We start from the raw sequence: 113283 nt of genomic DNA on the forward strand, positions 1-113283 counted from the left end.
TCGGCCGTGACGTCAAGAACACCGCCTACATGCTGCCCTACGGCTTCTATTTGAGGGCGATGTTCTACAACAAGAAGCTGCTCTCGGAAGCCGGCGTCGCAGCGCCGCCGAAGACGCTGGAGGAATTCACCGCCGCGTCCGAAAAGGTCTCCAAGCTGCCCGGCAAATACGGCTACTGCATGCGCGGCGGACCGGGCGGCCTCAACGGCTGGATGATCTTCGCCGCCACGATGGCCGGTTCGAACAAGTATTTCAACGAGGACGGCACCTCCACGATGAACAGCCCCGGCTGGGCCAAGGGCATCGAGTGGATGGTCGATCTCTACAAGAAGGGCTATGCGCCGAAGGACAGCGTCAACTGGGGCTTCAACGAAGTCGTGGCCGGCTTCTATTCCGGCACCTGCGCCTTCCTCGACCAGGATCCGGATGCGCTGATCGCCATCGCCGAGCGCATGAAGAAGGAGGACTTCGGCGTCGCGCCGCTGCCGAAGGGTCCTGACGGCAAATCCTTCCCGACCATCGGTTATGGCGGCTGGTCGATGTTTTCGACAAGCGCCAACAAGGATCTCTCCTGGAAGCTGATCGCCACCCTCGAAGGGCCGGAAGGCAATCTCGAATGGAACAAGCGCATCGGCGCCCTGCCGGCCTATACGGCGGCCGAGAAGGATCCCTTCTATGCCGGTGACCAGTTCAAGGGCTGGTTCGAGGAACTGGCGGACCCGAACACGGTGCCGACAGTGATGCCGACCTACCTCGAGGAGTTCGCCTTCTTCAAGGATTCGCTGGCGATCAAGACTTCGCAGCAGGCTCTGCTCGGCGACATCTCGGCCAAGGATCTGGCCGACCAGTGGGCGGACTATCTGACCAAGGCGCAGCAGAAGTTTTTGTCGAAGAAATAAAGATAGAGGGCTTTGAGATTGAAGCCCCCTCATCCGCCTGCCGGCACTCCCGGGTCGAGCCGCTGGACTCGACCCGTCCTTCGGACCCCCGCTGGGGAGAAGAGGCTCGTGGCGGCGCCGTATTCCCCTTCTCCCCTGCGGGGAGAAGGTGGCCCGAAGGGTCGGATGAGGGGGCCTCAACCGCCCAGTTCAAAGGTATCACCCGCGGAAGGCCTCAGCGGGTAAGACGATGGAAACCGCAATCCGATGACCATTTCCGCCGATACGCTCGACATGCGTCGCGACCGCAGGCCGTGGCTGCGTCGACTTGCCGATGCTTCGGAGCCCTATCTCTACAGCTCCCCGTCGCTGATCCTGATCATCGCTGTCATGCTGGTGCCGCTGACATTGGGTGTTTCCTACGCCTTTCGCGACATCCAGCTGCTCAACCCCTTTTCCGGCGGCTTCGTCGGGCTCGATCATTTTCGCGCGCTTTCGAGCGACGTCGCCTTCTATGGCGCCTTGAGGAACACGCTCTGGTGGACCGGCGCCTCCGTCGTCCTGCAGTTCGTCTTCGGGCTCATCCTGGCGCTGCTGCTCGACAAGCCTTTTGCGGGCCGGGCGATCGCGCAGGCACTGGTCTTCCTGCCCTGGGCGGTGCCGTCCTTTCTCGCCGGCCTGAACTGGGCCTGGCTGTTCAACCCGGTGATCGGGCCGATCCCGCACTGGCTCTTCGGGCTCGGGCTGATGCAGGAGCCGGGCAATATTCTTTCCGACCCCAACTATGCCATGTGGGGACCGATCATCGCCAATGTCTGGTGGGGCATTCCCTTCTTCGCCATCACGCTGCTGGCGGCCCTGCAGGCGATCCCGCGCGATCTTTACGAGGCGGCGTCGATCGACGGCGCCGGCTGGTTCCAGCGTTTCCGCTCGATCACCCTGCCGTTTCTCGCGCCGACCATCGCCATCACCGTGCTCTTGCGCACCGTGTGGATCTCCAATTTCGCCGATCTGATCGTCGTCATGACCAATGGCGGGCCGGCCGACCGCACCCAGATCGTCGCGAGCTACATCTTCACGACGGCCTTCAAGCGCCTCGATTTCGGTTATGCCTCGGCAATTGCGCTGGTGCTGCTCGCACTGCTGCTTGCCTATTCGATGCTGATCATCCTGCTGCGGCAGACGCTGCTGAACAAGGATTGAGACCATGAGACGATCCGTCATTCCCACGATCGCGCACCGTCTGGCGATCCTCTGCTATATCGCCTTTGCGCTCTTTCCGCTGTTCTGGCTGCTCAAGGTCTCGGTGACGCCGAACGATCTGCTCTATACCGAGGGCGTGCGCATGTGGCCGTCGCGCACGAGCTGGGATCATTATACTTTCGTGCTGCGGCACAGCGCTTTTCCGACCTTCTTCAAGAACAGCCTGATCGTTTCGGCCTCGACGGCGGTGACGGTGACGGTCTGCGCCTCGCTTTCTGGCTATGCGCTGTCGCGCTTCAATTTCCGAGCGAAATACTGGATCGTCGCCCTGATGCTGCTGACCCAGATGTTCCCGCTCGTCATGCTGGTTGCGCCGATCTTCAAGATCCTGTCGCCGCTGCACCTGACCAACAGCCTGACAGGGCTCGTCATCGTCTACACCGCCTTCAACGTGCCCTTCGCCACCTTCCTGATGCAGTCCTTCTTCGACGGCATCCCTAAGGATTTGGAAGAGGCGGCGATGATCGATGGCGCCACGCAGTTCACGGCGTTTCGCCAGATCATCCTGCCGCTGACGCTGCCCGGCATCGCCGCCACGCTCGGCTTCGTCTTCACCGCCGCCTGGAGCGAATTGCTGTTTGCGCTGATGCTGATCAACGGCAATGACGCGGCGACCTTCCCGGTCGGGCTTCTCACCTTCGTTTCGAAATTCTCGGTGGATTTCGGGCAGATGATGGCGGCGGGCGTGCTGGCGCTCATTCCGGCCGGTCTCTTCTTCCTGCTCATCCAGCGCTATCTCGTCCAGGGCCTGACGGCCGGCGCGGTCAAGGGTTAAACAAATGGCATCGATCGATATCCAGAATATCCGCAAAGCCTATGGCCATGTGCAGGTGTTGCACGGCGTCGATCTTAAAATCAAGGATGGCGAATTCGTCGTGCTCGTCGGTCCTTCCGGCTGCGGCAAGTCCACGCTGTTGCGCATGATCGCCGGGCTCGAAGATGTCACATCGGGCGAGATCCGCATTGCCGGCGCCCGAGTAAACGAGCGGCATCCGAAGGACCGCGACATCGCCATGGTATTTCAGTCCTATGCGCTCTATCCGCATATGAATGTCGCCGGCAATATGAGCTACAGCCTGAGGCTCAGGAAGACGGCAAAGGAGAAGATCGCGAGTGCCGTCTCCGCCGCCGCCGCCAAGCTCGGCCTCGATCCGCTGCTCGAACGGCGGCCGAAGGCGCTGTCCGGCGGCCAGCGCCAGCGCGTCGCCATGGGCCGTGCCATCGTGCGCCAGCCGAAGGCCTTCCTGTTCGACGAGCCGCTGTCCAACCTCGACGCGCGCCTGCGCGAACAGATGCGCGCCGAGATCAAGAAACTGCACGGCGAGCTGAAGGCGACCTCGATCTACGTCACCCACGACCAGATCGAGGCGATGACGCTGGCGGACCGGATCGTCGCCATGCATGGCGGCGTCGTCCAGCAGGTCGGCAGCCCGCTGGAACTCTACGACCGCCCCGCCAATCTGTTCGTCGCCGGCTTCATCGGCTCGCCGGGGATGAATTTCCTCGAGGCCAGCTACGTCGCAGGCGGCGTGAAGCTGAAGGACGGAACGATCGTGCCGCTGGCAAAGCCGCTGCCGCTCGCGGACGGCGCCAAGGTGACGCTCGGCATCCGGCCGGAGCATGTGCTGATGACGAATGACGGGACCGGGCTCGCCACCGAAGTGGAGCTCGTCGAACCCACCGGCTTCGGCATCATCCTGCACCTCGCCCTTCACGGCCTGCCGTTCAAAATCTTCACGCTCGACCGCGAAGCGCTCAAGGCAGGCCCGACGGTCAACGTGGCTTTTCCGCCCCAGTACCTGCATGTGTTCGATGTCGAAGGAAAGCGTGTCGGCTGAACGGTCAATGCTCACGCGCTGCGAGTGGAAAAAACTTTTGCCGTATCGCCCATCGGGCCTATAACCTCCGCGTGATCTCGCTGGATTGGATTGATATGACCGACACTGTTCTCGACCGCTTTCTCCGTTATGTCGTGATCGACACCCAATCCGATCCCGCCTCGTCGACGCAGCCGACCACCGAAAAGCAGAAGGATCTCGGCCGGCTTCTGGTCGATGAACTTTTGACGATCGGCCTTGCGGACGCGCATCTCGACGAACACGGTTATGTGTATGCGACCATTCCTGGAAATAGCGACAAGCCGGTGCCGGTCATCTGTTTCTGCTCGCATATGGATACGGCGCCCGATTTCACAGGCGCCGATGTCAAGCCGCAGATCGTCCGGAACTATGCCGGCGGCGACATCGAACTAACAGGCGATCCAAGCCGGGTGATCCGTGTCGCCGAGCATCCCGAGCTCAACAACCAGATCGGCAACGACATCGTCACCACTGACGGCACGACATTGCTCGGCGCCGACGACAAGGCCGGGCTAGCGGAAATCATGACCGCCGCCCAGATCCTCGTCGACAATCCCGATATCCAGCACGGGACGATCAAGATCCTGTTCACGCCCGACGAGGAGGTCGGCCGCGGCGTCAACAAGGTCGATTTGAAGAAACTCGGCGCCGACTTCGCCTATACGATGGACGGCGAGACGGCCGGCCATATCGAGGACGAGACCTTTTCGGCCGACGGCGTCGAGATCGGCATCTCAGGCGTGGCGATCCATCCGGGCTTCGCCAAGGACCGCATGGAAAACGCCATCAAGATCGCCGGCGCCATCATCGATAGGCTGCCGAAGGAGCTGGCACCGGAGACCACCGAGGGAAAGCAGGGCTTCATTCATCCGGTCGGCGTGACCGGCTCCATGGAAAAGGCGTCGCTGAGCTTTATCATCCGCGATTTTACCGAGGAGGGGCTGGTTGAAAAGGAGGCAATGCTCGAAGCCATCGTCAAGGAGGTCATGGCTGCCTATCCCGGCTCGAGCTTTCATTTTGAGGTGACGGAGCAGTATCGCAACATGAAAGCGGTGCTCGACGGTCACCCGGAGATCGTCGAAAACGCGCTTGAAGCCGTGCGCCGGGCCGGCATGACGCCGGTGCGCGGCAGCATCCGCGGCGGCACGGATGGCTCGCGCCTCTCCTTCATGGGCCTGCCGTGCCCGAACATCTTCGCCGGCGGCCATGCCTTCCATTCGCCGCTCGAATGGGTGAGCCGCCAGGATATGGAAAAGGCCGTCAAAACGATCGTGGAACTGGCGAAGGTCTGGGAAGAGCGCGCTTAAGGCGCTCTTTCACGGAGACATCGGAATGGCGGGTTAGCCGCCGTTCGCCGCAACGCTTCCGCGCAACATAACGCTGTCATAGGCGGGGCGGGGCGTGGGAATGGCGACCGGCATTCCCGGCTCGGGCACGATCGAGGTTTCCGGCTGGGTCACCGGCGCCGTTATCCGTATCGGTGCCGTGCTCGCCGTAGCCATGGGATCAGGCGCCGGCAGAGGAACGGGGACGGCCGAGGGGATCAGCGCCTCGAATTGCGGCGGCAGCATGCTTTCGCCGGGGACGTAATTCATCGCCACTTCGTAGGAGGGCAGCGGCGGCGGCGTTTCGAGCATGCCGTTGGAGTCGCGCTTCTCGTAGAAGGCGTTGCCGCCGGCGACCGTCACATAATGCATGTTGTCGTAGGGGAATTTCAGCCCGTCGGTGTGGAAGAACATCGCATCCTTCACCGCCGGATGGCGCGCGCCCTTCAGCAGGATCGCATCGGCCGCGGTGGCAAGCTCAGGTTCGGCCTGCGGCTTGACCTCGCGGGTCATGACGCCGGGCGCAAACTGCCGCTCCTGGGCGACGACACCACAGATCGATTGAGGATAGGCGCCGGACGTCAGCCTGTTCATGACGACGGTGCCGACGGCGAGATAGCCGTCTTCATCGGAATGCCGCGATTCGAAATACATCGCCCGCTTCAGGCAATCGCGATCTTTTGCCGTATAATTGAAAGCGACTTTCGTCGATTGAACCTTGGTCTTGGCCGCCGTCGTCGCCGGCTTCGGTGTTGTGGTGCAGCCCGCGGCCGCCAGTCCTACGAATAAAATCCCGATCAGGGATTTTCCAAAGGATATCTCCGCCCTCAACGCCAAGTGCCTCCTATGGGATTAGTCCAGCCCTTTATGATTAACGCGAAAAAACTTTTACTCGTCATATGACTGAAATACAAACAACCAGAGATAACAAATACCAAAATCGACTCTCGCCAAAAGCGATCTCGGCGGCGAGTCTCCGATTGACTGCTGCATAATTCCGAAAATTTAACGAATTATGCAGCAGCGCAAACTGCGGCAGCCCTCTTTTCCCCTGATCCGTCAGCTGCGAAACAGCTTCCAGCGGGTCGGCTTGAACGCCACCCGGTGGCGATCAAGCCGGTCGGCCTCGCTCGGCGGCAGCTCGATTTCGATGTGCGGGCGGTCGTTGCCGATATCGAGTTCGATATGGCGCGTGCCGGCCACGCGGCGGCTGGAGACCGGTTGCCCGGCAATGCAGTTTTCCGCCGATTCGCAGAGCCTGACGTCATGCGGGCGGAAGTAGAGCTGCGCCGGCCCATCGGGCTCACCCTCGGCATTGAGGCCGAGCGAGCGGCCTTCGAAGCGGATGTCGCCGTCTGCGATTTCGACCTGCAGGCAATTCGACTGGCCGATGAAGCCGAAGACGAAGGGCGAGTTGGGGTTGTCGTAGACCTCGTCAGGCGTGCCGACCTGTTCGATCGCGCCCTGGCTCATGACGACGACGCGGTCGGCAAGCTCCAGCGCCTCGTCCTGGTCGTGCGTGACGAAGACGGTCGTGTGGCCGGTGCGGTCGTGAATTTCGCGCAGCCATTTGCGCAGGTCCTTGCGCACCTGAGCGTCGAGCGCGCCGAAGGGTTCATCAAGCAGCAGCACGTTCGGCTCGACGGCCATGGCGCGGGCGAGCGCCACGCGCTGGCGTTGGCCGCCGGAAAGCTGCGCGGGATAACGTGTTTCAAGGCCGGAAAGCTGCACGAGGTCGAGCAGCTCCAACGCCCGCCGGCGGATGTCGGCCTTGGCAGGACGCCGTGCGCCTTTTCTGACCCTCAACCCGAAGGAGACGTTGTCGAGCACCGTCATGTAGCGGAACAGAGCATAGTGCTGGAAGACGAAGCCGATATTGCGCTGCTGCACTGATTTCTTCGAGGCGTCCTCGTCGCCGAAGAAGATCTGCCCCTCCGTGGGGCTTTCCAGGCCGGCGATCAGCCGCAGCAATGTCGTCTTGCCGGAACCCGAAGGACCGAGCAGGGCGATCAGCTCGCCGGAGCGGATGCCGAGCGAGACATCGTGCAGTGCCGGAAATCGCTCGAATTCCTTGCGAATGTTTTGAACGCGTACTTCCATTGCAAATCCTTCAGTGCCGCCGGCTGGCGGAAATTTCCGCGCTGTACCGCATTTCCAGCAGCGTCTTCAAAACAAGAGTCACGAGCGCGAGCAAGGCCAAAAGCGTGGCCACGGCAAAAGCGCCGGTGAAATTATATTCGTTATAGAGAATCTCGACCTGCAGCGGCATGGTGTTGGTCTGGCCGCGAATATGGCCCGAGACCACCGAAACGGCGCCGAACTCGCCCATGGCGCGGGCGTTGCACAGCAGCACGCCGTAGAGCAAGCCCCATTTGATGTTCGGCAGCGTCACATGCCAGAAGGTCTGCCAGCCGCTGGCGCCGAGCGAAAGGGCTGCCTCCTCGTCGGCCGTTCCCTGTTCCTGCATCAGCGGGATCAATTCGCGGGCGACGAAGGGGAAGGTGACGAACATCGTCGCGAGGATCAGTCCGGGCACGGCGAACAGGATCTTGATGTCGTTGGCGCTGAGCCACTGGCCAAGCCAGGTGTTGGCGCCGAACAGAAGCACGAAGACCAGGCCTGAGATGACGGGGGAGACGGAGAAGGGCAGGTCGATCAGCGTCGTGAGAAACGCCTTGCCCTTGAACTCGAATTTGGCGATCGCCCAGGCGGCGGCGATCCCGAAGACGAGGTTGAGCGGCACGCTGACGCCGGCGACGATCAGCGTCAGCCGGATCGCCGAAAAGGTTTCGGCATCCTGCAGCGCTTCGATGAAGGGGCCGGCTCCCTTGCGGAAGGCCTCGACGAAGACGGCGGCAAGCGGCAGCAGCAGGATCAGCAGCAGGAAGACCAGCGAAAGGGTGATCAGGCTGTAGCGCGCGATCCGGTGTTCAGTCGTCACCGATCGCAGCTTGACGGATTGTCCGGTCGTATCAAGCGCCATAGCCGTACCTCCGCCTGCTCCAGCTCTGGATGAGGTTGATGACCAGCAGCATGGCGAAGGAGAGGATCAGCATGATCGCTGCAATGCCGGTCGCCGCCGCGTAATTATATTCTTCGAGTTTGATGATGATCAGCAGCGGCGCGATCTCCGATTTGAACGGCAGGTTGCCGGCGATGAAGATGACCGAACCATATTCGCCGACGCCGCGGGCAAAGGCGAGCGCGAAACCGGTGAGCACGGCCGGCGCCAGCCCCGGCAGCAGGACGCGGAAAATCGTCTGGAAGCGGTTGGCGCCGAGCGTCGCGGCGGCCTCCTCGACCTCCTTGTCGATTTCCTCCATCACCGGCTGCACGGTGCGCACGACGAAGGGCAGGCCGACGAAGATCAGCGCCACGACGATGCCGGCCGGCGTGAAGGCGATCTTGATACCGAGCGGCGTCAGGAATTGGCCAACCCAGCCGTTCGGCGCATAGAGCGTCGTCAGCGCGATGCCGGCAACCGCGGTCGGCAGTGCGAAGGGCAAGTCGACCATCGCATCGATGACGCGCTTGCCGGGGAAGCGGTAGCGCACCAGCACCCAGGCGAGGATGATGCCGAAGACGGCATTGACGATCGCGGCGATGAAGGCGCTGCCGAAGCTGATGCGCAGCGCATTCAGCGTGCGCGGATCGAGCGCGATCGACCAGAATTTCTCCCAGCCGAGCGCGCTCGACCGGACGGCAAGGCCGGAGAGCGGAATGAGGATCAGAAGGGTGAGCCAGGTCAAGCTAAGGCCGAGCGCCATTCCGAAACCCGGAATAACGCTCGGCCGCCTGAACCGCCACCGCGTGGGGCTATGTGCTTTCATGAAGTCTATTATTGGGCCGGCTTGTAGATTTGGTCAAATACGCCGCCGTCACCGAAGAATTTCGGCTGCGCTTCCTTCCAGCCGCCGAAATCGTCGATGGTGGCAAGCGTCAGCTTCGGAAAGCGGGCAATGTCGGCCGGATCGGCAGCTTCGGGCTTGATCGGCCGGTAATAATGCTTGGCGGCGATCTTCTGGCCTTCGTCCGAATAGAGATAGTTGAGATAGGCTTCGGCGACCTTGCGCGTGCCCTTCTTGTCTACATTGCCGTCGACGATCGCGACCGGCGGGTCGGCGCGGATCGAGAATGACGGCGTCACGATCTCGAACTGGTCGGGGCCGAGTTCTTCGAGCGAAAGATAGGCTTCGTTTTCCCAGGCGAGCAGCACGTCGCCGAGGCCGCGCTGAACGAAGGTGGTCGTGGCGCCGCGGGCACCGGTATCGAGGACCGGAACATGCTGCAGCAGTTTCGTCACATAGTCTTGCGCCTTGGCGTCGTCGCCGCCATTGGCCTGCTTGGCCCATGCCCAGGCGGCGAGGAAGTTCCAGCGAGCACCGCCCGAGGTCTTCGGGTTCGGCGTGATCACCTGCACGTCGTCCTTGACCAGGTCGGCCCAATCCTTGATGCCCTTCGGGTTGCCCTTGCGAACCAGGAAGACGATCGTCGAGGTATAGGGCGTCGAGTTGTTCGGGAACTTGGTTTTCCAGTCGGCGGGGATCTTGCCGGTCGCCTTAGCGATCGCATCGATATCGCCCTCGAGCGCCAGCGTGACGACGTCGGCGTCGAGGCCGTCGATCACCGAACGGGCCTGGGCGCCGGAACCGCCGTGCGAGGCCTTGATCGTCACGGTTTCCCCATTGTCCTTCTGCCACTTGGCGGCAAAGGCGGCATTGAAATCCTTGTACAATTCGCGGGTCGGATCATAGGAAACGTTAAGCAGCGCCTGATCTGCGAAAACGGGAGCAATGCTCCCGACCACGAAGCTGCCTGCCATGACCGCGGCCGCGAGAAGCCGGGTGAACCGTTTTGTCTGCATTGGGACCCTCCTGTTTGTGCCTTAACTCTATCAAGTCAGTCGTATAATGAAACGAAATGTCTTTCAGATTTGGTGGGTCTGTTAGAATGTCATTCCATTTACAGGCCGATTTGGAAATGGACCCGCCGAAGTTGGCCGCGGCCAATCGTTCGCTCGCCCCCATCCCGCCGCAGAACCGTGTTTTTTCTGCCACAGTTCCTCCACAAGCGACGGCGGCAGTGCTGATTTCTGCCTGGATTTTGCCGCGATGACACTTGCGGATTCCTATATGGCGGCGGTGCGGTCGTATTTGCCGGCCGCTACGTGGGGGCATCCCTTGAAATGCGCCTCGCATTCCAAACCTGTTAGGGCCACTTAAAATGAATATCAGAACTATCCTTTTTGCCTCCGTTGCCGCCCTTGCCGCGGCCTCCGGAGCACACGCAGCCGACGCCATCGTGGCGGCGGAACCCGAGCCTGTGGAATATGTTCGCGTTTGCGACGCCTACGGCACCGGCTATTTTTATATTCCGGGAACGGAAACATGCCTTACGATCGGCGGTTACATCCGTACCGAAGTGCGCTTCGGTGACCAGATCTCCGGCGATTCCGATGTAAACTTCTGGACGCGCGGTCAGGTCACCTTCCAGGCCAAGAACGACACCGAGTTCGGCACGCTGACCGGCGTCATGACGCTGCGTTACAATGCCGACAACGCCTCCGATCAGGAAGCGCTGCTGGATGAAGGCTATATCGACATTGCCGGCTTCCGCGCTGGTAAACTCTACAGCTGGTGGGATGACGACATGAGCGGCGAGACCGATACGCTCGCCAGCAACGAGACGACCCACAACTCGATCCGTTATCAGTACGAGGCTGGCGCTTTCGCGGCCGGCATTTCGGTCGACGAACTGGAAGAAGACTACGCCACCAAGCCGGGCGAAGGCCCGAACAACTTCGGTGTCGCAGGCCAGGTCTCCTACAAGGCCGGCGCCGTCAGCGCTTACCTGCTTGCCGGTTATGACACCGACACCAGTGAAGTTGCTGTCCGCGGTATCGTCTATGCCGACATCGGCCCGGGCACCCTCGGCATCGCCGGCATCTGGGCAAGCGGCGCCAACTACTACTACGAAGAGTCCGAATGGACGATCGCAGCCGAATACGCTCTGAAGATCAACGACAAGTGGTCGGTCACCCCCGGCTTCCAGTACTTCGAAAACATCGCTCTCGAAGCTGACGGCAATGGCTTCACCGGCGGCAGCGCCTACACAACCGGTGTCACGATCGACTACCAGATCGTCGAAGACCTGCGTTCGAAGCTCAGCGTGCAATATCACGATGAGGACGAAGGCGACGACGAAGTGTTCGGCTTCCTGCGCTTCCAGCGCGATTTCTAAGATCGTCTCGTTGCAGACGACCGGGCGCGGCCTTCGGGCCGCGCCTTTTTCATACCCCGGAATCGGCGATGAAGTCGGAATAGAATTCGTCGGCCGTCCTTGCCTTGCGCATGGCGGCGAGCACGCCGTCCGATTGCAGCCGCCGCGCGATAGCCGACAGCACGTTCAGATATTCGCCGCGGTTGTTCTCCCCGAAAAGCAGCACGACGGCGATGTCGGCCGGGATATCGTCGATCGCCTCGAAATCCAGCGGCCGGGAAAAGCGGAGGAGAAGACCGCGCGGGCTGCTCATGCCGTCGATCGCCGCATGCGGAATGGCGATGCCGTTACCGATCCCGGTGGAGCCGAGCTTTTCACGGGTTTCGAGCGCCTTCAGAATGATCTGCGCGTCGACGGAAAGGGCCATGGCTGCCTTGTCCGCGATGGTCTGCAGCGCCCGCCATTTCGTCGGAGCCGACACGCCGATGAAAGTGTGTTCCGGCCGGATGATGTTGGGAAGGTTCATGTCATTCTCGATATAGTCGGCTCGAAGGTCGTCAATGGGAAGGGCAGGGATGTCAGTCCGGTTCTCTGAGCCGGTAGCCGACGCCGGTCTCGGTGGTTATATAGTGCGGCTGATCCGGAATTTTCTCGACCTTTTGCCGCAGCTGCCTGATGTAAACGCGCAGATATTGCACGTCGGCCGCCGGCCCCCATACCTGCTTCAATAGAAACTGGTGTGTCAGCACCTTGCCCGCATGCTGGGCGAGTACGCGCAGGATGTCGTATTCCTTCGGCGACAGTTTTAGTTCCACACCATCGACCTTAACGATGCGCTTGACGAGATCGATCGACAGCCCGCCGGTCTGGAAGATCGCCTTTTCCCCCTGTTGCTGCAGCCGGTGGCGCAGCGCCACGCGGATGCGGGCACCGAGCTCGTTGATGCCGAAAGGCTTGGTGACGTAATCGTCGGCGCCGCTTTCCAGCGCCTTGACGATGCCGGCTTCGTCGGTGCGGCTGGACAGGATGACAACAGGCATCGCAAGCCCTGCGTCGCGCCACTCCTGCAGGAGGTCATGGCCCGGCGTGTCGGGCAGGCCAAGGTCGAGCACGACGAGGTCGGGCATGTCGCCCGTGACCGACCGGCGGGCGCTTTCGGCGTTCGGCGCCTCCTGCACCTCGTAGCCCTGCGCGGTCAGGCCGACGCGGAGCAGCTTGCGGATCGGCGGCTCGTCGTCGACGACGAGAATTTTGACGGCTGAACCGGTCATTTGAGTTCATCCAGTTTCGGAATGTCGGTGGGTTTCGGCAGGTGGATGGTGAAGACGGCGCCCGGCCGGCCCCGTCGGTTGCCGGCCGTGATCGTGCCGCCCATCGCCTCGATGAAGCCGCGGCAGATGGACAGGCCAAGCCCGGTGCCGGCGCGCACCCGGTCGCCCTTGCGCACCCGGTAGAAGGTATCGAAGATGCGGTCAAGGTCGGCCGGCGGGATGCCGGGGCCCTCGTCCGAAACCTGCACAACGACATTGTCGGCATCGGCCCAGCCTTCGATCTGGATCACCGATCCCTCGGGCGCGTATTTGGCGGCATTGTCGAGCAGGTTGAAGATCACCTGCTCGAACAGCACCGGATCAACCCGCACCATCGGCAGCTCGGCGGGGATGCTCATCTCGGTCTTGTGGTGCTCGAGGATCTTTGCGGCGCGGGCGAGCGCCGTGCCGACGATATCGCCGGCATAGTGCGGCGCAGAGTTCGGCTCCATTGCCCCGGACTCGATCTTGGTCATGTCGAGCAGATTGGCGATGAAACGGTTGAGGCGCTCCGATTCGTCGACGACGGTGGAAAGCAACTCGGCGCGATCCTCCTCCGGCATCGAGGCGAAGTAATCGCGCAGCGTGCCGGCGGCGCCGAGGATGGCGGCGAGCGGCGTCTTCAGATCATGCGAGATCGAGGTGAGCAGGGCCGAACGCAGCCGGTCGGCCTCGGCCGCAAGCCTTGCCCGGTCGACATCGGCGACGAGCTGGACGCGTTCGATGGCAAGGGCGGCCTGGTCGGCCAGCGCGCCGAGCAGCCGCTGCTGCTCGGGCGTCAGCAGCGGCCCGTCACGGCGATCGCTGTCGAGGCCGATGACGCCGACGGCGGCGCGCCCGGTTCTGAGCGGCACGTAAAGGCGCTTTGCGCCGGGCAGGGTATCGGCGCCGCGGCCAGCGGCGTGATTGTGCTCCCAGGCCCAGCGGGCGGCGGCGATATCGGCGTCGTCGAGCGTATCATCGGGCGGATAACCGGCCTTGACGGCGATGCTGCCTTCCTCGGGGAGCAGCAGCACGACGCGAACCTTCAGCATCGAGGCGAGCTGGAAGGCGGTCGCCCAGAGCACGTCGTCAAGCGTGCCGGTGCCGGCAAGCTTCTTCGAAAAGAGATAGAGGTCTTCGGTCGTGCGCGCCCGCTGCCGGGCGGCCGCCGCCTGGCGCTGCACGGTCGCGGTCAGATTGCTGGCGATGATGGCGACGCCCAGGAAGAAGAAGAAGGCGAGCACGCTTTCCGGATCGCTGATCGTCAGCGTGTAGCGCGGCGGCAGGAAGAAGAAGTTGAAGGACAGCGCGCCTAGAATGCAGCTGTAGAGCGCCGGCCGCAGGCCGTGGAGCACGGCGGAGGTCAGCACCGCCATCAGAAACACCAGCGCGAGGTTGCGCACATCAAGCACCTGGTCGAGCACGATGCTGACGCCGAGCGCGATGGCGACATAGATGGTCGCCAGCAGATAGGCTTTGATATCCAGCTGCGGCGCGGTGGCGGCGGCCTTGATGCCGCGCGCGGTGGTGCCGTCCTTCTCGTTGCCCGATATGACGTGGACGCTGATCTCGCCGGTCTTGCGGATCAGATCGTCGGTGATCGAGCGGGCCCACCAGTCACGCCATGTCGGCTTCTTCGGGGCGCCGATGACGATGTGGGTGACGTTGTTGGCGGTGGCATGGCGGACGAGTTCTTCGGCCACCTCGCGGCCGGGAATGGTGATCGCCTCGCCGCCGAGCTGTTCGGCAAGCCGCAGTGTCGAGGCGATCGTATCGCGCTCGGCTTCGCTGAGGTTGATCGAGCGGCTGGTCTCGATATAGACGGCCGCCCAGGGCGCGCGCAGGCGCGAGGCCATGCGGGCGGCGTAGCGCACCAGCGAGGCCGAGCGCGGGTGGTGATCGACCGAGACGAGGACGCGTTCGCCCGCCGCCCAGGGGCCGGAGATGGCGTGAGCCTGCATATGGGTCAGCAGCTGGTCGTCGACGCGCTGGGCGGTCTTGCGCAGTGCCAGCTCCCTGAGCGCCGTCAGGTTGCCCGGCGTGAAATAATTGGTCAGCGCCCGTTCGGCGGTGCGAGGCATATAGACCTTGCCGTCATGCAGCCGCTTGATCAGATCGTCCGGCGTCAGATCGATGATCTCGACATCGTCGGCCAGGTCGATGATCGAATCCGGCACCGTCTCGCGCACGCGGATGCGGGTGATCTGCGAGACGACGTCGTTGAGGCTTTCGACATGCTGGATGTTCAGTGTCGTATAGACGTCGATGCCGCGATCGAGCAATTCCTTGACGTCGAGGTAGCGTTTCGGATGGCGGCTGCCCTCGGCATTGGTGTGGGCGAGCTCGTCGACCAGAACGAGATCGGGCCGGCGGGCGAGGATGCCGTCGAGATCCATTTCCTCGAGCGCCCGGCCCTTGTAGTCGATTTCGACGCGGGGGATGATCTCGAAACCGGCGACCAGCGCCTCCGTCTCCTTGCGGCCGTGGGTTTCGACGACGCCGATGACGACATCGAGCCCGTCGGCGATCTTGGCGCGGCCGGAGATCAGCATTTCATAGGTCTTGCCGACGCCGGGAGCAGCGCCGAGAAAGATCTTCAGACGACCGCGCGTCTCCGCCCGGGCCTTTTCGAGGAGCGCATCGGGCGAGGGCCTGCCGGCCTGGTCGCGGTTGTCGTCTGGCATGCGTGTTTCTTTCTGCAGATGCCTGTGCTTGGATAAGCGCCAAGCTTCCCGATCCCTCATCACGTCAGGGGGTCGGCATAGGTTGGTTTAGTTGGTGGATGGCTTTCCAGAACCGGGCACTGAGCCGTGAATAGTTCCTTGTGCCGACCCGCCCCCCGTCATGCTCGGGCTTGACCCGAGCATCCATACCGCATCGGTCAGCAGCCACGGGCATGGATCCTCGGGTCAAGCCCGAGGATGACGGAGAGCGGGGTTGGCCTCGTCGCCAAACCCGCACCCACCTTGCCAAACTCACTCAGTCATAGAAGCATCAAGCCTCTGGTTCAACGCCAGAACATTGACGGTGGGTTCGCCGAGAAGGCCGAGCTCGCGGTGGTGAACGGCGCCGTCGACCAGCGCCTTCACTTTGGCCTCGTCAAGGCTCCGCGCCTTGGCGACACGGGCCACCTGGAAGTAGGCGGCCTCCGGCGAAATATCGGGATCGAGGCCGCTGCCCGAAGCGGTGACGAGATCGGCCGGCACCTCGGCGGTCGGGTTTTCCGCCTTGGCCGCCTCATAGTCGCCCTTGACCCGGTCGATCAGTTTCTGGCTGGTCGGGCCGAGGTTGGAACCGCCGGAGGCGGCGGCATTGTAGCCGTCGCCGGCAGCCGAGGGTCGGCCGTGGAAATATTTGTCGCTGGTAAAGGCCTGGCCGATCAGCGTCGAGCCGATCACCTGGCCGTTTTTCTCGACGAGGCTGCCGTTCGCCTGGGTGGGGAACAGGGCCTGGGCCGCGCCGGTCATGGCGAGCGGATAGAGAAGGCCGGTGATCACGGTGGTGGCGACGATCATGACGACGGCGGGGCGCAATTCTTTCAACATTGTTCTGCTCCTTGGAGAGTTCAGGCGGAGACCGGTTCCGGTTAGAAACCGGATCTTCCGCTAAGCGAGGCCGAGGGCTGCGACGGCCAAGTCGATCGCCTTGATGCCGACGAAGGGGACGAGGATGCCGCCGAGGCCGTAGATCAGCAGGTTGCGCGACAGCAGCGCGCCGGCACCGATCGGGCGGTAGCGCACGCCCTTCAAGGACAACGGGATCAGCGCGATGATGATCAACGCGTTGAAGATGATCGCCGAGAGGATGGCGCTTTGCGGCGTCGACAGTCCCATGACGTTGAGCACGCCGAGCTGCGGATAGAAGGTCAGGAACATCGCCGGGATGATGGCGAAGTATTTGGCGATGTCGTTGGCGATCGAAAATGTCGTCAGCGCGCCGCGCGTCATCAGAAGCTGTTTGCCGATCTCGACGATCTCGATGAGCTTGGTCGGATCGCTGTCGAGATCGACCATATTGCCGGCCTCGCGGGCGGCAACCGTGCCGGTGTTCATGGCGACTCCGACATCGGCCTGGGCAAGTGCCGGGGCATCGTTGGTGCCGTCGCCGCACATGGCGACCAGCTTGCCGTTGGCCTGTTCCTCCCGCATCAGCGCCAGTTTCATCTCCGGCGTCGCCTGGGCGAGGAAATCGTCGACGCCGGCCTCGGCGGCGATGGCGGCCGCCGTCAGCGGGTTGTCGCCTGTGATCATCACGGTGCGGATGCCCATGCGGCGCAGCTCCGTGAAGCGTTCGCGGATGCCGCCCTTGACGATATCCTTCAACTGGATGATGCCGAGCAGCCGGCCGTCGCGGGCAACGGCGAGCGGCGTGCCGCCCGATTTGGCGACCTCGTCGGCGATCGCCTGCAACTCGCGGACGACCTCGCCGCCATTCTTCGAGGGCGCATCACCGGCGACATAGGCGAGCACGGTGTCGACCGCACCCTTGCGGATCGAGGCGCCTTCGAGATCGACGCCGCTCATGCGGGTCTGGGCGGTGAAAGGCACGAAGGTCGCCTTGAGGCTCGCCATGTCGCGGCCGCGGATCGCATATTTCTCCTTGGCAAGCACGACGATGGAGCGTCCCTCCGGCGTTTCGTCGGCAAGCGAGGCAAGCTGGGCGGCGTCGGCGAGGTCCTGTTCGGATACGCCGCGCACCGGGCGGAAGCTCGTCGCCTGGCGATTGCCGAGCGTGATCGTGCCGGTTTTGTCGAGCAGCAGCGTGTCGACGTCGCCGGCGGCCTCGACTGCGCGGCCTGACATGGCGAGCACGTTGAAGCGGACGAGGCGGTCCATGCCGGCAATGCCGATCGCCGACAGCAGCGCGCCGATCGTCGTCGGAATCAGGGTGACGAAGAGGGCGACGAGCACGATGATCGGGATCGAGCCGCCGGCATAGATGGCAAAGCTCGGGATCGTCGCGGTGGCGAGCACGAAGATCAGCGTCATGCCGGCAAGCAGGATGTTGAGCGCGATCTCGTTCGGTGTCTTCTGGCGCTGAGCGCCTTCGACCAGCGAAATCATCCGGTCGAGGAAGGTCGAGCCGGCGGCAGCGGTGATGCGCACGCGGATCCAGTCGGACAGTACCTGCGTGCCGCCGGTCACGGCCGAACGGTCGCCGCCGGATTCGCGGATGACGGGCGCGGATTCGCCGGTGATTGCCGCTTCGTTGACGGAGGCGACACCTTCGATGACCTCGCCGTCGGACGGAATGATGTCGCCGGCTTCGACGAGCACGATATCGCCGACCTTGAGGCTGGTGCCCGGCACCATGCGGTAGTCGCTGCCATTATTGCCGGTCAAGAGCTTGGCCTGGGTTTCGGTGCGCGCCTTGCGCAGCGAATCGGCCTGCGCCTTGCCGCGGCCTTCGGCGACAGCTTCGGCGAAATTGGCAAACAGCACGGTGAACCAGAGCCAGAGATTGATCTGGAAGGAGAAGCCGAGATTGCCGTTGCCGGCGGCGAGGTCGCGCAGGAAAAGCACGGTGGTCAGTACCGAAACCGTGGCCACCACGAACATGACCGGGTTTCTGGCGAGTGCGCGCGGGTCGAGCTTTTTGAAGGCGGCGCCGGCGGCCGGAATGAGGATACGAGAATCGACGATGCTCGCGGATGTTGCCTGGCTCATAAGAGACTCCAGCTTGAAACGAGGATGGCGAAGGACCACGGCGATGCAGGGTCGGGCATCGCCTCAGAAGGTTTGTCCGGCAATCGCGACCAGGTGTTCGACGACAGGGCCGAGCGCCAGCGCCGGAAAGAAGGTCAGGCCGCCGACGATCAGGATCGTGCCGACGAGCAGGCCGACGAAGAGCGGACCGTCTGTCGGGAAAGTGCCTGCCGAGGCCGGCACCGTCTTCTTGGCCATTAGCGAGCCGGCAATGGCGAGCGCCGGGATGATGACCAGGAAGCGGCCGGCGAGCATGCCGATGCCGAGCGTCACATTGTACCAGGGCGTATTGCCCGTCAGGCCACCGAAAGCCGAGCCGTTATTGGCCGCAGCCGAGGTATAGGCATAGAGGATTTCGGAGAAGCCGTGCGGGCCGGCAGTGCCGATCGAGGCGACGGCGGAAGGCAGCACCGTGGCGATCGCGGTGAAGACCAGCATGGCGAGCGGCAGGCAGAGGATGGCGAGGACGGCCATCTTCATTTCCTTCGCCTCGATCTTCTTGCCGAGATATTCCGGCGTGCGGCCAACCATCAGGCCGGCGACAAAGACGGCGACGATGATGAACAGCAGGATGCCGTAGAAGCCGGCGCCGACACCGCCGACGATGATTTCGCCGAGCTGCATGTTGATCAGCGGAATGAGGCCGCCGAGCGCGGTAAAGCTGCCAAGCATCGCGTTGACCGCGCCGCAGGAGGCGGCCGTGGTGATGACGGCAAACAGCGACGACAGGGCGACGCCGAAGCGAACCTCCTTGCCCTCCATATTGCCGCCCTGAATGCCGAAGGCATGCATCAGCGGATTGCCGGCGGCTTCCGCCCAATAGGTGACGATGACGCCGGCGAGGAACAGCACGCCCATCGTGGCAAGGATCGCCCAGCCCTGGCGCTGGTTGCCGACCATGCGGCCGAAGACATTGGTCAGCGCCGCGCCGATGGCGAAGATCGAGACCATCTGGATGAGGTTGGAGATCGCGTCCGGGTTTTCGAACGGATGGGCGGAATTGGCGTTGAAGAAGCCGCCGCCATTGGTGCCGAGCATCTTGATCGCAAGCTGCGAGGCGACGGGGCCGACGGCGATCGTCTGCTGCGCGCCTTCGAGCGTCATCGCATTGACGTAAGGCCCAAGCGTCTGCGGCACGCCGAGATAGACGTAGACCAGCGTCAGCACGATTGAGATCGGCAGCAGCACATAGAAGGTTGCCCTGGTCATATCGACCCAGAAATTGCCGATGGCCTTGCCTGAAGCGCGCGAGAAGACGCGGATGAAGGCGAGCGCGATGGCGATCCCCGTCGCTGCGGAGACGAAGTTCTGGACGGTGAAGCCGGCCATCTGGGTGAGATAGGACATGGTGCTTTCGCCGCCGTAATTCTGCCAGTTCGTGTTGGTGACGAAGCTGACGGCGGTGTTGAAGGAAAGCTCCGGCGGGATGGCCGCCATGCCGGCCGGATTATAGGGCAGGCCGGCCTGCAGCCGCTGCAGCGCGTAAAGGACGATGACACCGAGAAGATTGAACATCAGCATGGCGAAGGCATAGGAGGTCCAATGCTGCTCCTCGCCTTTGCTGGTGCCGGCGGCGCGGTAAAGCCCCCGTTCGATCGGAACGAGGACTGGCGACAGAAACGTACGCTCGCCGCTGAAGACACGCGTCATATAGCCGCCGAGCGGTTTGACGAGCGCAAGAACGATCCCGCAAAAGAGCAGGATCTGAAGCCATCCGTTGAGGGTCATGGAGGTAGACTTTCAATACCCGGCTGCTGCTCGGCCGCGAATGCGCGACCTCGGAAGCGCCGGTTCTTTTCAGAAGCGTTCTGGGCGAAGCAGAGCGTAGGTGAGGTAGACGGTAAGAAACACGGTCACGGCACCGCTCAAGACGTAGTCGAGGGTCATCGTCGTTTCTCCGGTCACAGCCTGTCACAGGCTCTGGCGTAGGCAAAGCACAGCGCGAAGAATAGGATCGCGGTGCCGAGCAGAATGATATCCATCATGATCGTGACTCCTGTTGCTTTCTTGGAGTCAGACAAGACAAAGGGCGCCATCCCGGGGAAGGGCCGCCTTTCATGCTTTCTGGCGTGGAGATGATCGTTGGATCTCTCGGGCATGAATATGGAGCCGGAGGGCATAAAGGTTCGAGACGGCCGAACGGCCATCAATATAAAAATCTTATAAATGCTTTTCGGCGAGCGGGCTAAGGATCGACCCGAAACTGGTATTGGCCTTCGGCGCTGCGGCCGTCCATCGATAGGACGCGCCAGTCGAGCGTATAGAGGCCGGGCGCCATGGCAGGATCGAGAGGGATCTTGAAGATCGATCCCTCGGGGCCGGAGAGAAACGGCTTGCCGGTGGGAAGCGCCGTACCCTCGGCATCGAGCAGCACGGCCGTCGAACGGGCAAGATCGACCGGGCCGGTGAAGGTGAGCTCGAGGTTGGCCGGCGCCAGCATTTCTTCCTGCTGCTGCGGCGGAAGCGCGGCTTGTTCCAAGGCGGCAGACGCTTCACTTGCGGTGAAGAGAAGGGAGGCGAACAGACAGAATGACGCGATCGACTTCATGATGGTCTTCCTTATCGTGTCGATCCGCATGTGCCCGGACCCGTCATGCTTCCGGGACGTCATGCCGACGCTTCGATAATAACGCTGCGGCGGATGATTTCGATCCTTAGATTTTGCGATAATGCGCCCCGACCAGTCTTCGAACCTGAATCTTTCGGATTATAGAAAATGGGCATTTAATCACATGTTGAGCAAAAGCTTGCATGGCGCGATTGAATTGCCGCCTTTAACGGTCTTATAGTCCGTGTCGACGGCACCCGCTGAATCGCGGGGGCAAAAGGGAAGGAAACCGATCATGACCAAAGTCCGTGCGCTGGTGCTGGAGCGCCAGCATGAACTTGCGCTTCGCGATATCGATCTGCCGCTGGAGACAGGACCGGGGCAGGTCAAGATCAAGATTCATACCGTCGGCGTTTGCGGCTCGGACGTGCATTATTATACCCACGGCAAGATCGGTCCCTTCGTCGTAAACGCGCCGATGGTGCTCGGCCATGAGGCGGCCGGCACGGTGGTCGAGGTCGGGGCTGGCGTCACGCATCTGAAAGCCGGCGACCGCGTCTGCATGGAGCCCGGCATTCCCGATCCGAATTCCAAGGCAAGCCGGCTCGGCCTGTATAATATCGATCCCGCCGTCAGTTTCTGGGCGACACCGCCGGTGCATGGCGTGCTGACGCCGGAGGTCGTGCATCCCGCCAATTATACGTTCAAGCTGCCCGACAATGTCAGCTTTGCCGAAGGCGCCATGGTCGAGCCCTTCGCCGTCGGCATGCAGGCGGCTGGTAAGGCAAAGATCGCGCCCGGCGATACCGCCATCGTCCTCGGCGCCGGGCCGATCGGCACGATGGTGGCGATCGCCGCCCTTGCCGGCGGCTGCGCCCGGGCGATCGTCGCCGATCTCGCCCAGCCGAAGCTCGATATTGCCGCGCAGTACCAGGGTGTTATCCCGATCAATATCCGCGAGAAGAACCTGATCGAGGAAGTCGCCCGCTTGACCGACGGCTGGGGTGCGGATGTTGTTTTCGAATGCTCCGGTTCGCCGAAGGCTTGGGAGACGATCATGGCGCTGCCGCGCCCGGGCGGCGTCATCGTCGCCGTCGGCCTGCCGGTCAACTCGATCGGTTTCGACGTCTCGACGGCAACGACCAAGGAGATCCGCATCGAAACGGTGTTCCGTTACGCCCATCAATATGAGCGCGCGATCGCGCTGCTCGGCTCGGGGCGCGTCGACCTGAAGCCGCTGATATCAGAGACCTTCACATTCGAGGATTCGATCAAGGCCTTCGATCGCGCCGTCGAGGCCCGGCCGAGCGACGTGAAGCTGCAGATCGTGATGGAGTAGGGCGCCGCCGCACCACTTCTATAAGTGCCTGGCACTCGGTTTCATCTTGCGGAAGACAAGGGCGGCGGCTGCGACAACAGCCGCGGCTCCGACCGCGATCAGCAGATGGCGGTGAAGGGGGAGGTGGCCCAAAGTCTGCTGGATTCCGTGCCCGAAGAGATAACCGAGCGTGGTGAAAAGCTGTCCCCAGACCAGTGCGGCTACCGCATTCAGGACGACGAATTTCCCGGTCGATATCCCAGTCGTGCCGATGACGACGGGGCTGATCGTCCGCAAACCGACCAGGAAACGAAAGGCAAGGATGAAGCCTGTGGGATATGTTTCGAGAAGCCGGGTGACGCGGGCAAGCGCCGGTCTTTCCATCAGCCGGCGGACGAAGCTCCATCGGGCGGCGTAACGGCCGGCGAAGAACCAGAACTGATCGCCGGCGAAGGATCCTGCCACGGCCGCGGATGCCGCCGCCCAATAGCTCAGCAGCCCGCGATGGGCAACCACGCCGCCGAGGAAGGCGGCCGTCTCGCCTTCAATGGCCGCACCTAGGAAGATCGCCAGCAGGCCGTAATTCTCGATCAGCAGTTCGATAGACATGACGGCTCGCTCTCACCTTCCCGAAGCGTCAGGTCACGATCAAACGGGCTTCAAATCGCCAAGCAGCGTCGGGATCAGCTCCGATACCGTCGGATGGATCGGCACCGACCATTTCAGCGCTGGATAGGTGGTTCCGGCATTCATCGCGTCGATCAGGCCGTGGATCACCTCGTCGCCCTCGATGCCCAATATCGCCGCGCCGAGAATCTCCTTGGTTTCGGCGTCGGCAATCACCTTCATGAAGCCCTTGGTCTCGCCGCGCTCGTTGGCACGGCCGACGCGGCTCATCGGCCGGGTCGAGACCATGATCCTGCGCCCCGACTCGCGCGCCTGCTTCTCCGTCATGCCGACGCGGCCGAGCGGCGGGTCGATGTAGAGCGCATAGGCGGGGATGCGGTTCGAGACCTTGCGGTCGTCGCCGTCCAGCAGATTGGCGGCGGCGATCTCGAAATCGTTGTAGGACGTGTGGGTGAAGGCGCCGCGGCCGTTGCAGTCGCCGAGCGCAAAGATGCCCTCGACATTGGTGGCGAGCTTGTCGTCGACCGTGATGTAACCGCGCTTGTCGGTGACGACGCCGGCGGCATCGAGGTCGAGATCGTCGGTATTCGGCTTGCGGCCGGTGGCGATCAGCACGTGACTTGCATCGATCTTCGCCGAGCCGGCGGTGACGCTCACGCCATTGCCGTTTCCAGCGAAGGCAATGTTGCCGGCATCGGTATGGACGTCGATGCCTTCTGAACGCAGGATCTCGGCGATAGCATCGGATATGTCCTCGTCCTCGCGCGAAGCAAGCTTCGGGCCGTGCTCGATGACGCTGACTTCGGCGCCGAAGCGGCGATACATCTGCGCGAATTCCAGCCCGATATAGCTGCCGCCGATAACGGCCAAATGCCGCGGCAGCGTGTCGAGACGAATGATCGAGGTGCTGGTGAGGTAGTCGATGTCATCGATGCCAGGCAGCTTGGGAATGAGGGGCCGGGCTCCGACATTGAGGAAGATGCGCGGCGCGCTGAGGGACTCGCCGTTGACGCTGACGGTCTTCGGACCCTCGAAGCGGGCATGACCATAGATCACGCTCATGCCGTCCATCCCGGCAAACCAGCCGATCAGGCCGTTGCGGGCATTCATCGTCACCGTTTCGGCGCGGGCTCTGACCACTTTCATGTCGATGTCAATATCGCCCCCGATATTGACGCCGTAGGCGGCGGCGCTTCTGGTGACATGGGCGGCGCGGGCGCTGGCGACCAGCGTCTTCGTCGGCATGCAGCCTGTATTGACGCAGGTGCCGCCGAGGAATTTGCGCTCGATCAGCGCCACCTTCATGCCCTTTTCGACCATGCGGGCGGCAAGAAATGGACCGGCCTGGCCGGCGCCGATGACGATGGCGTCGAAGCTTTTCATGACAAGGTCCCCACGATCAGCGCCGCACCGATGACGGCGACGGCATCCTCGATGAGGGCGGCCGGCAGGTCCCTGCCGAAGGACGCGGCAAGTCTGGCCCGGACGGCGGCGCCACCATAGGTCCCGATGACGGCGCCGATCACGCCGGCGATCAGCCCGCCGAAGAGCAGACTGCTGACTGCGCCGATTGTCGCGCCGACAAGCGCCCCGGAGGCGATACGGGCGGCGAACTGCATGGGCACCTTGCGCGATGGCGTTGACGGCAGCTGGTCGGCGACCAGTTCAACGATGGCGAGAAGCGTGAAGATCCACGGGGTCCAGCGGTAACCCATGAAGGCAAGCGGCGTCTGCGAGACGTCGAGCCAGCCGAGCGCCGCGCCCCAGGCGACGGCGGCCGGCGCCGTCATGGTGCGAAGGCCCGAGATGACACCGATCAGCAATGCAAGCAGCAGAAACATGCGCGATCCCCTCATTGCCGGCGTCGTGCCGCGAGAGGGAAGGTTGCACATTGTCAGGCGTGTGGCAATTCGCCAAGCCGAACCGACGGTTTAGTTCGCAAAGGCGGCGATGCCGGTGATCGCCCGGCCGATGATCAGCGCGTGAATGTCGTGCGTGCCCTCATAGGTGTTGACCACTTCGAGGTTGACGAGGTGGCGGGCGATGCCGAATTCGTCGGAGATGCCGTTGCCGCCGAGCATATCGCGGGCCGCCCGTGCAATCTCGAGCGCCTTGCCGCAGCTGTTGCGCTTGAGGATCGAGGTCAGCTCCACCGGCGGATGGCCTTCCTCCTTCATGCGGCCGAGCCGCAGGCAGCCCTGCAGGCCGAGCGAGATCTCCGCCGCCATGTCGGCGAGCTTCTTCTGGATGAGCTGGTTGGCGGCGAGCGGCCGGCCGAACTGCTTGCGCTCGAGCGTATATTGCCGTGCCCTGGCATAACAATCTTCGGCAGCCCCGAGCGCGCCCCAGGCAATGCCGAAACGGGCCGAGTTGAGGCAGGTGAACGGTCCCTTGAGGCCGGTGACGCCGGGCAGCAGGTTTTCCTCCGGTACGAAGACTGCGTCCATCACTACTTCGCCGGTGATCGAGGCGCGCAGGCCGACCTTGCCGTGGATGGCCGGCGCCGAAAGCCCCTTCCAGCCCTTTTCGAGGATGAAGCCGCGGATGAGGCCGTCTTCGGTCTTGGCCCAGACGACGAAGACATCGGCGATCGGCGCATTCGAGATCCAGGTCTTCGAGCCGGTGAGGCTGTAGCCGCCGTCGACCTTCCTGGCGCGTGTCGCCATCGAGCCGGGATCGGAGCCGTGATCGGGTTCGGTCAGGCCGAAACAGCCGATCAATTCGCCGGCGGCCAGTTTCGGCAGGTATTTCAGCTTCTGTGCCTCGGACCCGAAGGTGTCGATCGGCACCATCACCAGCGAGGACTGCACGCTCATCATCGAACGGTAACCGCTGTCGACCCGCTCGATCTCGCGGGCGATCAGGCCATAGGCGGTGTAACCGAGGCCGGCGCCGCCATATTCGGGAGAAATCGTCGGCCCGAGCAGACCGAGTTCGCCCATTTCGCGGAAGATTGCCGGATCGGTCTTTTCGCTGCGGAAGGCCTCGAGAACACGCGGCGCGAGCTTTTGCTGCGCATAGGCATGGGCGGTATCCTGCACCATGCGCTCCTCATTGGTGAGCTGCTCCAGCAGGCGGAACGGGTCGGCCCAGTCGAAAACCTCGCGCGTATGCTGCATGTCGGGATCTCCTCACCCACTAATCACGCTTGCTCGCTCAAGGTCGCATAGACCCGCCGGCCGACCGCGTCAACAGAAGGCGGCCCTATCGAAAAGACAGGGCTGGCCATCTTTTCAAAAGCGCCGGCATGCTCCACTTTGCCCGCGTTCGATTCTGGAATGAGGAGGCGGAAATGTCGTCAAGCGATCTGTTCGTATCGGCCGAAGGCGCCGAATGGGTCAATCCCGAGCCCGGCGTAACCAGGCGCATCATGACCTATCTGCCGGAGATGATGATGGTGGAAGTCGCCTTCGAAAGCGGCGCCGTCGGTGCGGCCCATTCGCATCCACACATCCAGGCGAGTTATGTCGCCGAGGGCAGTTTCGAAGTGACGATCGACGGGCGGACTGAGGTGCTGCGGCAGGGCGGCAGTTTCATCGTGCCCCCCAATCTCGTCCATGGCGTCAAAGCGCTGGAAAAAGGCCGGCTGATCGATACGTTCACGCCGCACCGGGCCGAGTTCCTCAAATAGTCACGTTTCGGCGTCCGACCGCGCGGGTCCGGCTGGTGTGACATAGGGCGGCACGAAGCGTGCATCCTCGCCGCGCACCGCCGTGCGCAGGAAGTCGATGACGGCGCGTACCCGCGGCGCCTGTTTCAGGTCGCGATGGCAGGTGATCCAGTATTGGCGCTTGAGGTCGATCTCCGCGGGAAGCACGCGCACCAGCTCGGGGTAGCGGCTGGCGAAGAAATAGGGAAGGATGCAGAGGCCGAGGCCGTTTCGGGTGGCGGTCAGCTGCGCGAAGATGCTGGAACTCTGGAACTGCGGCTTGATGCGCGGATGCACATCGCTGAGGTAATCGAGACCCGGCGCGAAAATCATCTCCTCGATATAGCTGACGAAGGGATGCTCAAGCAGGTCGTCGCGGCAGGTGATATCAGGCGCCTTGGCCAGATAGTCGCGCGAGCCGTAGATCTGCAGGTGATAGTCGGTCAGTTTTTCGGCGAAATAGGGCCCGCCCTTCGGCTCGTCGAGCACGACGGAAAGATCGGCCTCCTTGCGTGACAGCGACATGATCTGCTGGATCGTCACCAGCTCGAGCGACAGATGCGGATGCTGGGCGGCAAACCGGTGCAGCACGGTGGCGAAGAAGAAATTGGCAAAACCCTCCGGCGCGCTCAGGCGCACCAGGCCGCGCTGCGCCATCGAACCGTCGGCAAGATCGGCGCGCAGCCGCTCGGTCTCCTGCTCCATCTTCTCGGCCGTCTCGACAAAACGTGTGCCCATGGCGGTCAGTACGTAACCGCGCGGATTGCGTTCGAACAGCTTGACCTTGAGGGTGAATTCCAGCCGGTCGATGCGCCGCGAAACGGTGGCATGGCTGGAGCGCAGCTGGCGGGCCGCCGTCGACAGCTGCCCCGTGCGGGCGACGGCTAGAAAAAACTGAAGATCGTCCCAAGTAAACTGCGGTGGATTGTTCATTACGATCCCCTCTGTTCAAAAACGAACAGATACTGTTTGGAATTAGTTGTAAACCACCCGTTGCTTCAGCACGCAATTTCCTTGATCGTAAGGTGAGGGTCCGCCGTTCTGAGGAGTGCGGTTGGCCAAATCTGAACAGATCCGCAATCTGGCCAATCTCTGGGAGGAGATAATATGCGTAAGAATCTCATTGCATCAGTTGCATTTCTGCTGGCGAGCAGCACGGCGGTGCTCGCGCAGAGCGCGACCGACGGCAAGGTCAAGATCGGCATTCTGAACGACCAGTCGGGTGTCTATGCCGACTTCGGCGGCAAATCTTCCGTCGAAGCCGCCAAGATGGCGGTCGAGGATTTCGGCGGCAAAGTCCTTGGTGTGCCGGTCGAGATCGTCGATGCCGACCACCAGAACAAACCGGATATTGCCTCCAATATCGCCCGCCAGTGGTATGACACCGAGCAGGTGGATGCGATCATGGAACTGACGACGTCTTCCGTGGCGCTCGCCGTGCAGGCGATCGGCAAGGAAAAGAAGAAGATCGATATCGTCACCGGTGCGGCGACGACCGATCTTACCGGCAAGGCTTGCTCGCCCTACGGCTTCCACTGGGCCTACGATACGCATGCGCTCGCCGTCGGCACCGGCGGCGCGCTCGTCAAGCAGGGCGGCGACAGTTGGTTCTTCCTGACCGCCGACTACGCCTTCGGTTATTCGCTGGAGCAGCAGACCAGCGACTATGTCAAGGCGAGCGGCGGCACGGTCGTCGGCGCCGTGCGCCATCCGCTGTCGAGCCAGGACTTCTCGTCCTTCCTGCTGCAGGCGCAATCGTCCGGCGCCAAGGTGATCGGCCTTGCCAATGCCGGCCTCGATACCTCGAACGCCATCAAGCAGGCGGCCGAATTCGGCATCACCCAGGGCGGCCAGCATCTGGCGGCGCTGCTCTTTACGCTCGCCGAAGTCCATGGCCTCGGCCTCGAGGCGGCGCAGGGCCTGACGCTGACCGAAGGTTTTTACTGGAACCGCGACGACGAAAGCCGCGCCTTCGCCAAGAAGTTCTTCGCCCGCACCGGCAAGATGCCGAACATGGTCCACACCGGCACCTATTCGGCAGTGACGCAATATCTGAAGGCGGTGCAGAAGGCCGGCACCGACGAGACGGAGGCCGTTGCCAAGCTCTTGCATGAAATGCCGGTTGACGACGTCTTCGGTCGTGGCGGCACGGTCGGCGCCAATGGCCGCATGATCCACGACATGTATCTGCTGCAGGTCAAGAAGCCTTCCGAAAGCAAGGAGCCGTGGGATTACTTCAACGTGCTTGCCACCATTCCCGGTAAGGAGGCCTATATCGATCCCGCCAAGAGCGGCTGCGATCTGGTGAAGTGAGCGAAATGGCGGTTTCCGCGATTGAAACGCAGGAAAAGCCGCGGGTGGTACTATCCGCCCGCGGCCTGCGCCGCGATTTCGGCGGCTTCACGGCCGTCAAGGACGTCGATCTCGACGTGCATGACGCCAGCGTGCATGCGCTGATCGGCCCGAACGGCGCCGGCAAGACCACGGTCTTCAACCTGCTGACGAAGTTCCTGCAGCCGACGGCGGGCACCATCACGCTGATGGGCACCGACATCACGTATACGCCACCCGATAAGGTGGCGCGCATGGGGCTGGTGCGCTCCTTCCAGATCTCGGCGGTTTTTCCGCATCTGTCCGTTCTCGACAATGTGCGGGTGGCGTTGCAGCGGCCGAACAATCTCTCCACCCAGTTCTGGCGGCCGCTCTCGGCGCTCGACCGGCTGAACGAGCGCGCTGAGCAGCTGCTCGCCAGCGTCGGGCTTTCCAAGGAGCGCGATCATATCGCCGCCGATCTTTCCTATGGCCGCAAGCGGGTGCTGGAGATCGCCACGACGCTGGCGCTCGATCCGAAGGTGCTGCTGCTCGACGAGCCGATGGCCGGCATGGGGCTGGAGGATGTCGGCGTCGTCTCGGCGATCATCCGCGACGTCGCCCGCGACCGGGCGGTGTTGATGGTCGAGCACAATCTCTCCGTCGTCGCCAATATCTGCCAGCATGTCACGGTGCTGCAGCGCGGCGAGATTCTCGCCGAGGGCGATTATGCCACCGTCAGTCAGGACGAACGCGTGCGGGTCGCCTATATGGGCACGGAGGAGCATTGATGGCCGATCTCCTCGAGGTCCAGGGACTGAACGCCTGGTATGGCGAAAGCCACATCCTGCACGGCGTCGATATGCGGCTGGCCGAAGGCGAGACGATCACCATTCTCGGCCGCAATGGCGTCGGCAAGACGACCACGCTGCGCACAATCACCGGCATCGTGCGCGCCCGCAAGGGCAAGATCAGCTTTGCCGGCAGCGACATGATGCAGGTGCCGCTGCACAAGACGGCGCATCGCGGCATCGGCTTCGTGCCGGAGGAGCGCGGCATCTTCTCGACGCTCACCGTCTCGGAAAACCTGCTGCTGCCGCCTGTCGTGGCCAAGGGCGGCATGACGCTCGACGAAATTTACGAGCTCTTTCCCAATCTCTACGAGCGCCGCGGCAGCCCCGGCACCAAGCTTTCCGGCGGCGAGCAGCAGATGCTGGCGATCGCCCGAATCCTGCGCACCGGTGTCCGGCTGCTCATTCTCGACGAACCGACCGAGGGGCTTGCCCCCGTTATCGTCCAGCGTATCGGCGAGGTGCTGCAGACGCTGAAAGGACGCGGCATGACGATCCTGCTCGTCGAGCAGAATTTCCGCTTCGCCAGCCGTATTGCCGATCGCTTCTATCTGATGGATCATGGGCAGATGGTGTCGGAATTCCCGGTCGGCGAACTGCCGCAGCGCATGGATACGCTGCACAAGGTTCTGGGAGTATGACCAGATGACGATGATCTTCGGCATTCCCCTGCAGGCGCTGCTCGGCCAGCTCTTGATCGGCCTGATCAACGGCTCCTTCTATGCACTGCTCAGCCTCGGCCTCGCCATCATTTTCGGCCTGCTGCGGGTGATCAACTTTGCCCATGGCGCGCAATATATGCTCGGCGCCTTCGTCGCCTATCTGCTGCTCACCTATGCCGGCATCGGCTACTGGCCGTCGCTGATCCTGGCGCCCGTTATCGTCGGTCTTGCCGGTGCGATCATCGAGCGGCTGTTCCTGCGCCGGCTCTACGATCTCGATCCGCTCTACGGCCTGCTCTTCACCTTCGGGCTGGCGCTCGCCGTGGAAGGCACCTTCCGCTATCTCTACGGCTCGTCCGGCCAGCCTTATGCGACCCCGGCGGCGCTCGCCGGCGGGGCCAATCTCGGCTTCATGTTCCTGCCGATCTATCGCGGCTGGGTGGTCGTGGTCTCGCTGGTCGTCTGCCTCGGCACATGGCTGCTGATCGAGAAGACCAAGCTCGGCGCCTATCTCAGGGCCGCCACCGAAAACGCCGTGCTGGTGCAGGTCTTCGGCGTCAACGTGCCGGTGTTGCTGACCTTTACCTACGCGCTCGGCGCCGGTCTTGCCGCCTTTGCCGGTGTGCTGGCCGCACCGATCTACCAGGTCTCGCCGCTGATGGGCTCGAACATGATCATCGTCGTCTTCGCCGTCGTCGTAGTCGGCGGCATGGGGTCGATCATGGGCGCGATCGTGACCGGTTATGTGCTCGGCGTCGCCGAGGGCCTGACCAAGGTCTTCTATCCCGAGGCCTCCAACACCGTGATCTTCGTCATCATGGCGATCGTCCTTCTCATCAGGCCCGCGGGCCTCTTCGGCCGGGATGCTTGACATGGCTGACATCACCGAAACCATCCGAACGGAAAAAAGCCGGACCGCCCTTTCGGTGCAGGCGGGCTTCCTGCTTGCCGGGCTGCTGTTCCTGCTGCTGGCGCCCTTCTTCTTCTATCCGATCTTCCTGATGAAGCTGCTCTGCTTCGCGCTTTTCGCCTGCGCCTTCAATCTGCTGCTCGGCTATACCGGCCTGCTGTCCTTCGGCCACGCCACCTTCTTCGGGGGTGCGGCCTATTTCACCGCCTATACGGTGAAGTCATGGGCCCTGCCGCCGGAACTTGGCATCCTGATAGGCGTCGTCGGTGCGGCGTTTCTCGGGCTGGTCATGGGCTTCTTCGCCATCCGCCGTCAGGGCATCTATTTCGCGATGATCACCCTGGCCCTGTCGCAGATGTTCTTTTTCTTCTGCCTGCAGGCGGAGTTCACCGAAGGCGAGGACGGCATCCAGTCGGTGCCGCGCGGCCATCTCTTCGGCTTCATCGACCTGAGCAACTCGACCAACATGTATTATTTCGTGCTGGCCGTGTTCCTCGTCGGCATCCTGATCATCTGGCGTTTCATCAATTCGCCCTTCGGGATGATCCTGAAATCGATCCGCGAGAACGAGAACCGCGCCACATCGCTCGGCTATTCCGTGGCGCGCTACAAGCTCGGCGCCTTCGTCATGTCGGCGGCGCTGGCGGGGTTGGCGGGCGCGATGAAATCGCTCGTCTTCCAGTTCGCGACCCTGACCGACGTCGCCTGGCAGATGTCGGGCGAGGTGATCCTGATGACGCTCCTCGGCGGCATCGGCACCTTGGTCGGGCCCCTCTTCGGAGCCGGACTCGTGGTGGCGCTGCAAAATTACCTCGCCACGTCGGAGTTTCCGGTGACGATCATCACCGGCGTCGTCTTCATGATCTGCGTGCTGATCTTCCGCCGCGGCATCATCGGCGAATTCTACGCCTCCCGGCTCGGGCGAAAGCTGGGCTTCGTCTATCGCCGCTGAACGGGCGGACCTCTCTTTCCCGGGGACGATTTTCCCCGGCAAAGAGATTGGCGGCGGCAATGCGACTCTCCCTCTCCCCGTCCCGCGGGGAGAGGGAGGCAGGGGCATCTGGGACTTCGTGCAGGGCACATGGATCGTTACGACTACATCATCATCGGGGCGGGCAGCGCCGGCTGTGTGCTTGCCAACCGGCTTTCCGCCGACGGCCGGAGCCGGGTGCTGCTCCTCGAAGCCGGCGGCAGCGACAATTACCACTGGATCCATATTCCGGTCGGTTATCTCTACTGCATCAACAATCCGCGCACCGACTGGTGCTTCACCACGGCGCCGGAAGCCGGGTTGAACGGCCGGGCGCTGAGCTACCCCCGCGGCAAGGTGCTCGGCGGCTGCTCGTCGATCAACGGCATGATCTACATGCGCGGCCAGGCCCGCGACTATGACCTCTGGCGGCAGATGGGCTGCACCGGCTGGGGCTGGGACGATGTCCTGCCCTTCTTCTTGAAATCCGAGGATTTTTATCGCGGCGCCGACGACATGCATGGCACCGGCGGCGAATGGCGCATCGAGAAAGCGCGGGTGCGCTGGGCGGTGCTCGATGCCTTCCAACAGGCCGCGAAGGAAGCGGGAATTCCGGAGACGACGGATTTCAACCGCGGCAGCAATGAAGGTTCCGGCTATTTCGACGTCAACCAGCGTTCCGGCATTCGCTGGAACACCTCGAAAGCCTTCCTGCGCCCGGCGCGCAGGCGCTCCAACCTGACCGTGCTGACCAAGGCGCAGGTCCGGCGGCTGCTGGTGGAGGAGGGGGCGGTCGCCGGCGTCGAATTCCAGCATAACGGCGTTGCGAAGCGCGCCTATGCCGCCCGAGAAACCATCCTTTCGGCCGGTTCGATCGGCTCGCCGCATATTCTCGAACTCTCCGGCATCGGCCGGGGCGATGTGCTGCAGCGGGCGGGCGTCGATGTCGTCACCGAGGTCAAGGGTGTCGGCGAGAACCTGCAGGACCATCTGCAGCTGCGTCTGGCCTATAAGGTGACCGGCGTTCCGACACTGAACGAGAAGGCGACGAAGCTGATCGGCAAGGCGGCGATCGGGCTCGAATATCTCGTCCGCCGTTCCGGGCCGATGGCGATGGCGCCGAGCCAGCTCGGCATCTTCACCCGTTCCGGGCCGGATCGGGAGACGCCGGATTTGCAATATCACGTGCAGCCGGTGTCGCTGGAGAAGTTCGGTGATCCCGTCCATCCTTTCCCGGCGATCACGGCGAGCGTCTGCAATCTGCGGCCGGAGAGCCGGGGTTCGGTGCATCTGTCGAGCCCGGATTTTGCCGCCCACCCGACGATCAGCCCGAAATACCTCTCGACGCAGCGCGATCGTGACACAGCTGTCCGTTCGATACGGTTGACGCGCAAGATCGTCGCGCAGCCTTCCTTCGCGAGGTTCAAGCCGGAGGAGTTCAAGCCAGGCCCCAGCTATCAGACCGAGGCCGATCTGGAGCGGGCGGCGGGCGATATCGGCACGACGATCTTCCATCCCGTCGGCACCTGCCGCATGGGCGCCGACAGGGACAGCGTCGTTGATCCGCGGCTGAGGTTCCGGGCGCTCGGCAAGCTCAGGATCGCCGATGCCTCGGTGATGCCGTCGATCACCTCGGGCAACACGAATTCGCCGACGATCATGATCGCCGAAAAGGCGGCGGCGATGATCCTCGAAGACAATCGATAGGAGAAGACCATGGCAAGGATCGCATTCATCGGGCTTGGCAATATGGGCGGGCCGATGGCGGCCAATCTCGTCAAGAGAGGTCACGAGGTTCTCGGTTTCGATCTCGCGGCCTCGGTGCTGAAGGCGGCGGAGGCGAGCGGCGTCAAGCCGGCAAGCCATGCCAGCCAGGCGGTCAAGGACGCGGAGATCGTCATCACAATGTTGCCGCAGGGCCGGCACGTGCTGACGGCCTGGACCGATATCCTGCAGACGGCGGCGCGGGACACGCTGGTGATCGATTGCTCCACCATCGATGTCGACAGCAGCCGCAAGGCGCATGAGATGGCCAAGGCCGCAGGCTGCCTTTCGCTCGACGCACCCGTCTCCGGTGGCACCGGCGGGGCGAGCGCCGGCACGCTGACCTTCATGGCGGGCGGCTCGGACGAGGCCTTTGCCAAGGCGAAGCCGATCCTCGAGGCCATGGGCAAGAGGATCGTCCATTGCGGCGAGGCGGGCGCCGGCCAGGCGGCAAAGATCTGCAACAACATGATATTAGGCATCTCGATGGTCGGCGTCTGCGAAGCCTTCGTGCTTGCCGAAAAACTCGGCCTCTCGCATCAGGCGCTATTCGACGTCGCCTCGACCTCGTCAGGCCAGTGCTGGTCGATCAATACCTATTGCCCGGTGCCCGGACCGGTGCCGACCTCGCCCGCCAATAACGGCTACAAACCGGGTTTTGCCGCAGCGCTGATGCTGAAGGATCTCAAGCTGTCGCAGGAGGCGGCGCTGGCGAGCGGCGCTTCGACGCCGATGGGTGCGGAGGCGGCGCAGCTTTTTGCGCTGTTCGAAAAGCAGGGCAATGGCGGACGGGATTTTTCGGCGATTATCGAGATGTTCCGCGAGCAGACGTGAGCAACGTTCGACACCTGCCGATGGATGCGGTGTGGATGCTCGGCTCAAGGCCGAGCAGGACGGGGTGTGGCTGTGGATTCCAGGCCTTGAGCCTGGAATCCAGCCACTGCGCGTCTGCGCGGTGAATGAACCCATGAGGCCTTGAAGGGAGTCTGCCGCGCCAAAGACTTGGGCGCGCGCTGGATTCCTGTGACGAGCACAGGAGGGAGAATGGAACGACGTTTCTGGCGGACCTACTTTCGTGACAGCAGCCAGATGAGATAGGGGCCGCCGATCAGGGCGGCGAAGAGGCCGACCGGCACCTGGTAGGGATAGATGACGACGCGCGATAGCCAGTCCGCCGCCATCAGCACGCCGGCGCCGAAGATGAGGCTCGCCGCAAGCTGGTGGCCCGGCGCGCGGAAGCCGGCAAGGCGGGCAAGATGTGGCGCGATGAGGCCGGTGAGGCTGAGCGGGCCGACAAGGAACGAAGCGATCGCCGTCATCAGTGCGGCGAAGATGGCGAGCACCAGCCGGCTTGCCCCGACAGGAAGGCCGACAGCGCGACCGAGGCCTGCTCCGAGCGGCAGGATCGTCAGCCAGCGGCTGAGAAAGGGCAGGGGTGCGGTCAGCACGGCGAGCGAGAGGATGGCCGTCCAGCCTTCGAAGGCGCCGGCGCGGTTGGTCGAGCCGGACAGCCAGGTGAGCAGGATATAGCCGCGCATATCGCCCTGGGCGAGCACCATCGTCACGATCGCCATGGCAAAGGCGCCGATGCCGACGCCGGCAAGCAGCATGCGTTCCGGCGAGAACCCCGCGCGGGCGGAAATGGCGATCATGGCGAGGAAGGCTGCCAGTGCGCCGATCGCCATGGAAAGCAGCATGGTGACGGGTGAGGGGAAGCCGAAGAGGAAGAGCGCCACGGTGAGGCCTGCGCCGGCGCCGCCGCTGACGCCCAGCACTTCGGGGCTGGCGATCGGATTGCCGGTCATCCTTTGCATGATGAAGCCGGCCGCCGCCAGCATGGCGCCGGCGCCGGCGGCCACCATCGTGCGCGGCAGCCGGAAGGGCAGGAGATCGGCAAACAGCGCGCCGGTCGCCACATGCCAGCCGTCATCGGCCGGGCCGAAAGTGAGAACGACGGCAAAGAGCAGGACGAGGGCCGTGAAGAGCAAAGCAAAGGCCCGGATCGGCTTTGCGAGCCTGTTCAGCGCTCCGGCCGGCCGGGCGGCAATGGCTGAAACGGAGTGCACGCGCGGCAGCAGAAAGAGCAGCAGCGGGCCGCCGAGCAGGGCGGTTGCGGCGCCCGTGGGCGCGAGATCGGTAAAACCGGGGCCGAGGACCTGGGTGAGGCAATCGGTCAGGAAGAGCAGGCCGGCGCCCGTCAGCGGCGCGGCCACCATCAGCCGGCCGGAGCTGCGCGTGCCGGCAAGTCTTGCGATCGCGGGTGCGGCGAGCCCGAGAAAACCGATGATGCCGACCTCTGAGGTCACCGAGGCGGCGAGCCAGACGGCGAGGGTGACGATCGCCAGGCGGGTCGAATGCAGGGCGAGGCCGAGGCTCCTGGCGCCGCTGTCGTCGAGCGCGAGGATGCGCAGCGGCCGCACCAAGAGCAAAGCGGCGGCAAAGCCGACGATGAGTCGGGGGCCGAGCGACAGGACGCCGTTCCAACCCTGCTGGCTGAGCGAACCGGCGCCCCAGATATAGATCGACATGGCATATTCGCCGCGCGAAAGAACCAGCGTGACGCTGAGCGCCGAGGCGATCAGGCTGACGATCATGCCGGAAAGCGCCACCGTCACTGGGTCGAGCCCGCGCCGCCAGCTCAGAGCCAGCACGATGGCGACGGCCGCGATGCCGCCGCCAAAGGCGATCATCTCGCGCGGTAAACCGATGAGCAGAGGCGAGACGCTCATGGCCGCCGTCATCGCCAGTTCCGCGCCGGCGGCGATGCCGAGCGTCGAGGCGTCGGCGATCGGATTGCGTAGCACACGCTGCAGCAATGCGCCGGAAAGGCCGAGTGCGGCGCCGGCGATCAGGGCCAGCGCGGCGCGGGGCATGATGCCGTGCCAGAACAGTATCCCATTCAGCGCGGCTGCATCGGCAGCGCCGTGCGGGACCTCAGGGCGCGTCACGATGAGGAGCGCGAAGGCGACAATGCAGAGCGTGGCGAAGATGATGCCGATGACAGGCGCGCCCGCGCGTCGTGCGGGCCTGGCGCGGCTAACCATTCCATGCATGGGCGAGCCCCTCCGCCAACAGGTCGGCAAAGCGGCCGGCGGCCGGCAGCGCGCCATAGGGATTGATCGAGCCGAGCATCAGCACGCGCTTTTCGCGCACGGCCGGCAAGGCATTCCAGAAGCCGCTGCTGGAGAGCGCAGTGAGAGCATCGGCCGGATGCGGCGGGATCATGACGATCCAGGCGTCGGGCATCGATGCCAATGTCTCGATGCCGATGGGGGCCGCCGCTGAGTAGCTGGTCGCACCCTGCCAGGCATTGGTCAGCCGACGCGTTTCAGCACTTCGCCGAACATGCTGTCGGCGCCGAAGACGCGGAAATGCCTGGCGTCGCCGAGATTGATCGGGATGACCGGCCGCCCGTCGCCGGCGGCAAAGAGAGATCGGTGGCGGTCGAGCCGGGCTGAAAGCGCCTCGGTCAACTGCCTGGCGGCGGGAAGCTGCAGGCGCTCGCCGAGCGCAAGCGTTACCTGCTCGGCCAGCGCGAAGGGGCTTTCGCCGGGCTTGTAGATCGCATGGCTTTCCACCGGCGCAATCAGGCGCATGCGCTCGTCGGCCCAGGCATAGAAGTTCGAATTGAAGATCAGCTCCGGTCGTGCAAACCGCAGCACTTCGAAATTCGGCGTGCCGCGCAGGCCGAGATCGGCCACCGCCGCCGGCACGTCAGGTTTGACGGCGACCTCGCGGAACTGCCGCAATTCGGTTGCCGCAACGACGTTGGCGCCGATGGCCAGCAGTGTTTCGAGCAGCGCCCAGTCGAGCGTGGCGACGCGCACGCCCTCCGCCGCCCGCACCAGCGCGGGGGCGGAGAGCGAGGCCGCCGCACCGGTCAGAAATTGCCTGCGGGAGAAGTAAGCCAGAAAGGCCATGCCTATAACAGATAGCTCACCGGTTCGTTGCGAACCGGATGCGGAAAGACGCCCATTCCGACGCCGAAAATCGACTGCAGCGTCTCGGTCTGCATGATCTCGGCGGGCGTGCCTTCGGCGGTGATCCGGCCGCGGTTGAGCGCGATGATCGCATCGCAATAGCGCGCGGCCAGATTGATGTCGTGCAGCACGACGATGACGGTCAGCCCGCGTTCGTGGCTGAGTTCCTTGACCAGCGAGAGGACGCTAGCCTGGTGGGCGAGGTCGAGCGCCGATGTCGGCTCGTCGAGCAGCAGGCAGCGGGCGTCCTGGGCGAGCATCATGGCGATCCAGGCACGCTGGCGCTCGCCGCCGGACATATTGGCCGCGAGACGATCGGCGAAATCCTCGAGTTCGGTGCGGATGATCGCCTCCTCAACCATCTTGCGATCCGTCGCCGTGAAGCGTCCGAGCGTGCCATGCCAGGGAAAGCGGCCGAGGGCTATGAGTTCTCGCACGGTCATCCCGTCGGTTGCCGGCGTGAATTGCGGCATGTAGGCGACGTGCCGGGCAAATTCGCGAGCACCCCAGTCCGTCGCCGGTCTGCCGTCGAAGGCGATGGCTCCGGATTTGGGGGCTATCTGGCGGGCGATGATCTTCAGCAGCGTGCTCTTGCCAGAACCGTTCGGGCCGACCAATCCGTAGATGCGGCCGCGCTCGAGCGTCACGTCAATGCCGGACAGAATGGTTTTCGGCCCGATAGCATAGTCGATTCCCGACAGGGCAAGGAAAGGCGAAGGCATGGTCTGCTCCAGGTTCGTCGCTGCAAACGGGTTGGGAGGGGCAAGCCCTCCCTTTCCCCGCAGGTTCCTGCAAAACTAAACTCAGATTGTCAACTTACCACTTCCTGCTGAGCTTGAAGGTGACGGTGCGGGCATCGCCGTAACCGCAGACGGTCAGGCCGCCGCAACCCTTGACGTATTCCTTGTCGAAGAGGTTGGTGACGTTGAGCGCGGCGCCCCAGTCTTCCCTGTCATAGCGGATCGCGGCATCGACGAGAGTAGCGGCCGGCACCTTCTCGGTATTGGCCTCATCGGCCCAGGACCAGCCTTGATGGCGCACGCCGGCGCCGAAGCTCATGCCTTCGAAGGCACCCGTCGTCAGCGTATAGTCGAGCCAGAGCGAGGCGGTCACCTTCGGGACGATATAAGGTGAATTGCCGACGAGCGCCGGGTTGGCCTCGTTCTCGGTCACTTCCATATCAGTATAGGCAAGCGAAGCGAGAAGCTTCCAGTTCTCGTTGATGTTGACCTTGCCTTCCAGTTCGGCGCCGCGCGAGACGACTTCGCCGAGCTGGCTCTGGGCGAAGGTGACCGGATTGGTGACGGTGTTGTTGCGCTTGGTAATGTGGAAGACCGAGGCGGTCAGCGAGCCGTCGATGAAGCTCGGCTCATATTTGATGCCGCCTTCGAACTGCTCACCTTCCTCCGGCTTCAGGGCGCCGGATACACCGGTGCCGATCAGCGGGTTGAAGAAAGTCGCGGCGCTGACATAGGGCGTCAGGCCGTCGTCGAATTCATAGGCAAGGCCGATACGGCCGCTGATGGCGCTGTCGTTGGTGCTGAAGGTCGTGCCGATCCTGGCGTCCTGGTTGATGTCGACGTAATCGTAACGGCCGTTCAGCGTCAGCAGCCAGCCATCACCGAAATGGATGCGGTCCTGGGCATAAACGCCGATCTGGTTCTTGGTGACGATGCCACCGGCATAGACGAAATTGGCGCCTTGCGTCGTGCCGTAGACGGGATCGGTGGCACTGATCGGATTGGAGCCGCAGCAGGCCTGCCAATTGTCGAGACGGTAATAGGTGTAATCGAGCCCGACGAGAAGATTGTGCGTGGCGCCGCCGATTTCGGTCTCGCCTTCGAGCCGGTTGTCGATCGAGAAAGTGTCGACGCCCGAGCGGCCCTCGAAGCCGATGCGCGCCAGCTGATAGTCCGGACCCGTCGGCACGCCGCCGACCCAACCGTTCAGGTAGGGACCGATTTCATGTTTGTCGAGCCGGCCGTAGCGGAGATTCTGGGAGAACTTGATGCCGTTGTCGAACTCATGCTCGAATTCGACCCCGATCATCTTCTGAACATAGCTGCCGTCGTCGATGTCGGGCTCGCCATAAAAGGCGTCGCGGTCGATCTTGCCGAACGGCGCGTCCTCGACGGTGCCGACATAGGGAAAGAAGCCGTTGCCGGTATGTACCTGATCGAGGCCGGAGAGGCTGCCCCAGACCGTCAGGCTGGTGCCGTCATCCGGCGAAATCGTGAGCTGCGGCATGATGAAGCCGCGGAAATCCTCGGAAAAATCCGAATAATTGTCGCCGCCCGCAACCTTGCCGGTGATGCGGTAGCTCACCGCTCCGCTGGCGCCGATCTTGTCGGAGACATCGAAGCCGGTGAAGGCGTTGCCGTTGCTGTTGATGCCGATCTCCGTATAGAAGAGCGGCTCGTCGAGTGGGCGCTTGCGGACGAGATTGACGATGCCGCCGGGATTGGCGCCGCCGTAAAGCATCGAAGCCGGCCCCTTCAGCACCTCGACACGCTCCAGCATGAAGGGATCGAGCTGGAAGCCGCCGAAGCCGTAGCTGAACAGCGTCAGATTGTCGAAGAAGACGCCGGTCTGGCCGGCGTCGAAGCCGCGGATGTAGAACCAGTCGGTATCGGCGTCATTGCCAAAGGGCTGCGAGGTGACACCCGGCGCATAGAGCAACGCCTCGTCGATCTTGTTGGTGATGCCGCGATCGTCCATTTCCTCAGTGCCGACGACGGAGACGGACTGCGGGATTTCATTGAGCGGCGTATCGCTCTTCGAGCCGGCGGAGGAATTCTTGGCGACATAGCCTTTGACGGGACTGGTCGCGGTGTCGCCGCCGCCCTGGATGACGATCGGTTCGAGCGTCGTCGATGTCGCCTCCTGTGCCGCGGCGGAGCCCGCCATCAGGCCGGCGATCGCAACGCCCGCCAACAGATTTATCTTTAAACTGAGACCCCTGGTCTGCCCGCGCATGTCTTCTATACCCCACTCGTGCCGCGACGCTGGCGCGGCGAAGCCTTAATAAGGTGAGCGTTTAACTCAATTTTATCGGCTCGGCTTATCCGGATCGGGGAAATTTGAACGTTTTTGGGCAATTCTCCGGCTCGCAAACAATTGCCCGATGACCGTTGCAATTAGGCAAGCTGGGCCTTTTTCCAGCTGGCCGGCGTGCTGCCGACATGCTTGCGGAAGACGCGGGTAAAATGCGCCTGGTCGGCAAAGCCGGTTTCGGCGGCGATCGCGGTCAAGGCATATTCGCTGTCGACGAGCAGGCGCTTGGCCCTGTCGATCCGGGCATTGGTCTGCCACTGATGCGGTGCGATGCCGGTCGAAGCCTTGAAGGCGTGGCTGAAATGCGATTGCGACAGGCCGGTCAGGCCGGCGAGTTCCTCGAGGCGGATGTTGCGCAAGCAGTTTTCCTCGATGAAATCGGTGGCGCGGCGAAGCTGCCAGGAGGCGAGCTTGCTGCGTTTGCGCGGCACGGCCTTGGAAAGCTTCAAGACGTCGATGATCAGCGCCAGGGCGAGGCCGTCGCCATAGAGATCGTGCAGCGGCTCCGGATTGAGGCATTCGGCCGCGACCAGCTGCGCCAGCGCCAGCAGGCGCTCGTCGGAGAAGAGAAGCTGCGGGCTTCCGAGACGACGCGGATCTATGTCCTCCATCAGCCGGCGGCTGATCGTGTCGGCGTCGAAATGGACGTCAAGGTGGCGCACCGAATGCACGCCGGTCAAATCGGCCCAGACTTCCATGCCGGCCGGCACATAGGAGATCGGCCGCTTTTCCGCATCCTGAACGGCGCCGTCGGCCTTCGGCGACAGCTTTATGCGCGAATTGCCCGGTCCGCGTTTGTCGAGCATGATGAACAGCCGCGGATCCCGCGAGACATAATAGCCGCCGGCATAAGCGGCGCATTCGACGTCCCAGACATCGGCGACGATGCCGTTCCATTGGCGGCGATGCACGCCGCCGATGACGGAGAAGCCCTGGATCTTGTTCTGCATCCGCGGTTGAAACGTCATTTCCATTTCCGCCTCCGGCCAAGCGGCCGAAGATAAACCTTCAATTAATACTCAAGTTTATTACAGCAGGCGGAACCGGATGACAATCACCGAATGAGGTCCGGATCCGGGAATGGAAAGCCGCGATCGATCAGGGCTTCGTCACCGCGAAACGGAGCTGGCTGTCGCCGAGGAGGATATCGATCTCGCCTGGCTGCGTCAGTTCGATCGCGCCGCTCAACGTGCCCGTGGTGATCAGCGCGCCCGCCTTCAGCGATGTCTCCGGGCGCAGGCCGTCATTGGCGTAATCGACGAGCCAGGTGAGAACGTCGCCCTTCGGATGCTGCGCCGGACCATCATAGATCGTGCGGCCGGCATGGGTGACCTTGAGCGGCGTACCGCCGGCGGTATCGACAACACTTTCGTCGAGCTTCGGGCCAAGCACATAGCCGCTGTTGCCGAGGCGGTCGGATGTAAACAGCAGAAAGGAGATGCTGCCGCTTTCCCTGACCGCACTGACCAGCAGCTCGGCGCCGAGATGGACGGCGGAGATCGCCTCGACCACTTCGGCGCGGCTATAGGCAGTGCCGGTGCGGATCGGCAGATCCTTGCCGAGGCGCACGGCGATCTCGGTTTCGAACTTCATGCCCGGATACCAGGGAATATCAGCACCCGAGGCGGCTTCGGCATAGGGATGCAGCGGACCGGTGACCGCCTGACCCTGCGGCGAGACCGTCACCTTCCAGGCATTGCTGCAAATGCCGTCGGCTGCAGTCAGGAAATTCTGCGCCTCCATCGCCTGATGCAGATCGGCCGGCAGCGTGAAAGTGCCGGTTTCCTCCTGTCGGCCGGCTTGGCGCAGGCTGTGCAGTCTGGCGGCAAGGGCGCGTGGATCGAATGCCTCTGTCATGCTGTCTCCTCGAGCTGATTTTCGAGGCGCACACTAACGGCAGGGCAGCAATGAACAAGTGGGTCTTGGGCCGAAGTTGGAAAAGCTCTTACTCCATCGCCGCGTACCAGCGATCGCGATAGGCGGAAAGCCCCGCGATTTCGGCCGGCCGAACATGCGTCTCGGCGCCGGATACCGGCCGGATGCCGGTGAGAAGGGCAGCACCCTGGCTGGTGCCGGTCGAGCCGGGAAGAGCGAGGACCGCGCGGCCGGCAAGGGCGGCCAGCAGCTTCAGATAGATTTCGTTGAGGGCAAAGGGCCCTTCGACGATGACCGGACCTTTGGCGCCGATCAGTCCGAGGCAGGCATCGGTCATCAAGGCGAGATAGAGGCAGGCGGCGGCATGCCGCTCCCGGCGGCTCGCCTCTTCCGCGCCGATCCAGCGGCTGGTCTTTCCGGGAAAAGGTCCGGAACCGGGGGCGATGTTGGGCAGCAGCATCAAGCCCTTTTCGATGACAGGGCCGATCGCCGCCTGGGCCGCCTTTTCATCGACAGGGCCGATTTCGGCCGACAGGATTTCGAATTCCCGCCCACCCATGAAACGCGAGGAGGGGACGGCCCGGCCATAGGCATCGACATTGGCGAGCGCATCGCGTTTGGCATCGAGGTGATCGAGATCGCCGCCGACGCCGAAATTGATCACCCAGGTGCCGGTGGAGACAACGGCGAAGGGGGCCTCGCGATGGACGAGATGCGGCAGCAGCGAGGCATTGGAATCGTGAATGCCGCAATAGACCGGCACGGGGGCTGCGAGCCCAAGCTCCGCGGCAATCTCGGGCAGCACCGGCCCGAGCGCATCGAAGGCGGAACGGATAGGCGCCATCAGCGCGCGGATGCCGAGCCTGTCGACGAGCGAGGAATAGCCGCCGATCTTCGGGTTCCAGAGGTCGGTATGGCAGCCGAGCGAGGTCAGCTCGTTGGCAGCGACACCGGTCAGCCGCGCCGTCCAATATTGCGCATAGGTGAGGATGGTCGCCACGTCCGCGAATTCCGCGGGAAAGGCGGTTCTCTGATAATGCAGCTGGGCGCCGACATTGAGGCCCATCGAAAGGCGCGGCGAGAAGGTCTCGTCGAAGGAGGGGCGCAAGGCCGTATAGGCATCGCGGATCGCTTGCGGATATTCGTGTTCGTAGTCGATGACAGGCATGGCGAGCTGACCGTGCCGATCGAGCAGCGCGGCGGCGGCGCCATGGGTCGTGATTGAAATGGCGTCGAAACCGGGTTCCCGCGCCAGCGTCTTCAGGGCATCAAGCGCGAAGGACCAGAGAGCCTCTATATCGTAATGCGGGTAGGGACCGGTTTTGATCGTAATGTTCGGCCGTTTCAGGACGGCGATCTCGGCGCCCGTCCCGCTGTCGAGAACGACGACCTTGGCATTGGTCTTGCCGATGTCGAGAACGGCGATGCGGCGATAGGGGGCGGCGGTCATGGCATATGGAAAAGGGTGACGAGGTCGCTTTGAACCGGCGAATTATCGGGATTGGTCGCCATAATGTCGGCCATGTGCGCCCACCATTTCTTCATGACGGGATGTTCCGGCAGGCTCGCCATCGTATGGTCCTTCGGCCGCGTCAACACGCCGAACAGCGTGTTGGTGTCGCGGTCGAGATGGATGGAATAGTCGCTGGCGCCGGACTGGTGCAGGAGATCGACCAGTTCCGGCCAGATCTCGTCATGCCGCTTGCGATATTCGGATTCCATGCCGGGGTTGAGCTGCATCTTGAAGGCGTGTTTTTCCAATGTCATCGGGAGCTCATGAGCTTGATGCGGCGGGCGATGATCGGGATGGCGATCGTGATGATGAGGAGAAGGCCGATGAAGATCGACATGACGATGCCGGGCACATTCAATAGGCCGAGGCCGAAGGTGACGAGGCCCATGACGAAGGCGGCGATGACGACGCCGCCGATCCTGCCGGAGCCGCCGAGGATCGAAATCCCGCCGAGCACCACCATGGTGACGACCTCGAGTTCCCAGCCCTGGGCGATCGAAGGCCGGGTCGAGCCGAGGCGCGAGGTCAGGCAGACCGCGGCGACACCGCTCATGATGCCGGTCAGCAGGAAGAGGATGAATTTGACGCGCTCGACCGGGATGCCGGAGAAGCGGGCAGCGAAATCATTATTGCCGATCGCATAGACCTGCCGGCCGAAATTCGTCGCATGCAGCAGGACGGCGAAGAGGATCGCCACGACGATGAAGAGCACGAATTCGAAGGAGAACACCCAGACGACATAACCCTGGCCGAAATAGGCGAAATCGGCGGGATATTTGCCATAGGCCTGGTCGCCGAGCGCGATATAGGAAATGCCGCGGAAAAGGCTCATCGTGCCGATAGTGACGACGATCGACGGCAGTTTCAGCACGGAGACGAGCACACCGTTGAAGATGCCGCAGGCAAGGCCGGTGCCGATGCCGATCAGCACAAGGCCGGGCGTGCCGATGCCGGCTTGAGCTGCCGCTCCCATCGCCGTCGAGGCGAGCGCGATGATCGCGGCAACCGAGAGGTCGATCTCGCCTGAGATGACGAGCAGCGCCATGGCGAAGGCAATCATCGCCTTTTCGGTGAAGTTGAAGGTCGCGTCCGAGAGGTTCCAGGCATCGAGGAAATAGGGCGACGCCAGCGAATTGAAAATGAAGATCAGGACGGCGACGCCAAAGAGCAGCACTTCCCAGCTTGCGATGATGCGGCGGAAAGGTGTGCCGAGGCGGTCGGGGATGATGCGCTTTTCGGACGGCATGGAAACGGCGCTCATGCTGCGGCCTCCGTTCTGGTGTCGGCTGCGGCGCGGTCGCGCAGGATGATGCGGCCGCGGTTGCGCTCGCGTCGGGCGTTGAAGGCGACGGCGAGGATGATGACGGTGCCTGATATCGCCATCTGCGTGAAGGGTGAAATACCGATGACCGGCAGAGCATTCTTGATGACGCCGAGGAAGAGCGCGCCGAGGACCGTGCCGGCGACCGAGCCGACGCCGCCGGCAATCGAAATGCCACCAATGACGCAGGCGGCAACGCTGTCGAGTTCGAAACCGTTGGCGATATCGACATAGGCGACGGCATAACGTGACACCCAGAGATAGCTGGCAAGACCCGCCAAGGCACCCGAAAGGACGAAGGCAAGGAATTTCGTCCGGCCGGTATCGATGCCGGCATAGACCGCCGCGGTCGGATTGCCGCCGGTCGCATAGGCCGAGCGGCCGAATTGGCTGTAGCGCAGCAGCATGTACATCAGCGCGACGATAATGATCGCGACCCAACTCAGCACCGGCAGGCCGAGGATCGGCGTACGGGGAACGGCGAGGAAGGTCGGCGTCATCTGATGCGCGTTGACCCAGGCTCCGCCAGAGAGCACGAAGGCCATGCCGCGATAGATGGTGAGCGTGCCGAGCGTCACGACGATCGGCGGGATCTCAAGACGCCAGACGAGGAAGCCGTTGATCGTGCCGAGTGCCGCGCCGATGACGATCGCTGTGAGGATGAGCACGACGAGCGGCAGGCCCGGATATGCGGCATTCATCATCGCGATCGCCATGCCTGTGAAGGCGAGATTGGCGGCGACCGACAGGTCGATCGATTTCGTCAGGATCACCGTCATCTGCGCCAGCGCCAGGATGATCAGGATGGAGGTATCGTTGAAGATGCCGGCGAGATTGTCCGGCGTTGCGAAATCGGCTGCCCGCGTCGAGAAGATCGCGATCATCACGACGATGATGAGGAACAGCAGGGTTTCGCGTTTTCTGATCAGTCTTGCCATGCTTCTACCTCATGCATTGCCGGTGGCGGCGCGCACCAGCGCTTCCGGCGACAGTTCGGCGCGTTCGAAAATTCCGGCCGAGAGGCCTTCTTTCATGACGAGGACACGGTCGGACATGCCGATGATCTCCGGCAGTTCGGACGAGACCATGATGATCGACAGGCCTTCGGCGGCGAGTTCGCTGATGAAGCCGTGCACGGCCGCTTTCGAGCCGATATCGATGCCCTTGGTCGGTTCGTCGAGGATGATGACCTTCGGCGCCGTCGCCAGCCATTTGCCGATGACGACCTTCTGCTGATTGCCGCCCGACAGCGTGCCGACTGGCACGGAAAGCGCGGCGGCGCGCAGATCCAGCCGCTCGGCATATTTGCGGGCCAGCGCGAATTCGTTCGCAGCCCGGAGGAAGCCGCGGCGCGAGGTGCGGGCGAGCGACGGCAGCGTCATGTTCTGAAAGATCGGCATCGGCAGCGCCAGGCCATGGCGGCCGCGCTCCTCCGGCACGTAGACGATGCCGGCGCGGATCGCGTCCTGCGGCGAATGGATGGTGATCTCGCGGCCTTCGAGCATCATCGTGCCGGAAAGCGGCTTGGTGATACCGAAGAGCGATTGCGACAGTTCCGAGCGGCCGGCGCCGATCAGGCCGTACACTCCGAGAATCTCGCCCTTGCGCAGGGTGAAGGAAATGTCGCGGAATTCGGTGCGGTGGCTGTAGTTGCGGATTTCCAGCGCCGGGCCGCCAATGGCGACATCGATCTTCGGGAAGACATTCTCGACGTCGCGGCCGACCATCATCCGAACGATTTCGTCCTGCGGCGTTTCCTTGAGGCGTCCCCGGCCGACGGCGCGGCCGTCGCGGAAGACGACGAAATCGTCGGCGATCTCGTAAAGCTCGTCGAACTTGTGGCTGATGAAGAGGATCGCCTTGCCCTGTTCCTTCAGACCCCGGACGATGCGGAAGAGATCGTCGATCTCCTTGCGGGAAAGGGCGGCGGTCGGCTCGTCCATGATGACGATGCGGGCCTCGATCGATAAAGCGCGCGCGATCGCCACCAGGTGACGCTGCGCGATCGAGAGGTCCTTGAGCCGGATCGTCGGGTCGATATTGCTTTCGAGCGCGGTCAGCAGCGCCTTCGAGCGGCTGTTCATCGTCTGCCAGTCGATGGTGCGCAGGCGCGTGCGCGGCGCATGGCCGAGAAAGATGTTTTCGGCCACCGTCAGTTCGTCGAAAAGCACGGTTTCCTGATGAATGGCGGTGACGCCGGCGTCGATCGCGGCCTGGGCGCTGGCGAAACTCGTCGGCTGGCCGTCGACGAGGATCTCGCCTTCGTTCGGCCTGTAGATGCCGGTCAGGATCTTGACGAGCGTCGACTTGCCGGCGCCGTTTTCGCCGATCAGTGCGGTCACCGTGCCGGGATGGAGGGCGATGCTGACATTGTCGAGCGCCTTCACACCAGGAAAGATCTGCGAGATGCCGCGCATTTCCAGGATCGCGGGCGCATCGCCGGTTTTGCTGTCCGTGACGGGTTGTTGAAAGGCAGCGTTCATCAGATTTCTACCAGTGTCAAAAGGGAAATCCCGGCGGCATCGAGCCGCCGGGTTCTACGCGTCGGCTCCGGATCAGAAGACCTTGGAGAACTGGTCGATGTTCGAAGCATTGTAGACGAAGGGATCGGCCATGGCGGCTTCGCCGTTGTCGCCGACCTTGATCTTGCCCATGCGGCCGGCATTGATCTCGCTGCCCGGCTTGCCGTCGGTCTCGCCCTTGACGAGGCGATAGGCGATCTGGGTTGCGGAATAGCCGAGATCGATCGGGTTCCAGATGGCGAATTCCTTCGTGGCGCCGGACTTGATCGCGCCGGCCATTTCGGACGGCAGGCCGAGACCGGTGACGTAGACCTTGCCGACAAGGCCCTTGTCTTCGACGACCTTGGAGGCGGCGAGAACGCCGACCGTCGTCGGAGCGACGATGACCTTGACGTTCGGGTTCGACTTCAAGAGGCCTTCGGCTTCACGATAGGACTTGTCCGAGAGGTCGTCGCCGTAAACCGTGGTGACGAGGTTGAGGCCCGGGAAGTCCTTGAGCTGCTTCTTCATCTGGTCGATCCAGATGTTCTGGTTGGTCGAGGTAGTCGTGGCCGACAGAATGGCGAAGTCGCCCTTGCCGCCTTCCAGATGATTCTTGGCGAGCGTCAGGCACATCTTGCCGATCAGCTCGTTGGACGAAGGATTGAGCTGCAGGATGCGACCTTCCGGGGCGACGCCGGAATCCCAGGAGATGACCTTGATGCCGCGCTGGGTCGCCTTCTTCAGCGCCGGAACGAGCGCGTCCGGATCGTTGGCCGAGACGGCGATGGCATCGACGCCCTGGGCGATCAGCGAGTTGATGACTTCGATCTGGCCTTCGGCCGTCGTCGAGGTCGGGCCGGTATAGATCACCTCGACGCCGCCGAGTTCCTTGGCGGCTTCCTGGGCGCCCTTGTTGGCGGCGTCGAAGAAGCCGTTGCCGAGCGACTTCACGACGAGGCCGATCTTGATGTCCGCGGCGGTTGCCGTGCCGGCCATCATGGCAACGGCGAGCGCTGCGCCGAGCGCAAGTGTCTTTGCGAGTTTCATGTTACTTTCCTCCCATTAAGATTAGACTTCCCACCTCGGCGGCGCCTCATGCGACCGACGAGGAATCCTCCTTGGCAAGCTGGGCCACCGGGCTTGCGACGACGAGCCGGATGCCGGCATTTTCGACCATGCGAGCCGCCTCTTCCGAAATCCCGTCGTCGGTGATGACCACAGACACGCGGTCGAGCGCGCAGAGAATGAGGCTCGACCGGCGATTGAATTTGCTTGAATCGACCATGACGACGAGTTCATCGGCCTGGTGCATCAGCTTCTGCTCGCTCTGGATGACGAGCGCATCCGCCTCCATGATGCCAAGCGGGCCGACGCCCTGCGCGCCGATGAACATGCGCCGCGCATAGAAATTGCGAATGGCGTCATTGTCGAAAGGCGACAGGATCAGGCTCTGCTCGCGATAGATCGCGCCGCCCGGCACCGTCACCGTGTTTTTGGAATGCTTCACCAGATGTTCGGCGATGGCAAAAGAGTTGGTCATGACCTGCATGCGATGGCCGGCCATGTAATGCACCATCTGGAACGTGGTCGTTCCGCCGTTGATGATGATCGCGTCGCCCGCCTCGCAGAGATCGACCGCCGCACGTGCAATTGCGCGCTTTTTATCGATGTTGACCGATTCTGAAACCCGAAAGGGCCGGCCGGCAAGGCTGCCGAGCTGCGGCGGATGCACCGCTTCCGCGCCGCCGCGCACACGGCGGATCTTGCCCTGCACATGAAGAGCCGCAATATCGCGCCTGATAGTCGCTTCAGAAGCCTCCGTCAGCTCGGAAATGTCCTGGATCGTCACGACCGACTTTTCCTGAACGGCGCTTAATATGATGCGATGACGTTCGCGTTCGTGCATTGGGCTCCTCCTCTTGTCATATTTATTTCGCATCCGTTAAAGACTGTCAATCACAAACGATCATAAATTTTCATATTGCGATGCAGCACAATCGAATTTGATCGTTTTCGATTGACAACCGTGGTTTCGATGCGCGATACCGTGAGCGAAAGGGCGCGCTGATTGCGCCCCCGACAAGCCTGATATGGGAGGATGACATGGCGGCGAACGTCCGGCTTCTGGAAAACCGGTGGGATGATGGTTACGCGGCGGGCCTCGACGAGCCCGGCAAGCTGCTCTATCGCTCGAATCTGCTCGGTGCCGACAAGCGCATCACCAATTACGGCGGCGGCAACACCTCGGCGAAGGTGATGGAAACCGATCCTCTGACCGGCGACAAGGTCAAGGTGCTCTGGGTCAAAGGATCGGGTGGCGACGTCGGTACGATCAAGCTCGACGGTTTCGCGACTCTCTACCAGGACAAGCTGGAATCGCTGAAGTCCATCTACAAGGGTGTCGAGGACGAGGATCGCATGGTCGGCTTCCTGCCGCACTGCACCTTCAATCTCAACGGCCGCGCTGCCTCGATCGACACGCCGCTGCATGGTTTCGTTCCCTTCACCCATGTCGACCACATGCATCCCGACGCCATCATCGCCATTGCCGCGTCGAAGAATTCGAAAGAATTGACGCGGGAGATTTTCGGCAACGAGATCGGCTGGCTGCCCTGGCGCCGTCCGGGTTTTCAGCTCGGCCTCGATCTCGAAGCCTTCGTCAAGGCGAACCCGAATGCCAAGGGCGTCGTACTCGAAAGCCACGGCCTCTTCACCTGGGCCGATGACGCCAAGGCCTGCTACCAGCTGACGCTCGACATCATCAACAAGGCGATCGTCTGGTTCGCCGAAAAGACCCAGGGCAAGACAATTTTCGGCGGCGCGGTCACTGAAAGCCTGCCGGTTGCCGAACGCCGCGCCATCGCCGCCCGGCTGATGCCGGAGATCCGCGGCCGCATCGGCAAGCAGGAGCGCAAGCTCGGTCATTTCGACGATCAGGACGCCGTGCTCGAATTCGTCAATTCCAGGGATTTGCGCCCGCTCGGCGCGCTCGGCACCAGCTGCCCGGATCATTTCCTGCGCACCAAGATCCGGCCGCTGATCGTCGATTTCGACCCCGCCAAGCCGGATGTCGATGCGATCGTTGCCGGCCTCGACAAGGCGCTGGAAGATTACCGCGCCGACTACGCACGCTATTACAACGACTGCAAGCATGACAATTCGCCCGCCATGCGCGATGCCAATCCCGTCATCTTCCTCGTTCCCGGCGTCGGCATGCTGTCCTTTGCCCGCGACAAGGCAACGGCCCGCATCGCCAGCGAGTTCTATGTCAACGCCATCAACGTCATGCGCGGGGCATCGACGGTCTCGGAATATCAGGGCCTGCCGGAGCAGGAGGCCTTCGATATCGAATACTGGCTGCTCGAAGAGGCCAAGCTGCAGCGCATGCCGAAGCCGAAGAGCCTTGCTGGCCGGGTGGCTTTCGTCACCGGCGCCGCCGGCGGCATCGGCAGGGCGACGGCCGCGCGCCTCGTCGGCGAGGGCGCCTGCGTCGTGCTTGCCGATATCGACCAGGCGGCTCTTGAAGCCACCGAGGCCGATTTCGTCAAGAAGTTCGGCGCCGACGCGGTGCGCAGCGTCCGGCTCGACGTCACCAAGGAAGAGGCGGTGATCGCCTCCTTCGCGGAAGCCTCGGTCGAATTCGGCGGTATCGATATCCTCGTCTCGAATGCCGGCATTGCCTCTTCCGCGCCGATCGAAGCCACCGAGCTTGCGACCTGGAACCGCAATATCGACATTCTGGCGACCGGCTATTTCCTGGTGTCGCGCGAAGCCTTCCGCCTGTTCCGCCGTCAGGCGCTCGGCGGCAACATCGTCTTCGTCGCCTCGAAAAACGGCCTTGCCGCTTCGCCGAATGCCTCTGCCTATTGCACCGCAAAGGCTGCCGAAATCCATCTCGCCCGCTGCCTGGCGCTGGAAGGTGCCGATGCCGGCATCCGCGTCAACACCGTCAACCCGGACGCCGTCCTGCGCGGATCGAAGATCTGGAGCGGCGAATGGCGCGAACAGCGCGCCGCCTCGTCGAAGATCGAGGTGGACGATCTCGAGGAACATTACCGCAAGCGGTCGATGCTGAAACTCAACGTGTTTCCGGAAGATATCGCCGAGGCGATCTACTTCCTCGCCTCGGACCTTTCGGCAAAATCGACCGGCAACATCATCAATGTCGACGCCGGCAACGTCCAAAGCTTCACGCGCTGAGCTACTTCCGTAGGATCACCCATATTGCGTGGATGATCCCCGGCACATAGCCGCAAAGCGTCAGCAATATGTTGAGCCAGAAATGCAGGCCGATCCCGACCTGCAGGAATACGCCAAGGGGCGGCAGGATGATCGCAAGAAGAATGCGGACAACGTCCATCGTAGCTCCTTAGTTTGAAGACATGTAAGCGTTTGAACGCGAACCGTGCCCTATGGTTCGCGACCAGGGAGGAATAGATGACAGAATCTAGGATCGCGCCAGATCTGGTCGCGACAGAAAACGACAAGCGGGCAACCGCGTTGAAAGCCGATTACGAGGCGCTGGGCGCGATGCTTGAGCGCCGTGGCGTTGATATCGAAGCAGTTACCCGTAAGGTCGCCGAATTCTTCGTCGCCGTTCCCTCCTGGGGTGTCGGCACCGGCGGCACCCGCTTTGCCCGTTTCCCCGGCACCGGCGAGCCGCGCGGAATCTTCGACAAACTCGACGATTGCGCCGTCATCAATCAGCTGACGCAGGCGACACCAAACGTCTCGCTGCATATTCCCTGGGACAAGGCGGATGCCAAGGAGTTGAGGGCAAAGGGCGACGCGCTCGGTCTCGGCTTCGATGCGATGAATTCGAACACCTTTTCCGATGCCCCGGGGCAGGCCCATTCCTACAAATACGGCTCGCTCAGCCACACCGACGCGGCGACCCGGGCGCAGGCGGTCGAGCACAATCTCGAATGCATCGAGATCGGCAAGGCGATCGGCTCGAAGGCGCTGACCGTCTGGATCGGCGATGGCTCGAACTTCCCCGGCCAGAGCAACTTCACGAGGGCATTCGAGCGTTACCTCGCCTCGATGGCCGATATCTACAAGGCGCTGCCCGACGATTGGAAGCTGTTCACTGAACACAAGATGTACGAGCCGGCCTTCTATTCGACGATCGTGCAGGATTGGGGCACCAACTACCTGATCGCCCAGACGCTCGGTCCGAAGGCCCATTGCCTCGTCGATCTCGGCCACCATGCGCCGAACACCAATATCGAGATGATCGTCGCTCGCCTGATCCAGTTCGGCAAGCTCGGCGGCTTCCATTTTAACGATTCGAAATATGGCGATGACGATCTCGACGCCGGCGCGATCGATCCTTACCGGCTGTTCCTGGTCTTCAACGAGCTGGTCGATGCCGAGCAGCGCGGGGTCAACGACTTCAATCCGGCTCACATGATCGACCAGTCGCACAATGTCACCGACCCGATCGAAAGCCTGATCAACAGCGCCAACGAAATCCGCCGCGCCTATGCGCAGGCGCTGATCGTCGACCGCAAGGCGCTCGACGGCTACCAGCAGGACAATGACGCGCTGATGGCGTCGGAAACGCTGAAGCGGGCTTATCGCGCCGATGTCGAGCCGATCCTCGCCGAAGCCCGGCGCAGGGCCGGCGGCGCGATCGATCCGGTCGCCGCCTATCGCGCCAGCGGCTACCGCAGACAAGTGGCGGCCGAGCGCCCGGTCTCCGTTGCCGGCGGCGGCGGTATCATTTGAATTTCGAAACTGAAATAAATGGATGGCCGGCAGCGCGGGTGCGCTGCCGGCCATTGCCGTTTACGGCTTCCAGGCGCCGGCGATCTGGCGGGTGGCGATGTTCAGCCGGTTCCAGACATTGATATTGGCGATGGCGATGACGAGGGCCGCAAGGCTCCTGCCGTCATAATGCCGGGTCGCCTCGTCCCAGATATCGTCCGGCACCGGGTCGGCGCGGTCGCTGGTGCGGGTCACGGCCTCGGTTAGCGCGAGGGCTGCCCGTTCGGCATCGCTGAAATAAGGCGTGTCGCGCCAGGCGCTGACGGCGAAGAGCCTTTCATCGGTCTCGCCGAGCTTCTTGGCGATGCGCGGATGCCCGTCGATGCAGACGCTGCAGCCGTTGATCTGGCTGGCGCGCAGATTGACGAGTTCGAGCAGCTTCGGTGAAAGGCCGGCCTCCGCCGGCACTTTGCCGAGCGCCGTCAGCGCCTGCATGGCCGCGGGAAGGGCGAGGGCGGGATTTCCCATTCTCTCCTGCATGATATGTCTCCTTGATGCGTTTGCGGGTCGACGATCCGCCGGCACTGTCACATCGGCCGGTTTCCATTCGTCATAGGTTTGACGGAACGCAGCGAAGGAATGTGACGGATGAACGAAAAAATATGGCTGGCTGATGAATTTGAGGCGAACCGGGCACATTTGCGCGCCGCCGCCTATCGCATGCTCGGCTCCCGCAGTGAGGCGGAGGACGCCGTTCAGGAGGCCTGGCTGCGGTTGAGCCGGGCCGATACGAGCGATGTCGGAAATCTCGGCGGTTGGCTGACGACGGTCGTGGCGCGTATCTGCCTCGACATCCTGCGGGCGCGCAAAAGCCGGCGCGAGGAGCCGCTGGATATGCCCGCTCATGCCGGGCTGGCCGATCCTGAGAAGGATCCGGAACGCGAGGCAGCCTTCGCCGATTCCGTCGGCCTGGCACTGCTCGTCGTGCTGCAGACGCTGGCGCCCGCCGAACGTGTCGCTTTCGTGCTGCACGACATGTTCGATCTGCCGTTCGATGAGATTGCGCCGATCATCGGCCGCTCATCCGCTGCCGCCCGACAGCTCGCAAGCCGCGCGCGCCGAAGGGTGCAGGGCGTGGACGAGGCGCCGGAGGTCGATTTTGCCCGCAAGCGGACGATCGCCGAGGCCTTTCTTGCCGCTTCCCGCAACAGCGATCTGGAGGCGTTGCTTGCTGTGCTCGCGCCCGACGTCGTCTTCCGGCCCGATGCGACGGCGGCCCGATATGGCATTGGCGAAATGCGCGGCGCGGCCGACGTGGCCCAGGCCTTCAAGGGCCGGGCACAGGCGGCGCAGATCGCCGTCGTGGACGGCGAAGTTGGATTTGTCGTTGATATTGGCGGTCAGATTCGCGTCGCGGTGACGCTGGCGATCGGCGATGACAGGATTGTTGCGATCGACGCGGTTGCCGATCCGGATCATCTGCAACGGATCAACTATTCGATCCTTCGGGACTGAAAGCGCGCTGATGTTGGAACCAGACCGGCTCGCTTCGGGGCGCCTCTGCGTTTGCGCCGTGGCGAGTCGGGTCATTTTCTGTGACAGATTCCTTGACAGCCATGAGCTTGGCCTTATTCTATTATACGGCCTCATATGTCATAATTACGGAATTGCTCAGGTGTGATTGTATGAGCCGCCATCTCTAGTTTCCCTCACTCTCCATAGCGACTTGGACGGATGGGCAGGGAGCGATTCCCAGACTTCGGAAGGAATACATATATGTCCGGCGACCAGATGAAGAAGCCGCTTCTCCTTACCAATGTCAAACCGGTCGCTTTCGGTGGGGGTACAGGCGAGAGGGTGATCGACATCCTCGTTGATGGCGAGGGCAGGATCGCTGAGATCGGGTCGTCGCTCGCGGTTTCCCAGGATGTGACGCGCATCGATGGCAAGGGTGCCTTCATCTCGCCAGGCTGGATCGACCTGCATGTGCATATCTGGCATGGCGGCACCGACATTTCGATCCGCCCCTCTGAATGCGGTCTCGAGCGCGGCGTGACGACGCTTGTCGATGCCGGGTCGGCCGGCGAGGCGAATTTCCACGGTTTCCGTGAATATATCATCGAGCCCTCGCGCGAGCGCATCAAGGCGTTTCTGAACCTCGGCTCGATTGGTCTTGTCGCCTGCAACCGCGTCGCTGAACTGAGGGACATCAGAGATATCGATCTCGACCGCATCCTCGAAGTCTATGCCGAAAACAGCGAGCATATCGTCGGCATTAAGGTGCGCGCCAGCCACGTCATCACCGGTTCCTGGGGTGTGACCCCGGTCAAACTCGGCAAGAAGATCGCCAAGATCCTCAAAGTGCCGATGATGGTGCATGTCGGCGAGCCGCCGGCGCTTTATGATGAAGTGCTCGAAATCCTCGGCCCCGGCGACGTCGTCACCCACTGCTTCAACGGCAAGGCCGGGTCGAGCATTATGGAGGACGAGGATCTCTTCAATCTCGCCGGGCGCTGCGCTTCGGAGGGCATCCGCCTCGACATCGGCCATGGCGGCGCCTCCTTCTCTTTCAAGGTGGCGGAAGCAGCGATCGCCCGCGGCCTGCTGCCCTTCTCGATCTCGACCGACCTGCACGGCCATTCGATGAATTTTCCGGTCTGGGACCTGGCGACGACGATGTCGAAGCTGCTCAGCGTCGGCATGCCCTTCGACAAGGTGGTTGACGCCGTCACCCATGCGCCGGCATCGGTCATCAAGCTGTCGATGGAGAACCTGCTTTCGGTCGGCGCGCAGGCGGAATTCACGATTTTCGACCTCGTCGATTCCGGCCTCGAGGCGACGGATTCCAACGGCGATGTCTCGGTCCTCAACAAGCTGTTCGAGCCGCGCTACGCGGTGATCGGCGCCGAGGCATTCGCTGCCAGCCGCTACGTGCCGCGAGCGCGCAAGCTCGTGCGCCATAGCCACGGTTATTCCTACCGGTAGGATATAGGGCGCCGGATTTATCGGAAATCCGTCCGATAGGCGTGAGGTGTTTGGTGGTTCAGGGATCATTCAAACTGGAACGGCTCCGCGGGTGCCCATCGCTGGCCAGATACAGCGAAATCATCACTGGTAAGTCCCGACCGCCGACCGAGCTCCGCCAACGCATCCCCCATGCGAATGCGCTGCTTGGGATTAACGACATTTTCCAGGATGTCACGAATTTCCGCCTCGGTGCTGCGACCGTTCATCGCCGCGCGCAGACGCAATGCTCGATGTACTTCAACGGGCACATTTCGAACGGTCAGAACGGCCATGTCCAAACTCCCCGCAGACGCTGTCGATGACAGCAATTTAGAATCCTATCTCCGGTTTAAACCCTCAGCGATTGCGCCAGCCCATCAGCTTTTCGATCCGCTCCGCCGAATTGCGCACATGCGCGGTATAGTGGTTCTCGTCGGAAAAAGCCTTCTGCTCCGGCAGCACGATGGAAATGGTGGCGACGCAGTGGCCGTCGCGGTCGCAGATCGGCGAGGCGATGCAGGCGACCGCATAATCGGATTCCCCCGCCTGGATCGACAGGCGGGCCTCGAAGGCCTTGGCGGCGGCTTCCGATAGCGTGCCCGGATCGATCTCGGCGCGGCCGGTCGGCGACGAGCGGGCACAGCGCTTGAAAAGCTCGATGCGCTCTTCCTCGGGCAGGTGGCCGACGAGCAGGCGGCCGGATGCTGTCCAGTTTAGCGGCACCCGGGTGCCGACGCGCGAGGCCACCTGGAAGTGGCTCGGGCCGTCGGCCATGGCAAGCACCAGCATATAATCGCCGTCGCGGCCGCAGACCTGAACGGTTTCGCCGGCCTGGCGGCAGAGATCGTGCATTTCGTGCGTGGCGATGCTCATGAAATCCAGCGACCGGGCATAGGCGAGCCCGTAGTGATAAAGGCGGGCGCCGAGCCAGATAGAGCCGTCCGCCTGGCGTGTCAGCATGTTCTTCTCGACGAGATCGTCGACGATGACATAGACGGTCGAAAGCGGTGCCTTCACCGCCTTGGCAATGGCATAGACGCCGGCGGGCGATCCCGTCTCATAGAGATGATCGATCACTTGGAGCGCGCGGTCGATGCCGCTGACGCGCGCGCGCCGCGCGCCCTTGCCGGCGGCTTCGTCGGCATGGCCTTCATCTTCGGAGTAAACTGGGGGTGATGTCTTTCCGTCCAATTCCATGCACCTCATTAAGACAGCGATCGTGCTACATTACTATGGGATAGTCGTCGCTGTGGCAAATCGCAACATTTTATAGGTTGATCCTGTAGACGGGTGCGCCAGCGATGGAAGTCCTGGGGAAACTCAAGGATTATACTTCGGCCACCACCATCCCCGTATCCACTGATCTGTCAGTTGCAATTTCGGTGTCTCGTCAGGTATTACGTGTACTGCCCCGCCATTGCAACCACAATTGGGTGTCTGTCGAGGAGGATTCTGCATTCGGGCGGGACGGCACTCGAAATCGGACACCGTCCCGGCGACGAGAACCGAGGTCTCGACGGAGAACATTAGTGGCGATCTGTGTCGCGCATACGAATGAAGGTTGGGGTATCGACCGGCTCAGCAGCGGGCGTCATCGAGGCGGCCAGTGCTTCAGCCGTTCGACATCAATCGGTTTTGCGATGTCTTCATAGCACGAGTTGCGCTACCGGCTTGCCGACCCGCAATCTGGAAAGTCTCGCCGGCTTCGACGCGATCGAGCAATTCGCGGAGGACGGGACATCGGATTGCTCCAGATTGATACGTGCCCTAATGCGTTCTCGAAATATGTGGTCATTACAACCCGAAAACCATGCCGTCGTAATCCCCCTTGGAACAACAAGCCGCAGCCTGAGTTTGACCCCGAACCCAGGAGGTCATGATGACGAATTATCCGACACCGCCTTTCCCGTCCCAGAAACAGCCAATGCCGGGTTTTACCGCACAGATGGATCCCGTTCCCGACCATGGCGAGAAAAGCTATCGCGGTTCCGAACGGTTGAAGGGCAAGCGGGCCATCATTACCGGCGGCGACAGCGGCATCGGCCGGGCGGTGGCGATCGCCTATGCCAGGGAGGGCGCCGACTTGGTGATTTCCTATCTGGACGAGGATGAGGATGCCGACGAGACGAAGCGGCTCGTCGAACAGGCCGGACGCAAGGCCGTGCTCGTCAGCGGCGATATCCAGGATCCGGCTCATTGCCGGCAGATCGTCGACACGGCGGTCAAGGAGCTCGGCGGTATCGACATTCTCGTCAACAATGCCGCACATCAGGCAAGCTTCAAGAGCATCGACGAGATCAGCGACGAGGAGTGGGAACTGACCTTCAAAGTCAACATCCACGCGATGTTCTACCTGACCAAGGCGGCCGTCCCCCATATGAAGCCCGGCAGCGCCATCATCAATACGGCCTCGATCAACTCCGACAGTCCGAATCCGACACTGCTCGCCTATGCGACGACCAAGGGGGCGATCCAGAATTTCACCGCCGGCCTCGCCCAGCTTCTGGCCGAGAAAGGCATTCGCGCCAACGCCGTGGCGCCGGGGCCGATCTGGACGCCGCTCATTCCCTCAACGCTTCCTGAGGAAAGCGTCAGCAATTTCGGCAAGCAGGTGCCGATGAAACGGCCGGGCCAGCCGGCCGAGCTTGCAACAGCCTACGTGATGCTGGCCGATCCTTTGTCGAGCTATGTCTCCGGCACGACAATCGCGGTCACCGGCGGCAAGCCGATCCTGTGATGCAGGTCGGACGGAATTGGCGGTTCCGGGTCAAAGACCTGCATGAAACGAGGAGCTGAAGCGTGTCGATCAGGTCTGATGCGACGCGCTTCAGTGCGGCCTGCCGAAGCCGCCGCCGGTCGGCGTCGTGACGATCACGGCGTCCCCGGCGGCGAGCATCGACTGGTCGCAGCCTTCCAGCCTTTCGACGGTGCCGTCCGCGCGACGGATCTCGGTTTTCCCCAGCTGTCCGTCTTCCCCGCCGAACAGGCCGAACGGCCGGATCGTTCGATGCGAGGAGAGAATGCTGCAATCCATCATTTCCAAAAACCGAATGGTGCGCTCGGTGCCGCCACCGGCGCTATACTGTCCCTTGCCGCCGGAACCGCGGCGGATGTGGAAATCTTCGAGTACGACAGGAAAACGGAATTCCAGCACCTCGGGGTCGGTCAGCCGCGAATTGGTCATATGCGTGTGGACGCCGTCGGCGCCGTCGAAACCAGTGCCGTCGTTGAGCCGGCCGGCCGGGCCGCCGGCGCAGATCGTCTCGTAATATTGATAGACGGCATTGCCGAAGGTCAGGTTGTTCATCGAGCCCTGAGCTGCCGCCAGCGTTCCGAGCGCGCCGAACAGGGCATTCGTCACATGCTGGCTGGTCTCGACATTGCCGGCGACGACGGCGGCCGGATAGACCGGACGAAGCATCGAACCCTCCGGCACGATGATCCGGATCGGCCGCAGGCAGCCGGCATTCATCGGGATCGGCTGCTCGACCATGACGCGGAATACATAGAGCACGGCGGCGCGCGTCACCGGTTCCGGCGCATTGAAATTGGTCGGCTGCTGCGCGCTCGTGCCGGTGAAATCGACGGTTGCCTCACGCGCCTGCCTGTCGACGGTGATGTTCACCTTGATGACGGCGCCCTGATCGGTGGGATAGGTGAATTCGCTGTCGCTCAAGCGGGCGATCACCCGGCGAACGCTCTCCTCGGCATTGTCCTGGACATGGCCCATATAGGCTTCGACGACGTCGAGCCCGAAATGAGCGACCATTTTGCGCAATTCCCAAACGCCCTTTTCATTGGCGGCGATCTGCGCCTTCACGTCGGCGAGGTTCTGGGCGGGGTTGCGGGCGGGATAAGGATGATCCTTCAGCATCGCCGCGAATTCGGCTTCGCGAAAACGACCTTCTTCGACCAGCAGGAAATTGTCGATCAGCACGCCTTCCTCGTCGACCTTAGTTGCCCGCGGCGTCATCGAGCCCGGCGCCTTGCCGCCGATATCGGCGTGATGGCCGCGCGAGGCGACGTAAAACAGGATGGTTTTTCCCGCGTCGTCGAAAACCGGTGTGACGACGGTGATATCAGGCAGGTGCGTGCCGCCATTATAGGGAGCGTTGAGCGCGAAGACGTCGCCCGGGCGGATGTGGCCCTCGTTGAGGCGGATGATCGTTTCGACCGACCGGTCCATGGAGCCGAGATGGACCGGCATGTGCGGCGCATTGGCGACAAGCGCGCCGGTGCGGTCGAAGACGGCGCAGGAGAAATCGAGCCGTTCCTTGATGTTGACCGAATGGGCCGTGTTCTGCAGCGTCACGCCCATCTGTTCGGCGATCGCCATGAAGAGGTTGTTGAAGACTTCGAGCATGACGGGGTCGGCATTCGTGCCGATGGCGGCATTGCGTGCCAGCGTGATTTCGCGGGTGAGGACGATATGGTCGTGGCCGGTGAGCCTTGCCTGCCAGCCGGGTTCGACGACGATCGTCTGATGCGGTTCGATGACGAGCGCGGGGCCCTTGATGATGGCGCCAGGCTTCAGTGCACCGCGTTCGAAGATACCGGCCTCATGCCATGCACCGCCGGAAAAGATGCGGGTCGTGCGCAGCGCTCGCGGTACGAAGGCTTCCGCCCGTGTCACCGTTTCCTCGATGTTGGCGCCGCCCCCAATGCCCTCGACTTCGATGGAGTCGACGACAACAGGACGGTCTTCGAAGATAAAGCCGAACTGCTTCTTGTGGGCGATGGCGAAGGCTTGCACCATCTCTTCCTGTGGCCCGAAGGCGACCGGCAGGGCGGTGTCGGTGCCCTTGTATTGCAGGTGCAGGCGGGTGACGATCTCCATATCGGCAGCCTCGACGCCCTGCAGCGCCAACTCCTCGCGGACATCTTTCTCCAGTTCAGCCCTGATGCCGCCAATCGTCGCCAGCGCCTCGGCAATCTCCGTCAGCACTGCGCGCTGGCGCGTGGCGCGGATGTCGGCAAGCCCCATGCCATAGGACGAGAGGATGCCGGAAAACGGATGGATCAACACGGTTTTCATGCCGAGGCTGTCGGCGACGAGACAGGCATGCTGGCCGCCGGCGCCGCCGAAGCAGGTGAGCGCATAGCCGGAAACGTCATAGCCGCGCTGGACGGAGATCTTCTTGATGGCATTGGCCATGTTCTCGACGGCGATGGCGAGGAAGCCGTCGGCGACGTCTTCCGCCGTGCGCCCACCGCCGATCGTCTCTGCCATCTCGGCAAAGGCGGCGCGCACCGCCTCGGCATCGAGCGGCTGGTCCTGCTCCGGCCCGAAGATCTCAGGGAAGAATTCCGGCAGCAGCTTGCCGGTCATGATGTTGGCGTCGGTGACGGCAAGCGGGCCGCCGCGGCGATAGGATTTCGGGCCGGGCGTGGCGCCGGCCGATTCCGGGCCGACGCGGAAGCGCGAGCCGTCATAGCTCAGGATCGAGCCGCCGCCGGCGGCGACGGTGTGGATCTTCATCATCGGCGCGCGCATCCGCACGCCGGCCACTTCAGTCTCGAAGGCGCGTTCCAATTCACCGTCGTAATGCGAAACGTCGGTCGAGGTGCCGCCCATATCGAAGCCGATCATCCTGTTGAAACCGGCAATGCGTGAGACCTCGACCGCACCTATGACCCCGCCAGCAGGACCCGAGAGGATCGCGTCCTTGCCCTGGAAGAGATGCGCGTCGGTCAGCCCGCCGGAGGACTGCATGAACATCAATTTCGGGCCTTGTCCCTCGACAGCGCCGAGCTCGGCTGCGACCTGATCGACATAGCGCCTCAGAACCGGAGACAGATAGGCATCGACGACGGCGGTATCACCGCGGCCGACGAGCTTGATCAGCGGTGAAACCACATGCGAGGGCGAGATCTGGGTGAAACCGATCGCGCGCGCGATGGCGGCGGCCCGCTGCTCGTGCTCGGGGTAGCGATAGGCGTGCATGAAGACGATGGCGACGACGCGCAGCCCTTGGGAATAGGCAGCTACCAGCGCTTGCCGCAAATTTTCCTCGTCGAGCGGGCGTTCCACGGTGCCGTCGGCCAGCACGCGCTCGTCGGCCTCGATGACATCGGCATAGAGCAGTTCCGGCTTGACGATCTTCTTGGCGAAGATATCGGCGCGGGCCTGGTAGCCGATCTCCAGCGCGTCGCGAAAACCCTTGGTCGTCACCAGGAGGGTCGGGTCGCCCTTGCGCTCCAACAGCGCATTGGTGGCGACCGTCGTTCCCATCTTCACCGCGCCGATGAGCTTGGAAGGGACCGGATCATCAGCTTTGAGGCCGAGCAACTCGCGAATGCCGTGCACCGCCGGGTCGCGATAGGCTTCCGGATTTTCCGAGAGCAACTTGTGGGCAATGAGTGAGCCGTCCGGGCGCCGGGCGACGATATCGGTGAACGTGCCGCCGCGATCGATCCAGAAATCCCACTGTCCGCCCATCGTCCGGCCTCCTGTTGAACTGAAATTTATTGACGATTTATCGATAAAATGTCAACGTCCTCGTCTTGGATCGCGGAGGTGTTGATAATGGCGGAAGGGCGTGGACGACAGGAGATCGGGCCGATCGTCTCCTCGGCACATCTGGCCGATGGCGCGCTTCCTGTACTCTCGGAGCTGGAATTCGGCCTGATCCTCGCGAGCAATGCCTTCGACCGCTGGATGGTGCGCTGCATGACAGCGGCGGGCGAACCGGGCTGCGCCGCAATCGACGTGCTGGTGCTGCATTCGGTGGCTCACCGGCAGCGGCCGAAGCGGCTCGGCGACCTTTGCAGCGTGCTCGGCGTCGAGGATGCGCATCTGGTGATTTATGCGATCAAGAAACTGGAAAAGCGCGGTCTGGTGAAAAGCACGCGGGCGGGCAAGGAAAAGTTGATTACCGCCACCGACAAAGGCCTTGAAACCTGCCTGAAATATCGCGCCGTGCGCGAAGCGCTGCTGGTGGATTCGGTCAGAGGGCTTGGGCTCGATCCGGCAGCGACATCGGCAGTGGCGGCGACGCTCAGGGCGCTTTCCGGCCACTACGACCAAGCAGCAAGGGCCGCCGCCTCTTTATGACGACAGCCCTTGTCGGGGGCAGGGAGAGATCCCCCGGTATCCGGAAATTTGTTTCAGCCGAAGCAGGGCATCGCCGGCAGGTTGGCGCGGCTTGCAAGTGCTCCGATCATTTTGCCGACCGGCGTCGGGCGCGGTTCGCGTTTGCCGGCAGCCGTCTCCAGGAGTTGCTTGAAATCTTCAAGCTTCACGCCGTCGGCGCGCAATACCATGGCGATCAGGGGGTCGCGAAGGGCTTCGGATATCGTCAGGTCGTCTCTGGTCTTTCTCATGGCTTGTCCTCCTTTCGTGGGCGGTCGCCCGTGTTCCACTTTGCGCCGCCAAGCTCTCGGCATTGACTTTGGCGGTCTGTGGTGTTACCGGTAAGTAACAATGCAGTTGTTACCGATCGGTCACATTGATGTCAAGGACTTCGTCCGCAAAAAAATCAGAAACTTCGAGTGAAATCTCCGCCGCCGTTCCAGAAGATCGCATCCCTCCGCGGGAGCGCATCGTCTCGACCGCCTCGGAGCTTTTCCGCGAACACGGCATTCGCGGCATCGGCGTCGATGCCATCGCCGATGCGGCATCGACCAACAAGATGACGCTTTACCGGCATTTCGGCTCGAAGGACGAGCTCGTCTGCGAGACGCTGCGCCGCGCGTCCGAAAAGGCGGATGCCATCTGGCGGGATCTGGAGGCGGCCCATCCCGGCGATCCCAGCGCCCAGCTGGACGTCTGGGTCGAGATGCGGGCGCAGTGTCTGAACGGCGAGCCCGCCGGCTGCGATCTCGCCAATGCCGCCATCGAACTCAAGGGCGAGGGCCATCCCGCCCACGAGATGATCGAGCGGCACAAGGCTGAACAGCGCGATCGCCTGGCTGCGCTCTGTTCGGCAGCCGGTGCGCGCGAACCTCAACTTCTTGCCGATACGCTGACGCTGCTGCTCGAAGGCGCGCGAGTCAGCCGCCAGGCGATGGGTGCCGCCAGCTGTTGCGGTCATTTCGCCAAGGCCTGCAGGGCGGCGATCGCCTCTTTCACCTGACCTCCGGGGAACCTTACCGCCTCCATGCCGTTTTTCCATCACCGGAAGGCGATGTGGAGGCAGAGATGAACTACGTCTATCTCAAGCGCCTATATGCCAGACGCGCCGAGCTCGAAGCCAAGCTGGAGCTTCACGATGCGCGCTATTGTTTCGGCGAGGAAGAGGTCGATGACGGCACTGACAGCGATCTGCGTCAGCGATTGAGCGAGGTCTCCGACGAGATCGCCGCCCTGGAGAACAGAGCGGCTACTGCCTGGCGCTGAGGATTTCCATCGTCCGCTCGTCGAATTGTCCCTCATAGAAACGCTCGATCGCCCGGTGGAAAGGCGAGCCGTGATCGCTGATCGCGGCAAACAGCGTCATCGATGAGCGCAGCTTGAAGTCATCGGGCGAGCCGAGGATGTCATGCGCCGATCGGCCGTCGACCGATAAAATCGCCTCGACGCAGCGCAGCAGCCGGCTTGAAAGAATGGGGTGGGCGAGATAGGCAGCGGCTTCCTCGGCCGAACGGATCGCATATTTCTCCGCCATCGCCGACGTGCCGAGACCTGATATCTGCGGGAAGATGAACCACATCCAGTGGGACGTCTTGCGCCCGGCTTTGAGCTCGGAGAGCGCCTGTTGGTAGATGCCGTTCTGGGCTTCGACGAAGCGGTCGAGGTTAAAGTCGATATCACCGGCCATGGTTCTTTTCCCTTTTCCTGCTGTCTTGCAGCCTGGGCCAAGGGGTTCCATGCCCGGCGAAGCTTTCAGCCCGGCGAAGTAGCTGGGCTGTCAGCAGACCCTTTCAGCGTAGGGGCTGCTGTCGCGGCAATGGCCGTAAGGCGGATGATGCGGCGTGTTATCGCCGGCTGGGGCGGCAATCGCCGATGTCGTCATCGGATCGGTATTGCCGGAAGAATATGCGGCAAAACCCGCAAAGCTCAAGACAAGCAATGCGCCGACAACGACAACGCGCTCAAAACCCGACAGTTTCTGGGCACTGACATGTTCCGCATAATCGCGCTCGCCGGCGCCGGCCGTTTCGTCCTCTTTCACGTGGACGGTCACCATATCTTGGTGACGGCTTAAAGTTTCACAATCTGTCATCTAATTACTCCTGCAACACATGCAGAGTCGCGTCCCGAGAGTAAACTCACACCCTCGCGCCGCATCCTACTCCAAATGCGAGCATCATGTGTGTCTTCAATCGCGGCAATTGAAGGGGCGATCTGCAAACGCAGTGTTCAAAAAATCGAACTAATCGATGCAAAATATCGTGAAGCTCTGGCTCGTCGAAATGATCCGCGGTAATCCGGAGCGATATTTCCTCTGGATGGTCCCATGAGCAAATCCTTCGGCGCCATGACGGTCGCCCAGCTTTCCGTCCTCATTCAAGGCGGCGCAGCCGATCCGGTCGATGTGGCAGAGGCCGTCTTCGAGGCCATCGCGAATTACGTCGACAAGGCCGTCTTCACCACGCTGTTCGAAGAGCGGGCGATGAAGGAAGCGCGCGCCGCTTCCTTGCGCTTGCGCGAAGGGCGCTCGCTCGGATTGCTGGACGGTATTCCCATCGCCTGGAAAGATCTTTTCGATATCGAAGGGGTGACGACGACGGCAGGCTCTGTTGTCCTGGCAGGGGATGCGCCGGCCGTGCGGGATGCAGCCGTCGTCGATTTGCTGGGGAATGCCGGCATGATCGCCATCGGCCGCACCAATATGAGCGAGTTCGCCTTCTCCGGCCTCGGCATCAATCCGCATTACGGCACGCCGGTCAATTCGCGCAGTTCCGACCGCCCGCGCATCCCCGGCGGCTCCTCCTCCGGCGCCGGTGTGGCCGTCGCCGCTGGATTGGTCCCGGTCGCGATGGGCACGGATACCGGTGGGTCGGTGCGCATTCCCGCCGCCCTCAACGGCATCGTCGGCTACAAGGCGACACGCGGCCGCCATGCGATGGACGGTGTCTATCCGCTGGCGAAAAGCCTGGATTCGTTGGGGCCGCTCTGCCGCACCGTCAAGGATGCGGTCTGGATCGATGCGGCGATGCGCGGCCTGACGGCGCCCGCTGTCGCTGAGCGGCGCTTGCAGGGGCAGGAATTGCTCGTGCCTGAAAACATCGTCTTCGATGGGGCCGAACCGGGTGTCGTCGTCGCCTTCGAAGCGGCCCTGGAGCGCCTTCAAAGGGCAGGTGTTCGGGTTTTGCGCATCACCATCCCCGCTTTCGACGCAATCATCGATCTGCTGACGACGTACGGCCCGCTGGTGACTGCGGAAGCCTATGCCCTTCATCAGGAGCGGCTGTCAGGTCCGGAAGCGGACCGCATGGATCATCGCGTCGTCCTGCGCACCCGCTTGGGAGCGAGGACGACGGCGCCGCATTACATGTCGATTCTCGAGGCTCGTCGCCGGCTGATCGCCGATGTCGACCGCCTGGTCGGCGACCGACTGATCGCCTTTCCGACCGTCGCCCATGTGGCGCCGCCGATCGCGCCGCTGGAACAGGATGACGAGCTCTTTTTTGCCACGAACAACAAGACGTTGCGCAATACGATGTTCGGCAATTTCCTCGACTGGTGCGGCGTCTCCGTCCCCTGCGGCACGGGCGAGGCCGGCATGCCGGTCGGCCTGTTGTTGTCGGCAACAGCGCGCCGCGACGAGGCGCTGCTCGGGGCGGCTCTTGCCGCCGAGTCGATCATCCGCGGCGATTTCGCCTGATCGACAATTGAACCGACAGGCGTTTATTGCCATTGATGGCAACAGGAGATCCTGGGAGGACGGCAGATGCAGCTTTTGCAAAACGGACGCTTCGCGGTTTCGACATGGTCGCTGCATCGTTTGCTCGGTGCCGTCCATGCCTATAGCCCGGATCCCGACAAAAGCGCGGCGCCGAAGGAACCCTACGGTCCCGGCGGCGCGGCACTGATCGACGTGCCGGCGATGCTGGCGGCGCGCGACATCAACCGGCTGGAGATCTGCTCCTTCCATCTGCCGAGCCTCGATCCCGCCTATCTTAGCGAACTCAGCGACGCGATGACGGCGTCGAACGTGCTATTCCAGACACTGCTCGTCGAGGACGGCGATCCCAGCCATGCCGGGACGGCCGAGCGCGACATCGGCTGGATCGCGGAGTGGATCGGCATCGCGGCGGCCCTTGGGGCGCAGAGAATGCGTGTCATCGCCGGCAAGCAGAAGCCGACTGAGGAAAACCTTGACCGTGCGGCCCGCCAGCTCAACTGGCTGGCCGAGAAGGCGGAAGGCAGCGGCGTGCGTATCGTCGTCGAGAACTGGTTCGACCTCTTACCGTCGCCGGTCGAAATGAACTGGCTGCTCGACCGGCTGGATGGCAAGGTCGGGCTCAACGGCGACCTCGGCAACTGGTCGGCACCTGCGAAATATGCCGGTCTGGCCGATATCATGCGCCGGGCGGAAATCTGCCACGCCAAGGCCGATTACAATGCCGGCGGTCTCGATGCAGACGATTACCGCATGTGCCTGGAGATGTGCGAAAGGGCCGGTTATGCCGGCCCCTTCACGTTGATCTACGATTCGACCTTCTTCGCTGACGAATGGGACGGCATCCTGCTGCAAAAGACCTTCATCGAGGATTTTCTGCGCGACGCGCCGGCGCGCCGAACGGCTTGAACCGGAGCGTTCCCGTTATTCCTGGCGCGGGAACCGCTGGCTTTCCTCCAGCACGTTCAGATCCATGTGGTTGCGCATATAGCGCTCCGATGCTTTCTGCAGCGGCTGATAATCCCATGGGTAATAGGCGCCGTTGCGCAGCGCCGCGTAGACCACCCAGCGGCGGGCCTGGCTTTCGCGCACGGCCGCGTCGAAAGCGGCAAGGTTCCAGCGCCGGCTCGCCTGCTCGACAAGCTCTGCCAGAATTTCGGCATGGGCCAGGTCGGCTGCCAGATTTTCGCGCTCTTGCGGATCTGCCTCGAGATCGAACAGCATCGGCGGGTCCTTTTCGCAGAGCGAGAGCTTGTATCGGCCGTCCCTGATGCAGACGAGCGGCGCCTCGGAGCCTTCGGCGGCATATTCCATCGGTACCGGGCCGCGGCTGCCGGTGCCCTTCGCAAGGCTTGCGAGATCCTGGCCTTCAGTCCACGGCTTCAGCGACGCGATATCGATGCCGGCCAGACCGGCAAGCGTCGGCGTCACATCGAGGGTAGAGACGGGCTGGTCGATGCGCTTCGGCGTCCAGCCGGGGGCTGCGATCATCAGCGGCACGCGGGACGATCCTTCGAAGAAGTTCATCTTGAACCAGAGGCCGCGATCGCCAAGCATGTCGCCATGGTCGGACACGAAAAGGATGATGGTGTTCTCGGCCATACGGCTGCGTTCCAGCACACCGAGAAGCTCGCCGATCTTGTCGTCGACATAGGAGATATTGGCGAAATAGCCGCGTCTTGCCCGCCTGATCTGCTCTTGGCTGATGTCGAACGCATCGTGGTCGCACGCTTTCATCAGGCGCTGAGAATGAGGATCCTGCCGCTCGAAGGGGATTGCCGCGACCGCCGGGTCGAGGGCCGGGCAGTCCTCATAGAGATCCCAGAATTTGCGGCGCGCGACATAAGGATCGTGCGGATGGGTGAAGCTGACGGTCAGGCACCAGGGACGCTCGTCATGGCCGCGCGAGAGATCATAGAGCTTGCGCGTGGCGTGATATGCGACCTCGTCGTCATATTCCATCTGATTGGTGATTTCGGCCACACCGGCGCCGGTCACCGAACCGAGGTTGTGATACCACCAGTCGATGCGCTCGCCGGGCTTGTTGTAATCGGGCGTCCAGCCGAAATCGGCTGGATAGATATCCGTCGTCAGGCGTTCTTCGAAACCGTGAAGCTGGTCGGGGCCGACGAAGTGCATCTTGCCCGAAAGCGCCGTCTGGTATCCGGCCGCGCGCAGATGGTGGGCATAGGTCGGGATATCGGAGGCAAATTCCGCCGCATTGTCATAGACGCGCGTCCGGCTCGGCAATTGCCCGGACATGAAGGAGGCTCGCGCCGGCGCGCAGAGCGGGCTTGCCGTATAGGTATTGGCGAAACGCACGGAGCGGCCGGCCAGTGATTTCAGGTGCGGCGCGTGAAGAAAATCGGCGGGACCATCGGGAAAGAAGGTTCCATTCAGCTGATCCACCATCAGGATGAGGATGTTCGGGCGCCCCATGTCATTTCCCTTTGCTATTTGAAGATTTTATTGAAGCGCCTATTGTGAGAGCTGTAAAGACAGCTTTTTTCGATGGCCGCTCAAAGGTATTTCTATGTCAGATCACCCACCTGAGCTCGGATGGATGCGCCTCTTCGTCGAAGTTGCACGGCTCGGGAGTTTTTCGGCGGCTGCAACGCTTCTCGGGCTGACCCAGCCTGCTGTGAGCTACCAGATCCGCCGGCTGGAGCAGCAGTTCGGCGTCAACCTGCTTCGCCGCCAGCATCGCGGCGTCGAACTGACCGCGGAAGGCGAGCGCCTTCTCGCGGTCGCTGCCAAGGCGGTCGGCGACATCGATGCGCTCGCCCGCAGTTTCCGTGTCGAAGCCGAGAGGCCGGTCGTCAGGCTCAGGACCGACTATGCTTTCTCGGCGCTTTGGCTGATTCCCCGCATGGATGGCTTTCGACGTCTGCATCCGGAAACGGACATACAGATCGTCGCGACGCAGAGGCTTGCGGCCGGATTTCGCGACGAAGCCGATGTCGCGGTCGTTTTCGGTACGCGGACGGAGTTCGAAGCCGTCGGCACCCTTCTGTTGCCGGAGAGGGTCGTGCCCGTCTGCACGCGGGGATTCCTCGATCGCAACGGACCCTTCGACGATCCAGGGCAATTGGCCGGGGCGAGGCTGATCCATCTCGACGCACCGCTGCCATCGCCCTGGTTCGACTGGCGCACGTATTTTGCCGAATTCTCCATCCTGCGCGGCGCCCATGCCGGCCGCGGTGATATCAGCTTCAATACTTATTCATTGGTCGTTCAGTCCGCGCTGAGCGAGCAGGGCGTGGCGCTCGGCTGGATGGGGCTCGTCGACACACTGCTTTCGGCAGGCATGCTGCTGGAAGCCGGCCCGTCGCTGGAGGCTCGAGACCGCGGTTACTGGCTGGTGCCTCCGCGATCTCCAAACGTCCACAGCGAAAGGCTCAGCACATGGCTGTCGGATGAGGTGAAGAAGAATGATTAGCGACGGTTGCATTTCTCCTCGGAAGAAGCCTTGTCATCGGCGATGGCGATCGACATTGTGGGCCGAATCCCTAGCGGAGGTGACTAAAGCATGCGAACCATCGGATATGTCGTCGGCCTGCTTATGGTCGTATTCGGGCTGATCTGGATCGGGCAGGGAAGCGGCTATTTTCCCTATCCGGCATCGAGTTTCATGATTGCCCAAAAGATCTGGATGCTCTGGGGCGCCATTCTGGCGGCGGCGGGCATCGTCGTGATGGTCAGCATCTCGCGGCTTCGCCGCAGAGGATGAATTGGCCGCTTGGCGGCAACCGGCCGCTGACGGCCTGTCGAATGAGGAGAATGGCATGAGCGCAGCTGAAATCGACGGTTTTGCCGACCGCATCAGGAAGCACCAGGCCGGTATGATCTCGGCCTGGGTCGGTATCCCCGACGCCATGCTCGTCAACCATCTGGCGCAGGAAGCTTTCGACGCCGTCGTCTTGGATATGCAGCACGGCATGTGGGACATGCAGTCGGCGGCAAATGCCGTTGCTCAGGCGCGTCTTGCCGGCAAGCCGGCCATCGCGCGCATTCCGGTCGGCGATTTTGCCTCCGCATCGCGGCTGCTTGATGCCGGGGCCTCCGGTGTCATTGCGCCGATGATCAATTCGGCCGAGGATGCACGAGCCCTGGTCAGGACGACGAAATATCCGCCGCTCGGCGAGCGCAGCTGGGGACCGTCCCTGGCGCTGAATCATAGCGGTCTGGCGGCGGACGCCTATCTGAAGACTGCCAACGAGCTCACCGTCGCTATCGCCATGATCGAGACCCGCGCGGCGCTCGACGCGATCGACGGCATTCTTGGTGTAACCGGCATCGACGGTATTTTTGTCGGCCCGGCCGACCTTTCGATCGCTCTGTCGAACGGCGATCAGGTGGCGCCGAATGCGGCCGAGATCGACAGCGCCATGCAGCACGCGGTTGCGCGCTGCCGCGCCCATGGCAAATTCGCCTGCGCCTATGCCGGCGATGGCGAGCGGGCCGGCGAACTGCTGAAGTTCGGCTTTGATCTGGTCACCGCCGGCGCCGAGACCATACAGCTGCGCGCCGGTGCCCGCCGCGCCATCAATGCCGCCCGCAGGATCGCTTCGGGCAGCTGATCTTCGTCAGCGGGCCGGCTTGATCGCCAGCCAGATGACGTGGCGGGCGCCGCCGCGTTTGCCGTTGGCGCGGGTGTTGACCGCTTCGACGGAAAAGCCGCTGTCCTTGAGGCGGCGGGTGAAATCCGGATCGGGGCCGGACGACCAGACGGCGAGCACGCCGCCGGAGCGAAGCGCGTCGCGGGCGGCGCGGAGGCCGGCGAAATCGTAGAGCCGGTCGTTGGATTTGCGGGTCAGTCCATCCGGTCCATTGTCGACGTCGAGCAGGATCGCGTCGTAGGCGCTCTTGCCGGCGCGGATCGCCTCGCCGACATCGCCCTGATGGATGCCGACGCGGGGATCGTCGAGGCAGCCCTTGAACACCTCGGCCATTGGCCCGCGCGCCCAGGCGACAACGGCGGGCACCAGTTCGGCGACCGTGACGCCGGCATCATCGGGAACAACAGCGAGAGCGGCGCGCAGGGTAAAACCCATGCCAAGCCCGCCGATCAGGATTCTCGGCTTGGGATGCGCCTTGATTCGCTCCCAGGAGAGCGTGGCGAGGGCTTCTTCCGAGCCGCTGAGACGGCTGTTCATCAGCTCGTTGGCGCCGAGCATGATCGAGAACTCGCTGCCGCGCTGCTTCAGGCGCAACTCGCCGGTGTCGCCGGGAATGGTCGCGGAATCGAGTTGAATCCAGGGAAGCATGACAGTTTCGCCTCAAATGAAGAAAGGCTCCCCTAGCACAGGCAGACGAGCGAAACCAGCAAACCGGCGTCAGACCATCCGCATGAAATGACCCGACTCCACTTCGGCGACATCGTCCTGCAGGGCGGCCGAACGGCGGCGGATATCCTCGACCTCGTCGGGTCTCAGCCGCGCCTTCGGATCTTCGAAACGGACGTCGGGATCGGGCACGGCCGAGAGCAGCAGCCTGGTATAGGGATGCAGCGGATTGTCGATCACTCGGGCGGTGCTGCCCCATTCGACGATCTGGCCGGCATACATCACGGCTATATCTTCCGCGACATAACGGGCGGTGGCGATGTCATGGGTGATGTAGAGCAGACCGAGATTCATCTCTCGCTTCATCTCGTTCAACAGGTTCAGCACGCCGAGGCGCACCGAGACGTCGAGCATCGAAGTTGGTTCGTCGGCGACGATCACCTCCGGCTTGACGGCAAGCGCGCGGGCGATGTTGACGCGCTGGCGCTGGCCGCCGGAGAGTTCATGCGGATATTTCGGCGCGACGAGATCGGGATCGAGCCTGACGCGCCCCAGCAGTTGGCGGATGGTGGCGTCGATCTCCATCCCCTTGATATCAGGGCGATGCAGCTTCAGCGGCCGACGGAGATGGTGCGCGATGGTATGGGCGGGGTTCAAAGAGGCGAAGGGATCCTGGAATATCATCTGCACCGAGCGGCGGTAGCGGGCGATTTCGGCCGAATTCGCCGTCTCGACCGGCCGGCCCTTGTAGAGGATGCGGCCCGATGTCGGCAGATATTCGCGCATCGCCATGCGGGCGCAGGTGGTCTTGCCGCTGCCGGATTCGCCGACCAGCGCCAGCGCCCGGCCGGCACGCAGCGAAAAGGCGATCGAGCGGGCAGCATGAACGGCGGACGCGCCGTGGCCGAAGGTCTTGGTCACCGTGTCGAGCGCAAGGATGGCCTCGCTCATAGCAGCACGCCTCCATGAAGTGAGGGGAAGGAGGCCCAGAGCTTCTTCGTATAGTCGTGCGCCGGCGTCCGGTAGATCGCTTCGGCCGCGTTCTGCTCCACCAGCCTGCCTGACAGCATGATGCCGATGCGGTCGCAGAACTGCACCATCAACCCGAGATCATGGGTGATGAACAGCACGGAGAAGCCGAAGCGGCGGCGCAATTCGTTGATGCGCTGCAGGATCTCGCGCTGGACGACGACGTCGAGCGCCGTCGTCGGCTCGTCCATGATGACGAGCTTCGGGTCGAGCGCCATGCAGATGGCGATGACGATGCGCTGGCGCATGCCGCCGGAAAACTGATGCGGATAGTCGCGCATGCGATCCGGCGCGATGTCCACGAGCGTCAGCATCTCGGCGGTGCGCTCGCGGGCTTGCGTCCGGCTCATGCCCTTATGGGTGCGCAGCACGTCGTAGAACTGCGCCTCGATGCGCAGCACCGGGTTCAGCGAGTTCATGGCGCTCTGAAAAACCATGGCGACCTCGCGCCAGCGGAAGGCGGCAAGCGCCTGCCGGTCGAGGCTGAGCACGTCGCGGCCGTCGAGCAGGATGCGGCTTTCCTTGCGGATCAGCGCCGGCGGCCTGTGCAGGCGGCTGATGGCGAAGGCGATGGTGCTCTTGCCGCAGCCGGATTCGCCGGCAAGGCCGAAGACCTCGCCCGGCGCCACATCGAAGCTGACATCGTCGACGGCGCGAAAATCCTTCTCCTCGCCGATATAGTCGATCGAGAGCTTTCTCACCGAGAGCAGCGGCTGCGTCACAGGCGGCCCTCCCCGGAACGGACGAGCAGCGACCAGCGCTTCAGATGATTGCCGGTACGCAGCCTTGGATTGGCGATCTCGTCGACGGCGAAGTTCAGGAGTGACATTCCGATGCCGAGGAAGGCGAGCGCGAAGCAGGGGGTGAGAATATCCCACCAGGCGCCGACCGAAAGCGCCGAGGCCTTCTGAGCATTGTAGAGCATCGTGCCCCAGGAGATCGCGCGGGGATCGCCGAGGCCGAGAAATTCCAGCGTCGCCTCGGTGATGATAGCGAAGATGACGCTGCCGATGAAATTGATGCCGACGATCGATATCACATTGGGGAAGATCTCGAATGTCATGATGCGCCATTGCGGCTCGCCCATCATCTCGGCCGATTTGACGAAATCCTTGTGTTTGACGGAAAGCGTCTCGGCGCGTGTGACGCGGGCGCCCCAGGCCCAGGAGGTGGCGCCGAGGATGAGCGCAATGACCAGCGGGCTCGCTTGGCCGATGAATGCGGCGAGCACCAGCAGCAGCGGCAGGTTGGGAACGACCAGCACCATATTTGTGAAGAAGCTGATGATCTCGTCGGTCTTGCCGCCGCGATAGCCCGCGATGATGCCGAGCGCGGTGCCGACGAGGGTGATCAGCAGACCGGCGCCGAAGCCGACGGCGAGCGAGGTGCGGGCGCCGTAGAGCAGGCGGGCGAAGACATCCTGGCCGATGCGGGTCGTGCCGAGCAGATGATCGAGCGTTGGCGGCTGGTGCGGCCGCCCGGTGCGGGCGGCGGGATCGTATTGGGACAGCAGCGGCGCTGCAATCGCAACGATGACGATGAAAGCGATGATGACGAGGCCGGTGAGCGCCTTGCGGTTGCGAAGCAGGGTCTTCATCTCACGCTCCCTTCAGCCGCGGGTCGAGCATGACATAGCTGACGTCGACGATGAAATTGGCGATCAGCATGGTCGCGGTCATGATCAGCAGCTGGCCCTGGATGACCGGGTAATCGCGGGCGAGGATCGCTTGGTAGAGAATATTGCCGAGGCCAGGATAATTGTAGACGACCTCTGTCACCAGTGAGCCGCCCAGAATGGTGCCGATGGCGATGGCAAGGCTGGAGACCGTCGGCAGCAGCGCGTTGCGCGCCGCATACCAGAGCATGACATGCCGGTCGGACAGGCCCTTGGCGCGGGCCATGACGATATAGTCTTCGCCGAGCAGGTTGATCATGTTGTTGCGCATGGTGACGGTGAAGCCGCCGATCAGCACGGTGCAGAGCGTCACCATCGGCAGGATGCCGTGATAGGCGACGCTGCCGATATATTGCAGGCTGAGGGCGGGATCGAGCGAGGGATCGGCGGCATATCCGTTCGGGAACCAGCCGAGCGTGAAGCCGAAGATGAAGAGCACGATCAAGGAGGTAACGACGGCCGGCACCGAGGTCGCAAAAATCGCGCCGACGGAGACGATAACGTCGAACCTGCTGCCGCGGCGCCAGGCGGCGACGATGCCGAGCAAGGTGCCGAGCGCGAAGCTGATGATCGTTGCCGTTCCCATCAGGCCGACCGTCCAGACGAGGGCATGGCCGAGCACCGAGGTGACCGGTAGCGGGAAATATTTGATCGAGCGGCCGAGATCGCCGGTGAAGATGCTGCCGAGATAGGTGAGATATTGCTGCCAGAGCGGCCCGTCGACGAAGCCGAAGGTGAGCTTCAGCGCCTGCAGGCTTTCCGGCGGCAGTTCAGTGCCGGCGCTCGCAAACATGATCTGCACGGGATCGCCCGGCATCAGCCGGGGCAGGAAGAAATTGATCGTCGCTGCCGCGATGAAGGCCGCCATATAGAAGACGAGACGGCGAAGCAGGAAAGCCATGGAAACTCCGTCGTGGCGGGAGCGGCGTTGAAAGCACCGCTCCCGGGATCAATGCCTTACTTGACCGGCTCGAGAGCGAGCAGGTTCAACAGGCGTGCCGGATTGGTGCGCGAAATCGACGGATTGACGAAGGGGTTTTCCTTGGTCGACCAGCCGGTGAAGCGCTTGGTGTTGTACTGGTACCAGTTCGGATTGTTGAACACCGGAATGACAGGCATGTTTTCGGCGACGATGCGCTGCGCCTTGTTCATCGCGTCCTTCTGCTTGGCGAGGTCGGCGGTATGGGTGAATTCGACGACGAGCTTCTCGACATCGGGATTGAACCAGCGCTGGGCGGTGAAGCGGGTCTTGCCCTTGTCCGAGGCGCTGAAGGCGCGCTTGTAGGGATAATAGGGCGAGGCCGAGGCCGGCAGGCTGTTGATCGCCGCATCGAAGCTGCCGTTGATGAGGTTGCCTGTCCAGACGGCTTCCTCCGGCGTTTCGATCTTGGCGTCGATGCCGACCGCCTGCATGCCTTCGACGGCGATGTTGACGGTGTCGACCCAGTCCGTCCAGGAATTCGGAACGATGATCGAGAAGGAGATCTTCGTACCGTCGGGATTGTCGCGGAAGCCGTCGCCGTCCTTGTCCTTGTAGCCGGCTTCGTCGAGCAGCGCCTTGGCGGCGTCGGCGTCATACGTCGCGAACTTGCCGAAATCGGCCTTGACCGACGGATCCGCCCAGCTTTTGTAAAGCTCGCCCATCAGGCCGGGATCTTCGTTCAGCGTCGGATAGCCGTAGCCGGCGACGTCGATCATCGTCTTGCGGTCGAGCGCCATGCCGAGCGCACGGCGAAACTTCACATCGTTGAAGGCCTTCTTGTTGTTCTCGTTCGCGGTTTCCAGGTTGAACAGGAAGGCGACCATGCTGCTCGGCGAATACCAGTAGTGGAAATGTTCCGGATCCTTGGAGACATAGACATTATCAATATCGGGGATGAAGGAGACGCCCCAATCGAGCGTGCCGTCGGCCGTTGCCGTCAGGATCTGGTTGTTGTCGGCAAGCTGCGGGAAACGGATGCAATCGACCTTCAGGTGCTCATTGTCCCAGTAGTTGGGATTGCGGCACTGATCGTAGGTCTGACCGGTGAAACGCGGCACCTCGGTCAGCGGGCCGCTGCCGACCGGGTTTTCGTTGGCGAAGGTGACCGGGTCGGCGACATCCTTCCAGACATGTTCGGGGACGATCGGCAGCTGCGAGATCTGCTCGGCGGCGAGCGAGCTCGGATTGGCGAGCGTGAAACGCACCGTCTGGCCGTCGACGGCCTGGACGTCGGTGACGAAGGTCCAAATGCTGACGAAGTCGAGCGCCGGGAATTTCTTCAGGTAATCATAGGTGAACTTGACGTCGGCTGAGGTCAGCGGCTTGCCGTCCGACCATTTCAGGTCGGGGCGCAGCTTGAACTCAATGCTCTTCAGGTCGTCGGACAGTTTGAAGCTTTCGGCCAGACGATAGACCGGCTTGTTGCTGTCGAAGCGGTTGAAAATAACAAGCGGCTCATAGATGAAATCGAGCGTCGACTGGCGCGCCGAGGTCTGGTTGAACGGGTTGAAGTTGCGAACCCAAGTCGTCGCCGGTTCGATATTCGCCGTCAGGATCGTCTGCGCCATGGCAGAGCCCGAAAGCAGCGACAGCGCAGCGGCGGCAAGAAGATATTTTTTCATGTCCTATTCCCCTTTTTCTTATGCGGTGAGAGATGGCGCGCCGGTCAGAAGACCGAGGCGCTGGCAAACATGTCTTCGACTTGGCGGTGGGCGGCGCGGACGTCGATCTTGAGATTGCCGAGGCGGGCCTTGCCGGCGGCGATGCGCTGCAGCGCGGCATCCGTCAGTGGGCGGGCGGCTTTGGCAGCGGCTTCGCTTTCGGGAATGTCGCCATGGCTGTGCAGCGCGATGTCGAAACCTGCGTCGAGCACTTGGCTCACGCGCTCCGGCAGCGTGCCGGAGAGCGACTCCATGAAGATGCAGTCGGAGATCAGCACACCGTCATAACCTAGATCGTTGCGGATGACGTCGTGCATGACAGGCGAGACGGAGGCCGGCAGCTCCGCGTCGTAAGCCGAATAGACGACGTGGGCGACCATGGCCCAAGGCGTATCCTTCAGGGCGACGAAGGGTTTGAAATCGGTGGCAGCGAGCATTTCGCGGCTGGCGTCGACGATCGGACGCTCCTTGTGCGAGTCGAGCGTCGCGCGGCCATGGCCGGGAATGTGCTTCATCACAGGCATGTTGCCGGTCTCGAGCAGGCCGTCGACCACCTCGCGGCTGAGGGCGGCGATGACATCGGGATCCGGGCCGAAGGAGCGGGCGCCGATCACCGCGCTCGTCGTCTCGAAGACGAGGTCGAGAACGGGCGAGCAGCCGCTGGAAAGGCCAAGTTCCGTCATCATCGCCCCCATGGCCTGGGAGGAAAGGCGCAGGGCTCGTTTGCCGAGCTCGAAATCGCGGCGCGCCAGTTCGGCAAACTGGCCGAAGCTGCGGAAGAGCGGCCAGGGGCCGGCATCGAGATGCTGGACGCGGCCGCCTTCCTGGTCGGTAAAGACAGGCGCATCGTCGCGGCCGACGGCTTCACGGAAGCGTTCGATCAGCCGCTTGGTCTGCTCCGGCTCGCGCTGATTGCGCCGGCCGACGAAGAGGCCGAGCGGATTGGTCTCGCGAAAGAGCGCAAATTCATCATCCGAAAGAACCGGATTAGGAAGGCCGACAAAAAGGGCGAGCGGGGTCGAGGACAAGTCTAGTACTCCGGTATCAGATGGTCATTGCGGCATGCTTCTCAGCATGCCTTCGTAGATGCCCTTGTCGGGGGCCGGGATGGTGATGGCGCCTGCGGTCCTGGCGTAAAAATCGATGGGACCGGCATCGCCGATGAAGGCATAGGCATGGCCGACCGAGACCTCGCTTGCCCAGTTCTCGCTGAACCGTTCGCGAACCCAGTTGACGACGAGATGCAGTTCCGGGGGGAGTGCCGGGCGGATGGCGGCGCCGACGTTGTCGGCTCTCTGTTTCAGGTCGGCAAGCTTTGCGGAATACAGGCTCACAAGCAGGTCTGGCACCCCGACATTCCTCCTGCAATTCCGTAGTTACGGAATATATATCCCTCTTATGTCATAGACTTGGCCATCTCGTCGGGCTTGTCAACAGGGTTTTTCAGAAGGTCAAAGCGGCTGCCTCCCGTGATAGCTGTGACTTCAACGCAAAGTAGGCGACGAACAAAAAACGGCCCAGGATGGACGGGCCGTTTCAAACTGCTGACAAAGTGGGTCAGCTCCTCTTCGTCATGCTCGCATAAGGCCACGGCCGTCTGGTTGGCGTCCGTAGCTGCCCCTCACCCTAACCCTCTCCCCGTAAACGGGGCGAGGGGACGTGCCCTGCGAGAGGCAGAGAGGAACGGAGAGGCTGCGGCTATCCCCCTTCGCCCGTTTACGGGGGGCCGAAGGACGGGTCGAGACCCGTGGTTCGACCCCGGTCGGTGCCGGCAGGCGGATGAGGGGCGGCTGCCTTCATTCGCCGTCTTTCCAAAGCGCATGAAAATGCTGCACCGGACCGTGGCCGGAGCCGACGCTGAGATTTCCGGCCGCCGCGACCGCGCCGGCAAGATAATCCTTGGCAATCGAAACGGCCTGCCGCGCCGAGGCGCCCTTGGCAAGCTCGGCCGCCAGCGCGCTCGACAGTGTGCATCCGGTGCCGTGGGTGTTCTTGGTCGGCACCCGCTGGGCTTCGAACCAGTGCAGGCCATCGGCGGCGGCCAGCACGTCGGGGCTTTCGTCGCAGTCGAGATGGCCGCCCTTGACCAGCACGGCGGCCGGGCCGAGTGCGCGCAGCTGTTCGGCCTGCGCCGCCATGTCAGCCCGGCTCGTCGCGACCGGCTGGTGCAGCAGCGCGGCGGCCTCCGGCAGGTTCGGCGTCAAAAGCGTGGCGAGCGGCAGCAGCCGGAGGGTCAGCACGTCGACCGCTTCGGGCGCGAGCAGGGCGGCACCGCCTTTGGCGATCATGACGGGATCGAGGACGACAGGAATGCCGCGTCCGTTGGCTGTTGCTGCGGCCAGAGCTTTAGAAAGTGCGGCGGCGACGGCCTCGGCGATCTCGGCATTGGCGATCATGCCGATCTTGACCGCATCGACGCGCACATCGGCAAAGACGGCAGCGATCTGGTCGGCGACGAATGGAGGCGGCACCAGATGCACGCCGGTGACCCCTTGGGTGTTCTGCGCCGTCAGCGCGGTCAGCACCGCCATGCCGTAGACGCCGCGGGCGGAAAAGGCCTTGAGATCGGCCTGGATGCCGGCGCCGCCCGAGGGATCGGAGCCGGCGATGGAAAGAACGTTGCGGATCATGCCGGAACCTTTCGAATTTCTGCAGCTATGCGGCGCGTGGCCGCTTCCGGGTCCGGCGTGCCGCAGATGGCGGAGACGACGGCAAGCCCCTTGGCGCCGGCAGCAAAGACTTCGGCCACATGATCCGCCTTCAGCCCGCCGATGGCGACGGACGTCACTGGCGAGAGCTGCACCAGTCTGGCGAGACCATCAAAGCCGATCGGCTGCTTGTGGTCGGCCTTGGTTGGCGTCGCAAACACCGGGCCGACGCCCGTATAATCGACGAGACCCGGATCGACGGCGGCGGCGAGCGCCTCGGTTTCGACCGAGAGGCCGAGGATCATGTCGGGACCGATCATCTCCCGCGCGGCGCGCGCGTTCAGGTCCTCCTGGCCGATATGCAACCCGTCGGCGCCGATGGCGATCGCCGCCTCGACATCGTCATTGACGATGAGACGGGCGCCGGTGCCACCGAGCGCCATTCTCAAGGCGCGGCCGGTCTCGATCATCTTCGAAGTGCCGGCTCTTTTGTCGCGCAGTTGCACCATTGTCGCGCCGCCGGCAACGGCAAGCCGGGCGGTCTCGACCATGCCGATCGGGGCGCAGAGATCCGGATCGAGCACGAGATAGAGCGAAAGGTCGAAAGCCTTCATGCAATCGATACCCTGGCTCTCGCATCCAGCGCTTCGCCGTCGAGCGCGGCCAGCGCATCGAGGAAGCGCCAGGCGAACGAGCCGGGGCCGGCCGCCCCGAGTGCGGCATCTTCGCCAGCGACGGCAAAGGTTGCGAGCGCTGCGACCGTCGCGCCGAACAGATCCTCGGGCGCGGTGGCGGCAAAGGCGCCGATAAGGCAGGTCAGTGAGCAGCCGAGCGCGGTCACCTGCGGCATCAGCACCGATCCGCCCTTGATGCGCACGGCTCTTTCGCCATCGGTCACGAAATCGACGGCGCCGGTGACGGCGACGATGGCCTGCTGCCGCTCCGCGAGCCGACGGGCCGAATCTTCCGCCTGCTCGACCGGATCGCGGCTGTCGACGCCCTGGCCGCGGCTTTCCCCGCCGGCAAGCGCGATGATCTCGGAAGCATTGCCGCGGATGATCGTGGGCTTCAGCGCCAGCAGATCGGTGACTGCTTGGCGGCGAAAGGCGGTGGCATAATGCGCCACCGGATCGAGCACCCAGGGTTTGCCGGCTGAGGCTGCCGCCTTGGCCGCCGCCTGCATGCCGTCGAGCCATTGCGTCGACAGCGTGCCGATATTGACGGTCAGCGCGCTCGCGATGCCGGCGAATTCGCCGGCTTCCTCAGCCGCATGCACCATGGCGGGCGAAGCGCCTGAGGCAAGCAGGACATTGGCCGCGACGTTCATGGCGACATAATTGGTGATGCAGTGGACGAGCGGCGGCTTCTCCCGCATCGCCTCCAGCATGGCTCCCGAGGTGGTCTTGCTCTGCATGGCGCCCCTTTCAGGCGGGGCAGGCGCGGGGCGCGTCGACGGCGATGCCCCGAGCGACTCCCTCCGCCGGCATTATCCGGTTCAGGTTCGAAGGGTTCTTCTCAGCCCGCCTGTCGACGAACGCCCCTGTCTCTCATCCCGCTCTTTTTCGCAGAGAACGACGCGGCTGTCATCCCGAAAATAGCGTTCCGCCTGCCTTCCGACAAATCTGGTTGAACGCATCACAGCGTTCCTCAACTTAAATCATGCAGATCCGTCGTAATTGCCGGCCCGATCGAAAACTCCGAAAAACGCACCGTCAACCCGCTTCGCTCCGGCGTGCACGCGGTCGGCCCAACCTCGTATCGGCCGGCAGCGGGGAAGGGCGCTAACCGCAGTAGCGGCCAGCGGCTGCCGTCGCGGGAGGCCTGGATACGCAGGGCGCCGCCTGCGAGGGTGACGCGGATGCGGAAATCTTTGAGTTCCTTGAAAGGCTGCGACACCGACCAGTCGGACCTGCCGTCGGTGACGACGGTGCTCAGGAAGGCCTCGCCGTCGGTGAATTCGACGCCTGTCTTGACCCAGCGTTTTTCGTCGAGGCGCACCATCAGGCCGGCCTGGTCGTAAAGGGTGCGGAACTCGCCTTGTACGCGGATCTGCGCGGTGAAGCTCTCGGTCGTCGGGAAGGCGAGGAAGTGGCCGCTGTCGCGGGTGAAGCCGTAATAGGTTTCCCGCCAGAAATCGGTCTTTTCGCCTGTTGTCAGCGTCAGGCCGGTTGCGTCGGCGTGCCAGCTTTCCGGTTCGTTCCGCCATTTTCCGTCGTTGAAATCGATGCTCATTCCATCCTCGCTCTATTGAAGCCGTGGCGCTGCCGATTCTTCACGCTCGCATAATGCGCGAGCTTCGGGCAGGCGGCTAGCCGCACACGCGGTTCGGTGCTGTTTGCCGCTGCGACCTCGTCTCACGACATAATCCACGGCTTCCGCTTGACACGATCATTTCATCTCTTATTCTGTTACAAAAACATGAATTACATAATTGTGGAACTTAACCGGGAGCTCTCATATGAAAACGCTTGTCGCATTCCTGCTCGGCACTGCGCTCGTCGCCCTGCCTTCGACCTTGCTTGCTGAGGAAAAGGGCGGCGTCATCAATGTCGCGACGATCGGCGAGCCGCCGACGCTCGATCCGATGTCGTCGACGGCCGATCTCGTCGGCATCGTCACGCAGCATATTTTCGAAACGCTCTACACCTTCGACAAGAGCTGGAACGTGACGCCGCTTCTGGCCGAAAGCCTGCCCGAGATCAGCGCCGACGGCAAAACCTATACGATCAAGCTCAGGGCCGGCATCAAGTTCCACGACAATAGCGACATGACGTCCGAGGATGTCGTCGCCTCGCTGAACCGCTGGATGAAGATCGCCTCGCGCGGCAAGCAGGTGGCGGGCTTCATCGACAAGATCGCGGCTGCCGATCCGGCGACCGTGACCATCACGCTGAAGCAGCCCTATGCGCCGCTGACCTCGCTGCTCGCCTTCAACAATTCGGCGGCGATCATCATCCCGTCGGAAAAGCAGGACGAGCCGATGAAGGAGTTCATCGGCACCGGCCCCTATATGCTGAAGGAGCGCAAGGCCGACCAATATATCCAGCTCGTCCGCTTCGACGGATACAAGTCGCGCGAAGGCGACAGCAATGGTTATGGCGGCGCCCGCCGTCAGTATCTCGACGAAATCCGCTTCGTGCCGGTGCCGGATCCGAATACCCGCGTCGAGGCCGCCGTTTCCGGCCAGTACGATTATGTCGATTCGATCCCGGTCGAATCCTACGACAAGCTGAAGGCCTCGACCGCCTCGCAGCCGGTCATGCTCAAGCCCTTCGGTTATCCAGTTTTCGTCTTCAACACGAAGGAAGGTGTTGCCGGGAATGTCGAGGTTCGCAAGGCGATCCGCCAGGCGCTCAGCATGGAAGACATGCTGGCCGCCGCCTTCGGCAGCACGGATTTCTATGCGCTCGACGGCGCCATCTATCCGAAGACCTTTTCCTGGTCGACCGATGCCGGCGCCGAAGGCGCCTACAATGTCGCCGATCCGGAAGGGGCGGCGGCTGCCGCCAAGAAGGCCGGATACAATGGCGAGCCGATCCGCATCCTGACCAGCCGCCAGTACGAATTCCATTACAAGATGGCGCAGGTCGCCGCCGAATATCTGAAGCTTGCCGGCTTCACCGTCGATATGCAGGTGGTGGATTGGGCGACGCTGACGCAGCGCCGTACCGATCCGAAGCTCTGGGATATCTACATCACCCACAGCCCGTTCCTGCCGGAGCCGGCGCTGATCGGCTCGCTCTCGACCAGCTCGCCCGGCTGGTGGGATACGCCGGCCCGCAAGGCCGCCGTCGATGCCTTCACCTCCGAAGTCGATCCGAAGAAGCGTGTCGCACTCTGGGCCGATGTCCAGAAGGCCGTTTATGCCGATGCGCCCTTCATGAAGATCGGCGATTTCAACGCGGTTTCGGCGAAATCGGTCAAGCTCGAAGGCGTCGATCCGGCTCCGTGGCCGTATTTCTGGAACGCTTCGATCAAGAAGTGATGGAGTGATTTCGGTGGCCGCCAGTTGCTCCCTCATTCCTGTGGTTGTCACAGGAATCCAGCCACGGCGCTTCTGCGCCGTGATTGACCCTTATCCGATCAAAGAGTCTTTCGCGCCCAAGGACTTGGGCGCGCTGGATTCCTGTGACAAGCACAGGAATGAGGGAAGGTGGATGCTGCGCGAACCAAGCCGAGGAGCAAAGTTCGGATGATCCGCTACATCCTCCAGCGCCTGTTCGGCATGATCGTCGTGATGTTTCTCGTCGTCACGATCGTCTTCGTCATCGTGCGGGTGACGCCGGGGGATCCGGCCGCGGTCATGCTCGGGCCGGATGCGACGCCGCAGGATATTGCCGATCTGAGAAGCAGGCTCGGCCTCGATCAGTCGCTCGGCCTGCAATATGTCTATTATATCGGCCAGCTGCTGAAGGGCGATCTCGGCCAGTCGATCTTCCTCAACATGCCGGTCACGTCGGCTCTGCTCGACCGCGCCGAGCCGACCTTTTTCCTGACGCTGTTTTCCCTTGCCATCGCCAGCATCATTGCGCTGCCGATCGGTATCTATGCCGCCTATCGGCGCGGCTCCTTCGTCGACCAGGCGGCAACGACGCTGGCCATGTTTGCCGCCAGCATTCCAAGCTTCTGGCTTGGTCTCATCCTGATGCAGTTCTTCGCCGTCAGGCTCAATCTCTTCCCTGTTTCGGGCTATGGCGGCCCCGGCTCGACCTTTGCCGACCGCATGTATCATCTGACACTGCCGGCCTTTGCGCTCGGTATCGTCTCTTCGGCGCTGATCCTGCGCTTCACCCGCGCCTCGATGCTCGATGTGCTCGGCGATGATTATATCCGTACGGCCCGCGCCAAGGGGCTGATCGAGCGCAAGGTCATCCTCAAGCACGCGCTGAAGAACGCGTTGATCCCGATCCTGACGGTGCTCGGCCTGACGGCGGCCGTATTGATGTCCGGCGCCGTCGTCACCGAGACCGTCTTCGGTCTGCCGGGCGTCGGCAATCTCGTCGTCTCGGCGGTGCTGCGCCGCGACTATCCCGTCATCCAGGGGGCGCTGCTCGTCATCGCCGCCCTCTACGTGCTGATCAATTTTGCGATCGACATGCTCTATCTGCTGGTCGATCCGAGGGTGCGCTACTGATGGCCGATATTGCAATCAAGCCCGCCGAGAGCGAGGGCAGCAAATTCCTCCGCCGCCTGCTGAAGCGCAAGACGGTGGCCTTCGGTCTGCTGATCCTGGCGATCTTCGTGCTGCTGGCGGTCTTTGCGCCTGTCGTCGCGCCCTATTCGCCCTCCAAGCTTTCGATCGTCAACCGGTTGAAGCCGCCGGGCGGCACCTTCTTCTTCGGCACCGACGAGTTCGGCCGCGACGTCTTCTCGCGCACGATCTTTGCCGGCCGCCTGTCGCTGCTCGTTGGTGCGGCGGTCGTCAGCCTGTCGGCGGTGATCGGCGTGACGCTCGGCCTGCTTGCCGGCTTTTTCCAGAAGCTCGACACGCCGATTGCCCGGCTGATCGACGCGATGATGGCGTTCCCGGATATTCTGCTGGCGATCGCCCTTGTCGCCGCCCTCGGCCCGTCATTGACGACGGTCATCATCGCGCTGTCGATCGTTTATTTCCCGCGTCTTGCCCGCATCGTCCGCGCGTCGACGCTGGTTATTCGCGAGCTGCCCTATGTCGAGGCAGCCAAGGCGCTCGGCATTTCCACCTTCCACATCATGACCCGGCATGTGCTGCGCAATCTGCTGTCGCCGATCCTGGTGCAGGCCACCTTCCTCTTCGCCAGCGCGATGCTGGCCGAAGCCGGCCTCTCCTTCCTCGGCCTCGGCGTCAGCCCGGAGATCCCGACCTGGGGAACAATGATCGCCGCCGGCCGGCAATATATCGGCCAGGCCGACTGGATGACGCTGTTTCCCGGTGTCGCCATCATCCTCTCGGTGCTGTCGTTGCAGATGGTCGGCGATGGCCTGAGGGACATGCTCGATCCAAGACTTCGCAAGGACCTTTAATCCGCCGACCTAAATCGGCCAATCCAAAACCAAATTCGCCAATCCAAATTCGCATGACAGGAGTTTGCGTGAATCAATTTCCCAGCGCCGCCGGCAAGGTCGAGAACTCGCCTTACCAACGGTTAGCCGCCCTCGGCATCAAGCTGCCGCCGCCGCCGCCGCCGATCGCCAATTTCGTGACGCATGTGGTGGAGGGCAATATGCTCTACCTCTCCGGCCAGGGGCCGCGCGAGGCCGACGGCTTTCTGCATGCGGGCAAGGTCGGCGGCGGCGTCGGTGTCGAGGAGGCCTATCGGCATGCGCGGTTGACCGGCATCAACCTGCTCGCCGTCATGCAGGAGGCGCTCGGCGATCTCTCCCGCGTCAAACGGGTGGTCAAGCTGCTCGGCATGGTCAATGCCGTGCCTGAGTTCGAAGATCATCCGAGCGTCATCAACGGCTGCTCGGATCTGCTGATCGCGGTCTTCGGCGCGGCCGGCGAACATGCCCGCTCGGCCGTCGGTTTCGGCTCGCTGCCCGGCAACATCACCGTCGAGATCGAGGCGATCGTCGCCTTGAATGGCTGACGAGAGCTTGCATATTTGGAGCAACGTCCACCCATGGCCCGTTCCTCGCCCCAGACTTCCGGAGACCTTCATGCCCAATGATATCAGACCTTCGCTCGGCCTTCGCCCCGTCATCAACGTATCCGGCACGATGACCAGCCTCGGCGCCTCGATCGTCGTGCCGGAGGCGATCGAAGCGATGGCATCGATCCTGCCACATTTCGTCGAGATCAACGACCTGCAGCGCAAGGCAAGCAGCGTCATCGCCCGGCTGACCGGCGGCGAAGCCGGCTTCGTCACCGCCTCCTGCTCTGCCGGCATCTCGCTGGCGGTCGCAGGCGCCATCACCGGCGACAATCTGCTGGCGATCGAGAAGCTGCCGGATGTGGTGCCTGAGAAGAACGAGGTACTGGTGCAGATGGGCCATGTGGTGAGCTACGGCGCCCCGGTCGATCAGGCGATCCGGCTTGGTGGCGGCAAGGTGGTGCTTGTCGGGCAGGCGACCTCGACCCATCGTTTCCACATGGAAAAGGCCATAAGCGAGAAGACCGCCGCCGCCGTCTATGTCGTCTCCCACCATGTCGTCGATTACGGCCTTTTGAACCTGAAGGAATTCGTCGAGATCGCCCATGCCAGGGGCGTGCCTGTGATCGTCGATGCGGCCTCGGAATATGATCTGAGAATTTTCCTGGAGCAGGGGGCCGATATCGCGCTCTATTCCGGCCATAAATTCCTCGGCGGCCCGACCTCGGGCATCGTTGCGGGCCGCAAGGAACTGGTGCGCCATGCCTTCCTGCAGAATATGGGCATCGGCCGCGGCATGAAGGTCGGCAAGGAGAGCATCTTCGGCGTCATGGCGGCGCTCGAGGCCTGGGAGCGCCGCGACCATGCCGGCATCCGCGAACGCGAGACCGGCTATCTCAGTCTGTGGAAACGCACGCTCGACGGCCGCCCCGGCGTCATCGCATTGATCGAGCCCGACTCGACCAACAATCCGCTCGACCGGTTGCGCCTGATCGTCGATCCCGAGCAGGCGCATATCACCGCCTGGGATCTCGCCGATGCGCTGGCCAAGGGCAGCCCGCCGATCATTGTCCGGGATCACGAGGTGGAGCATCGCTATTTCTATCTCGACCCCTGCAACATGCATCCGGGCCAGGAGGTCATTGTCGCAAACCGCCTGGCCGAGGAACTCGACAAGGCGCGCGCTTCCAACGAGATCATCGCAACCCCGATCGAAAACCGCAGCCGGCACCGCTTCGACGGCTTGCTGCGTTGGCCGGACTGATCCGCCGTTCTCATTCGCCGCAAGAGGAGCCGACATGGGCAGCGTCCAAGCACAATCGATCGAGACCGCCATCCCCGTTCTTTCCGTCGAGGGACTGACGACGTCCTTTCTGGTCGACGGCGCCTGGAATCCTGTGGTGCGCGACGTTTCCTTCACCGTGGCGCCCGGCGAAACTGTGGCGATCGTCGGCGAATCCGGCTCGGGCAAGAGCGTCACATCGCTGTCGATCATGCGGCTGCTGCAGGCGGAGGTGAGCCGCATCGAGGGCCGCGTCGTGCTCGGCGGGCGCGATCTGCTGGCCTTGCCGGAACAAGCCATGCGGCAGGTGCGCGGCAATGAGGTGGCGATGATCTTCCAGGAGCCGATGACATCGCTCAATCCGCTCTTCACCATCGGCGATCAGATTTCCGAAGCGCTGCTCTGCCATTCCGATATCAGCAAGGCGGACGCCAGGGCCGAGACGATCAGGCTCTTGGAAAAGGTCCGTATTCCCTCTGCCGCCTCGCGCTTCGACGAATATCCGCATCGTTTCTCCGGCGGCATGCGCCAGCGGGTGATGATCGCGATGGCGCTCGCCAGCCGGCCGAAACTCCTGATCGCCGACGAGCCGACGACGGCGCTCGACGTGACGATCCAAGGCCAGATCCTCGACCTGATCAAGATGCTGCAGGAAGAGGAGGGGACCTCCGTACTCTTCATCACCCACGACATGGGCGTCGTCGCCGAGATCGCCGACAGGACGGTGGTGATGTATCGCGGCGAACAGGTCGAGAACGGCCCCACCGCCGATATTTTTCACCGCGGCAAACATCCTTACACCAGGGCGCTGCTGTCGGCCGTGCCGGTGCTCGGTTCGATGCAGGGCCGCCAGCGGCCGCTGCGCTTTCCCGTGGTCAATACGGCGACGGGGGAATCGAACATACCGGCAGAGGCCGCCGATACCGTCGCCGCAACGCCGGTGCTTGAGGTGAAGAACCTCACCAAGCGTTTCGACATTCATTCCGGCCTGTTCGGCCGGCTGACCAGCCGCGTGCATGCAGTCGAGAACGTCTCCTTCGACCTTCATGCCGGCGAAACCCTGTCGCTTGTCGGCGAATCCGGCTGCGGCAAATCGACGACGGGCCGCGCTATCATGCGTCTCATCGAGCCGCAGGCGGGCTCGGTTCTCGTTGAGGGCAGGGAGGTGCTCGGCCTCGACAGGAAGGATTTGCGCGAGATGCGCAAATCCGTGCAGATGATTTTCCAGGATCCCTTCGCCAGCCTCAATCCGCGCATGAAGGTGGGCGCCGCGATCGCCGAGCCCTATCTCGAGCACAGGATGGGCGATTCGAAACAGGCGAGGGACGTTGTCGCCGACCTGCTGGTCAAGGTCGGCCTCTCCCCCGAGATGGCTTCGCGTTACCCGCATGAATTTTCCGGCGGCCAGCGCCAGCGGATCTGCATCGCCCGGGCGCTCGCCCTGCAGCCGAAGGTCATCGTCGCCGACGAAAGCGTGTCGGCGCTCGATGTTTCGATCAAGGCACAGGTCATCAATCTGATGCTGGACCTGCAGCAGAGCCTCAACCTCGCCTTCCTGTTTATCTCGCACGACATGGCGGTGGTCGAGCGCGTCAGCCACCGCGTGGCGGTGATGTATCTCGGCGAGATCGTCGAGATCGGCCCACGCGCCGCCGTCTTCGAAAATCCGCAGCACCCCTATACGAAGAAACTCATCGCTGCCGTGCCGGTGCCGGATCCGGATCGGCGCCACGAAAAACGCATGGTGGCGAATGACGAGATCAAGAGCCCGATGCGGGCCGTCGACTATAATCCTCCAAGCGCCACCTATCGCGAGGCTGGGCCGGGGCATCTGGTCTTGGACCGGCGCTAGTCCTGCTTGGCTGGCCATTGGCAGTTGCCTAACCGGTTCGCGGGGCATAAAGCAGATGCAGAAACAAATGCTTGGAAGTGCGGCCCGATGAACAAGACAGATTATTTTTCGAAGCTCGGCGGTTTGCCGCCGCAGACCCACCTGCTTTCCGGCAGGGCCGTCTTCACCACGGCTTACGCGGTCATCCCGCGCGGCGTCATGAGCGATATCGTCACCAGCCTCCTGCCGCATTGGGAGGGAACGCGGGCATGGGTTCTCTCCCGTCCTCTCTCCGGCTTCTCCGAAACCTTCTCGCAATATGTGATGGAGGTTCAGCCGGGCGGCGGAAGCGACCGGCCGGAGCCCGACAAGCGGGCCGAAGCAGTGCTCTTCGTCGTCGAAGGCGGCATGACGGTCGAGCTTGATGGGGTCAGCCACGCGTTGCGCGCCGGTTCCTTCGTCTACATTCCCGCCGGTTCGGCTTGGCGCCTCAAAAACGATGGTTCGGCTACCGCGATCTTCCACTGGGTCCGCAAGGCGTTTCAGGAGGTCGAGGGGCTGGAGCCGCCGCCGGCGATCGTCACCCATGAGGACGACCATCCGATCCGGGCCATGCCCGACACCGACGGCCGCTGGGGCACGACCCGCTTCATCGACCCGGCCGATGTGCGCTACGACATGCACGTCAACATCGTCACGCTGGAGCCGGGCGCGGTGATCCCCTTCATGGAGACCCATGTGATGGAACACGGGCTCTATGTGCTGGAGGGCAAGGCCGTCTATCGCCTCAACCAGGACTGGGTGGAGGTCGAGGCCGGCGATTTCATGTGGCTGCGCGCCTTCTGCCCGCAGGCCTGCTACGCCGGCGGCCCCGGCCGCTTCCGCTACCTCCTTTACAAGGACGTCAACCGGCATATGAAGCTCTGGTAGGCCCCGCGTCGGCATGCCCGCCGGCGCGTCTGCGCGCACCTGTCCGGTTGCTTGACAGCTCTTTCGAATGCCCGCATCGTCCCTCGATGCAGGATATGGATTCATGGCTGTCGGAGAAGAAAGAGATAAGCCGGAGAAACGCTGCCCAAGCGGTCTTCGAAGATGTCCGCACGGCCATTATCGATCGGAAACTGGCTCTCGGCACCCGTCTTCCCTCGGAGGTGCAGCTCGCCGAACGCTACGGCATCAGCCGGGCCATCGTGCGTGAGGCGCTTCGCTCGCTGCAGACGCTGGGGTTCACGCAAACCAGGACGGGGCGGGGCACTTTCGTCGTTTCGGAGAGCCCGGCGCGGCAGCTCGGCGGCGGCGCCTATTCCGCCCGCGATCTCATGGAGGCGCGCCCCTGCATCGAGATCCCGGCTGCCGGATGGGCCGCACTGCGGCGCTCGCACGCACAGCTGGCGTCGCTCTCATCCTTGTGCGACCGGATGGACGACGAGGAGGACGTCCAGACATGGGTGCGGATGGACGCGGAGTTTCATGGCGAAATCGCCGAAGCCTCGGGAAATGCGATCTTCCGGAAAGTCGTCGCCGATGTCCGCGGGGCACTTTCGACGCAGTCGGAACTGGTGGAGCATGTTCGCGGCCGGCGCAAAGCCTCCAACGCCGAGCACCGCCGGATTCTGGAGGCGATCGCCGCAGGCAGCGAGGCGGATGCGCGCGCCGCCATGGCGGAACACCTGCTGGAGGTAAAACGGTCCATCATCGGGATTGCCGATGAAAAGCGATCTGCGCTGAAGGTATGATGTCAATTTGCATCCGGAGGTCCGGCTGCGCTGCCGATCGAATGCAAAGCGATGAACGATCTAGAAAACTGGCTATCCGACTCCGCGATCCTCAGCCGAAAAAGTGCCTCGGAACTGGTCTTCGAGGAGTTGCGCAATCTCATTCTTTCCGGCCGCTTTGCCGCCGGCTCCAAGCTGCCGTCGGAAGCGAAGCTCGCCGCAAAATACGGCGTGAGCCGCCCGATCGTGCGGGAAGCGCTACGCTCGCTGCAGATTTTGGGACTGACGGAGACGCGGACCGGGAGCGGAACCTATGTGCTCGCCGCCGCCGGCGACGGAGATATCCGTTACGGTGATTATTCGGCGCGGGATCTGATGGAGGCGCGCGCCTTCGTCGAGGTATCGGCTGCCGGCTGGGCGGCGCTACGCCGAACTGACGATGAGCTGTCCCGGTTGCTTCAGCTGTGCGACCGGATGGAGCAGGAAGAAGATACCGGGGCCTGGGTGCGCCTCGATTCGGATTTTCACGGGCTGATCGCCGAGGCATCGAAGAATGCCGTCTTCCGCGACATTGTCGATGACGTCCGCGAGGCGATGGCGCAGCAATCCGGCCTGCTGACTGCGTTTGGCCCACGGCGTGAGGAATCGAACGAAGAGCATCGCGCCATCGTCGAAGCCATCCGCAAAGGCGCGGAGGCCGAGGCCGAGGCGGCGATGGAAATTCATCTCAAGAAGGTCGAGGCGGCGGTCAGCCGCATCATCGGCGCCGAGCCGCGCTAAGTCTGTCGCGCCTTGAACGAAAACGTAAAGAAGCGACGTCATCCAGCCGCCAAAGACTGGCTTTCCACAGGCGGTGGATATGCATCCTGAGATAGCAGCAGGAAAATCCTTGACTGAAGGGTAGTTTTCCTTTTAATCGCCAAACCTGTCAGACCGCATAGCAGATTAACATCTTTATTGCATCTCGCGGAGGAGCGGCCTGGAGGTTGCCGACCGCGGATAGGGAGGAGAAGTGACAGTCATGCAATCCAACAGAAGCTCTGATGGCCAGGTCTTTGTCGAGGAGGAGCTCGGTTATCAAAAGGCGCTGAAGCCGCGGCAGATCCAGATGATCGCCATCGGCGGCGCCATCGGCACGGGGCTGTTTCTCGGCGCCGGCGGCCGGCTTGCCGCTGCCGGTCCAGCACTTGTGCTGGTCTATGCCTTGTGCGGCTTTTTCGCCTTCCTCGTTCTAAGAGCCCTCGGCGAACTGATCGTCCATCGCCCGACCTCGGGCTCGTTCGTCTCCTATGCCCGGGAATTTTACGGCGAAAAGCTCGCCTTCGCGGTCGGCTGGATGTATTGGCTGACCTGGGCGATGACGGCGGTCGCCGACGTCACTGCGGTCGCCCTCTACATGAATTTCTTCAAGGCCTATGTCCCGTGGATCGCCATGATCGACCAGTGGGTGTTCGCGTTCGCGGCGCTAGTCCTCGTCCTCTCGATGAACCTTCTGTCGGTGAAGGTCTTCGGCGAACTGGAGTTCTGGTTCAGCCTCGTCAAGGTCCTCGCCCTCCTCATCTTCCTGGTCGTCGGCGTTTACTTTGTCGTCACCGGCACGCCAATCGACGGCCATGTTCCGGGCGTGAACACGATCACCGATTTCGGCGGCATGTTCCCGAACAGCGTCCTGCCGGCGCTGGTGGTGATACAGGGCGTGGTTTTCGCCTATGCCTCGATCGAGCTGATCGGCACGGCCGCCGGTGAAACCGAAAATGCCCGCAAGGTCATGCCGCGGGCGATCCGCACGGTCGTTGTGCGCCTGGTGGTCTTCTATGTCGGCTCGGTCCTGCTGCTGTCGCTGCTGCTGCCCTACACCGCCTATAAGGGCGGCGAGAGCCCGTTCGTCACCTTCTTCGGCAAGATCGGCATCCAGGGTGCCGACGTCGTCATGAACCTCGTCGTGCTGACCGCCGTCCTGTCGTCGCTCAACGCCGGCCTCTATTCGACGGGCCGCATCCTGCATTCCATGGCCGTTTCCGGCTCGGCGCCGGCGGCGCTGGCGAAGATGAACCGCTCCGGCGTGCCCTATGTCGGCATTGCGGTGACGGCTGTCGTGACCGCCTTCGGCGTCGTCCTGAACGCCGTCGTTCCGGCAGAAGCCTTCGAGATCGGCCTGAATGTCGCCGCCCTCGGCATCATCGCGGCATGGGGCGTGATCGTGCTCTGCCAGCTCAAGCTGTGGCAGCTGTCGCGGCAAGGCAAGCTGGCACGGCCTGAATTCCGGATGTTCGGCGCGCCCTATACCGGCCTGCTGACCCTGGGCTTCCTCGCCGTCGTCGTGATCCTGATGGCCCTCGATTATCCGGTCGGAACCTACACGGTCGCCTCTCTGGCTCTGATCATTCCAGCGCTGGTGGTCGGCTGGCTCTTGATGCGTGAGCGCATCTATATGCTCGCCGCCGAACAGGGCCAGGATCGCGGCGGTTTCGATCTCGCCTGACACCGATCGAGAACCCGAGCCCGGCGGCGCTGCCGCCGCCGGGTGCGGCATGAATGGAGAGAGACATGACCCCGAGTGAGGATTTCGTCGTCACCGATCGCGGCGGAATCGTCGAGAACAGCCATCGCGTCCACGCGGCTGTCGTCGATGCCAAGGGCAGGCTGCTCTACGCGCTGGGAAAACCTACGCGTATGACGCTTGCCCGGTCTGCGGCGAAGCCGGCGCAGGCGCTCGCCATCCTGGAGACTGAAGGTGTCGCGGGTTACGGCTTCGACGATGCGGATATTGCGCTGATGTGCGCGTCCCACAGCAGCGAAGAGCGGCATATCGCACGCACGTGGGCCATGCTGTCGAAGATCAAGGCCGAGGAGGCTGATCTTCGCTGCGGCGGTCATCCTTCCCTGTCCGAACTGGTGAACCGCTCCTGGATCAAGCAGGACTTTGTCCCGACGGCGGTTTGCAGCAATTGTTCGGGCAAGCACGTCGGCATGCTTGCCGGCGCCCGGGCGATCGGAGCCGGCATGGAAGGCTACCACCTGCCGGATCATCCGATGCAGGGGAGGGTCAAGCGCACCGTCGCCGAACTCTGCGATCTGGATGCCGGGGACGTCGAATGGGGAACCGACGGATGCAATCTCCCGACCCCCGCTTTTCCCCTGGATCGCCTGGCGCGCATCTATGCCAAGCTTGCCTCGGCAGCAGATGGGAGCGATGCGGGTGAGGGGCAGTCGACGCGCGGCGCGGCGCTCGCCCACATCTTCCAGGCAATGGCGCGTCATCCTGACATGGTCGCGGGCGAGGGGCGCTACTGCACGGTGCTGATGCGCGCATTCGACGGCGCCCTCGTCGGCAAGCTCGGGGCCGATGCCAGCTATGCGATCGGCGTGCGGGCCTCGGACGCAACCAGGCAATTGGGAGCGGACGGTGCGCTCGGCATCTCGGTCAAGATCGAGGACGGCAATCTTGAAATCCTTTACGCCGTCGTAACGGAGCTCCTCGAGCGGCTCGGCATCGGTTCGCCTGAGATCCGCAGCCGGCTCGCGCCGTTCCATCATCCCCGGCGCGTGAACACGATGGGTGTTACGACAGGCGCCGTGTCTTTTCCGTTCAAGCTGCGCGGATCGAAGCCGGACGGCGACGATCCTCGCCTTGCCGCCGTGGCACCATGACGTCTTCGGACGCGGCTATTCTGCCGCGTCTCCAGCCATTGTCTTCTTCAGCCTGCCGTCGCATTACATCCAACAGCGCCCCACTCGAAAGTTACTGCCATGACGACATCCGAAATGACGACTATCCGCGTTGAGCACGACCTGATCGGCGATCGCGACGTACCGGCCTCGGCCTATTACGGCGTGCATACGCTGCGCGCGGTCGAGAATTTTCCGATTACCGGCCAGACGCTGAAGGAATCGGCGGATCTGATCGCATCCCTGGCGGCGATCAAGCAGGCGGCGGCTCAGGCCAATTTTAGCCTCGGCCTGCTGGATCAGGAGCGGGCCGACGCCATCATCGCTGCCTGCATCGAAATCCGCGACGGGGCGCTGCACGACCATTTCGTCGTCGATCTGATCCAGGGCGGTGCGGGAACCTCGACCAACATGAACGCCAATGAGGTGATTGCCAACAGGGCCCTGGAAATCATGGGGCATCGCCGCGGCGACTACCAGCACCTGCATCCGAACGAGCACGTCAACCTCTCGCAATCCACTAATGACGTCTATCCGACGGCGCTGAAGCTCGCCGCATGGATCGGCGTTCATCGTCTGGTCGACGCCATGGCGATCCTGCGCCGCTCGTTCGAGGCCAAGGCGGTGGAGTTCGCCGACGTCCTGAAGATGGGCCGCACGCAGCTGCAGGACGCCGTGCCGATGACCCTCGGCCAGGAGTTCGGAACCTATGCGCTGATGCTGGCGGAGGACGAGGCGCGGCTTTCCGAAGCGGTCTCGCTGATCCGCGAGATCAATCTCGGCGCGACTGCGATCGGCACCGGCATCACCGCCCATCCTCGCTATGCGGCGCTGGTGCGCGAGCGCCTGTCCGAAATCGTCGGCGTCGATCTGGTGACGTCACCTGATCTGGTGGAGGCGACGCAGGATTGCGGCTCCTTCGTGCAGCTTTCGGGCGTTCTCAAGCGTGTGGCGGTCAAGCTTTCCAAGACCTGCAACGATCTGCGGCTGCTGTCCTCGGGGCCGCGCGCCGGCTTCAACGAGATCAATCTGCCGGCGCGCCAGGCCGGCTCCTCGATCATGCCCGGCAAGGTCAATCCTGTTATCCCGGAGGTCGTCAACCAGGTCGCCTTCGAAGTGATCGGCAATGACGTGACGATCACCATGGCGGCGGAGGCCGGCCAGCTGCAGCTGAACGCCTTCGAGCCGGTGATCTTCTACAGCCTCTATCGCAGCCTGAGCCATCTGACCAATGCCTGCCTGACGCTCGAGGCGAATTGCATTCGAGGCATTACCGCCAACCGCGAAAGGCTGCGGCACATGGTCGAGCAATCGATCGGCATCGTGACGGCATTGAACCCCTATATCGGCTATCGCAACGCCACCGAGGTTGCGCTGGAAGCGCATCATTCGGGACGAGGGGTTTACGAAATCCTTCTCGAACGCGGCCTGATGCAGAAGGAGCATCTCGATGCGGTGCTGCGCCCGGAAACGCTGACCCGGCCGAGCGAGAAGCTGTCCTTCTCGTAAGGCATGCGGCGCATTTTGCTACCGGGCGACACTTATATGTGCGCGATCACGCCGCCTTTGCTTGCGGCTTGGCAGCCTTGACGTGGGTTACGCTGCGGCGGCCGTCGATGCTGACGGGAACGTCACCATCGACGGTGGCGCGGCGCACGACGCGGTGCTGGTCGCCATAATCGTTGACGGCATAGTGCTGGGTGGCGCGATTGTCCCAGATCGCCACGTCGCCGGCTCTCCAGCGCCAGCGCACGGTATTTTCCGGAGCGGTGACGTAGGACTGGAACACTTCGTAGAGTTTTACGGAGTCGCTCTTCGACAGGCCGACAAGGCGCTGAACGAAGTTGCCGAGCAACAGCGATCTTTCGCCGGTTTCCGGATGGACACGCACGACCGGATGCTCGGTCTCGTAGATGGTCGAGGTGAAAACCTCCTCGAAATGCTTCTTCTCCTCGGCGGTGGCGCGAGGGCGCACGGCAGCATAGTCATAGGCATTGCTGTGAATGGCCCATAAATTGTCCGCCAGCAGTTTCAGCGGCGCCGGCAGGCTTTCATATGCGGCATGGGTGTTGGACCAGATCGTGTCGCCGCCGGCCGCCGGAATGACGACGCCGCGAAGCACGGAGAATTTGGGATAGGCGTCGACGAAGGTGACGTCGGTGTGCCACTGGTCGGCTCTGCCGCCGCCGCGGCTGGAATCGAGATTGAGGATGGAAGCGGTGCCAGACACCGGCCCCTGGGTTGGATGCGGCACGAGATCGCCGAGGCGGCTCGCGAAAGCTTCCTGTTCGGAATCGTCAAGATGTCCCTGATCGCGGAAGAAGATGACCTTGTGCTTCAGCAGAAGCTGGTTGATGGCTGCCACCGTTGCATCCGAAAGCTCTCCGCCAAGGCGGATACCCTTGATTTCGGCTCCGACACGGCCGGTCAGCGGGACGACATCTGACTCGGGAATGATCTGATTGACGAGAACCGGATTGCTCATGGAAATCTCCTGTTGATTTGGAAGAAGTCGGCAGGTCACATGCACCCAAGGATGCATCCATTGGGCGTTCGAAATCTCAGCGCTGAAGTCGACAGGGCTATGGAACCGCATAATCTACGAAATCTGTAGCCAATAATTTCTAATTTTGCCTGCTTTCGTGAAACAGCCGCTTCGATTTCCTCGCCAGGCGGGAGGCTGGCGGCCGCTGCCGTTTCTTCGTATCTTCCGCCGGCGGCGCGGGATCGCCGAACAACATCATGCTTGATGCCGTAGATCGGCGCCGGAAAGGAACTTTCGATGGCAACAGTCAAACTTCTGTCGGATCAAGAGGCTGCAGACATTCCGGCCGTGCAAGCCGTGTTCGATGACATCAGGGCGACACGCAAGACCGATTTCATCAACAATTTCTGGCGTGCTCTTGCAAACGACCCCGCAAACCTCAAGCGCGTATGGGAGACGCTCAAATCGGTCATGACGGTCGAAGGCGCCATCGATCCGTTGACGCGCGAGATGATCTACATAGCAGTATCGACGGCCAATGCCTGCCAGTACTGCATTCAATCCCACACGGCAGCCGCCCGAGCGCGCGGGATGACCGATGCCCAGCATGGCGAACTCCTCACGATTATCGGGCTTGCCGCGCAGACGAACCATCTCGCTCTCGCCATGCAGGTTCCACCCGACCCGGAATTCGAGGTGGGATAGGAAACAACGGACGATTCGCATCAAGGCGTGCGACTGCTCGCCGCAAGGCGTACTTCTACCCGCGGCGAACGAAAGCGAAGATGGGGAACGCGGTTGTATCACTCTGCAGGTTGCCTGAGCGGGAGCGGCGCCACTGTTCGGTCTCCAGTGAGACTCTGCTGACCCATGCCTATGATCAGTACTGCAGACAAGCTGGCTGCGACCGAAACCCAAAAACCATTGCTCGGGCCGTAAGTGTCGACCACCCAGCCGGAGACGAAGGCGCCGAGCGCCATACCGATACCAATGCCGGTCATAACCCAGGTCACACCTTCCGTCAGCATCGATTCCGGCACGCGGCGCTCGATGAGCCCGAAGGCGGTGATGAAGACGGGTGAGATGGCGATGCCGCTCACGAAGACTGCGAAGGCAAGCAGCCAGACAGAACTGCTGGCGATGAGAAGTGGTAGAGCGGTGAGCGCAAGCACGCCGACAGCGATTAGCAGTTGGCTCTGGAGGGCCAGCTTGGGGTTTATCGCTCCGATTATGAGGCCAACCATGAAAGAGCCAATGGCATAAACGCCGATGACGAAGCTGGCAGCTTCAGGCCGCCCGAGCTCTTTGGTAATTGCAACAGCGCTGACCTCAGCCGTGGCGAAGGTAGAGCCGACAAAGACCAACGCGAGCGTGATAATCTGGACCGGGCGCAACCAGATTGCCGACCGATGGTTGGCGCCCATGTCGACCCGGCGCACTTTCGGTTCTGTCGACCGCTGCACGAGAAAGGCAAAACTGCCGAGCGCCATAAAGAGAGTACTCACGATCATGCCCGCCTCCGGGAACAGCGAGACAGCCAGGCCGACAGAAAGCGATGCGCCAGCGATATAGACAAGTTCGTCCGCAGCGGATTCAAAGGCGAAGGCTGTATTAAGCTCAGGTCTGTCGCGAAAGATCTCTGTCCAGCGGGCACGCAGCATTGCTGGAATACTGGGCATTGTTGCAGCAAAGAGTGCCGAGAGGAACAGCGTCCACGAAGGCCAACCCTGGTTTGCGGCCGCGATCAGCGTCCCGAATGCGATCACCGAGACGACGGTGGTGGGGATCAGGACGGCCCGTTGGCCCAACTGATCCACCTGCCGCGAAATCTGCGGGGAGATCACGGCGTTGGTCAACGCAAAGGTCGCGGAGACAGCGCCCGCGAGCCAATATTCTCCATGAGTCTGAGAAAGCATGGCGACGATGCCGATCGGCGCCATCGCTATTGGAAGGCGGGCGAAGAAACCTGCAGCGGAAAAGCTTTTGGTGCCGGGCGCGCGGAAAATTTCTACATATGGATTATGCATCGGCGTGTTCCGTGTTAGAGCTGACGCCACGTACATACGTGGCGTATGCAAATGTGTAATCAAATGCACGCCGTATGTCAATTAACATACGGCGCGTATGAGAATGAATGGAGGACCTGTGCGCAGATCACGTAATGAAATGATTGCCGAGACTCGGGCTAAGCTCTTGGCTGCAGGCAGAAGAGCATTTGGTGCCTCTGGTTACGCCGAAGCTTCCATGGACGACTTTACAGGTGAAGCCGGACTGACGCGCGGCGCTCTTTATCATCACTTCGGCGACAAGAAAGGACTGTTCGCGGCCGTTGTAGCCGAGATCGACAGCGAGATGACGGCCCGACTGTGCGAGATCTCTTCTATGGCATCGACGCGCTGGCAGGGGTTCGTGGATGAGAATATTGGTTACGTCCTAATGGCGCTGGAGCCGGAACTTCAGCGCATCATGTTTCGTGATGGGCCGGCCGTCCTCGGTGATCCATCGCAGTGGCCGAATGCAAACGGCTGCATCGCCGCGGTTGCCCAAAGTCTCGAGATCTTGAAACAAGAAGGGGTCATCGTCGACATCGACCCTGAAGCCGGTGCTCGCCTGATCAACGCCGCGAGCAGCAGTGCGGCGCAATGGATCGCTAATGCCGAAAATCCGGATGCCATCGCGAAGCGGGCTGTAGAGAGTTTTCGAACCTTTTTGGAAGGCCTGCGCGCCAACAAAGTTGACTAAGCTGGCGCTGTCGAATCGTGCTGCACGCTATCGCCCGTTCGCTGGCCTTGATCACCAAGTCATCTTTCGAAGCGAAGTTTCGATAAAAAACGCCATGGGTCAGTCGGCGTTTCTCATAATGTCGGCGAGGTCGATCCCTTCGAACTACACTCGCGCAGCAGGCGCGCCGCCGTCTCGATGACCGGCTGACGATTTTACTCCATCTTGTCTTGCGTCACCTTCATTTCTGCTCACTTCATCGTTGGCAGGAACGACCTGCGATGTACCTTGTGGCCATCAAGACGTTCGCACGTCCGCAAACCAGGCAGAAATCCGCTTGACATTTTCGATTACGAGTGTCATCTAATTAATGATTATGATCGTAATCTTTAAGCCTGTTTTTCCTCGAAGCCTGACGGCGACAAATTTCCATCTGGTGAGAACGCCCGGACCATGGGCTTCCAATGAAAGTCGCCTAAGGGTCGTCGCCTGAAGGCTGCACCAACCGCGTCATCATCCAAACAGGAGAAAACTATGAGCACGCGCGACATCGTCATTGGCTATCCGGTTCGCACCGCGATCGGCACCTATAATGGCACGCTGAAAGGTATTCCGGCCACTGAACTTGGCGCGATCGTCGTTCAGGAAACCTTGCGGCGCGCCGGCCTCGAAGCAGCCGAGGTTGGCACGATGGTCATGGGAAATGTCATCCAGGCAGGCAACCGAATGAACCCAGCGCGCCAGGCCGCAATCGGCGGCGGACTACCCGTCGAGGTGCCCGCGATGACCGTCAATCGGGTCTGCGGTTCAGGCGCGCAGGCGATCCTGACCGCTGCGCTGGAGATTGTTGCGGGCGACAGCGACGTGGCCATTGCCGGCGGAATGGAGAACATGGATCGCGCGCCCTATCTGATGGATGGGGGCCGCTGGGGCTATCGCATGGGCCCCGCCCAGATCCTCGACAGCATGTTGACCGACGGACTCAACGATGCCTTTTCCGGACAGCATTCGGGCTGGCACACCGAGGATCTCGTCGAGAAGATGCAGATCACGCGCGCCGATCAGGACGCCTTCGCTGCCCGGTCGCAGCAGAATTTCACCGCCGCGCGAGATGCTGGTCTGTTCGCCGGCGAGATCGTCGCGGTCGAGGTGAAAGGCCGCAAGGGTGCGGAAAGCTTCGCAACCGATGAGGCGCCGCGCCCCGACACGACGGTCGAGTCGCTTGCTCGCTTGCGTCCGGCCTTTCGGCCCGAGGGTACGATTACCGCCGGCAACGCGCCGGGGCTGAACAGCGCCGCTGCGGCGATGATCGTCGCCGAGCGCGGCTTCGCCGAGGCAAAAGGCATCAGGCCGATCGGCCGGATAGCGGGCTATGGTGTCGCCGGCGTGGAGCCGGGCATGTTTGGGTTGGGTCCCGTTCCTGCGGTGCGCAAAGCATTGGCAAGAGCGCGCTGGAGCCTTTCCGACATCGAGCGCATCGAGATCAACGAAGCCTTCGCCGCCGTGCCGATCGCGGTCGCCCGTGAGCTCGGGCTGCCCGAGGATATCATAAATGTCGAGGGCGGCGCCGTCGCCCATGGCCATCCAATCGGCGCAACCGGTGCCATCCTCGTCACGCGGCTCCTACATGCGATGAAGCGGGAAGGTCTGCGCCGCGGAGTCGTCACGCTCTGCATCGGGGGAGGCCAGGGCATCGCGCTCGCGCTCGAGACGTTATAGTCATTTCGAACCGGAAAGACACATTGCTCCGGCAGCAGAGTTCGTCGCCTGGCGGCTGGGGGCTGCAACGATTATCAACTTGCGGCTACGCAACTTTAAATTGCAAAGCGGCGTAATCTATCTTATGGAACTGAAAATCCTATGGACGCCCATCGCGCACAGGCAAGTTTAATCGACAGCAGTCCATCTGCAGACACCACCGGTACGACCTCTGTGTAGTCTTTTATGGTCGGGTTGTTGGGGAAGCTTAAATCGTGGCCAGCGGCAGTGACGACTACTACGTCTGCGCCTGCCGCTTGCCCGGCCTTCACGCCTGCCTCAACGTCCTCAAAAACAAGACAATTCGCAGCCAGAATTCCGAGCCGTTTTGCCGCGAGAAGGAAACATTGAGGGTTGGGCTTGCCCACCGCGACATCTTCCCCGGTCACGATAACGCTGGGTATGCTTAGTCCCGCAGCTTCAAGTCGCCTCTCAGCGAGCTTCTTTGAAGCAGATGTGACGATCGCCCAACGATCAGTGGGAAGAGCAGCCAAGAACTCTGCGGCTCCTGCAATCGCGACAACGCCCTGAACGTCGTCAATCTCCGCATTTGTGATCTTTGCAGCCTCAATCTCCGGGTCCACGCCGGGAAGCTCCAGGCGCCGAATAGTGTCAATCGCCCTTTGCCCGTGCATTGTTGGCAGGAACGTGATAGGATCCAGCCCCTGGTGTTGCGCCCACGCCCCCCAAACTCGCTCGGCAGCGGCTATGGAAGTCAATAGGGTCCCGTCCATATCGAAAAGAAAGGCCGAGAACTGCTTGTTTGGATCGAGCTTCAACGGGCGGATCCTTGTTTGTCTGCGCTGAGCCGTGGGGTGAATCGCCATGGAGGGTAAGCCGGCTCAAGGATGGGGCCTGACAATCACGAGAAACACGGATCGAGCTCGCCGGACGCATAGCGCTTTGCCATCACCGAAACATGAAGGGGCGTAATCCGCTCCGCCATGCCGCCAGTGCCGAACTGTTCGAAGCGCTCCTTGCAAAGCTTTGTGAGCGCGGCCATTGCCGGCTTCAGATATTTGCGCGGATCGAATTCGCTCGGATCTTCCTGCAAGACCCGGCGGATCTGCCCGGTCATCGCCATGCGGCCGTCCGTGTCGATGTTGATCTTGCGCACGCCGTTCTTGATACCGCGCTGGATTTCTTCGACCGGCACGCCCCAGGTGGGCTTCATCTGGCCGCCGTATTTGTTGATGATCTCCTGCAACTCGACGGGCACCGACGACGACCCGTGCATGACGAGATGGGTGTTCGGCAGCTTGCGGTGGATTTCCTCGATGACATTCATCGCCAGCACCGAACCGTCGGGCTTACGGGTGAACTTGTAGGCGCCGTGCGAGGTTCCCATGGCGATCGCCAATGCATCGACGCCAGTTTCACGCACGAATCTCACCGCCTCGTCCGGGTTGGTCAGCAGCTGGTCATGCGACAGTTTGCCTTCCGCGCCGTGGCCATCCTCGGCCTCTCCCATGCCGGTCTCGAGAGAACCGAGCACACCGAGCTCGCCTTCGACCGAGATGCCGCCGAGATGGGCCATTTCGGTCACTCTCTTTGTCACGCCGACATTATAATCCCAGTCGGCAGGTGTCTTCGCGTCGGCTTTCAGCGAGCCGTCCATCATGACCGAGGTAAAGCCTGCCTGTATGGCCGTCATGCAGCTGGCCGGATCGTTGCCGTGGTCCAGATGCACGCAGACGGGAATGTGCGGGTAAATTTCGACGACGGCGTCCATCATATGCTTCAGCATGATGTCATTGGCGTAAGCGCGCGCGCCGCGTGATGCCTGTATGATGACCGGAGCCCGGACCGCATCCGCGGCTTCCATGATGGCGAGCGCCTGCTCCATATTGTTGATGTTGAAGGCGGGAACGCCGTAGCCCTCCTCCGCTGCATGATCCAGCAACTGCCTGAGCGTAATGCGTGCCATCTGAAAATCCTCCTCTAGCTGAAATGCGCCGGCTGCGTCTTTAACGCATGATCAAGCGGCGTTTTATGGTCGCGCCTCAAGCGTTCAGCACGCGGCCATAGGCATCGAGCACCGCTTCCTTCATCGTCTCGGAAACTGTGGGATGCGGGAAGATCGTGTGCGTCAGCTCTTCCTCTGTCGTCTCGAGGTTCATCGCGACGACGAAGCCTTGGATGAGTTCGGTGACTTCGGCGCCGACCATGTGGGCGCCGAGCAGCTCGCCGGTCTTCTTGTCGAAGATCACCTTCACCATGCCCTGGTCTTCGCCGAGCGCGATCGCCTTGCCGTTGGCTGCGAAGGAGAAACGGCCGACGCGGATGTCGCGGCCGAGCTCCTTGGCCTTGGCTTCGGTGAGGCCGACGGAGGCGACCTGCGGATTGCAGTAGGTGCAGCCGGGGACCTTGCCCTTGTCTGTGGGATGAACGTTCGGCAGGCCGGCGATCTTCTCGACGCAGACGACGCCCTCATGCTCGGCCTTGTGCGCCAGCATCGGCGGGCCGGCGACGTCGCCGATGGCATAGATGCCGGCGACATTGGTCTTGCCGTAACCGTCGGCGACGACGCAGCCGCGATCGGTCTTGATACCGAGCGCTTCCAGGCCGAGGTTTTCGATGTTGCCCTGAACGCCGACAGCCGAGATCATCCGGTCGGCGGTGATCTGCTGCACCTTGCCGTCTGACGTCTCGACATGGGCGGTGATGCTGCCCGCACCCTTCTCGACCTTGGTAACCTTGGCGCTGGTGAAGATCTTCAGGCCGCGCTTTTCCAGCTGCTTGCGGGCGATGGCGGTGATTTCGGCATCCTCGACCGGCATGATCGTCGGCATGACTTCGACAACCGTCACCTCGACGCCCATCGAGCGGTAGAAGCTGGCGAATTCGATGCCGATCGCGCCCGAACCCATGACGATCAGCGACTTCGGCAGCGCCTCCGGCTTCAGCGCCTCGAAATAGGTCCAGATCAGCTTACCGTCCGGCTCGATGCCGGGCAGTGCCCGCGGGCGGGCGCCGGTGGCGATGATGATGTGCTTGGCGGTATAGGTGCCCTCGCCCTTGACGTTCTTCGGCAGCGGGTGCTGCGGCTCGACCACGGGCTTTGACGACTTGCCGACAACGATCTCGCCGGGCTTCGTCAGCTTTGCCTCACCCCAGATGATGTCGATCTTGTTCTTCTTCATCAGGAAGCCGACGCCGGCATTGAGACGGGCGGAAACGGCGCGCGAGCGGCCGACAACGGCCTTGGCGTCCGGCTTGACCGAGCCTTCGAGAATGAGACCGAAATCCTTGAAGTGGTTGGCGTGATCCAGCACCTCGGCCGAACGCAGTAGCGCCTTTGTGGGTATGCAGCCCCAGTTCAGGCAGATGCCGCCCATATGCTCGCGCTCGACGATCGCCGTCTTCAGGCCGAGCTGGGCCGCACGGATGGCGGCGACATAGCCGCCGGGACCGGAGCCGATGATGATGACGTCGTAGGACATCTGTTTTCCTTGAAAAGATGGGGGATCCGTCGCGAGGCCTTCGCCTCGTGACAAGATCCCCCGAGGCCTGGGAGGAAGCTAGATCAGCATACTCATCGGATTTTCGATGAACGCCTGGAACTTTCCGAGGAGCTGTGCGCCGAGAGCACCGTCTACCGCACGATGATCGGTTGACAAGGTCACAGTCATGACAGTTGCGCTCGACAAGTCGCCTTCAGCATTGACGACAGGCCTTCTTTCCCCAGCACCAACGCCCAGGATGGTCGAATGGGGAGGATTGATGATCGCGGCGAATTCCCTCACCCCAAACATGCCAAGGTTCGATACTGCTCCGGTGCCGCCTTGGTACTCGGCCGGCTTCAATTTTCCCGATCTGGCGCGTGCAGCCAAATCCTTCATCTCATTCGAGATCTTGGACAGCGTCTTGGATTCCGCATGTCGGATGATTGGCGTGATCAGTCCGCCGGCCACGGAGACGGCAACTCCTACGTCGACGAAATGATGACGCAGCAGGCACTCTTCCGTCCAGGACACATTCGCGTCGGGTGTTGATCCAAGGGCCAGCGCGTAGGCCTTGATGACCATGTCATTGACCGACAACTTAAATTGCGGCGCGCCGTCCGCCATCGGCGCGGAGGCATTGAGCTCGGTTCGCAGCTTGAGCAGAGCATCGATGCGGCAGTCGAGCGACAGGTAGAAATGCGGAATGGTTGTCTTCGCCTCCAGCAATCGCCGGGAGATCGTTCTCCTCATCGGGGTATGAGGTTGCACATCGAACGTGCCTTCGGCAAACAGCGCCAAGGACCCATCGGACGCAGCTTTCTGCCCGACATGCTGCGCGCCGGCGGGCGCGGACGGGGCAAGTGGTGCTTCGGCAACCCGAGCCTTCGAAACATCAGCGCTCAGGATCCTTCCATGCGGACCGGTCCCGGCCACGGATCCCAGATCGATACCGTTTTCCCGCGCCAGGCGCCTTGCCAAGGGCGTAGCCCGAATTGAGCTCCCGGCACCCGCCGATGCGTTATGATGCGGTGCGCTGATTGAGCCGAGATCGGTCGCATCCGAAGTCCCCGTCTCTGCGGGAAGGGCCGGCGCAGATGGCGCAGACGCGGCCTGATGTTCCTCGCCCTCCTCGTAGATCCAAGCGACCGCCGAGCCGACCGCGATATCAACGCCTTCTTCGCCGTTGACATTGCGAAGAATCCCCGCAGCGGGGGAATCTATTTCCATTGCCGCTTTGTCGGTTTCAATTTCGAACAGCACGTCGCCCTTCCCGACGCGGTCACCTTCCTTGAAGAACCACTTCGAGATCTTGCCGGTCGCCATATCCATGTCGACCTTGGGGAGGATGATTTCCGTCGCCATACTATCGCACTCCCCTCACAAGATCCCGCGCTGCATTGAAAATGTCAGGGACTTGCGGAACGGCAGCCTTCTCAAGCTCCGGATTGTAGGGAATTGGCGTTTCGGAGCCGCCAAGGCGGACAATCGGTGCATCGAGGTAGTCGAATGCGTCGCTTTCAGCGATGATCGCACTTATTTCTGCACCGACTCCCAGCGTTTTGACGCCCTCATATACGCAGAGCAGCCTTGTCGTCTTTTTCACACTTGCGATCACGGTCGCTCTATCGATCGGACGCACCGAACGGAGATCGATCACTTCGACGTCGATCCCCTCCGCTGCCAGCTGTTCGGCCGCATCGAGCGCCTTATGAACCATGATCGACGTCGCGACGATGCTAAGATCTTTACCCTGCCGGCGGATCTCTGCCTTATCGAGAGGAACCGTGTAGTGGCCTTCCGGAACCGGTCCCTTCATCTTGTAGAGGAGCTTATGTTCAAAGATCATCACCGGGTCGGGATCGGCGACAGCGGCGAGCAGCATGCCCTTCACATCATGTGGAGTTGCCGGCTGAATAACCTTCAAACCGGGGACATGTCCAAGCCACGCCTCCAGGCTCTGGCTATGCTGGGCGGCCGCCCCGGTCCCGGAGCCGGCTGGAAACCGCATGACAACCGGCACCGAGACTTCGCCGCCGAGCATGTAGCGCATTTTGGCGGCCTGATTGACGATTTGCTCCATCGCCAGAGCGGCAAAGTCTGAGAACTGAAATTCGAATATCGGTCTCAGTCCGGTCATCGCGGCACCGACCGCGACGCCAGCGCCGCCAAGCTCGGAAATCGGCGTGTCCATCACGCGATCCGGTCCGAACCTGTCGATGAGATCGCCGGTGACCTGAAAAGCGCCGCCGTAAACTCCGATGTCTTCGCCCATCAGGATGACGCGCTCGTCCGCTTCCATCGCGATCGCCATGGCTTCTTGGATAGCTTGGGAGTAGCTGAGCTCTCGAACCGTGGTATCCATTACGCTTGCTCCGTGTAGACGTTATCGGCCAAACCGGAAATCTCAGGCATCGGGCTTTGTTTTGCGAATTCAATCCCGGCGGCGATTTCCTCCTCGACAGACTTGCGGATTGCCGCGAGTTCAGTGTCGTTCGCGACACCAAACTCCCGGAGCTCTGTTTCGAACCGAGCGATTGGATCGCGGTTGCTCATCCAGTCCTCGATCTCGTCTTTCGTACGGTAGCGATTTCGGTCGCTTTTCGAATGACCTCGGTAACGATAGGTTTTGCACTCGATGAGGGATGGTCCCTCGCCGCGCTTCGCCCGCTCGACGGCATTGTGAGTAGCTTCTGCCACCTCGGAGAGTACGTTGCCGTCGACGATGACGCCCGGCATGCTGTAAGCGGCCGCGCGGTCTGCGATATTGGCAACCGCCGTCGATCGTGCGGTAGATGTCGACATGCCGTAGCCATTGTTTTCGCAGACGAAGATAACGGGCAATTTCCAAACGGCAGCCATGTTCAGCGCCTCGTGGAACGCACCTTCGTTGTTTGCGCCGTCACCAAAGAAGCAGACGACCACTTTTCCGGTCTTCAGGCGGTTCGATGTCAGCGCGGCACCAACGGCGATTGGCAGGCCGCCCCCGACGATACCGTTCGCGCCTAGGTTGCCGGTCGTAACATCTGCAATATGCATGGAACCGCCGCGGCCGGCACAATAGCCGGTCGTCTTGCCAAAGAACTCCGCGAACATGCGTTTGACATCCGCGCCCTTGGCGATGCAGTGACCATGGCCTCGATGGGTCGAGGTGATCTGATCCTCTTGCGTCAGCGGGAGGCAAACGCCCATAGCGCTGGCTTCCTGACCGATCGACAGATGCATCGTCCCATGGATGAGGCCACGTGTGTAACTTTCCTCAGCGCCTTCTTCGAACCGGCGGATGAGGTGCATCTTCCGAAGAGCATCCAGCAATTGATCACGTGTATATTGTCGGTAGATGAAGGGTAGATTGCTGGTCTCGGCACTCTTCATCGCTCTTGCTGAGTTCGCCATTTACGCCTCCCTGCCGTAAACGAGAGCGTCTTGCCGGGCACGCAAGACGGCTAGACGAGAGCCTTCCGCGACCGATGCGTTGCTGTAGGTAATCAGTTCACCCTTCTTGATCGGCGCGGTCACCTTGCCTCCCTGCAGCATTCCGCATGGAATGGCAGAGGCGCTGCGCGCTTCCGGCGCGGTCATGATCCAGGCGCGGTAGCAGTACTCGCCGATTGCATCGAGCTTGTCGCCAGGCTGGAGATCCTTCTTGGCCACGGCACATACCTCAGCCACAGGCGTGGACAGAGGCACCATGTCCGGCTTTCCGTAAAGAACGACACGGGCACAAGTGAGCGGCACCTCCAATGAGGTCAGATGATATGGCCGATGAAAGGTGAAATACGGCCCCTTGCCCATCTTCAGATCTTCCATGCGCTCAGAGATCCGCGGATGCGACATATCCGCAACGACGAAAACACCAGGGGCGACACCCTTCCCAATCGAATAGTCGACAACACCTGCCTTCGTCAGTACGCCGCCGTCTTTTTCGGGCACGAGAACCTTCGACAGTTCGTCAAGCGTAGCCGCCGGGCCATGCATGCCGGGCTTATCCGGCACCAGACCTGTTGCGTTTGCGATGGCGGCCATTTCCACCATCGTTTTCGAGCCGTCGACGAATTCGACAAGCATGCGAACGTTCATGTTCCGGCGCGCCGCTTCTTCGGCGTATTGGTCCGGCACCGCATCAATGTTCAATGGGTTGTTCTTGCCCTTGCCTGCCGCAACGATCGGATGACCCATCGCCGAAACAAACTCGATCAATTCGATGCAAGACGATGGCTCGTCTCCCGCTCCGAGCGAATAGGTAACGCCAAGCCGCTCAGCCTCACTTTTGAGATAGGCGCCGATCGTAACGTCGGCTTCGACGTTCATCATCACGAGATGCTTGCCATGCTCCATGGCTGCAAGGCCGATCTCCGCACCGACGGCAGGCACGCCGGTGGCATCGACGACGACGTCGATCAAGCCGCTGTTCAGAATATTGGCGGAGTCGGCTGTGATGGCGATCTTGCCCGCCTCGATCGCATTGTTGAGTTGGTCAGCACTTGCAGCATCGCGATGATGACCGTCGGCCCGGTAAGCGATATCGACGGCTTCGCGGGCACGAGTGACGTTGAGATCGCAGATTGCGCCGATCTCGATACCCTGCATATGGGCGACGCGGGTCACGATATCGGTGCCCATCTCCCCACTTCCAATCAGTCCAATGCGAATAGGCTTTCCCTCGGTCTCTCGACGCATGAGATCGCGTGCTAGTCCGGTTGGCGCAACGTTGATGGGCATTCCATTCCTCCCGAATTCATCCGAGACAGATTGGTACTGTACATTTGTTATATGGTCAATCACAATGTTCTGAATTTGGCGTCAAATCCGCCGCACGCCGCCCATCTGCTAGAACAATAAGAACTTTTGTAACGCAAGAGAACGCGAGTGGTTGCCCTCCCGTGAAGACGAAAGCCGGCACCCAAAGAGCGTGCTGCGGCCGTGATTTATTTTGTTGCTGGTATGGATTGCGCGCGATTTGCCGCGCGGGCGTGCGGGGATAGTGCGCAGGCTACACTGCGCACATTAGCGCAAGAACGGGAGAGCGCCACTTCCGGTCCGTTGGCGCTCCGGGCGTTCGATTTACACTGACGCCAGCAGGGCGCCCGCAGTCTGCTCGTCGGTCACCAAGGTTGTTGGCTTTATTGTAACAAGGCAGGCACGAAGCGCTGCCAGCTTTTCGGGTCCGCCCGAGATTAGGATGCGTTCCGGTGTGCGCCGCAAGCGCTCGAGGTTCACTGATATCACCCGTGCATTAACCTCGTGGTCGATAACGTTGCCGTCCTTGTCGATGAAGTTATAGAGCACGTCTCCGACGGCCCCGGCGTCAATCAACGAGCGACGGTCAGCCTCGCTCAGATACCCGGTGCGATAGCTCGTTGTCAGTGCAGAGATCCCACCGACCGAAAGAAGCGCGACGTCGAGCTTATCCGCCATTTCGAAAATCGCGGCAAGGCCGCATCTTTCCAGCAGAGCATGCTTCGTCTCGGGACTATCCACCACTGCCGGCGCGGTCACCAGAAAACCCTCGCCTTTGAAAAGCTCTGCGAACTGCCAGGCAAACTCGGCAGGATTGAAGCGACGCGCGGCTGAAATGCCTCCGAGCAGCGAGACGACGCGAAAGTCGTCGAGCGCGGCCCCGGCAATAAATGGCAAGGTATTATAAAGGGTGCGCCCCCAACCCACTCCAACGATCATGCCGGAATGCATCAAACCGGTAATCAGCGTTCCGGCTGCTGCTGCAATGACCTTCGTTGGGTCGCCTTCAGTGTCGGCGAAGGGCGCAACAATGACCTGCTTGATCCCAAACGTCGTCTCCAGCTCTCTTTCAAGGGCGATCATATCGGAAAGCGGCGAGGAGATGGTCACGCGCACCTCGTTGCGTCGACGCGCTTCCGCCAAGAGTCGCACGACCATTACCCGATTGATGCCCAATTGGGCGGCGATGTCCTGCTGCGTGTAATTCTCTATGTGGTAGAGCCACGCGACTCGGGCTCGCAGCCTCTCAGAATCGCTCTGAACCATGGCAACTGGAGGCGTGATCTGCATCTAGCTTCCTTTCGGGTGCATTAAGGTTGGCAGATGACATTGGCACGGAAATACGCGCTTTTCCCGTGATGTCGGCGCCCGTCCCAAATTCATGAGTTTCGTTACAAGATTTATCTCGCAGTGCATAGATCGGCAAGAAATAGGCGCATTCGCCCTACCGCAATGCACAAAGATATCCAAACAAAACACGATGTTCATACACAGTCCTATAAACGGCGTCCAAAAACTGGTTGACAGCCGGGCAATATGAACACATTGTATTTTTTGTTAGCAAATGTTCGCTTTGAGCGGATGGCGCTAGGGATGGACGCGGAGTGGAGGCCGCACCGAAACAGTCTTGCCTCCATTGGCATTCAACTGGTTTATTCAGATTGGGAGGAGTACAACATGACAGTCTTAAGTTCGGGCGTATCGCGCCGCGGATTCCTGAGGCATTCCGCAGCTTTCGGGCTTGCTGCGGGCGCAGCCTCTGTCCTCAGGCTGCCCGCATTCGCGCAATCGGGTCTGCCGGATATCCAGTCGGTTTTGGACAAGATTTCCGTCAAGGATTATGTCCGCGAGGACTACCGCAAGCTATACAAGATGTCGGACGATCCAC

The 113283-nt window shown here is 62.4% G+C and carries 105 protein-coding genes, 1 pseudogene and 1 riboswitch (2 of these 107 running past the window's edge); of the genes and pseudogenes, 44 read left to right on the forward strand and 62 right to left on the reverse strand.

What is annotated here, in order from left to right:
• The 5 genes from C4N04_RS07745 to pepT all read left to right on the forward strand — a co-directional run.
• On the forward strand, positions 1-899 hold the 3' portion of the coding sequence (locus C4N04_RS07745; RefSeq protein WP_106795743.1) for a sugar ABC transporter substrate-binding protein. The gene continues 361 nt to the left of window position 1, outside the view; only the last 899 of its 1260 coding nucleotides appear in the window; its start codon lies off the left edge, out of view; the stop codon is at positions 897-899.
• A gap of 246 nt (positions 900-1145) precedes the next feature.
• Positions 1146-2081, forward strand: a complete 936-nt coding sequence (locus C4N04_RS07750) for a sugar ABC transporter permease (RefSeq protein WP_106795744.1) — start codon at positions 1146-1148, stop codon at positions 2079-2081.
• Between the two features lie 4 nt (positions 2082-2085).
• Entirely contained in the window at positions 2086-2916 is an 831-nt protein-coding gene (locus C4N04_RS07755) for a carbohydrate ABC transporter permease (protein WP_106795745.1), read from the forward strand.
• A gap of 4 nt (positions 2917-2920) precedes the next feature.
• Entirely contained in the window at positions 2921-3979 is a 1059-nt protein-coding gene (gene ugpC / locus C4N04_RS07760) for a sn-glycerol-3-phosphate ABC transporter ATP-binding protein UgpC (protein WP_106795746.1), read from the forward strand.
• Positions 3980-4074: 95 nt separating this feature from the next.
• Entirely contained in the window at positions 4075-5307 is a 1233-nt protein-coding gene (pepT, locus tag C4N04_RS07765) for a peptidase T (RefSeq protein WP_106795747.1), read from the forward strand.
• A gap of 33 nt (positions 5308-5340) precedes the next feature.
• On the opposite strand, the gene C4N04_RS07770 is transcribed toward pepT, so the two are convergent.
• From C4N04_RS07770 to C4N04_RS07790, 5 genes are all read right to left on the reverse strand, one after another.
• Complete coding sequence (locus C4N04_RS07770) at positions 5341-6156, reverse strand: cell wall hydrolase (protein ID WP_106795748.1); 816 nt, start codon at positions 6154-6156, stop codon at positions 5341-5343.
• 228 nt (positions 6157-6384) lie between these two features.
• Positions 6385-7425: a sulfate/molybdate ABC transporter ATP-binding protein gene (locus C4N04_RS07775; RefSeq protein WP_106795749.1), complete on the reverse strand. Its 1041-nt coding sequence runs from the start codon at positions 7423-7425 to the stop codon at positions 6385-6387.
• A gap of 10 nt (positions 7426-7435) precedes the next feature.
• Positions 7436-8308 carry a sulfate ABC transporter permease subunit CysW gene (cysW, locus tag C4N04_RS07780; RefSeq protein WP_040141098.1) on the reverse strand — a complete coding sequence of 291 codons (873 nt, stop codon included), beginning with the start codon at positions 8306-8308 and terminating at the stop codon, positions 7436-7438.
• Positions 8298-9155, reverse strand: coding sequence for a sulfate ABC transporter permease subunit CysT (gene cysT, locus C4N04_RS07785; protein WP_040111444.1), 858 nt, complete (start codon positions 9153-9155; stop codon positions 8298-8300). Before cysT ends, cysW begins: the two co-directional genes overlap by 11 nt.
• An 8-nt stretch (positions 9156-9163) precedes the next feature.
• On the reverse strand, positions 9164-10189 hold the full coding sequence (locus tag C4N04_RS07790) for a sulfate ABC transporter substrate-binding protein (protein WP_040141102.1): 1026 nt from the start codon (positions 10187-10189) through the stop codon (positions 9164-9166).
• Between the two features lie 359 nt (positions 10190-10548).
• Between C4N04_RS07790 and C4N04_RS07795 the strand changes: the two genes are divergently transcribed.
• Entirely contained in the window at positions 10549-11565 is a 1017-nt protein-coding gene (locus tag C4N04_RS07795; RefSeq protein ID WP_040111446.1) for a porin, read from the forward strand.
• Positions 11566-11614: 49 nt separating this feature from the next.
• Here the strand turns inward: C4N04_RS07795 and C4N04_RS07800 are convergent, their stop codons facing one another.
• The 8 genes from C4N04_RS07800 to C4N04_RS07840 all read right to left on the reverse strand — a co-directional run bounded on the left by C4N04_RS07800 (position 11615) and on the right by C4N04_RS07840 (position 21089).
• A complete protein-coding gene (locus C4N04_RS07800) occupies positions 11615-12070 on the reverse strand; it encodes a PTS sugar transporter subunit IIA (protein WP_106795750.1) in 456 nt (151 codons plus the stop codon).
• A gap of 52 nt (positions 12071-12122) precedes the next feature.
• The gene (locus C4N04_RS07805; RefSeq protein WP_040141106.1) at positions 12123-12815 is read right to left on the reverse strand and encodes a response regulator transcription factor; all 693 of its coding nucleotides are present in this window, start codon (positions 12813-12815) and stop codon (positions 12123-12125) included.
• Positions 12812-15520, reverse strand: coding sequence for a sensor histidine kinase KdpD (locus C4N04_RS07810; protein WP_106795751.1), 2709 nt, complete (start codon positions 15518-15520; stop codon positions 12812-12814). Before C4N04_RS07810 ends, C4N04_RS07805 begins: the two co-directional genes overlap by 4 nt.
• A 291-nt stretch (positions 15521-15811) precedes the next feature.
• Complete coding sequence (gene kdpC / locus C4N04_RS07815; protein WP_009990983.1) at positions 15812-16381, reverse strand: potassium-transporting ATPase subunit KdpC; 570 nt, start codon at positions 16379-16381, stop codon at positions 15812-15814.
• 60 nt (positions 16382-16441) lie between these two features.
• A complete protein-coding gene (gene kdpB, locus C4N04_RS07820) occupies positions 16442-18502 on the reverse strand; it encodes a potassium-transporting ATPase subunit KdpB (RefSeq protein WP_077989685.1) in 2061 nt (686 codons plus the stop codon).
• Between the two features lie 63 nt (positions 18503-18565).
• Positions 18566-20269, reverse strand: coding sequence for a potassium-transporting ATPase subunit KdpA (kdpA, locus tag C4N04_RS07825; protein ID WP_077989684.1), 1704 nt, complete (start codon positions 20267-20269; stop codon positions 18566-18568).
• Positions 20270-20338: 69 nt separating this feature from the next.
• Positions 20339-20428 (reverse strand): K(+)-transporting ATPase subunit F, encoded by a 90-nt coding sequence (locus C4N04_RS07830; protein ID WP_003547774.1) that lies wholly within the window; start codon positions 20426-20428, stop codon positions 20339-20341.
• Positions 20429-20726: 298 nt separating this feature from the next.
• On the reverse strand, positions 20727-21089 hold the full coding sequence (locus tag C4N04_RS07840; RefSeq protein ID WP_040141436.1) for a copper resistance protein CopC: 363 nt from the start codon (positions 21087-21089) through the stop codon (positions 20727-20729).
• Positions 21090-21384: 295 nt separating this feature from the next.
• Here C4N04_RS07840 and C4N04_RS07845 point away from each other — a divergent pair, with 295 nt between their 5' ends.
• Positions 21385-22428, forward strand: coding sequence for an NAD(P)-dependent alcohol dehydrogenase (locus C4N04_RS07845; protein ID WP_077989682.1), 1044 nt, complete (start codon positions 21385-21387; stop codon positions 22426-22428).
• Between the two features lie 18 nt (positions 22429-22446).
• Here C4N04_RS07845 and C4N04_RS07850 read toward each other — a convergent pair whose 3' ends face one another.
• The 4 genes from C4N04_RS07850 to C4N04_RS07865 form a co-directional block, all read right to left on the reverse strand.
• A complete protein-coding gene (locus C4N04_RS07850; RefSeq protein WP_077989681.1) occupies positions 22447-23016 on the reverse strand; it encodes a DedA family protein in 570 nt (189 codons plus the stop codon).
• 39 nt (positions 23017-23055) lie between these two features.
• Complete coding sequence (locus tag C4N04_RS07855) at positions 23056-24417, reverse strand: FAD-containing oxidoreductase (protein ID WP_106795752.1); 1362 nt, start codon at positions 24415-24417, stop codon at positions 23056-23058.
• Entirely contained in the window at positions 24414-24875 is a 462-nt protein-coding gene (locus C4N04_RS07860; RefSeq protein ID WP_096763510.1) for a DUF4126 family protein, read from the reverse strand. Before C4N04_RS07860 ends, C4N04_RS07855 begins: the two co-directional genes overlap by 4 nt.
• A 90-nt stretch (positions 24876-24965) precedes the next feature.
• Positions 24966-26153: an acyl-CoA dehydrogenase gene (locus tag C4N04_RS07865; protein ID WP_096763511.1), complete on the reverse strand. Its 1188-nt coding sequence runs from the start codon at positions 26151-26153 to the stop codon at positions 24966-24968.
• Positions 26154-26326: 173 nt separating this feature from the next.
• Here C4N04_RS07865 and C4N04_RS07870 point away from each other — a divergent pair, with 173 nt between their 5' ends.
• Positions 26327-26665 carry a cupin domain-containing protein gene (locus tag C4N04_RS07870; RefSeq protein ID WP_003594586.1) on the forward strand — a complete coding sequence of 113 codons (339 nt, stop codon included), beginning with the start codon at positions 26327-26329 and terminating at the stop codon, positions 26663-26665.
• Here C4N04_RS07870 and C4N04_RS07875 read toward each other — a convergent pair whose 3' ends face one another.
• Positions 26666-27616, reverse strand: coding sequence for a LysR family transcriptional regulator (locus C4N04_RS07875; RefSeq protein ID WP_040111457.1), 951 nt, complete (start codon positions 27614-27616; stop codon positions 26666-26668).
• A gap of 174 nt (positions 27617-27790) precedes the next feature.
• Here C4N04_RS07875 and C4N04_RS07880 point away from each other — a divergent pair, with 174 nt between their 5' ends.
• From C4N04_RS07880 to mmsB, 7 genes are all read left to right on the forward strand, one after another.
• Positions 27791-28996 carry an ABC transporter substrate-binding protein gene (locus tag C4N04_RS07880; protein WP_040141129.1) on the forward strand — a complete coding sequence of 402 codons (1206 nt, stop codon included), beginning with the start codon at positions 27791-27793 and terminating at the stop codon, positions 28994-28996.
• A gap of 5 nt (positions 28997-29001) precedes the next feature.
• On the forward strand, positions 29002-29784 hold the full coding sequence (locus tag C4N04_RS07885; protein ID WP_096763512.1) for an ABC transporter ATP-binding protein: 783 nt from the start codon (positions 29002-29004) through the stop codon (positions 29782-29784).
• A complete protein-coding gene (locus C4N04_RS07890) occupies positions 29784-30485 on the forward strand; it encodes an ABC transporter ATP-binding protein (protein ID WP_010058928.1) in 702 nt (233 codons plus the stop codon). Before C4N04_RS07885 ends, C4N04_RS07890 begins: the two co-directional genes overlap by 1 nt.
• Before the next feature lie 4 nt (positions 30486-30489).
• Complete coding sequence (locus C4N04_RS07895; RefSeq protein ID WP_040111461.1) at positions 30490-31377, forward strand: branched-chain amino acid ABC transporter permease; 888 nt, start codon at positions 30490-30492, stop codon at positions 31375-31377.
• Between the two features lies 1 nt (position 31378).
• Positions 31379-32368: a branched-chain amino acid ABC transporter permease gene (locus C4N04_RS07900; RefSeq protein ID WP_106795753.1), complete on the forward strand. Its 990-nt coding sequence runs from the start codon at positions 31379-31381 to the stop codon at positions 32366-32368.
• Between the two features lie 129 nt (positions 32369-32497).
• Positions 32498-34093 (forward strand): GMC family oxidoreductase N-terminal domain-containing protein, encoded by a 1596-nt coding sequence (locus C4N04_RS07905; RefSeq protein WP_106795754.1) that lies wholly within the window; start codon positions 32498-32500, stop codon positions 34091-34093.
• A 9-nt stretch (positions 34094-34102) separates the two neighbouring features.
• The gene (mmsB, locus tag C4N04_RS07910; protein ID WP_106795755.1) at positions 34103-34984 is read left to right on the forward strand and encodes a 3-hydroxyisobutyrate dehydrogenase; all 882 of its coding nucleotides are present in this window, start codon (positions 34103-34105) and stop codon (positions 34982-34984) included.
• Between the two features lie 233 nt (positions 34985-35217).
• Here mmsB and fhuB read toward each other — a convergent pair whose 3' ends face one another.
• The 13 genes and pseudogenes from fhuB to C4N04_RS07975 all read right to left on the reverse strand — a co-directional run bounded on the left by fhuB (position 35218) and on the right by C4N04_RS07975 (position 50303).
• Positions 35218-37194 carry a Fe(3+)-hydroxamate ABC transporter permease FhuB gene (fhuB, locus tag C4N04_RS07915; RefSeq protein ID WP_106795756.1) on the reverse strand — a complete coding sequence of 659 codons (1977 nt, stop codon included), beginning with the start codon at positions 37192-37194 and terminating at the stop codon, positions 35218-35220.
• Positions 37187-38070, reverse strand: a pseudogene (locus C4N04_RS07920) (ABC transporter substrate-binding protein). The gene fhuB and the pseudogene C4N04_RS07920 overlap by 8 nt, the downstream one beginning before the upstream one ends.
• 2 nt (positions 38071-38072) lie before the next feature.
• A complete protein-coding gene (locus tag C4N04_RS07925) occupies positions 38073-38852 on the reverse strand; it encodes an ATP-binding cassette domain-containing protein (protein ID WP_106795757.1) in 780 nt (259 codons plus the stop codon).
• A 94-nt stretch (positions 38853-38946) separates the two neighbouring features.
• Positions 38947-41106, reverse strand: coding sequence for a TonB-dependent siderophore receptor (locus C4N04_RS07930; RefSeq protein ID WP_106795758.1), 2160 nt, complete (start codon positions 41104-41106; stop codon positions 38947-38949).
• A 161-nt stretch (positions 41107-41267) separates the two neighbouring features.
• The gene (locus C4N04_RS07935; protein WP_106795870.1) at positions 41268-42152 is read right to left on the reverse strand and encodes an AraC family transcriptional regulator; all 885 of its coding nucleotides are present in this window, start codon (positions 42150-42152) and stop codon (positions 41268-41270) included.
• Between the two features lie 130 nt (positions 42153-42282).
• Positions 42283-43041: a fumarylacetoacetate hydrolase family protein gene (locus C4N04_RS07940; protein WP_106795759.1), complete on the reverse strand. Its 759-nt coding sequence runs from the start codon at positions 43039-43041 to the stop codon at positions 42283-42285.
• A gap of 88 nt (positions 43042-43129) precedes the next feature.
• Entirely contained in the window at positions 43130-44509 is a 1380-nt protein-coding gene (locus C4N04_RS07945) for an FGGY-family carbohydrate kinase (protein WP_106795760.1), read from the reverse strand.
• Positions 44506-44826: an L-rhamnose mutarotase gene (rhaM, locus tag C4N04_RS07950; RefSeq protein ID WP_040111472.1), complete on the reverse strand. Its 321-nt coding sequence runs from the start codon at positions 44824-44826 to the stop codon at positions 44506-44508. The genes C4N04_RS07945 and rhaM overlap by 4 nt, the downstream gene beginning before the upstream one ends.
• A complete protein-coding gene (locus tag C4N04_RS07955) occupies positions 44823-45833 on the reverse strand; it encodes an ABC transporter permease (RefSeq protein WP_009994056.1) in 1011 nt (336 codons plus the stop codon). Before C4N04_RS07955 ends, rhaM begins: the two co-directional genes overlap by 4 nt.
• Positions 45830-46831 carry an ABC transporter permease gene (locus C4N04_RS07960; RefSeq protein WP_077989671.1) on the reverse strand — a complete coding sequence of 334 codons (1002 nt, stop codon included), beginning with the start codon at positions 46829-46831 and terminating at the stop codon, positions 45830-45832. The genes C4N04_RS07955 and C4N04_RS07960 overlap by 4 nt, the downstream gene beginning before the upstream one ends.
• 9 nt (positions 46832-46840) lie before the next feature.
• Positions 46841-48376 (reverse strand): sugar ABC transporter ATP-binding protein, encoded by a 1536-nt coding sequence (locus C4N04_RS07965; protein WP_077989670.1) that lies wholly within the window; start codon positions 48374-48376, stop codon positions 46841-46843.
• A 72-nt stretch (positions 48377-48448) separates the two neighbouring features.
• Complete coding sequence (gene rhaS / locus C4N04_RS07970; RefSeq protein ID WP_077989669.1) at positions 48449-49444, reverse strand: rhamnose ABC transporter substrate-binding protein; 996 nt, start codon at positions 49442-49444, stop codon at positions 48449-48451.
• A 46-nt stretch (positions 49445-49490) separates the two neighbouring features.
• The gene (locus tag C4N04_RS07975) at positions 49491-50303 is read right to left on the reverse strand and encodes a DeoR/GlpR family DNA-binding transcription regulator (protein ID WP_011428144.1); all 813 of its coding nucleotides are present in this window, start codon (positions 50301-50303) and stop codon (positions 49491-49493) included.
• Between the two features lie 197 nt (positions 50304-50500).
• Here C4N04_RS07975 and C4N04_RS07980 point away from each other — a divergent pair, with 197 nt between their 5' ends.
• Positions 50501-52597: a bifunctional rhamnulose-1-phosphate aldolase/short-chain dehydrogenase gene (locus C4N04_RS07980; RefSeq protein WP_106795761.1), complete on the forward strand. Its 2097-nt coding sequence runs from the start codon at positions 50501-50503 to the stop codon at positions 52595-52597.
• A 1-nt stretch (position 52598) separates the two neighbouring features.
• Here the strand turns inward: C4N04_RS07980 and C4N04_RS07985 are convergent, their stop codons facing one another.
• Positions 52599-52757 carry a YqaE/Pmp3 family membrane protein gene (locus C4N04_RS07985; RefSeq protein WP_003547831.1) on the reverse strand — a complete coding sequence of 53 codons (159 nt, stop codon included), beginning with the start codon at positions 52755-52757 and terminating at the stop codon, positions 52599-52601.
• Between the two features lie 77 nt (positions 52758-52834).
• Here C4N04_RS07985 and rhaI point away from each other — a divergent pair, with 77 nt between their 5' ends.
• The gene (gene rhaI, locus C4N04_RS07990) at positions 52835-54127 is read left to right on the forward strand and encodes an L-rhamnose catabolism isomerase (protein WP_077989667.1); all 1293 of its coding nucleotides are present in this window, start codon (positions 52835-52837) and stop codon (positions 54125-54127) included.
• A 60-nt stretch (positions 54128-54187) separates the two neighbouring features.
• Here rhaI and C4N04_RS07995 read toward each other — a convergent pair whose 3' ends face one another.
• Complete coding sequence (locus C4N04_RS07995) at positions 54188-54646, reverse strand: carboxymuconolactone decarboxylase family protein (protein WP_077989666.1); 459 nt, start codon at positions 54644-54646, stop codon at positions 54188-54190.
• A gap of 108 nt (positions 54647-54754) precedes the next feature.
• Here C4N04_RS07995 and C4N04_RS08000 point away from each other — a divergent pair, with 108 nt between their 5' ends.
• Both C4N04_RS08000 and C4N04_RS08005 read left to right on the forward strand, forming a co-directional pair.
• Positions 54755-55621, forward strand: a complete 867-nt coding sequence (locus tag C4N04_RS08000) for a sigma-70 family RNA polymerase sigma factor (RefSeq protein WP_077989665.1) — start codon at positions 54755-54757, stop codon at positions 55619-55621.
• 261 nt (positions 55622-55882) lie between these two features.
• Complete coding sequence (locus C4N04_RS08005; protein ID WP_077989664.1) at positions 55883-57091, forward strand: amidohydrolase/deacetylase family metallohydrolase; 1209 nt, start codon at positions 55883-55885, stop codon at positions 57089-57091.
• Between the two features lie 65 nt (positions 57092-57156).
• On the opposite strand, the gene C4N04_RS08010 is transcribed toward C4N04_RS08005, so the two are convergent.
• Both C4N04_RS08010 and C4N04_RS08015 read right to left on the reverse strand, forming a co-directional pair.
• Positions 57157-57405, reverse strand: coding sequence for a plasmid stabilization protein (locus C4N04_RS08010; protein ID WP_077989663.1), 249 nt, complete (start codon positions 57403-57405; stop codon positions 57157-57159).
• Between the two features lie 64 nt (positions 57406-57469).
• On the reverse strand, positions 57470-58309 hold the full coding sequence (locus C4N04_RS08015; protein WP_040111482.1) for an IclR family transcriptional regulator: 840 nt from the start codon (positions 58307-58309) through the stop codon (positions 57470-57472).
• 682 nt (positions 58310-58991) lie between these two features.
• Between C4N04_RS08015 and C4N04_RS08025 the strand changes: the two genes are divergently transcribed.
• A complete protein-coding gene (locus tag C4N04_RS08025; protein ID WP_077989662.1) occupies positions 58992-59849 on the forward strand; it encodes an SDR family oxidoreductase in 858 nt (285 codons plus the stop codon).
• Between the two features lie 90 nt (positions 59850-59939).
• On the opposite strand, the gene C4N04_RS08030 is transcribed toward C4N04_RS08025, so the two are convergent.
• Positions 59940-63551: a hydantoinase B/oxoprolinase family protein gene (locus C4N04_RS08030; protein WP_106795762.1), complete on the reverse strand. Its 3612-nt coding sequence runs from the start codon at positions 63549-63551 to the stop codon at positions 59940-59942.
• A gap of 87 nt (positions 63552-63638) precedes the next feature.
• On the opposite strand from C4N04_RS08030, the gene C4N04_RS08035 reads away from it, so the two are divergent.
• On the forward strand, positions 63639-64166 hold the full coding sequence (locus C4N04_RS08035; protein WP_096763529.1) for a winged helix DNA-binding protein: 528 nt from the start codon (positions 63639-63641) through the stop codon (positions 64164-64166).
• Between the two features lie 53 nt (positions 64167-64219).
• Here C4N04_RS08035 and C4N04_RS08040 read toward each other — a convergent pair whose 3' ends face one another.
• Positions 64220-64435, reverse strand: a complete 216-nt coding sequence (locus tag C4N04_RS08040) for a hypothetical protein (RefSeq protein WP_009994565.1) — start codon at positions 64433-64435, stop codon at positions 64220-64222.
• Positions 64436-64563: 128 nt separating this feature from the next.
• Here C4N04_RS08040 and C4N04_RS08045 point away from each other — a divergent pair, with 128 nt between their 5' ends.
• Both C4N04_RS08045 and C4N04_RS08050 read left to right on the forward strand, forming a co-directional pair.
• The gene (locus C4N04_RS08045) at positions 64564-65187 is read left to right on the forward strand and encodes a TetR/AcrR family transcriptional regulator (protein ID WP_009994566.1); all 624 of its coding nucleotides are present in this window, start codon (positions 64564-64566) and stop codon (positions 65185-65187) included.
• A 65-nt stretch (positions 65188-65252) separates the two neighbouring features.
• Complete coding sequence (locus C4N04_RS08050) at positions 65253-65450, forward strand: hypothetical protein (protein WP_096763531.1); 198 nt, start codon at positions 65253-65255, stop codon at positions 65448-65450.
• On the opposite strand, the gene C4N04_RS08055 is transcribed toward C4N04_RS08050, so the two are convergent.
• Both C4N04_RS08055 and C4N04_RS08060 read right to left on the reverse strand, forming a co-directional pair.
• Positions 65434-65871: a DUF1810 domain-containing protein gene (locus C4N04_RS08055; protein WP_106795763.1), complete on the reverse strand. Its 438-nt coding sequence runs from the start codon at positions 65869-65871 to the stop codon at positions 65434-65436. The genes C4N04_RS08050 and C4N04_RS08055 overlap by 17 nt on opposite strands.
• A gap of 90 nt (positions 65872-65961) precedes the next feature.
• Positions 65962-66240, reverse strand: coding sequence for a hypothetical protein (locus C4N04_RS08060; protein WP_170961481.1), 279 nt, complete (start codon positions 66238-66240; stop codon positions 65962-65964).
• Between the two features lie 270 nt (positions 66241-66510).
• On the opposite strand from C4N04_RS08060, the gene C4N04_RS08065 reads away from it, so the two are divergent.
• Both C4N04_RS08065 and C4N04_RS08070 read left to right on the forward strand, forming a co-directional pair.
• Positions 66511-67881: an amidase gene (locus tag C4N04_RS08065; protein WP_077989657.1), complete on the forward strand. Its 1371-nt coding sequence runs from the start codon at positions 66511-66513 to the stop codon at positions 67879-67881.
• Positions 67882-67947: 66 nt separating this feature from the next.
• Positions 67948-68808 (forward strand): TIM barrel protein, encoded by an 861-nt coding sequence (locus tag C4N04_RS08070; protein ID WP_096763534.1) that lies wholly within the window; start codon positions 67948-67950, stop codon positions 68806-68808.
• 15 nt (positions 68809-68823) lie between these two features.
• Here the strand turns inward: C4N04_RS08070 and betC are convergent, their stop codons facing one another.
• A complete protein-coding gene (gene betC, locus C4N04_RS08075; protein WP_077989655.1) occupies positions 68824-70338 on the reverse strand; it encodes a choline-sulfatase in 1515 nt (504 codons plus the stop codon).
• 94 nt (positions 70339-70432) lie between these two features.
• On the opposite strand from betC, the gene C4N04_RS08080 reads away from it, so the two are divergent.
• The 3 genes from C4N04_RS08080 (at position 70433) to C4N04_RS08090 (ending at position 72479) form a co-directional block, all read left to right on the forward strand.
• Positions 70433-71338, forward strand: a complete 906-nt coding sequence (locus tag C4N04_RS08080; protein WP_077989654.1) for a LysR family transcriptional regulator — start codon at positions 70433-70435, stop codon at positions 71336-71338.
• 90 nt (positions 71339-71428) lie between these two features.
• Positions 71429-71629, forward strand: coding sequence for a hypothetical protein (locus C4N04_RS08085; protein ID WP_010032807.1), 201 nt, complete (start codon positions 71429-71431; stop codon positions 71627-71629).
• A gap of 55 nt (positions 71630-71684) precedes the next feature.
• A complete protein-coding gene (locus tag C4N04_RS08090; protein WP_077989653.1) occupies positions 71685-72479 on the forward strand; it encodes an aldolase/citrate lyase family protein in 795 nt (264 codons plus the stop codon).
• Positions 72480-72485: 6 nt separating this feature from the next.
• Here C4N04_RS08090 and C4N04_RS08095 read toward each other — a convergent pair whose 3' ends face one another.
• The 12 genes from C4N04_RS08095 to C4N04_RS08150 all read right to left on the reverse strand — a co-directional run bounded on the left by C4N04_RS08095 (position 72486) and on the right by C4N04_RS08150 (position 83411).
• Positions 72486-73166 carry a hypothetical protein gene (locus C4N04_RS08095; RefSeq protein ID WP_106795764.1) on the reverse strand — a complete coding sequence of 227 codons (681 nt, stop codon included), beginning with the start codon at positions 73164-73166 and terminating at the stop codon, positions 72486-72488.
• A gap of 69 nt (positions 73167-73235) precedes the next feature.
• Positions 73236-74135, reverse strand: a complete 900-nt coding sequence (locus C4N04_RS08100; protein WP_106795765.1) for an ATP-binding cassette domain-containing protein — start codon at positions 74133-74135, stop codon at positions 73236-73238.
• A complete protein-coding gene (locus C4N04_RS08105; RefSeq protein WP_106795766.1) occupies positions 74132-74935 on the reverse strand; it encodes an ABC transporter ATP-binding protein in 804 nt (267 codons plus the stop codon). Before C4N04_RS08105 ends, C4N04_RS08100 begins: the two co-directional genes overlap by 4 nt.
• Positions 74932-75810 (reverse strand): ABC transporter permease, encoded by an 879-nt coding sequence (locus C4N04_RS08110; RefSeq protein WP_077989649.1) that lies wholly within the window; start codon positions 75808-75810, stop codon positions 74932-74934. The genes C4N04_RS08105 and C4N04_RS08110 overlap by 4 nt, the downstream gene beginning before the upstream one ends.
• 1 nt (position 75811) lies before the next feature.
• Positions 75812-76789, reverse strand: a complete 978-nt coding sequence (locus C4N04_RS08115; protein ID WP_077989648.1) for an ABC transporter permease — start codon at positions 76787-76789, stop codon at positions 75812-75814.
• 56 nt (positions 76790-76845) lie between these two features.
• Complete coding sequence (locus C4N04_RS08120) at positions 76846-78492, reverse strand: ABC transporter substrate-binding protein (RefSeq protein WP_106795767.1); 1647 nt, start codon at positions 78490-78492, stop codon at positions 76846-76848.
• A gap of 44 nt (positions 78493-78536) precedes the next feature.
• A complete protein-coding gene (locus tag C4N04_RS08125; protein ID WP_106795768.1) occupies positions 78537-79559 on the reverse strand; it encodes a glycoside hydrolase family 3 N-terminal domain-containing protein in 1023 nt (340 codons plus the stop codon).
• A gap of 24 nt (positions 79560-79583) precedes the next feature.
• Positions 79584-79880 (reverse strand): hypothetical protein, encoded by a 297-nt coding sequence (locus C4N04_RS08130; protein WP_106795769.1) that lies wholly within the window; start codon positions 79878-79880, stop codon positions 79584-79586.
• Positions 79881-80327: 447 nt separating this feature from the next.
• A complete protein-coding gene (thiD, locus tag C4N04_RS08135) occupies positions 80328-81161 on the reverse strand; it encodes a bifunctional hydroxymethylpyrimidine kinase/phosphomethylpyrimidine kinase (protein ID WP_106795770.1) in 834 nt (277 codons plus the stop codon).
• Positions 81158-81793, reverse strand: coding sequence for a thiamine phosphate synthase (gene thiE / locus C4N04_RS08140; protein ID WP_106795771.1), 636 nt, complete (start codon positions 81791-81793; stop codon positions 81158-81160). Before thiE ends, thiD begins: the two co-directional genes overlap by 4 nt.
• Entirely contained in the window at positions 81790-82593 is an 804-nt protein-coding gene (gene thiM / locus C4N04_RS08145) for a hydroxyethylthiazole kinase (RefSeq protein WP_106795772.1), read from the reverse strand. Before thiM ends, thiE begins: the two co-directional genes overlap by 4 nt.
• 41 nt (positions 82594-82634) lie before the next feature.
• A riboswitch (TPP riboswitch) is annotated at positions 82635-82731 on the reverse strand.
• A 95-nt stretch (positions 82732-82826) separates the two neighbouring features.
• Positions 82827-83411, reverse strand: a complete 585-nt coding sequence (locus C4N04_RS08150; protein ID WP_096763543.1) for a DUF1349 domain-containing protein — start codon at positions 83409-83411, stop codon at positions 82827-82829.
• A 226-nt stretch (positions 83412-83637) separates the two neighbouring features.
• On the opposite strand from C4N04_RS08150, the gene C4N04_RS08155 reads away from it, so the two are divergent.
• The 12 genes from C4N04_RS08155 (at position 83638) to aspA (ending at position 97757) form a co-directional block, all read left to right on the forward strand.
• Positions 83638-85164, forward strand: coding sequence for an ABC transporter substrate-binding protein (locus tag C4N04_RS08155; protein WP_096763544.1), 1527 nt, complete (start codon positions 83638-83640; stop codon positions 85162-85164).
• A 207-nt stretch (positions 85165-85371) separates the two neighbouring features.
• A complete protein-coding gene (locus tag C4N04_RS08160) occupies positions 85372-86313 on the forward strand; it encodes an ABC transporter permease (RefSeq protein ID WP_179363856.1) in 942 nt (313 codons plus the stop codon).
• Positions 86313-87182: an ABC transporter permease gene (locus tag C4N04_RS08165; protein ID WP_106795773.1), complete on the forward strand. Its 870-nt coding sequence runs from the start codon at positions 86313-86315 to the stop codon at positions 87180-87182. Before C4N04_RS08160 ends, C4N04_RS08165 begins: the two co-directional genes overlap by 1 nt.
• A gap of 53 nt (positions 87183-87235) precedes the next feature.
• Complete coding sequence (locus C4N04_RS08170; RefSeq protein WP_106795774.1) at positions 87236-87748, forward strand: RidA family protein; 513 nt, start codon at positions 87236-87238, stop codon at positions 87746-87748.
• A gap of 70 nt (positions 87749-87818) precedes the next feature.
• A complete protein-coding gene (locus C4N04_RS08175) occupies positions 87819-89015 on the forward strand; it encodes an aminotransferase class V-fold PLP-dependent enzyme (RefSeq protein WP_106795775.1) in 1197 nt (398 codons plus the stop codon).
• 34 nt (positions 89016-89049) lie between these two features.
• Positions 89050-90885, forward strand: a complete 1836-nt coding sequence (locus C4N04_RS08180) for an ABC transporter ATP-binding protein (protein WP_106795776.1) — start codon at positions 89050-89052, stop codon at positions 90883-90885.
• An 87-nt stretch (positions 90886-90972) separates the two neighbouring features.
• Positions 90973-91794, forward strand: coding sequence for a bifunctional allantoicase/(S)-ureidoglycine aminohydrolase (locus tag C4N04_RS08185; RefSeq protein WP_106795777.1), 822 nt, complete (start codon positions 90973-90975; stop codon positions 91792-91794).
• 86 nt (positions 91795-91880) lie between these two features.
• Positions 91881-92600 (forward strand): FadR/GntR family transcriptional regulator, encoded by a 720-nt coding sequence (locus C4N04_RS08190; RefSeq protein ID WP_077989771.1) that lies wholly within the window; start codon positions 91881-91883, stop codon positions 92598-92600.
• Between the two features lie 51 nt (positions 92601-92651).
• On the forward strand, positions 92652-93359 hold the full coding sequence (locus C4N04_RS08195; RefSeq protein ID WP_077989633.1) for a FadR/GntR family transcriptional regulator: 708 nt from the start codon (positions 92652-92654) through the stop codon (positions 93357-93359).
• A 241-nt stretch (positions 93360-93600) separates the two neighbouring features.
• A complete protein-coding gene (locus tag C4N04_RS08200; protein WP_096763550.1) occupies positions 93601-95061 on the forward strand; it encodes an amino acid permease in 1461 nt (486 codons plus the stop codon).
• A 65-nt stretch (positions 95062-95126) separates the two neighbouring features.
• Positions 95127-96230: an asparaginase gene (locus tag C4N04_RS08205; RefSeq protein ID WP_106795778.1), complete on the forward strand. Its 1104-nt coding sequence runs from the start codon at positions 95127-95129 to the stop codon at positions 96228-96230.
• Between the two features lie 99 nt (positions 96231-96329).
• Complete coding sequence (gene aspA / locus C4N04_RS08210; RefSeq protein ID WP_106795779.1) at positions 96330-97757, forward strand: aspartate ammonia-lyase; 1428 nt, start codon at positions 96330-96332, stop codon at positions 97755-97757.
• Between the two features lie 46 nt (positions 97758-97803).
• Here aspA and C4N04_RS08215 read toward each other — a convergent pair whose 3' ends face one another.
• Entirely contained in the window at positions 97804-98733 is a 930-nt protein-coding gene (locus C4N04_RS08215; protein ID WP_106795780.1) for a TauD/TfdA family dioxygenase, read from the reverse strand.
• 297 nt (positions 98734-99030) lie between these two features.
• Here C4N04_RS08215 and C4N04_RS08220 point away from each other — a divergent pair, with 297 nt between their 5' ends.
• Positions 99031-99438: a carboxymuconolactone decarboxylase family protein gene (locus tag C4N04_RS08220; protein ID WP_106795781.1), complete on the forward strand. Its 408-nt coding sequence runs from the start codon at positions 99031-99033 to the stop codon at positions 99436-99438.
• 98 nt (positions 99439-99536) lie between these two features.
• On the opposite strand, the gene C4N04_RS08225 is transcribed toward C4N04_RS08220, so the two are convergent.
• Positions 99537-100760 carry an MFS transporter gene (locus C4N04_RS08225; protein ID WP_106795782.1) on the reverse strand — a complete coding sequence of 408 codons (1224 nt, stop codon included), beginning with the start codon at positions 100758-100760 and terminating at the stop codon, positions 99537-99539.
• Between the two features lie 118 nt (positions 100761-100878).
• On the opposite strand from C4N04_RS08225, the gene C4N04_RS08230 reads away from it, so the two are divergent.
• Complete coding sequence (locus C4N04_RS08230) at positions 100879-101475, forward strand: TetR/AcrR family transcriptional regulator (protein ID WP_199852450.1); 597 nt, start codon at positions 100879-100881, stop codon at positions 101473-101475.
• A 513-nt stretch (positions 101476-101988) separates the two neighbouring features.
• Entirely contained in the window at positions 101989-103173 is a 1185-nt protein-coding gene (locus tag C4N04_RS08235) for an acetyl-CoA C-acetyltransferase (RefSeq protein WP_106795784.1), read from the forward strand.
• A 122-nt stretch (positions 103174-103295) separates the two neighbouring features.
• Here C4N04_RS08235 and C4N04_RS08240 read toward each other — a convergent pair whose 3' ends face one another.
• The 8 genes from C4N04_RS08240 to C4N04_RS08275 form a co-directional block, all read right to left on the reverse strand.
• Positions 103296-103991, reverse strand: a complete 696-nt coding sequence (locus C4N04_RS08240) for an HAD-IA family hydrolase (RefSeq protein ID WP_280954333.1) — start codon at positions 103989-103991, stop codon at positions 103296-103298.
• A gap of 83 nt (positions 103992-104074) precedes the next feature.
• Complete coding sequence (fba, locus tag C4N04_RS08245) at positions 104075-105139, reverse strand: class II fructose-bisphosphate aldolase (protein ID WP_097608684.1); 1065 nt, start codon at positions 105137-105139, stop codon at positions 104075-104077.
• A gap of 76 nt (positions 105140-105215) precedes the next feature.
• A complete protein-coding gene (lpdA, locus tag C4N04_RS08250; protein WP_106795786.1) occupies positions 105216-106655 on the reverse strand; it encodes a dihydrolipoyl dehydrogenase in 1440 nt (479 codons plus the stop codon).
• 78 nt (positions 106656-106733) lie between these two features.
• A complete protein-coding gene (locus tag C4N04_RS08255; protein ID WP_106795787.1) occupies positions 106734-108020 on the reverse strand; it encodes a dihydrolipoamide acetyltransferase family protein in 1287 nt (428 codons plus the stop codon).
• A gap of 1 nt (position 108021) precedes the next feature.
• Positions 108022-109020, reverse strand: coding sequence for an alpha-ketoacid dehydrogenase subunit beta (locus C4N04_RS08260; protein ID WP_010032659.1), 999 nt, complete (start codon positions 109018-109020; stop codon positions 108022-108024).
• Positions 109020-110051, reverse strand: a complete 1032-nt coding sequence (locus tag C4N04_RS08265; protein WP_106795788.1) for a thiamine pyrophosphate-dependent dehydrogenase E1 component subunit alpha — start codon at positions 110049-110051, stop codon at positions 109020-109022. The genes C4N04_RS08260 and C4N04_RS08265 overlap by 1 nt, the downstream gene beginning before the upstream one ends.
• Complete coding sequence (locus C4N04_RS08270; RefSeq protein ID WP_097667193.1) at positions 110052-111377, reverse strand: NAD(P)H-dependent oxidoreductase; 1326 nt, start codon at positions 111375-111377, stop codon at positions 110052-110054.
• A gap of 342 nt (positions 111378-111719) precedes the next feature.
• Complete coding sequence (locus C4N04_RS08275; protein ID WP_020919814.1) at positions 111720-112685, reverse strand: sugar-binding transcriptional regulator; 966 nt, start codon at positions 112683-112685, stop codon at positions 111720-111722.
• 387 nt (positions 112686-113072) lie between these two features.
• Between C4N04_RS08275 and C4N04_RS08280 the strand changes: the two genes are divergently transcribed.
• Positions 113073-113283 carry the start of an extracellular solute-binding protein gene (locus C4N04_RS08280; RefSeq protein ID WP_106795789.1) on the forward strand. The gene runs 1346 nt beyond the window's last position, so only the first 211 of its 1557 coding nucleotides appear in the window; it begins with the start codon at positions 113073-113075; the stop codon falls past the right edge of the window.

Source organism: Rhizobium sp. H4, assembly GCF_003013335.1.
GTDB lineage: Bacteria > Pseudomonadota > Alphaproteobacteria > Rhizobiales > Rhizobiaceae > Rhizobium > Rhizobium sophoriradicis.

Excerpts from the sequence above, each read along its gene's own strand:
- kdpC (WP_009990983.1), bottom strand. The coding sequence starts at position 16,381 with ATGTTGAAAGAATTGCGCCCCGCCGTCGTCATGATCGTCGCCACCACC.
- C4N04_RS08005 (WP_077989664.1), top strand. The coding sequence starts at position 55,883 with ATGTCCGGCGACCAGATGAAGAAGCCGCTTCTCCTTACCAATGTCAAA.
- C4N04_RS07755 (WP_106795745.1), top strand. The coding sequence starts at position 2,086 with ATGAGACGATCCGTCATTCCCACGATCGCGCACCGTCTGGCGATCCTC.
- fba (WP_097608684.1), bottom strand. The coding sequence starts at position 105,139 with ATGGCACGCATTACGCTCAGGCAGTTGCTGGATCATGCAGCGGAGGAG.
- C4N04_RS08025 (WP_077989662.1), top strand. The coding sequence starts at position 58,992 with ATGACGAATTATCCGACACCGCCTTTCCCGTCCCAGAAACAGCCAATG.
- C4N04_RS08205 (WP_106795778.1), top strand. The coding sequence starts at position 95,127 with ATGACCCCGAGTGAGGATTTCGTCGTCACCGATCGCGGCGGAATCGTC.
- pepT (WP_106795747.1), top strand. The coding sequence starts at position 4,075 with ATGACCGACACTGTTCTCGACCGCTTTCTCCGTTATGTCGTGATCGAC.
- C4N04_RS08220 (WP_106795781.1), top strand. The coding sequence starts at position 99,031 with ATGGCAACAGTCAAACTTCTGTCGGATCAAGAGGCTGCAGACATTCCG.
- C4N04_RS07875 (WP_040111457.1), bottom strand. The coding sequence starts at position 27,616 with ATGAACAATCCACCGCAGTTTACTTGGGACGATCTTCAGTTTTTTCTA.
- C4N04_RS08045 (WP_009994566.1), top strand. The coding sequence starts at position 64,564 with ATGTCAAGGACTTCGTCCGCAAAAAAATCAGAAACTTCGAGTGAAATC.
- C4N04_RS07995 (WP_077989666.1), bottom strand. The coding sequence starts at position 54,646 with ATGCAGGAGAGAATGGGAAATCCCGCCCTCGCCCTTCCCGCGGCCATG.
- C4N04_RS08055 (WP_106795763.1), bottom strand. The coding sequence starts at position 65,871 with ATGGCCGGTGATATCGACTTTAACCTCGACCGCTTCGTCGAAGCCCAG.
- C4N04_RS08150 (WP_096763543.1), bottom strand. The coding sequence starts at position 83,411 with ATGAGCATCGATTTCAACGACGGAAAATGGCGGAACGAACCGGAAAGC.
- C4N04_RS07900 (WP_106795753.1), top strand. The coding sequence starts at position 31,379 with ATGGCTGACATCACCGAAACCATCCGAACGGAAAAAAGCCGGACCGCC.
- C4N04_RS08175 (WP_106795775.1), top strand. The coding sequence starts at position 87,819 with ATGCCCAATGATATCAGACCTTCGCTCGGCCTTCGCCCCGTCATCAAC.
- C4N04_RS08050 (WP_096763531.1), top strand. The coding sequence starts at position 65,253 with ATGAACTACGTCTATCTCAAGCGCCTATATGCCAGACGCGCCGAGCTC.
- C4N04_RS07960 (WP_077989671.1), bottom strand. The coding sequence starts at position 46,831 with ATGGCAAGACTGATCAGAAAACGCGAAACCCTGCTGTTCCTCATCATC.
- C4N04_RS07985 (WP_003547831.1), bottom strand. The coding sequence starts at position 52,757 with ATGGACGTTGTCCGCATTCTTCTTGCGATCATCCTGCCGCCCCTTGGC.
- C4N04_RS07980 (WP_106795761.1), top strand. The coding sequence starts at position 50,501 with ATGGCGGCGAACGTCCGGCTTCTGGAAAACCGGTGGGATGATGGTTAC.
- C4N04_RS08185 (WP_106795777.1), top strand. The coding sequence starts at position 90,973 with ATGAACAAGACAGATTATTTTTCGAAGCTCGGCGGTTTGCCGCCGCAG.
- C4N04_RS08010 (WP_077989663.1), bottom strand. The coding sequence starts at position 57,405 with ATGGCCGTTCTGACCGTTCGAAATGTGCCCGTTGAAGTACATCGAGCA.
- C4N04_RS08155 (WP_096763544.1), top strand. The coding sequence starts at position 83,638 with ATGAAAACGCTTGTCGCATTCCTGCTCGGCACTGCGCTCGTCGCCCTG.
- rhaS (WP_077989669.1), bottom strand. The coding sequence starts at position 49,444 with ATGAAACTCGCAAAGACACTTGCGCTCGGCGCAGCGCTCGCCGTTGCC.
- C4N04_RS07850 (WP_077989681.1), bottom strand. The coding sequence starts at position 23,016 with ATGTCTATCGAACTGCTGATCGAGAATTACGGCCTGCTGGCGATCTTC.
- C4N04_RS07975 (WP_011428144.1), bottom strand. The coding sequence starts at position 50,303 with ATGCACGAACGCGAACGTCATCGCATCATATTAAGCGCCGTTCAGGAA.
- C4N04_RS08015 (WP_040111482.1), bottom strand. The coding sequence starts at position 58,309 with ATGGAATTGGACGGAAAGACATCACCCCCAGTTTACTCCGAAGATGAA.
- kdpA (WP_077989684.1), bottom strand. The coding sequence starts at position 20,269 with ATGACCCTCAACGGATGGCTTCAGATCCTGCTCTTTTGCGGGATCGTT.
- C4N04_RS08225 (WP_106795782.1), bottom strand. The coding sequence starts at position 100,760 with ATGCATAATCCATATGTAGAAATTTTCCGCGCGCCCGGCACCAAAAGC.
- C4N04_RS07880 (WP_040141129.1), top strand. The coding sequence starts at position 27,791 with ATGCGTAAGAATCTCATTGCATCAGTTGCATTTCTGCTGGCGAGCAGC.
- C4N04_RS07750 (WP_106795744.1), top strand. The coding sequence starts at position 1,146 with ATGACCATTTCCGCCGATACGCTCGACATGCGTCGCGACCGCAGGCCG.
- C4N04_RS08030 (WP_106795762.1), bottom strand. The coding sequence starts at position 63,551 with ATGGGCGGACAGTGGGATTTCTGGATCGATCGCGGCGGCACGTTCACC.
- C4N04_RS08110 (WP_077989649.1), bottom strand. The coding sequence starts at position 75,810 with ATGAAGACCCTGCTTCGCAACCGCAAGGCGCTCACCGGCCTCGTCATC.
- C4N04_RS07870 (WP_003594586.1), top strand. The coding sequence starts at position 26,327 with ATGTCGTCAAGCGATCTGTTCGTATCGGCCGAAGGCGCCGAATGGGTC.
- rhaI (WP_077989667.1), top strand. The coding sequence starts at position 52,835 with ATGACAGAATCTAGGATCGCGCCAGATCTGGTCGCGACAGAAAACGAC.
- C4N04_RS07890 (WP_010058928.1), top strand. The coding sequence starts at position 29,784 with ATGGCCGATCTCCTCGAGGTCCAGGGACTGAACGCCTGGTATGGCGAA.
- C4N04_RS08035 (WP_096763529.1), top strand. The coding sequence starts at position 63,639 with ATGGCGGAAGGGCGTGGACGACAGGAGATCGGGCCGATCGTCTCCTCG.
- C4N04_RS08165 (WP_106795773.1), top strand. The coding sequence starts at position 86,313 with ATGGCCGATATTGCAATCAAGCCCGCCGAGAGCGAGGGCAGCAAATTC.
- C4N04_RS07790 (WP_040141102.1), bottom strand. The coding sequence starts at position 10,189 with ATGCAGACAAAACGGTTCACCCGGCTTCTCGCGGCCGCGGTCATGGCA.
- C4N04_RS08070 (WP_096763534.1), top strand. The coding sequence starts at position 67,948 with ATGCAGCTTTTGCAAAACGGACGCTTCGCGGTTTCGACATGGTCGCTG.
- thiE (WP_106795771.1), bottom strand. The coding sequence starts at position 81,793 with ATGAAGGCTTTCGACCTTTCGCTCTATCTCGTGCTCGATCCGGATCTC.
- C4N04_RS08215 (WP_106795780.1), bottom strand. The coding sequence starts at position 98,733 with ATGAGCAATCCGGTTCTCGTCAATCAGATCATTCCCGAGTCAGATGTC.
- C4N04_RS08265 (WP_106795788.1), bottom strand. The coding sequence starts at position 110,051 with ATGGCGAACTCAGCAAGAGCGATGAAGAGTGCCGAGACCAGCAATCTA.
- C4N04_RS08000 (WP_077989665.1), top strand. The coding sequence starts at position 54,755 with ATGAACGAAAAAATATGGCTGGCTGATGAATTTGAGGCGAACCGGGCA.
- C4N04_RS08090 (WP_077989653.1), top strand. The coding sequence starts at position 71,685 with ATGAGCGCAGCTGAAATCGACGGTTTTGCCGACCGCATCAGGAAGCAC.
- C4N04_RS07925 (WP_106795757.1), bottom strand. The coding sequence starts at position 38,852 with ATGCCTTCGCCTTTCCTTGCCCTGTCGGGAATCGACTATGCTATCGGG.
- C4N04_RS08255 (WP_106795787.1), bottom strand. The coding sequence starts at position 108,020 with ATGGCGACGGAAATCATCCTCCCCAAGGTCGACATGGATATGGCGACC.
- C4N04_RS08095 (WP_106795764.1), bottom strand. The coding sequence starts at position 73,166 with ATGCTTCCCTGGATTCAACTCGATTCCGCGACCATTCCCGGCGACACC.
- C4N04_RS08275 (WP_020919814.1), bottom strand. The coding sequence starts at position 112,685 with ATGCAGATCACGCCTCCAGTTGCCATGGTTCAGAGCGATTCTGAGAGG.
- cysT (WP_040111444.1), bottom strand. The coding sequence starts at position 9,155 with ATGAAAGCACATAGCCCCACGCGGTGGCGGTTCAGGCGGCCGAGCGTT.
- C4N04_RS07965 (WP_077989670.1), bottom strand. The coding sequence starts at position 48,376 with ATGAACGCTGCCTTTCAACAACCCGTCACGGACAGCAAAACCGGCGAT.
- aspA (WP_106795779.1), top strand. The coding sequence starts at position 96,330 with ATGACGACATCCGAAATGACGACTATCCGCGTTGAGCACGACCTGATC.
- C4N04_RS07940 (WP_106795759.1), bottom strand. The coding sequence starts at position 43,041 with ATGACAGAGGCATTCGATCCACGCGCCCTTGCCGCCAGACTGCACAGC.
- C4N04_RS08085 (WP_010032807.1), top strand. The coding sequence starts at position 71,429 with ATGCGAACCATCGGATATGTCGTCGGCCTGCTTATGGTCGTATTCGGG.
- C4N04_RS08065 (WP_077989657.1), top strand. The coding sequence starts at position 66,511 with ATGAGCAAATCCTTCGGCGCCATGACGGTCGCCCAGCTTTCCGTCCTC.
- C4N04_RS08040 (WP_009994565.1), bottom strand. The coding sequence starts at position 64,435 with ATGAGAAAGACCAGAGACGACCTGACGATATCCGAAGCCCTTCGCGAC.
- C4N04_RS07885 (WP_096763512.1), top strand. The coding sequence starts at position 29,002 with ATGGCGGTTTCCGCGATTGAAACGCAGGAAAAGCCGCGGGTGGTACTA.
- C4N04_RS07795 (WP_040111446.1), top strand. The coding sequence starts at position 10,549 with ATGAATATCAGAACTATCCTTTTTGCCTCCGTTGCCGCCCTTGCCGCG.
- thiM (WP_106795772.1), bottom strand. The coding sequence starts at position 82,593 with ATGCAGAGCAAGACCACCTCGGGAGCCATGCTGGAGGCGATGCGGGAG.
- fhuB (WP_106795756.1), bottom strand. The coding sequence starts at position 37,194 with ATGGTTAGCCGCGCCAGGCCCGCACGACGCGCGGGCGCGCCTGTCATC.
- C4N04_RS07840 (WP_040141436.1), bottom strand. The coding sequence starts at position 21,089 with ATGAAGTCGATCGCGTCATTCTGTCTGTTCGCCTCCCTTCTCTTCACC.
- C4N04_RS07810 (WP_106795751.1), bottom strand. The coding sequence starts at position 15,520 with ATGCCAGACGACAACCGCGACCAGGCCGGCAGGCCCTCGCCCGATGCG.
- C4N04_RS07945 (WP_106795760.1), bottom strand. The coding sequence starts at position 44,509 with ATGACCGCCGCCCCCTATCGCCGCATCGCCGTTCTCGACATCGGCAAG.
- C4N04_RS07805 (WP_040141106.1), bottom strand. The coding sequence starts at position 12,815 with ATGACCGGTTCAGCCGTCAAAATTCTCGTCGTCGACGACGAGCCGCCG.
- C4N04_RS08195 (WP_077989633.1), top strand. The coding sequence starts at position 92,652 with ATGAACGATCTAGAAAACTGGCTATCCGACTCCGCGATCCTCAGCCGA.
- ugpC (WP_106795746.1), top strand. The coding sequence starts at position 2,921 with ATGGCATCGATCGATATCCAGAATATCCGCAAAGCCTATGGCCATGTG.
- C4N04_RS08115 (WP_077989648.1), bottom strand. The coding sequence starts at position 76,789 with ATGGCTTTCCTGCTTCGCCGTCTCGTCTTCTATATGGCGGCCTTCATC.
- cysW (WP_040141098.1), bottom strand. The coding sequence starts at position 8,308 with ATGGCGCTTGATACGACCGGACAATCCGTCAAGCTGCGATCGGTGACG.
- thiD (WP_106795770.1), bottom strand. The coding sequence starts at position 81,161 with ATGATCCGCAACGTTCTTTCCATCGCCGGCTCCGATCCCTCGGGCGGC.
- C4N04_RS07930 (WP_106795758.1), bottom strand. The coding sequence starts at position 41,106 with ATGCGCGGGCAGACCAGGGGTCTCAGTTTAAAGATAAATCTGTTGGCG.
- C4N04_RS07860 (WP_096763510.1), bottom strand. The coding sequence starts at position 24,875 with ATGTTTCTGCTGCTTGCATTGCTGATCGGTGTCATCTCGGGCCTTCGC.
- C4N04_RS07935 (WP_106795870.1), bottom strand. The coding sequence starts at position 42,152 with ATGACGTTTCAACCGCGGATGCAGAACAAGATCCAGGGCTTCTCCGTC.
- C4N04_RS08200 (WP_096763550.1), top strand. The coding sequence starts at position 93,601 with ATGCAATCCAACAGAAGCTCTGATGGCCAGGTCTTTGTCGAGGAGGAG.
- C4N04_RS08270 (WP_097667193.1), bottom strand. The coding sequence starts at position 111,377 with ATGCCCATCAACGTTGCGCCAACCGGACTAGCACGCGATCTCATGCGT.
- C4N04_RS07955 (WP_009994056.1), bottom strand. The coding sequence starts at position 45,833 with ATGAGCGCCGTTTCCATGCCGTCCGAAAAGCGCATCATCCCCGACCGC.
- C4N04_RS07855 (WP_106795752.1), bottom strand. The coding sequence starts at position 24,417 with ATGAAAAGCTTCGACGCCATCGTCATCGGCGCCGGCCAGGCCGGTCCA.
- mmsB (WP_106795755.1), top strand. The coding sequence starts at position 34,103 with ATGGCAAGGATCGCATTCATCGGGCTTGGCAATATGGGCGGGCCGATG.
- C4N04_RS07905 (WP_106795754.1), top strand. The coding sequence starts at position 32,498 with ATGGATCGTTACGACTACATCATCATCGGGGCGGGCAGCGCCGGCTGT.
- lpdA (WP_106795786.1), bottom strand. The coding sequence starts at position 106,655 with ATGTCCTACGACGTCATCATCATCGGCTCCGGTCCCGGCGGCTATGTC.
- C4N04_RS07775 (WP_106795749.1), bottom strand. The coding sequence starts at position 7,425 with ATGGAAGTACGCGTTCAAAACATTCGCAAGGAATTCGAGCGATTTCCG.
- C4N04_RS07845 (WP_077989682.1), top strand. The coding sequence starts at position 21,385 with ATGACCAAAGTCCGTGCGCTGGTGCTGGAGCGCCAGCATGAACTTGCG.
- C4N04_RS07895 (WP_040111461.1), top strand. The coding sequence starts at position 30,490 with ATGACGATGATCTTCGGCATTCCCCTGCAGGCGCTGCTCGGCCAGCTC.
- C4N04_RS07800 (WP_106795750.1), bottom strand. The coding sequence starts at position 12,070 with ATGAACCTTCCCAACATCATCCGGCCGGAACACACTTTCATCGGCGTG.
- C4N04_RS08170 (WP_106795774.1), top strand. The coding sequence starts at position 87,236 with ATGACAGGAGTTTGCGTGAATCAATTTCCCAGCGCCGCCGGCAAGGTC.
- C4N04_RS07865 (WP_096763511.1), bottom strand. The coding sequence starts at position 26,153 with ATGCAGCATACGCGCGAGGTTTTCGACTGGGCCGACCCGTTCCGCCTG.
- C4N04_RS08260 (WP_010032659.1), bottom strand. The coding sequence starts at position 109,020 with ATGGATACCACGGTTCGAGAGCTCAGCTACTCCCAAGCTATCCAAGAA.
- C4N04_RS08235 (WP_106795784.1), top strand. The coding sequence starts at position 101,989 with ATGAGCACGCGCGACATCGTCATTGGCTATCCGGTTCGCACCGCGATC.
- C4N04_RS07830 (WP_003547774.1), bottom strand. The coding sequence starts at position 20,428 with ATGACCCTCGACTACGTCTTGAGCGGTGCCGTGACCGTGTTTCTTACC.
- C4N04_RS08080 (WP_077989654.1), top strand. The coding sequence starts at position 70,433 with ATGTCAGATCACCCACCTGAGCTCGGATGGATGCGCCTCTTCGTCGAA.
- C4N04_RS08160 (WP_179363856.1), top strand. The coding sequence starts at position 85,372 with ATGATCCGCTACATCCTCCAGCGCCTGTTCGGCATGATCGTCGTGATG.
- C4N04_RS08180 (WP_106795776.1), top strand. The coding sequence starts at position 89,050 with ATGGGCAGCGTCCAAGCACAATCGATCGAGACCGCCATCCCCGTTCTT.
- C4N04_RS08190 (WP_077989771.1), top strand. The coding sequence starts at position 91,881 with ATGCAGGATATGGATTCATGGCTGTCGGAGAAGAAAGAGATAAGCCGG.
- rhaM (WP_040111472.1), bottom strand. The coding sequence starts at position 44,826 with ATGACATTGGAAAAACACGCCTTCAAGATGCAGCTCAACCCCGGCATG.
- C4N04_RS08100 (WP_106795765.1), bottom strand. The coding sequence starts at position 74,135 with ATGAGCGAGGCCATCCTTGCGCTCGACACGGTGACCAAGACCTTCGGC.
- C4N04_RS08120 (WP_106795767.1), bottom strand. The coding sequence starts at position 78,492 with ATGAAAAAATATCTTCTTGCCGCCGCTGCGCTGTCGCTGCTTTCGGGC.
- C4N04_RS08060 (WP_170961481.1), bottom strand. The coding sequence starts at position 66,240 with ATGGTGACCGTCCACGTGAAAGAGGACGAAACGGCCGGCGCCGGCGAG.
- betC (WP_077989655.1), bottom strand. The coding sequence starts at position 70,338 with ATGGGGCGCCCGAACATCCTCATCCTGATGGTGGATCAGCTGAATGGA.
- kdpB (WP_077989685.1), bottom strand. The coding sequence starts at position 18,502 with ATGAGCCAGGCAACATCCGCGAGCATCGTCGATTCTCGTATCCTCATT.